Annotated in this window: 98 protein-coding genes (2 of these 98 cut by a window edge); 57 read left to right on the forward strand and 41 right to left on the reverse strand. The window is 72.4% G+C overall.

Annotated elements, in window-relative coordinates; all coding sequences use genetic code 11:
* From fxsT to B9S64_RS29490, 5 genes are all read left to right on the forward strand, one after another.
* Nucleotides 1-3,233, forward strand: partial view of an FxSxx-COOH system tetratricopeptide repeat protein gene (gene fxsT, locus B9S64_RS29470; protein ID WP_103489890.1) — the 3' portion only. 1,138 nt of this gene lie to the left of the window's left edge; 3,233 of the gene's 4,371 nt are visible here — the last part of the coding sequence; its start codon lies beyond the left edge, outside the window; it ends in the stop codon at nucleotides 3,231-3,233.
* 83 nt (nucleotides 3,234-3,316) lie between these two features.
* Entirely contained in the window at nucleotides 3,317-4,498 is a 1,182-nt protein-coding gene (locus B9S64_RS29475; protein WP_109492170.1) for a hypothetical protein, read from the forward strand.
* Nucleotides 4,495-5,601 (forward strand): caspase family protein, encoded by a 1,107-nt coding sequence (locus B9S64_RS29480; protein ID WP_103489781.1) that lies wholly within the window; start codon nucleotides 4,495-4,497, stop codon nucleotides 5,599-5,601. Before B9S64_RS29475 ends, B9S64_RS29480 begins: the two co-directional genes overlap by 4 nt.
* A 101-nt stretch (nucleotides 5,602-5,702) precedes the next feature.
* The gene (locus B9S64_RS29485; protein WP_258037738.1) at nucleotides 5,703-5,906 is read left to right on the forward strand and encodes an aldo/keto reductase; all 204 of its coding nucleotides are present in this window, start codon (nucleotides 5,703-5,705) and stop codon (nucleotides 5,904-5,906) included.
* A 41-nt stretch (nucleotides 5,907-5,947) separates the two neighbouring features.
* Nucleotides 5,948-7,741 (forward strand): HEXXH motif domain-containing protein, encoded by a 1,794-nt coding sequence (locus tag B9S64_RS29490; protein WP_109492171.1) that lies wholly within the window; start codon nucleotides 5,948-5,950, stop codon nucleotides 7,739-7,741.
* A gap of 22 nt (nucleotides 7,742-7,763) precedes the next feature.
* On the opposite strand, the gene B9S64_RS29495 is transcribed toward B9S64_RS29490, so the two are convergent.
* The 5 genes from B9S64_RS29495 to B9S64_RS29515 form a co-directional block, all read right to left on the reverse strand.
* Nucleotides 7,764-9,998 carry a glycoside hydrolase N-terminal domain-containing protein gene (locus B9S64_RS29495; RefSeq protein WP_103493325.1) on the reverse strand — a complete coding sequence of 745 codons (2,235 nt, stop codon included), beginning with the start codon at nucleotides 9,996-9,998 and terminating at the stop codon, nucleotides 7,764-7,766.
* The gene (locus B9S64_RS29500) at nucleotides 9,995-11,971 is read right to left on the reverse strand and encodes a beta-galactosidase (RefSeq protein WP_103493324.1); all 1,977 of its coding nucleotides are present in this window, start codon (nucleotides 11,969-11,971) and stop codon (nucleotides 9,995-9,997) included. The genes B9S64_RS29495 and B9S64_RS29500 overlap by 4 nt, the downstream gene beginning before the upstream one ends.
* A gap of 77 nt (nucleotides 11,972-12,048) precedes the next feature.
* Nucleotides 12,049-12,972 carry a carbohydrate ABC transporter permease gene (locus tag B9S64_RS29505; protein ID WP_164343800.1) on the reverse strand — a complete coding sequence of 308 codons (924 nt, stop codon included), beginning with the start codon at nucleotides 12,970-12,972 and terminating at the stop codon, nucleotides 12,049-12,051.
* 17 nt (nucleotides 12,973-12,989) lie between these two features.
* The gene (locus B9S64_RS29510; protein ID WP_103493322.1) at nucleotides 12,990-14,003 is read right to left on the reverse strand and encodes a sugar ABC transporter permease; all 1,014 of its coding nucleotides are present in this window, start codon (nucleotides 14,001-14,003) and stop codon (nucleotides 12,990-12,992) included.
* Between the two features lies 1 nt (nucleotide 14,004).
* On the reverse strand, nucleotides 14,005-15,678 hold the full coding sequence (locus B9S64_RS29515) for an extracellular solute-binding protein (protein WP_103493321.1): 1,674 nt from the start codon (nucleotides 15,676-15,678) through the stop codon (nucleotides 14,005-14,007).
* Nucleotides 15,679-16,055: 377 nt separating this feature from the next.
* On the opposite strand from B9S64_RS29515, the gene B9S64_RS29520 reads away from it, so the two are divergent.
* Both B9S64_RS29520 and yicI read left to right on the forward strand, forming a co-directional pair.
* Nucleotides 16,056-18,941: a glycoside hydrolase family 3 C-terminal domain-containing protein gene (locus B9S64_RS29520; RefSeq protein ID WP_103493320.1), complete on the forward strand. Its 2,886-nt coding sequence runs from the start codon at nucleotides 16,056-16,058 to the stop codon at nucleotides 18,939-18,941.
* A gap of 52 nt (nucleotides 18,942-18,993) precedes the next feature.
* Complete coding sequence (gene yicI / locus B9S64_RS29525) at nucleotides 18,994-21,267, forward strand: alpha-xylosidase (RefSeq protein ID WP_109492172.1); 2,274 nt, start codon at nucleotides 18,994-18,996, stop codon at nucleotides 21,265-21,267.
* A 112-nt stretch (nucleotides 21,268-21,379) separates the two neighbouring features.
* Here the strand turns inward: yicI and B9S64_RS29530 are convergent, their stop codons facing one another.
* The 5 genes from B9S64_RS29530 to xylB all read right to left on the reverse strand — a co-directional run bounded on the left by B9S64_RS29530 (nucleotide 21,380) and on the right by xylB (nucleotide 28,138).
* Nucleotides 21,380-23,311: an ABC transporter ATP-binding protein gene (locus tag B9S64_RS29530; RefSeq protein WP_103492283.1), complete on the reverse strand. Its 1,932-nt coding sequence runs from the start codon at nucleotides 23,309-23,311 to the stop codon at nucleotides 21,380-21,382.
* A 115-nt stretch (nucleotides 23,312-23,426) separates the two neighbouring features.
* Nucleotides 23,427-24,299, reverse strand: a complete 873-nt coding sequence (locus B9S64_RS29535; protein ID WP_103492282.1) for a universal stress protein — start codon at nucleotides 24,297-24,299, stop codon at nucleotides 23,427-23,429.
* 137 nt (nucleotides 24,300-24,436) lie between these two features.
* On the reverse strand, nucleotides 24,437-25,291 hold the full coding sequence (locus B9S64_RS29540; protein ID WP_103492281.1) for a hypothetical protein: 855 nt from the start codon (nucleotides 25,289-25,291) through the stop codon (nucleotides 24,437-24,439).
* Nucleotides 25,291-26,565, reverse strand: coding sequence for a VWA domain-containing protein (locus B9S64_RS29545; protein WP_103492280.1), 1,275 nt, complete (start codon nucleotides 26,563-26,565; stop codon nucleotides 25,291-25,293). Before B9S64_RS29545 ends, B9S64_RS29540 begins: the two co-directional genes overlap by 1 nt.
* A 91-nt stretch (nucleotides 26,566-26,656) precedes the next feature.
* On the reverse strand, nucleotides 26,657-28,138 hold the full coding sequence (xylB, locus tag B9S64_RS29550; protein ID WP_109492173.1) for a xylulokinase: 1,482 nt from the start codon (nucleotides 28,136-28,138) through the stop codon (nucleotides 26,657-26,659).
* Nucleotides 28,139-28,348: 210 nt separating this feature from the next.
* On the opposite strand from xylB, the gene xylA reads away from it, so the two are divergent.
* On the forward strand, nucleotides 28,349-29,518 hold the full coding sequence (xylA, locus tag B9S64_RS29555; protein WP_109492174.1) for a xylose isomerase: 1,170 nt from the start codon (nucleotides 28,349-28,351) through the stop codon (nucleotides 29,516-29,518).
* A gap of 167 nt (nucleotides 29,519-29,685) precedes the next feature.
* Here xylA and B9S64_RS29560 read toward each other — a convergent pair whose 3' ends face one another.
* From B9S64_RS29560 to B9S64_RS29575, 4 genes are all read right to left on the reverse strand, one after another.
* Nucleotides 29,686-30,942 carry an ROK family protein gene (locus B9S64_RS29560; RefSeq protein WP_103490481.1) on the reverse strand — a complete coding sequence of 419 codons (1,257 nt, stop codon included), beginning with the start codon at nucleotides 30,940-30,942 and terminating at the stop codon, nucleotides 29,686-29,688.
* A 117-nt stretch (nucleotides 30,943-31,059) separates the two neighbouring features.
* Nucleotides 31,060-31,716: a DUF305 domain-containing protein gene (locus B9S64_RS29565; RefSeq protein ID WP_103490480.1), complete on the reverse strand. Its 657-nt coding sequence runs from the start codon at nucleotides 31,714-31,716 to the stop codon at nucleotides 31,060-31,062.
* The gene (locus tag B9S64_RS29570; protein WP_103490479.1) at nucleotides 31,713-32,363 is read right to left on the reverse strand and encodes a DUF3105 domain-containing protein; all 651 of its coding nucleotides are present in this window, start codon (nucleotides 32,361-32,363) and stop codon (nucleotides 31,713-31,715) included. The genes B9S64_RS29565 and B9S64_RS29570 overlap by 4 nt, the downstream gene beginning before the upstream one ends.
* Nucleotides 32,364-32,505: 142 nt before the next feature.
* Nucleotides 32,506-32,919, reverse strand: coding sequence for a hypothetical protein (locus B9S64_RS29575; RefSeq protein ID WP_181012229.1), 414 nt, complete (start codon nucleotides 32,917-32,919; stop codon nucleotides 32,506-32,508).
* Nucleotides 32,920-32,984: 65 nt separating this feature from the next.
* Between B9S64_RS29575 and B9S64_RS29580 the strand changes: the two genes are divergently transcribed.
* Nucleotides 32,985-33,845, forward strand: coding sequence for a phospholipid scramblase-related protein (locus B9S64_RS29580; RefSeq protein ID WP_103490477.1), 861 nt, complete (start codon nucleotides 32,985-32,987; stop codon nucleotides 33,843-33,845).
* A 36-nt stretch (nucleotides 33,846-33,881) separates the two neighbouring features.
* Here B9S64_RS29580 and B9S64_RS29585 read toward each other — a convergent pair whose 3' ends face one another.
* Nucleotides 33,882-34,643 (reverse strand): VOC family protein, encoded by a 762-nt coding sequence (locus B9S64_RS29585; RefSeq protein ID WP_103490476.1) that lies wholly within the window; start codon nucleotides 34,641-34,643, stop codon nucleotides 33,882-33,884.
* Between the two features lie 166 nt (nucleotides 34,644-34,809).
* Here B9S64_RS29585 and B9S64_RS29590 point away from each other — a divergent pair, with 166 nt between their 5' ends.
* Entirely contained in the window at nucleotides 34,810-36,528 is a 1,719-nt protein-coding gene (locus B9S64_RS29590; RefSeq protein WP_181387639.1) for an FUSC family protein, read from the forward strand.
* The gene (locus tag B9S64_RS29595; protein ID WP_028440873.1) at nucleotides 36,525-37,031 is read left to right on the forward strand and encodes a MarR family winged helix-turn-helix transcriptional regulator; all 507 of its coding nucleotides are present in this window, start codon (nucleotides 36,525-36,527) and stop codon (nucleotides 37,029-37,031) included. Before B9S64_RS29590 ends, B9S64_RS29595 begins: the two co-directional genes overlap by 4 nt.
* Before the next feature lie 26 nt (nucleotides 37,032-37,057).
* On the opposite strand, the gene B9S64_RS29600 is transcribed toward B9S64_RS29595, so the two are convergent.
* Entirely contained in the window at nucleotides 37,058-37,948 is an 891-nt protein-coding gene (locus B9S64_RS29600) for an IclR family transcriptional regulator (protein WP_258317591.1), read from the reverse strand.
* 431 nt (nucleotides 37,949-38,379) lie between these two features.
* Between B9S64_RS29600 and B9S64_RS29605 the strand changes: the two genes are divergently transcribed.
* The 6 genes from B9S64_RS29605 (at nucleotide 38,380) to B9S64_RS29630 (ending at nucleotide 44,474) form a co-directional block, all read left to right on the forward strand.
* Entirely contained in the window at nucleotides 38,380-40,032 is a 1,653-nt protein-coding gene (locus B9S64_RS29605) for a sensor histidine kinase KdpD (protein WP_103493287.1), read from the forward strand.
* Nucleotides 40,029-40,436, forward strand: coding sequence for a roadblock/LC7 domain-containing protein (locus B9S64_RS29610; RefSeq protein WP_014049573.1), 408 nt, complete (start codon nucleotides 40,029-40,031; stop codon nucleotides 40,434-40,436). The genes B9S64_RS29605 and B9S64_RS29610 overlap by 4 nt, the downstream gene beginning before the upstream one ends.
* Nucleotides 40,433-40,801: a DUF742 domain-containing protein gene (locus B9S64_RS29615; RefSeq protein WP_028440870.1), complete on the forward strand. Its 369-nt coding sequence runs from the start codon at nucleotides 40,433-40,435 to the stop codon at nucleotides 40,799-40,801. The genes B9S64_RS29610 and B9S64_RS29615 overlap by 4 nt, the downstream gene beginning before the upstream one ends.
* Nucleotides 40,782-41,396 (forward strand): ATP/GTP-binding protein, encoded by a 615-nt coding sequence (locus B9S64_RS29620; protein WP_093532187.1) that lies wholly within the window; start codon nucleotides 40,782-40,784, stop codon nucleotides 41,394-41,396. The genes B9S64_RS29615 and B9S64_RS29620 overlap by 20 nt, the downstream gene beginning before the upstream one ends.
* A 93-nt stretch (nucleotides 41,397-41,489) precedes the next feature.
* Complete coding sequence (locus B9S64_RS29625; RefSeq protein ID WP_103493288.1) at nucleotides 41,490-43,034, forward strand: cytochrome P450; 1,545 nt, start codon at nucleotides 41,490-41,492, stop codon at nucleotides 43,032-43,034.
* Between the two features lie 93 nt (nucleotides 43,035-43,127).
* Complete coding sequence (locus B9S64_RS29630) at nucleotides 43,128-44,474, forward strand: 6-phospho-beta-glucosidase (protein WP_103493289.1); 1,347 nt, start codon at nucleotides 43,128-43,130, stop codon at nucleotides 44,472-44,474.
* A 21-nt stretch (nucleotides 44,475-44,495) separates the two neighbouring features.
* On the opposite strand, the gene B9S64_RS29635 is transcribed toward B9S64_RS29630, so the two are convergent.
* Complete coding sequence (locus B9S64_RS29635; RefSeq protein WP_103493318.1) at nucleotides 44,496-44,936, reverse strand: hypothetical protein; 441 nt, start codon at nucleotides 44,934-44,936, stop codon at nucleotides 44,496-44,498.
* Entirely contained in the window at nucleotides 44,930-45,388 is a 459-nt protein-coding gene (locus B9S64_RS29640; protein ID WP_103493290.1) for an ATP-binding protein, read from the reverse strand. Before B9S64_RS29640 ends, B9S64_RS29635 begins: the two co-directional genes overlap by 7 nt.
* 207 nt (nucleotides 45,389-45,595) lie before the next feature.
* On the opposite strand from B9S64_RS29640, the gene B9S64_RS29645 reads away from it, so the two are divergent.
* The 4 genes from B9S64_RS29645 (at nucleotide 45,596) to B9S64_RS29660 (ending at nucleotide 48,898) form a co-directional block, all read left to right on the forward strand.
* Nucleotides 45,596-46,456: a helix-turn-helix transcriptional regulator gene (locus B9S64_RS29645; RefSeq protein WP_028440864.1), complete on the forward strand. Its 861-nt coding sequence runs from the start codon at nucleotides 45,596-45,598 to the stop codon at nucleotides 46,454-46,456.
* Nucleotides 46,456-46,692, forward strand: coding sequence for a DUF397 domain-containing protein (locus B9S64_RS29650; protein WP_028440863.1), 237 nt, complete (start codon nucleotides 46,456-46,458; stop codon nucleotides 46,690-46,692). The genes B9S64_RS29645 and B9S64_RS29650 overlap by 1 nt, the downstream gene beginning before the upstream one ends.
* 209 nt (nucleotides 46,693-46,901) lie before the next feature.
* Nucleotides 46,902-47,645, forward strand: coding sequence for a trimeric intracellular cation channel family protein (locus tag B9S64_RS29655; RefSeq protein WP_103493291.1), 744 nt, complete (start codon nucleotides 46,902-46,904; stop codon nucleotides 47,643-47,645).
* Complete coding sequence (locus B9S64_RS29660) at nucleotides 47,642-48,898, forward strand: M20 family metallopeptidase (RefSeq protein WP_103493292.1); 1,257 nt, start codon at nucleotides 47,642-47,644, stop codon at nucleotides 48,896-48,898. The genes B9S64_RS29655 and B9S64_RS29660 overlap by 4 nt, the downstream gene beginning before the upstream one ends.
* A 185-nt stretch (nucleotides 48,899-49,083) precedes the next feature.
* On the opposite strand, the gene B9S64_RS29665 is transcribed toward B9S64_RS29660, so the two are convergent.
* Nucleotides 49,084-50,295 carry a S8 family peptidase gene (locus B9S64_RS29665; protein ID WP_103493293.1) on the reverse strand — a complete coding sequence of 404 codons (1,212 nt, stop codon included), beginning with the start codon at nucleotides 50,293-50,295 and terminating at the stop codon, nucleotides 49,084-49,086.
* A gap of 328 nt (nucleotides 50,296-50,623) precedes the next feature.
* Here B9S64_RS29665 and B9S64_RS29670 point away from each other — a divergent pair, with 328 nt between their 5' ends.
* Complete coding sequence (locus tag B9S64_RS29670; RefSeq protein WP_103493294.1) at nucleotides 50,624-51,073, forward strand: YchJ family protein; 450 nt, start codon at nucleotides 50,624-50,626, stop codon at nucleotides 51,071-51,073.
* 43 nt (nucleotides 51,074-51,116) lie between these two features.
* Nucleotides 51,117-51,701 (forward strand): GNAT family N-acetyltransferase, encoded by a 585-nt coding sequence (locus B9S64_RS29675; protein ID WP_103493295.1) that lies wholly within the window; start codon nucleotides 51,117-51,119, stop codon nucleotides 51,699-51,701.
* 52 nt (nucleotides 51,702-51,753) lie between these two features.
* On the opposite strand, the gene B9S64_RS29680 is transcribed toward B9S64_RS29675, so the two are convergent.
* The 8 genes from B9S64_RS29680 to B9S64_RS29720 all read right to left on the reverse strand — a co-directional run bounded on the left by B9S64_RS29680 (nucleotide 51,754) and on the right by B9S64_RS29720 (nucleotide 60,542).
* Nucleotides 51,754-53,829, reverse strand: a complete 2,076-nt coding sequence (locus tag B9S64_RS29680; RefSeq protein WP_103493296.1) for an MDR family MFS transporter — start codon at nucleotides 53,827-53,829, stop codon at nucleotides 51,754-51,756.
* Nucleotides 53,830-53,883: 54 nt separating this feature from the next.
* Nucleotides 53,884-54,720: a hypothetical protein gene (locus B9S64_RS29685; RefSeq protein ID WP_103493319.1), complete on the reverse strand. Its 837-nt coding sequence runs from the start codon at nucleotides 54,718-54,720 to the stop codon at nucleotides 53,884-53,886.
* Nucleotides 54,721-54,882: 162 nt separating this feature from the next.
* The gene (locus B9S64_RS29690; protein WP_103493297.1) at nucleotides 54,883-55,428 is read right to left on the reverse strand and encodes a flavoprotein; all 546 of its coding nucleotides are present in this window, start codon (nucleotides 55,426-55,428) and stop codon (nucleotides 54,883-54,885) included.
* Nucleotides 55,425-56,639, reverse strand: coding sequence for a helix-turn-helix domain-containing protein (locus tag B9S64_RS29695; protein ID WP_103493298.1), 1,215 nt, complete (start codon nucleotides 56,637-56,639; stop codon nucleotides 55,425-55,427). The genes B9S64_RS29690 and B9S64_RS29695 overlap by 4 nt, the downstream gene beginning before the upstream one ends.
* A 465-nt stretch (nucleotides 56,640-57,104) precedes the next feature.
* The gene (locus B9S64_RS29705) at nucleotides 57,105-58,319 is read right to left on the reverse strand and encodes an acyl-CoA dehydrogenase family protein (RefSeq protein ID WP_103493300.1); all 1,215 of its coding nucleotides are present in this window, start codon (nucleotides 58,317-58,319) and stop codon (nucleotides 57,105-57,107) included.
* A gap of 4 nt (nucleotides 58,320-58,323) precedes the next feature.
* Nucleotides 58,324-58,797 carry an SCP2 sterol-binding domain-containing protein gene (locus B9S64_RS29710; RefSeq protein ID WP_103493301.1) on the reverse strand — a complete coding sequence of 158 codons (474 nt, stop codon included), beginning with the start codon at nucleotides 58,795-58,797 and terminating at the stop codon, nucleotides 58,324-58,326.
* 69 nt (nucleotides 58,798-58,866) lie between these two features.
* A complete protein-coding gene (locus B9S64_RS29715) occupies nucleotides 58,867-59,130 on the reverse strand; it encodes a hypothetical protein (protein ID WP_093526668.1) in 264 nt (87 codons plus the stop codon).
* A 197-nt stretch (nucleotides 59,131-59,327) separates the two neighbouring features.
* Nucleotides 59,328-60,542 (reverse strand): CdaR family transcriptional regulator, encoded by a 1,215-nt coding sequence (locus B9S64_RS29720; protein WP_103493302.1) that lies wholly within the window; start codon nucleotides 60,540-60,542, stop codon nucleotides 59,328-59,330.
* A gap of 681 nt (nucleotides 60,543-61,223) precedes the next feature.
* On the opposite strand from B9S64_RS29720, the gene B9S64_RS29725 reads away from it, so the two are divergent.
* The 17 genes from B9S64_RS29725 to B9S64_RS29805 all read left to right on the forward strand — a co-directional run bounded on the left by B9S64_RS29725 (nucleotide 61,224) and on the right by B9S64_RS29805 (nucleotide 79,190).
* Nucleotides 61,224-62,156, forward strand: a complete 933-nt coding sequence (locus B9S64_RS29725) for a hypothetical protein (protein ID WP_103493303.1) — start codon at nucleotides 61,224-61,226, stop codon at nucleotides 62,154-62,156.
* Between the two features lie 389 nt (nucleotides 62,157-62,545).
* Nucleotides 62,546-63,205, forward strand: coding sequence for a hypothetical protein (locus B9S64_RS29730; protein ID WP_103493304.1), 660 nt, complete (start codon nucleotides 62,546-62,548; stop codon nucleotides 63,203-63,205).
* 286 nt (nucleotides 63,206-63,491) lie between these two features.
* Complete coding sequence (locus tag B9S64_RS29735) at nucleotides 63,492-64,967, forward strand: DUF6801 domain-containing protein (protein ID WP_103493305.1); 1,476 nt, start codon at nucleotides 63,492-63,494, stop codon at nucleotides 64,965-64,967.
* A gap of 766 nt (nucleotides 64,968-65,733) precedes the next feature.
* Entirely contained in the window at nucleotides 65,734-66,720 is a 987-nt protein-coding gene (locus B9S64_RS29740) for an ABC transporter ATP-binding protein (protein ID WP_103493306.1), read from the forward strand.
* Nucleotides 66,717-67,580: an ABC transporter permease gene (locus tag B9S64_RS29745; RefSeq protein ID WP_103493307.1), complete on the forward strand. Its 864-nt coding sequence runs from the start codon at nucleotides 66,717-66,719 to the stop codon at nucleotides 67,578-67,580. The genes B9S64_RS29740 and B9S64_RS29745 overlap by 4 nt, the downstream gene beginning before the upstream one ends.
* A gap of 3 nt (nucleotides 67,581-67,583) precedes the next feature.
* Nucleotides 67,584-68,387 (forward strand): ABC transporter permease, encoded by an 804-nt coding sequence (locus B9S64_RS29750; protein ID WP_103493308.1) that lies wholly within the window; start codon nucleotides 67,584-67,586, stop codon nucleotides 68,385-68,387.
* Nucleotides 68,387-69,691: an MCE family protein gene (locus tag B9S64_RS29755; RefSeq protein ID WP_103493309.1), complete on the forward strand. Its 1,305-nt coding sequence runs from the start codon at nucleotides 68,387-68,389 to the stop codon at nucleotides 69,689-69,691. The genes B9S64_RS29750 and B9S64_RS29755 overlap by 1 nt, the downstream gene beginning before the upstream one ends.
* Nucleotides 69,688-70,719, forward strand: a complete 1,032-nt coding sequence (locus B9S64_RS29760; protein WP_103493310.1) for an MCE family protein — start codon at nucleotides 69,688-69,690, stop codon at nucleotides 70,717-70,719. The genes B9S64_RS29755 and B9S64_RS29760 overlap by 4 nt, the downstream gene beginning before the upstream one ends.
* A complete protein-coding gene (locus B9S64_RS29765; RefSeq protein WP_103493311.1) occupies nucleotides 70,716-71,732 on the forward strand; it encodes an MCE family protein in 1,017 nt (338 codons plus the stop codon). Before B9S64_RS29760 ends, B9S64_RS29765 begins: the two co-directional genes overlap by 4 nt.
* 1 nt (nucleotide 71,733) lies before the next feature.
* Entirely contained in the window at nucleotides 71,734-72,879 is a 1,146-nt protein-coding gene (locus tag B9S64_RS29770) for an MCE family protein (protein ID WP_103493312.1), read from the forward strand.
* Nucleotides 72,876-74,030 (forward strand): MCE family protein, encoded by a 1,155-nt coding sequence (locus tag B9S64_RS29775; protein WP_109492175.1) that lies wholly within the window; start codon nucleotides 72,876-72,878, stop codon nucleotides 74,028-74,030. The genes B9S64_RS29770 and B9S64_RS29775 overlap by 4 nt, the downstream gene beginning before the upstream one ends.
* Nucleotides 74,030-75,286, forward strand: coding sequence for an MCE family protein (locus B9S64_RS29780; protein ID WP_103493313.1), 1,257 nt, complete (start codon nucleotides 74,030-74,032; stop codon nucleotides 75,284-75,286). The genes B9S64_RS29775 and B9S64_RS29780 overlap by 1 nt, the downstream gene beginning before the upstream one ends.
* Nucleotides 75,283-75,804, forward strand: coding sequence for a hypothetical protein (locus B9S64_RS29785; protein WP_103493314.1), 522 nt, complete (start codon nucleotides 75,283-75,285; stop codon nucleotides 75,802-75,804). Before B9S64_RS29780 ends, B9S64_RS29785 begins: the two co-directional genes overlap by 4 nt.
* Nucleotides 75,801-76,499, forward strand: a complete 699-nt coding sequence (locus tag B9S64_RS29790; protein ID WP_103493315.1) for a hypothetical protein — start codon at nucleotides 75,801-75,803, stop codon at nucleotides 76,497-76,499. The genes B9S64_RS29785 and B9S64_RS29790 overlap by 4 nt, the downstream gene beginning before the upstream one ends.
* Nucleotides 76,500-76,512: 13 nt before the next feature.
* On the forward strand, nucleotides 76,513-77,043 hold the full coding sequence (locus B9S64_RS29795) for a nuclear transport factor 2 family protein (RefSeq protein ID WP_103493316.1): 531 nt from the start codon (nucleotides 76,513-76,515) through the stop codon (nucleotides 77,041-77,043).
* Between the two features lie 46 nt (nucleotides 77,044-77,089).
* Nucleotides 77,090-77,905, forward strand: coding sequence for a hypothetical protein (locus tag B9S64_RS29800; protein ID WP_109492176.1), 816 nt, complete (start codon nucleotides 77,090-77,092; stop codon nucleotides 77,903-77,905).
* 19 nt (nucleotides 77,906-77,924) lie between these two features.
* Nucleotides 77,925-79,190 carry a lytic transglycosylase domain-containing protein gene (locus tag B9S64_RS29805; RefSeq protein ID WP_109492177.1) on the forward strand — a complete coding sequence of 422 codons (1,266 nt, stop codon included), beginning with the start codon at nucleotides 77,925-77,927 and terminating at the stop codon, nucleotides 79,188-79,190.
* Between the two features lie 4 nt (nucleotides 79,191-79,194).
* Here B9S64_RS29805 and B9S64_RS29810 read toward each other — a convergent pair whose 3' ends face one another.
* A complete protein-coding gene (locus B9S64_RS29810; protein ID WP_103491819.1) occupies nucleotides 79,195-80,256 on the reverse strand; it encodes an ATP-dependent DNA ligase in 1,062 nt (353 codons plus the stop codon).
* Between the two features lie 94 nt (nucleotides 80,257-80,350).
* Between B9S64_RS29810 and ligD the strand changes: the two genes are divergently transcribed.
* Together ligD and B9S64_RS29820 are read left to right on the forward strand one after the other, a co-directional pair.
* Nucleotides 80,351-81,361: a non-homologous end-joining DNA ligase gene (ligD, locus tag B9S64_RS29815; protein WP_103491818.1), complete on the forward strand. Its 1,011-nt coding sequence runs from the start codon at nucleotides 80,351-80,353 to the stop codon at nucleotides 81,359-81,361.
* Nucleotides 81,358-82,509, forward strand: a complete 1,152-nt coding sequence (locus tag B9S64_RS29820) for an ABC transporter permease (RefSeq protein WP_258037903.1) — start codon at nucleotides 81,358-81,360, stop codon at nucleotides 82,507-82,509. Before ligD ends, B9S64_RS29820 begins: the two co-directional genes overlap by 4 nt.
* Nucleotides 82,510-82,519: 10 nt before the next feature.
* Here B9S64_RS29820 and B9S64_RS29825 read toward each other — a convergent pair whose 3' ends face one another.
* Together B9S64_RS29825 and B9S64_RS29830 are read right to left on the reverse strand one after the other, a co-directional pair.
* Nucleotides 82,520-84,754 carry an OmpL47-type beta-barrel domain-containing protein gene (locus B9S64_RS29825; RefSeq protein WP_103491817.1) on the reverse strand — a complete coding sequence of 745 codons (2,235 nt, stop codon included), beginning with the start codon at nucleotides 84,752-84,754 and terminating at the stop codon, nucleotides 82,520-82,522.
* Entirely contained in the window at nucleotides 84,751-87,249 is a 2,499-nt protein-coding gene (locus B9S64_RS29830; protein ID WP_374936078.1) for a ThuA domain-containing protein, read from the reverse strand. The genes B9S64_RS29825 and B9S64_RS29830 overlap by 4 nt, the downstream gene beginning before the upstream one ends.
* 222 nt (nucleotides 87,250-87,471) lie before the next feature.
* Here B9S64_RS29830 and B9S64_RS29835 point away from each other — a divergent pair, with 222 nt between their 5' ends.
* Nucleotides 87,472-88,473, forward strand: a complete 1,002-nt coding sequence (locus tag B9S64_RS29835) for a multicopper oxidase domain-containing protein (protein ID WP_103491815.1) — start codon at nucleotides 87,472-87,474, stop codon at nucleotides 88,471-88,473.
* A gap of 8 nt (nucleotides 88,474-88,481) precedes the next feature.
* Here B9S64_RS29835 and B9S64_RS29840 read toward each other — a convergent pair whose 3' ends face one another.
* Nucleotides 88,482-89,057, reverse strand: a complete 576-nt coding sequence (locus B9S64_RS29840; RefSeq protein WP_103491820.1) for a helix-turn-helix domain-containing protein — start codon at nucleotides 89,055-89,057, stop codon at nucleotides 88,482-88,484.
* A gap of 48 nt (nucleotides 89,058-89,105) precedes the next feature.
* Between B9S64_RS29840 and B9S64_RS29845 the strand changes: the two genes are divergently transcribed.
* The 3 genes from B9S64_RS29845 (at nucleotide 89,106) to B9S64_RS29855 (ending at nucleotide 91,334) form a co-directional block, all read left to right on the forward strand.
* Nucleotides 89,106-90,038, forward strand: a complete 933-nt coding sequence (locus B9S64_RS29845; protein WP_103491814.1) for a trans-aconitate 2-methyltransferase — start codon at nucleotides 89,106-89,108, stop codon at nucleotides 90,036-90,038.
* A 164-nt stretch (nucleotides 90,039-90,202) separates the two neighbouring features.
* Nucleotides 90,203-91,000, forward strand: a complete 798-nt coding sequence (locus B9S64_RS29850; protein WP_103491813.1) for a VOC family protein — start codon at nucleotides 90,203-90,205, stop codon at nucleotides 90,998-91,000.
* 82 nt (nucleotides 91,001-91,082) lie between these two features.
* Nucleotides 91,083-91,334: a WhiB family transcriptional regulator gene (locus B9S64_RS29855; RefSeq protein WP_028440824.1), complete on the forward strand. Its 252-nt coding sequence runs from the start codon at nucleotides 91,083-91,085 to the stop codon at nucleotides 91,332-91,334.
* A 154-nt stretch (nucleotides 91,335-91,488) separates the two neighbouring features.
* On the opposite strand, the gene B9S64_RS29860 is transcribed toward B9S64_RS29855, so the two are convergent.
* The 3 genes from B9S64_RS29860 to B9S64_RS29870 all read right to left on the reverse strand — a co-directional run bounded on the left by B9S64_RS29860 (nucleotide 91,489) and on the right by B9S64_RS29870 (nucleotide 94,276).
* Nucleotides 91,489-92,388 carry a chitosanase gene (locus B9S64_RS29860; RefSeq protein ID WP_103491812.1) on the reverse strand — a complete coding sequence of 300 codons (900 nt, stop codon included), beginning with the start codon at nucleotides 92,386-92,388 and terminating at the stop codon, nucleotides 91,489-91,491.
* Between the two features lie 121 nt (nucleotides 92,389-92,509).
* Nucleotides 92,510-93,484, reverse strand: coding sequence for an acyl-ACP desaturase (locus B9S64_RS29865; RefSeq protein WP_103491811.1), 975 nt, complete (start codon nucleotides 93,482-93,484; stop codon nucleotides 92,510-92,512).
* A 375-nt stretch (nucleotides 93,485-93,859) separates the two neighbouring features.
* On the reverse strand, nucleotides 93,860-94,276 hold the full coding sequence (locus B9S64_RS29870; RefSeq protein WP_103491810.1) for an SsgA family sporulation/cell division regulator: 417 nt from the start codon (nucleotides 94,274-94,276) through the stop codon (nucleotides 93,860-93,862).
* Nucleotides 94,277-94,500: 224 nt separating this feature from the next.
* On the opposite strand from B9S64_RS29870, the gene B9S64_RS29875 reads away from it, so the two are divergent.
* Complete coding sequence (locus tag B9S64_RS29875) at nucleotides 94,501-95,178, forward strand: endonuclease V (protein WP_103491809.1); 678 nt, start codon at nucleotides 94,501-94,503, stop codon at nucleotides 95,176-95,178.
* A gap of 83 nt (nucleotides 95,179-95,261) precedes the next feature.
* Nucleotides 95,262-95,408, forward strand: a complete 147-nt coding sequence (gene mmpA, locus B9S64_RS34650; protein ID WP_181012328.1) for a morphogenic membrane protein MmpA — start codon at nucleotides 95,262-95,264, stop codon at nucleotides 95,406-95,408.
* 57 nt (nucleotides 95,409-95,465) lie between these two features.
* Here mmpA and B9S64_RS29880 read toward each other — a convergent pair whose 3' ends face one another.
* Nucleotides 95,466-96,656, reverse strand: coding sequence for a trans-acting enoyl reductase family protein (locus B9S64_RS29880; RefSeq protein WP_103491808.1), 1,191 nt, complete (start codon nucleotides 96,654-96,656; stop codon nucleotides 95,466-95,468).
* Between the two features lie 382 nt (nucleotides 96,657-97,038).
* On the opposite strand from B9S64_RS29880, the gene B9S64_RS29885 reads away from it, so the two are divergent.
* From B9S64_RS29885 to B9S64_RS29900, 4 genes are all read left to right on the forward strand, one after another.
* Nucleotides 97,039-98,190 carry a CaiB/BaiF CoA-transferase family protein gene (locus B9S64_RS29885; protein ID WP_103491807.1) on the forward strand — a complete coding sequence of 384 codons (1,152 nt, stop codon included), beginning with the start codon at nucleotides 97,039-97,041 and terminating at the stop codon, nucleotides 98,188-98,190.
* Between the two features lie 66 nt (nucleotides 98,191-98,256).
* Complete coding sequence (locus tag B9S64_RS29890; protein ID WP_103491806.1) at nucleotides 98,257-99,399, forward strand: acyl-CoA dehydrogenase family protein; 1,143 nt, start codon at nucleotides 98,257-98,259, stop codon at nucleotides 99,397-99,399.
* A gap of 65 nt (nucleotides 99,400-99,464) precedes the next feature.
* The gene (locus tag B9S64_RS29895; protein WP_103491805.1) at nucleotides 99,465-100,679 is read left to right on the forward strand and encodes an acetyl-CoA C-acetyltransferase; all 1,215 of its coding nucleotides are present in this window, start codon (nucleotides 99,465-99,467) and stop codon (nucleotides 100,677-100,679) included.
* Between the two features lie 37 nt (nucleotides 100,680-100,716).
* Nucleotides 100,717-102,888 (forward strand): 3-hydroxyacyl-CoA dehydrogenase NAD-binding domain-containing protein, encoded by a 2,172-nt coding sequence (locus B9S64_RS29900; protein ID WP_103491804.1) that lies wholly within the window; start codon nucleotides 100,717-100,719, stop codon nucleotides 102,886-102,888.
* Nucleotides 102,889-102,975: 87 nt separating this feature from the next.
* Here the strand turns inward: B9S64_RS29900 and B9S64_RS29905 are convergent, their stop codons facing one another.
* Together B9S64_RS29905 and B9S64_RS29910 are read right to left on the reverse strand one after the other, a co-directional pair.
* The gene (locus B9S64_RS29905) at nucleotides 102,976-103,704 is read right to left on the reverse strand and encodes a MerR family transcriptional regulator (RefSeq protein WP_103491803.1); all 729 of its coding nucleotides are present in this window, start codon (nucleotides 103,702-103,704) and stop codon (nucleotides 102,976-102,978) included.
* A 98-nt stretch (nucleotides 103,705-103,802) separates the two neighbouring features.
* Nucleotides 103,803-104,315, reverse strand: coding sequence for a VOC family protein (locus B9S64_RS29910; RefSeq protein ID WP_037881095.1), 513 nt, complete (start codon nucleotides 104,313-104,315; stop codon nucleotides 103,803-103,805).
* A 118-nt stretch (nucleotides 104,316-104,433) separates the two neighbouring features.
* Here B9S64_RS29910 and B9S64_RS29915 point away from each other — a divergent pair, with 118 nt between their 5' ends.
* Entirely contained in the window at nucleotides 104,434-104,910 is a 477-nt protein-coding gene (locus tag B9S64_RS29915) for a macro domain-containing protein (protein WP_103491802.1), read from the forward strand.
* A gap of 128 nt (nucleotides 104,911-105,038) precedes the next feature.
* Nucleotides 105,039-105,671 carry a TetR/AcrR family transcriptional regulator gene (locus B9S64_RS29920; RefSeq protein WP_103491801.1) on the forward strand — a complete coding sequence of 211 codons (633 nt, stop codon included), beginning with the start codon at nucleotides 105,039-105,041 and terminating at the stop codon, nucleotides 105,669-105,671.
* A 25-nt stretch (nucleotides 105,672-105,696) separates the two neighbouring features.
* On the opposite strand, the gene B9S64_RS29925 is transcribed toward B9S64_RS29920, so the two are convergent.
* Nucleotides 105,697-106,575: an oxygenase MpaB family protein gene (locus B9S64_RS29925; RefSeq protein ID WP_103491800.1), complete on the reverse strand. Its 879-nt coding sequence runs from the start codon at nucleotides 106,573-106,575 to the stop codon at nucleotides 105,697-105,699.
* 252 nt (nucleotides 106,576-106,827) lie between these two features.
* Here B9S64_RS29925 and B9S64_RS29930 point away from each other — a divergent pair, with 252 nt between their 5' ends.
* On the forward strand, nucleotides 106,828-107,742 hold the full coding sequence (locus B9S64_RS29930; protein ID WP_103491799.1) for an oxygenase MpaB family protein: 915 nt from the start codon (nucleotides 106,828-106,830) through the stop codon (nucleotides 107,740-107,742).
* On the opposite strand, the gene B9S64_RS29935 is transcribed toward B9S64_RS29930, so the two are convergent.
* On the reverse strand, nucleotides 107,705-108,757 hold the full coding sequence (locus B9S64_RS29935) for a LacI family DNA-binding transcriptional regulator (protein WP_103491798.1): 1,053 nt from the start codon (nucleotides 108,755-108,757) through the stop codon (nucleotides 107,705-107,707). The two genes, B9S64_RS29930 and B9S64_RS29935, sit on opposite strands and share 38 nt — an antisense overlap.
* A 256-nt stretch (nucleotides 108,758-109,013) precedes the next feature.
* Here B9S64_RS29935 and B9S64_RS29940 point away from each other — a divergent pair, with 256 nt between their 5' ends.
* Nucleotides 109,014-110,747, forward strand: a complete 1,734-nt coding sequence (locus B9S64_RS29940; RefSeq protein ID WP_103491797.1) for a BCCT family transporter — start codon at nucleotides 109,014-109,016, stop codon at nucleotides 110,745-110,747.
* A 49-nt stretch (nucleotides 110,748-110,796) separates the two neighbouring features.
* Here the strand turns inward: B9S64_RS29940 and B9S64_RS29945 are convergent, their stop codons facing one another.
* Nucleotides 110,797-111,729 (reverse strand): FAD-dependent oxidoreductase, encoded by a 933-nt coding sequence (locus B9S64_RS29945; protein WP_103505128.1) that lies wholly within the window; start codon nucleotides 111,727-111,729, stop codon nucleotides 110,797-110,799.
* Between the two features lie 103 nt (nucleotides 111,730-111,832).
* Here B9S64_RS29945 and B9S64_RS29950 point away from each other — a divergent pair, with 103 nt between their 5' ends.
* Entirely contained in the window at nucleotides 111,833-113,473 is a 1,641-nt protein-coding gene (locus B9S64_RS29950; protein WP_103489242.1) for an ABC-F family ATP-binding cassette domain-containing protein, read from the forward strand.
* A gap of 54 nt (nucleotides 113,474-113,527) precedes the next feature.
* Here the strand turns inward: B9S64_RS29950 and B9S64_RS29955 are convergent, their stop codons facing one another.
* Nucleotides 113,528-114,345, reverse strand: partial view of a Tex family protein gene (locus B9S64_RS29955; RefSeq protein ID WP_109492178.1) — the end only. It continues 1,624 nt past the right edge of the window; the window shows 818 of its 2,442 coding nt (coding positions 1,625-2,442); the start codon falls outside the window, past its right edge; its stop codon occupies nucleotides 113,528-113,530.

Raw genomic sequence — 114,345 nt, forward strand, 5'->3', positions numbered from 1 at the left:
GGCTCAGGGCCCCCCGGACGGACGGGCCGCGCGCCGCCGCGGACGCCGTACGCCGGTTCGTCTCCCTCGCGAGCCCGCTCGCACGGCAGTTGGCGGTCCTGCTGGCGGTGGCGCCGATGCGCTTCGACATCATCGAGGAGCTCCGCGGCCAGGCCTTCCCCGAATCACGTCCCGACCACCTCGCCGAGATCATGATGGGCGGTCTCATCGACTGGGAGCGGGACGGAGAGGACGGGCCCGACTTCGCCGACGGCGTGCGCGAGGCACTGCTCGCCACCAGCAGCCGCACCCAACTCGCCCGTGCCGTAGGCATGCTGGCTGATTCGCGGGCGGGCCGGACCCAGGGCATCCGGCTTCGCGCGGCCCTGCGGGACCCCGTGCGCGCGGCGCTGCCGGACGGTGAGAGCGGCCCGGCCTGGCTCCGCATAGAACTCGCCGTCCTGCGCGCACTCGGTGGCCTGCCCTACCGGCGGAGGGCCGCTCGGCTGAGCGGGGCGGCACGGCACGGCGAGGGTGCGGCACCGGAGGAGCACAGAGAACCGGACGAGTACAGAGAGCCGGACGAGCGCGGAGAAGATGATAAAGAGGCATCTGATGTGAACGACCGTGCCCCAGCTCTCCGGTCGCGTCCGACCGTTCCACCAGGAGGATCCGTGTCGCCCACGACACCCGCAGATGTTGACCAGGATGCCCGGAGGGCCGACGAGCGCATGGAAGTCACAGCACCGGAGCTACGCTTCGTCCGCAGCGGCCAGCCGAAGATCATGGGCAACGTACCGCCCAAGAACCCCAACTTCACCGGGCGGGAGAGCCTGCTGGCCGCCGTCGAGCGGCAGTTGAGGGAGGACGAGACGACCGCTGTCCTGCCGCACGCGCTGCACGGCATGGGCGGGGTCGGCAAGTCGCAGATCGCTGTGGAGTACGTCTACCGGCACAGCGGCGAGTTCAACGTCATCTGGTGGATCCCCGCCGAGCAGGAGAACCTGATCCTCGGCGCGCTCGCCGACCTGGCCCGCAGCCTCGGCCTGGAGGTGGGCCCCCAGGCCAACGCCGCCGTGCCCGCCGTCCGTGAGGCCCTGCGCACGGGAAAGCCCTTCGACAACTGGCTCCTGGTCTTCGACAACGCCGAGAACATCGAGGCCGTACGGTCGTACTTCCCCAACGGGGGCCCCGGCAAGATCATCATCACCTCGCGCAACCGCGAGTGGGAGCGGGTCGCGACGCCTCTCAGCGTCGACGTCTTCGACCGCGAGGAGAGCGTCGCCCTGCTCCAGCGCCGCGCCCGTGGTCTCAGTACCCGGGACGCGGACCGGCTGGCCGCCGCGCTGGGCGACCTGCCGCTCGCCGTCGAGCAGGCCGGAGCCTGGCACGCCGCCACCGGTATGCCGGTGGACGAGTACCTCGGCCTGCTGGAGGAGCGCCGGCCGGAGATCCTGGAACTCGACCCGTCCCCCGACTACCCGCTGCCGGTCGCCGCGGTCTGGGACATCTCCCTGGGCCGCCTCTCCCAGGACAACCCGGCCGCACGCCAACTCCTGGAGATCTGCGCGTGCATGGCCCCGGAGCCCATCCCGCTCAACCTGTTCAGGGGCGGCCGCAACATCCAGATCACCCCCCAGCTCGACCCGGTCCTGCGTGACCCCCTGCTGCTCGCCCGCGCCACCCGGGACCTCAGCAAACTGTCCCTGGTCAGGCTGGACCACAAGACCGGCACCCTGCAGATGCACCGCCTGATGCAGAACGTCATCGTGGCCAGGATGGACCCCCAGGAGCGGGAGACCATGACCAGGGCGGCCCACCTGCTGCTCACCACGGCCAAGCCCGGCGCTCCCGCCTCCCCGGACCAGTGGCCCGCCTACCAGGCGATCCTGCCGCACGTGATCGCCTCCGGAGCGGTCGAGAGCTCCGACGCCTGGGTCCGCGACCTCGTCTACGACATGGTGTTCTTCCTCTACTACTGGGGGGCGCACGAGTCGGGCGCCGCCCAGGCCCGGCTGGCGTGGTCCGCCTGGCGGGCCCAGTCCGGCGACGAGGACCTGCACGTCATCCGGATCACCAAGCTGCTCGGCTTCTACCTGCGCCTCCTCGGCCGCTCCGACGAGGCCGTCGTCCATAACGAACGGGCGCTGGCGATCTCCCGGGGCGCCGACATCCCGGACGAGGAACTCATCGACTCCATGTGGCAGATGGCCGGGGCGCTGCGCCACCAGGGCGAGTTCCGCGAGGCGCGCGAACTGGCTAAGGAGGCGTTCAACCGGGCCAGCGACCTGTTCGGGCCCGAGGACCCCACCACCCTGAGCGCGGCACACGACTACTGCGTGTCCCTGCGGCTCAACGGCGACTTCGCCGGAGCGCGGGAGATCGACGAGGAGACGACCCGTCAGCGCGAACTGCTGTACGGACCGGTGAACGGGCTCACCCTCAACACGCTGAACGGGCTCGCGATCGACATGCGCGAGGCGGGCGACTACCTGGGGGCGCGCGCACTCCAGGAGTCCACCTACGAGCCGTACGCGACGCACTTCGGGGAGGCCAACGCCGCCACCATCCGCGCCGCGCTGAACCTCGCCGTGTGCCGCCGCAGGGCCGGTGTGTCCGAGGGGGGCGCCCCGCTCGCCGAGCAGACACTCGACCGGTTCACCACCCGCTACGGCCTGAACAACACCGACGCGCTCGGCGCGGCGGTCCACACCATGGTCGAGCGCCGGCTCAACGGCGACCTCGCCGGCTCGCGGGAGCTGGGCGAGCAGGCGCTGAACGCCTACCGCAAGGTGCTGCGCGACCACCACCCCTACACCCAGTTCGCCAAGGTGAACCTGGCGGCGACGCTCCGGGCGCTGGGCGACATGAGCCGGGCGCAGACGCTGGACTCGCAGGCGGTGGAGAGCCTGCGGAGCACTCTCGGGGACACGCACATCAGCACGCTCACCGCGATGATGTGCCAGGCCAACGACTCCTACGCGCGACTCGACTTCGCGGGCGCCGAGGCCGTCGACGCGGACGTCCTGCCCAAGCTCACCGAGTCCGCCGGGCCCGCCCACCCCGTCACACTGGCCTGCACGGCGAATCTCTCGCTCGACCGGCGCGGGCTGGGCGAGTCCGAGGAGGCCGACCGGCTCAACGCGGCCGCGGTGGCGGGCCTCGCCCGCCTCCTCGGGGAGAGCCACCCGTGGCACACCGCGGCCCGGCTGCACCAGCGCATCGAATGCGACATCACCCCCCTGCCGATGTGACACGGGGGGCGCGGCCGAGGAAGCAGCCGCCGGCCCGGGACGGACGGACCGGGCCGGCGCCCACGAGGGGATGGGGCGTACGCATGACCACCGTGGTCTTCACCCATGGCACCGGGGTGCGGGAACCCCATCTGGCCCCTCTGCTCGCCCGGGTGTCCGCCGGGCTCGCCGAGGTGGCCCCGGACGCACGGCTGGTGGCCTACCCCTGGGGCGGGACCCATGGGGCGGCCCTCGCCGCGGGAGGCGCCAGTCTCCCGGACGGGCCCGGCACCGGGACGAGCCGGGACGCCGGGCCCGCCGACGAGGCGGCCGACGACCCGGCCGACGAGGCGGAGCGGTGGGCCCGGCTCTACGCCGACCCCCTGACGGAGCTGGCCACCGCGGCCGCCGGGACGGCACCGGGCGCCACACCGCCCGGCGCCGCCTTCCCGGACGAACGCCCCGCGGCCCTCTTGCGGGACCTCGCCGCACACGGCGAACCGCTCGCCGGTCCGCTGGGTCCCGGACTCGCCGAGCAGGCCGCGCGGCTCGCCCGCGACCCGCTGCTCGCCCCCGCGGCCGGGGCACTGGACGCCGAGTCCCTGGCCTGGGTGCTGGCGAGGGCGCTGACGGCCGGGCTCGTCCGCGCGGGCCTGGAGGCCGACCGCGCCGTACAGCCCGACGGCGACACCCGGGACGCGGCCACCGCCGCGCTCGCCGTACGCCTGGGCGCCGCCCCCGCCGGCACGGGCCGCGGCCCCCTGCTCCGTGCGGCGTCCCGGCCGCTGGTGCGGCTCGGCTCCCGTTACGCGGTCCGCAGGCGCCGGGCGCTCACCGACGCCGCGCACCCGGCCGCCGGAGACATCCTCAAGTACCTCGCACGCGGCGACGCCGTACGCCGTGACCTGCGCGGCCTCGTGGCCACCCTGCGGCCGCCCGTGGTCCTGCTCGGGCACAGCCTCGGCGGCGTCATCTGCCTGGACACCCTGATATCCGGGCCGCTGCCCGGCGTCGAACTGCTCGTCACCGTCGGTTCGCAGGGCCCCTTCCTGTACGAGACGGGCGCGCTTCCGTCGCTCGCCCACCCCGGTCCGCTGCCCGGCCACGTACCTCCGTGGCTGAATCTCTACGACCGCCGCGACCTCCTCGGCTACGCGGCCGCGCCCCTCTTCCCCGGCCGCGCCCACGACGTCGCCACCGACAACCGGCAGCCCTTTCCCGTGGCGCACAGCGCCTACTGGAGCGACCCGGCCGTCTACCGCGCGATCGGGGAGCGACTGCCGTGACCCGCCAGGACGTACGGCCGGAGCGTGTCGTCGCCCTCGTCGTCGGCATCGAACGGTACGCGGCCGGGGCGGCCTGGGACCTGCCCGGACCGGTCCGGGACGCCCTGCGCTTCCGCGACTGGCTCCTGTCCCTTGGGGTGCCGGAGGGCGCCGTCCTGCTCCATCTCGCGCCCCTGCCCGGCTCCGGGCTCCGCGTCCCGTTCCGTCCGGCCGACCACGACAGCCTGCGCCGGGCTCTCGTCACCGACATCCCGGCCCGCGGCGGGGAGGCCCTGTGGGTGTGGTGGGGCGGCCACGGAGTCCTGGACGCCGAGGAGCATCTGCGGCTCTACACCGCCGACGCCGACGCGGCCGACCGGCGCAACATCGACCTCGACTCCGCCCGCGCCCTGTTCCGGACCGACGCGGTGACGGGACTGGCACGGCAGATGTGGATGGCCGACGCGTGCCGGACCTTCGACGAACGGCACCACTTCCCCCAGACGCTTCCCGGGGAGCGCCTGCCGATGGGACGGCGGGTCCAGGCGCACGAACAGACCGTGCTGCTCGCCGCCGGACGCGGGCAGCGCGCGGCCAACGACCCGGAGCGACGGCTCGGCGTGTTCTCGGACATCGTGCTGGACCTGCTCCCGGCCGACCCGCTGCCCGATCCGGTTCCGCTCCTCGAAGCGGTGGAGGCGAGGATGGGCGAGCTGCGGGCGGCGGGCCGCACCGACCAGCTCCCCGCCTACCTGCTGGAGAGGCCGGGGTGGACCATGAGCGGCCCACCCGCCCCACCCGCCGCGTCCGGCCCGGGGCCCGCTTCGCCGGGCCACCCGATGCTCCGGACCGTCGAGGCGCTGCTGGCGTATCCGCTGATGAGCGACCGCGACGAGCGGCAGGCGCTGGTGAACGAACTGCCCGTGTCCGTCGTCGCCCGGATGCCGAGGCACACCATGCCACGCACCGACGTGGTGGGGATCGTCCGTACGCTGCGGACCCGCCCGGAGCGGCTGTGGGAGCTGTACGCCGCGGTGACCCTGCTCGACGACGACCCCGACCGGGCGGCCGAACTCAAAGCGGCCGTAAAGGACTTGGTGGAAAATACCCGGCCCGGAATGTGATCGGCTGGCGTGATCACACGGGTTTCGGGAAGGGGTCTCAGTCGTCATGATGGAGTAAACGGTGGCATCCTGTGCCACCGCTCGCGAAGGGGGAGCGCGCCTTGCACCAGCCGGTACCCGCCGACGGCATACCCGACCACATCGGGTCCGACCACATCGAGTCCGACCTCATGGACCTGACCTCCGTGCGCGTCGCCGACCTGCGGCACCTCCAGACCTCCCCGGCCGGCCCACGGCTGCTGGCGGAGCTCCGGCGGGCGCGGCACAACGCGATGGGCGGCAGCGAACCCGGACGTGCCGAATAGCCCCTCCGGCCGAGCACGATCCGTCCACGACAGGGAGCGAGATGTACGCCCCGATCCGTATGCCCGGCCCGCTGTTCGACGAGATCGCCGCGGGGGGCGGCTCGCCCGAGGCCGTGGCGTTCCTGGTCCGCGGCGAACGGACCCGCCGCCTTCTGCTGCTGCGTGAGCTGCTGGACCGGCTCGACGCGGATCCCGGCATCCTCGGCCCCCTGGGCGCGCAACCGGTCTGGCCCGCGCTGGAGGCCGCCGCCGCTCGCGCCCCACGCCAGGTCGACGGCCTGCTGCTCAGCCCCCAGGTCGGCAGCTGGCTCGCCCACACCCTGCGCCGTCTGCACGGCACGGCCTCCGGGCCCCCGCTGTGGGCCGACGCCGGACAGCTCGCGGCCGTGGCCGCGGCGGCCGCCGTGCACGCGGGTACGGAGGCCCGACTGCTGCTGCCCGCCCGGGGCGGGGCCGTCAGCCTGCCCGCGCTCGGCATGGTCCGGCTGCCCGGCCCCGACGGCGACACCTTCCACACGGTGCGGGCCGGCGTCCGCGGCGGACGGCTCACCGTCGAGGGCCCGCACGGCCCGGCCGTCGCGGTCCGGCCGCTCGACGAGCCGGAGTCGGACCACTGGCTGCCGGTGCGCCGGCTGGAGACCGGACCCGGTCTGCGCACCGTCCAGCTGGACGACCTCGACCCCTACCGCGACCTGGACGAGCCCATCGCGCCCGGCCGCCTCGGACCGGACGAACTGCGGGCCTGGCAGCGGCTGTTCGGGGACGCGGTGGCGATCCTGGGGCGGAGCGGCGGCTCGGCCCCGGGCGGACTGCGGCCCGAGGACGTCAGCCGGATCGTCCCCTGGCAGGACAAGGACGGCCCCGCCGGCCTGCCCGTGCCCTCCTCCGGGCTCAGCGCCTCCACCGGTGACGCCTTCGCCTCCATGGTGATCGCCCGCCCCCATGACCCGCTCTCCCTCGCCGAGACCCTCGTCCACGAGTTCCAGCACAGCAAACTCGGCGCCCTGCTCCACCTCTTCGTGCTGATCGAGGGGGAGGACCGGGCGGAACTCCACTACGCTCCCTGGCGCGCCGATCCCCGCCATCTGCCCGGCCTCCTGCACGGCGCGTACGCCTTCGTCGGAGTGACGGGGTTCTGGCGGGCCCGCGCCCGGGAGGCGGACGCCGAGACCCGGGAGAGGGCGGAGTTCCTCTTCGCGCTGCGCCGGGCGCAGACCCGCATGGTGCTGCGCACCCTGGCCACCCGGGCCCGGCTCACCGTCGCCGGGCGGCGGCTCGTCACCCGGCTGTCCGGGACCGTGGACGGCTGGTTGCGGGACCCGGTGGACCCGGCCACCCGGGCCAGGGCCGGTGCGGCGGCCGTCAGCCACCGGGTGGAGTGGCGCCTGCGCAACCTGAGGTGCGGGGACGGGGAGCGGGACCGCCTGGCCGAGGCCTGGCGTTCGGGGACCGCTCCGCCCCGGGGCGGAGCGCCGCTGGTCGTGCCGGGGCCGTCGGGGTACTGGCACGACGACCGGGGCGCGTTGTACATGGCGCGGACACCGGGCGCCGGCACCGGGCCGTCGGCCGACGCGTCGCTGGTCGCGGGGGACTTGGCGGCGGCGCGCACCGCGTACACCGCCCTCCTGCGGGTTCCGGGGCCGCCCGACCGGCACGCGCTGGCCGGCTGGATGCTCACCCACGCGGCGCTGTGTCCGCCGGACCGGCGCCTCCTCGCCCGCCCCGAGCGGCTGGCCGCGCTCCTGGAGACGGTGCCCCCGGCCCGCTGGACGGAGGCCGCCCGCTGGCTGGCCGGTGCGGACGCCGGTCCCGCCTCCGCTCCCGAGAGCGGGTGAGGGCCGGGCCCCGGACGGCCGGTCAGGGCCCGGTGTGCCGCCGCGGCCCCAGGGTGAGGACGCGGTCCACCCCGGCGGTCAGCTTCAGCGGCGCGGGAGGGCGGCCGGGGCGGGCCTCGGTGAGGGCGAAGGCGTCGCCCGTACGCAGATCGACGAGGGCGTCACGGGTGGGGCGCAGCACGGCGGTGGCCTCCGTACCGGACCAGCTCAGGTCCAGTGCGGCGCCGAACCGGGTGCGTACGCCCCGCAGTTCGCCGGACGGGTAGCGGGCGGGCAGCGCCGGGAGCAGGACCAGCCGGCCGGGCGTGGACTGGACGAGCGACTCCACGACGGCGGACGGCAGGGTGTGGGCCGCGTCCGCGTTGTAGACGTCGCGGGACGGATAGTGCGCGCTCATCAGCGAGTCGTGGAAGAAGTCCCCACCCAGCACCGCCTCCAGCGCCCGCGCCACCCGCGCCGGGTCCCGCAGCCGAGCCGCGATCAGCGCGTGGTGCAGATGCCCGTGCGCGGAGTCGTTCTCCGCCCCGCGCAGTTCCAGCGCCCGGTGCGCGGCGGCCGCTTCCCCGGGGGTGTCGTACGGATTGATCTCGTCCAGCGGCCACACCGGGTAGAGATGGCTGAGGTGGCGGTGGTCGTACGTCTCCTCCAGTCCCGGCCACGCCCATTCGGCGAGCGCGCCGTCCTCGTTGACCAGATAGCCGGGCAGCCGTGCGGCGAGCGCGCGCCAGTGCGCGGCGGACGGATGGTCCGGGGCGTGGACGGCGGCCGTGGTCAGGGCGTGGCGGGCCGCCGCGATGTCCATGGTGGCGTTGACCGTGCCCCAGCTCGCGTTGGCCGGCCGGTTCTCCGGGGAGTACGACGGGACGACGGCCACCCGCCCCTCGGGGTCCTCGCGCGTGAGGAAGTCCTCGTAGAACAGCGCGACGTCGACCAGGGCTCCGGTCAGCCGCCGGTCCGGCGTGCCGGACGTCACCTCGGCGTGTTCGAGGAGCGGCTGGAGCAGCCAGTCCGCGCCCGCCGTCCACAGGTGCAGCGGATAGGCGCGCTGGAAGTGCCGGGTGTGCCCCGACTCGCCGTCCGTGTGGGAGGGCGCGACGATGCCGCGCGCCCCGAAGATCGCCCGCGCGTTGTCCCGCCAGTGGTCCAACTGCCCGTGGACCAGGGCGGCGTGGGCCTCGGTGACCTCGGGCAGGGCGGTGGCCGCCGCCGAGGAGATCTGGAGGTTGAAGTTGGCGTTCGTGGTGAACGCCCCGGACCAGGCGGTGTCCCAGTCACCGGTCCACAGCCCTGTCAGCCGGGGCGGCAGTGACCCGGAGGCGGAGAGCAGGTGGTAGCGGCCCGCCGCGAAGAGGCGTTCCAGCAGTGCCGGGCTCTCCGGGCGGCGCAGCAGTTCGCTGCCGGGCAGCTCGCGTTCGCCCGCCGCGTCCCGCAGGGTCAGGGACGCCCTGCCGTAGGCCGCCCAGTGCGGTGGCCGGTGCCGGGCGAGCAGCGTGGCGTACTCCTCGTCGGGCAGCCCCGACCACAGGGTGCCGAAGCCGGAGCCCCCGGCGCCCCGGTGCACCCGGGTGGTCAGCGTCAGCGCGCGGGCTCCCACGACCCGGACACCGTCGCCCGCCACGGACACGGTGCCGCCGTCCACCCGGACCACCGTGACGCCCGTGTAGGCCTGTGCACTGTCCGGATAGCCCACCCGCAGCGCGAGGCGCGCCCCGTCCGCTGCCAGCACCGTCGAACGGCCCACCGCCAGCCGCGCGGGCGCCCCGGGCAGCAGGTGGTCGAGCCAGACGTCCGCTTCCGGCCCGAGGCCGGTGACGTGCTGCACGACCACGTCGTCGGCCCGTGACACGAACACCCGGCTGCGCCAGGCCCCGTGCGACGCGCTGACCTCGCCCGTGCCGAAGTCCACCTCGCGCCGGTATCCGGCGCCCTCCTCGTGCGGCGCCCGGTCGCGGCGGATCCGGGTCTGGAACGCGGGGTGGAAGGGCTGCACCCACACCAGCGGGCGCCCGGCGCCGAACTCCTCGGCCGCCGTCACCTCACCGGCCAGCAGCGCGTCCTGGAGGCGGCCGAGCCGGTCGGCGAGCTCCGGCGGACGCACCCCCTCGCTGCCGTTCGGCCGCACCAGGGCGTGGTGGTTGACGATCACCCGGTCGTCCGCCGGATCCCCGTACACCATCGCCCCGTGGCGGCCGTTGCCGCTGAGGAACGCGTCCTCCCAGCGGACGGCGGGTCCGGGCTCCCAGGTACCGTCGATCATGCCGGGAGGTCCCTCAGCACCGCGGCACCGTACCGGCCCAGCCGTACGCGGCCGTCGGCCTCGGCGCCCGTGAGCAGGTCGGTGTACCGCCCCGGCAGGTCCACCTCCACCGTGGTGCGCCCGTGGTGCAGCAGGAACAGCAGTCCGCCCCGGCGTACGGCCTCGACCCCGGCGGGCAGCCCCTCCAGGACCGGGCCCACACCCGCCTCCCGTGTCACCCGGCCGAGCAGCTCGCGCAGCGCCGGTGGCTCGGGCAGGGTCGAGACGTACCAGGCGGAGCCCTTGCGGAGCACCGCGGGCAGCCCGTCCAGCTCGCCGCCCCGGTAGGCGGACACGGTCTCGGCGCTGCCGTCCGGCTCCAGTTCCTCCGACCACAGGGTGCCGCGGAGGCCCTCGCACTCCACCGTCCGGTCCGCTTCCAGCGGCCACCACTCGTGCACGGTGCGGATGCCGAACAGCTCGCGCAGCCGGTGGTCCATGCCGCCGGGCCTGACCCGGTCGTCCTCGTCCGCGACCCCGGTGAAGAACCCGCAGACCAGCGTGCCCCCGCCGCGCACATAGGCGACCAGGCCGTCGATCGCGGCGTCGCGCAGCAGGTAGAGCTGCGGGACGACGACCACCCGGTACCGGCCGAGGGCGGCGTCCGGACGGGCGAAGTCCACGGCCGTCCCGTTCTCCCAGAGCCCCCGGTGCCAGGCCCGTACGAGGTCGGGGTAGTCGACTAGCGTGGACAGGCGGCCCTCCTGGGCACTCGCCCACCAGGCGTCCCAGTCGTGCAGCACGGCGACCTCGGCGGTCAGCGGCGTCCCCGCGGTCTCGGCCCCGATCCGGGCCAGGTCCGCTCCGAGCCGCTTGACCTCCTGGAAGGCGCGCCCGTGCTCACCCGCGTGCGACAGCATCCCCGAGTGGAACTTCTCCGAGCCCTGCCGGGACTGCCGCCACTGGAAGTAGCAGATCGCGTCGGCGCCCCGGGCCACCGACTGGAGCGACCAGAGCCGGTTCAGGCCGGCCGGCTTCGGGCGGTTCACCGGACGCCAGTTGACTCCGCCGGCCGCCTGTTCCATCAGCATCCACGGCCCGCCGGCCTGCGAGCGGGTCATGTCGCCGAGCATCGCGTTGTACTGCCCGCCCAGCGGGTCGTCGGCGTCGGGGTAGACGTCGACGGAGACCACGTCCTCCCGCTCCGACCACGCCCAGGCGTCCTGACCGGCCCACAGCGGCATGAAGTTGGTGGTCACCGGGATGTGCGGGGTGTGCCGGGCGACGATGTCGCGCTCGGCGGTGAAGCACTCCAGCAGGGCGTCGGAGGTGAACCGCTTGAAGTCGAGCACCTGCGCCGGATTGCGGGTGTACTGCGCCGTGCGGGGCGGCAGGATCTCGGACCAGGCGTCGTAGCGCTGGCTCCAGAAGGCGGTGCCCCAGGTCTCGTTGAGCGCGTCCAGGGTGGTGTACCGGGCGGTCAGCCAGCTCCGGAAGTGGGCGGCCGTCGTGTCGCACCAGCAGTGCGTGCAGTACTCGTTGTTGATGTGCCACACGGTGAGCGCCGGGTGGTCCGCGTAGCGCGCCGCGAGGTCCTCGGTGAGCGCGGTGGCGTACCGGCGGTAGACGGGCGAGCTCGGGCAGAAGTGCTGCCGCGAGCCGTAGGAGACCACCGTGCCGTCCTCGGTCCGTGGCAGGGTCTCCGGGTGCAGGGCGCCCATCCACGGCGGCGGGGACGAGGTCGGGGTGGCGAGGACCACCCCGATCCCGTGCGCGTGGAGCAGGTCCATCAGCCGGTCAAGCCAGCCGAACTCCCGTGCGCCCGGACGGGGTTCGATCCGTGCCCAGGAGAAGACCCCGACGGTGACGGAGTTGACCCGGGCCTCCTTCATCAGCCGGACGTCGTCGGCCCACACCTCCTCGGGCCATTGCTCGGGGTTGTAGTCGCCTCCGAAGAGGAGGCGGCCACGGGTGGCGTCGCGCAGGGAGGGCATGGACGTCTCGTTCCTCGTTCGGGGTCTGTGTACGGATGGCCGGCCGTGCCCGGGGAGGGCACGGCCGGCGGCGGGAGTCAGCCCTTGACGGCGCCGGTGAGCATGCCCTGCTTGAAGTGCTTCTGCACGAACGGGGACAGGACCGCCACCGGGATCAGCGCCAGCACCATGACCGCCATCTGGATGGCGAGCGGCGAGAGGTGGCCGGTGTTGATGACCTGGGCCAGGCCGGTGGGCCGCTCCTGCTTGAGGACCAGCTGGTTCATCACGTTCTGCAACGGCAGCATCTCCGGGTCGCTGATGTAGATGGAGGCGTTGAACCACGCGCTCCAGTAGCCGACCGCGTAGAACAGCGTGATCACGGCGATGACCGCGCGGGAGAGCGGCATGACGATCTGCCACAGGATGCGGAAGTCGCCGGCCCCGTCGATGCGGGCGCTCTCGATGAGCTCCTGCGCGGTGCTCATGAAGAAGGCGCGCAACACCAGGATGTTGAAGACGTTCAGCGCGCTCGGCAGGATCAGGGCCAGATAGGAGTCGGTCAGACCGAGCCCCTGGACCACCAGGTAGGTAGGGATGAGACCGGCGCCGAAGAACATCGTGGCGAGCAGGAACATCAGCAGCGGCCGGTGCAGCAGCGACCCGGTGCGTGAGAGACCGTAGGCGCACATGACCGACACGGCCATGCTGAAGAGCGTCCCGGCCACGGTCACACAGACGCTGACCAGGGTGGCCCTGGTGACCTGGCCGCCGCTCAGGAGTTCCTGGTAGGCGACGAACGTGATCCCGCGCGGGATCACCACGAGCCCGCCCGCCTCGGTGATGGTCTTCACCGAGGAGAGACTGGTGACGATCACGACCCAGAGCGGGAAGAGGACGCCGAGGCAGACCAGGACCAGGACCACGCCCTTGGAGGCGAGCCCCGCCCTGGACGGTTCCTCCTCCCACACGGGACGCAGACGGCCGCGGGTTCCCGGCCTCGGCCCGGCCGGGCCGGTCATGCCGGAGAGCAGGCTGCTCACTTCTTGTACACCCCCTGCTCACCCATGAGATGAGCGATCTTGTTGGCCCCGAGGACCAGCAGCAGACCGAAGACTCCCTTGACGATGCCGACGGCCGCCGCGTAGCTGAACCCGCCGTTGGTGATGCCGACGTTCCAGACGTAGGTGTCGAGCACCTCGGAGGCGCCGGGGCCGACGGCCGTGCGCTGGAGCAGGATCTGCTCGAAGCCGACGGTCAGCGCGTTGCCCACCTGGAGCACCAGCAGCAGGGCCACCACGGGGCGCAGGGCGGGCAGCGTGATGTGCCACATCCGGCGCCAGCGGTTCGCGCCGTCCATGGCGCTCGCCTCGTAGAGGTCCGGGCTGACCGACGCCAGCGCGGCGAGGAAGACGATGACGCCCCAGCCGGCGTCCTTCCAGATCATCTCGAAGGTGATCAGAAACTTGAACAGACCGGGGTCGGTCATCAGGTCGAAGCCCTCGTGACCGTGCTCCCGCAGCGTCTGCGCGATGAGTCCGGCCCCGCCGAACATCTGCTGGAACACGGTGACCACGAGCACCCACGAGAAGAAGTGGGGCAGGTACAGGATGGCCTGCGCCACCGCCCGCACCCGGGGCCGCACGAAGCTGTTGACGAACAGCGCGAGCAGGACCGGTACGGGGAAGAACAGCGTCAGCTGGAGAAGGAAGATCACCAGCGTGTTCTTGAGCGCCGACCAGAACAGCCGGTCGTTCACCATCTGCTGGAACCACTCGAAGCCGACCCAGGGGCTCTGCGAGATCGCCTCGAAGGCGTTGTCCGCGATGTACGGGTCGTAGTCCTGGAAGGCCACGACGTTGCCCGCCAGCGGGACGTACGCGAAGACCAGCAGCAGCGCGACGGCCGGCAGGGTCATCAGGATCAGCGTGCGGTCCCGGCGCAGCCGGTGGCGCAGCGGCAGCTTGGTGACCGGCCGGTCACCGGCCGCCCGCGTGGTGACCGGCGGCTTCGGGGTGTCCCGCGCGCGCCGGTCCTGTGTGCTCAGTGACATGTCAGGAGGCCGACTCGCCGGTCTCGTCGAGCAGCTTCTTGTACCAGTCGCGCAGCTTGTCGCCGCCCTTGGTCTTCCAGTCGGAGACCTGCTGCTGCATGTCGCCGACCTTCCTGCGGCCGCGCACGATGTCCTTCTCCAGGTCCTCGAACTGGGCGTTCAGCTCGGTGAAGCGGGTGGGCTCCTGGATCTGCATGCCGAAGAACAGCGGCTTCTTCAGGTGGGCGCCCTGGCGCTGCTGCCACTCGATGACACCCTTGGCGACGTCCGGGTGGTCGGGGTAGGCCCGGAAGGGCGCCGAGGTGGCGATGTACTCGTAGGTGGCGAAGACCTGGTTGTTGCCCTTCTCCGTCTTGGCGAGGACGCCGTCCTTCAGGGTGTGGTGGGTGCCCTCCAGGCCGTACGCCTTGAGACGCTGCTCCTTGGTCCCGTACGGGGCGGCGGTGTAGTTGGCGAGGGCGAGGACGTCCTCGACGGTCTTCTTGTCCGCCTTCTTGCTGACGAAGCACCAGATGTTGGAGGGCGAGGCCTCGTAGATGACCGGGGCGCCGCCGTCATGGGCGAAGAAGTCCATGGCGCCCATCCGGAAGTCCGGGTTGTCCAGCCGCTGGACCGCCGTCTTGCCGTACCAGTCGGAGATGTCCGCGTTGTACATGAGGACGTTGCCGGCGGCGAAGGTGGTGCCGATGTCGCCCTGCTCGGCCTTGGCGTCCGGGTGCACGAAGCCGGCCGAGTACAGCGAGCGCGACCACTCCAGCGCTTCGAGGTACTCCGGGGTCTCGTAGCGGTTGACCAGCTTGCCGTCGACGAGCTTCCAGTAGTAGGGCTTCTCCGGCAGCACCCCGAAGAAGACGTACGCCGACCACGTCATGTCGCCGCACGCCCACACCTTGCTCTTCGGGGCGTTGATCTCCTTGCAGAGGTCGTAGAACTCCCGCGTGGTGGTGGGGACCTCGTACCCCTTCTCCTCGAAGACGTCCGCGCGGTAGAAGGGGGTGATGTTCGGCGTCGACTCGGCGGGCATGGGCAGCCCGCGCAGCTTGCCCGCGAAGACCGCGCGCTGCCAGGCGCCGGTGGGGATTGCCGCGAGGTTCGGGTAGTCCTTGACCTTGTCGCCCGAGAGGTAGGGGCCGAGGTCGGCGAACTTGTTGGCGATCGCGCTCGGTATCTTCCCGCCCAGCTCCCAGCCGGGGACGACGACGGCGTCCGGGACGCTGCTGGAGGCGAGTACCGCGCCGAGCTTCTGGCCGTAGGTGTTGCCGTCCTGGTTCTGCCACTTGACCGAGACGCCGACCGCCTCGTCCATCGCGGTCCAGTAGGGGTTGCCCTGGCCCGGCGACGTGCCCCACAGCGGTGCCATGATGCTCAGCTCACTGCCCTTGCCCAGCTTCCGGGGCACCGACACCGCCAGCTGGTCGGCGGGAAGCGCGGTGGTGAATCCGACCGCCGAGCCGTTCTTGGCGGGGATGTCCGGGGTGACCGCCTCGGAGGGCACGAACGTCGGAAGGATGTCCTTCAGCTTCTTGCCCGTGGTCGTGCCCTCGTTCTTCGACCCGCCGGAACCACCGCCGCAGGCGGCGAGGAGCGGCATCCCGCCGCCCACGGCTGCCGCGACGACCACGGAGGAGCCGAGGAAACGTCTCCGGCTGGGAGTGGAGGGGGAGTTCGGCGTCATTGCGTCAACCCTTCGTGGTGCACCAGGGCGGTCCGGGGGCGTGTGCCGTCCGGCTCCTGTGTCTGAGATAGGGGGCGGTACCGACCGGGCCGGCGACGGTGCGCCGACCGGGACGAAGCGGGTCGACCCAAGGCGTCGAAGCGCTTCGATGTTGCAGTGAGGTTAAGGGAAGGGGTCGGGTGGCACAAGAGTCCGATTCCAGATTCCTCCGACCTGTGTCCCAACTGTTTCTTCGGGTGCGAGGGGGAGCGGTAACCGCAATGTCGGGGCACGCCCTTGACACCTGCGGATTGTGCACAGAGCATCGAAGCGCTTCGAAGATCCTTCGAAAAGCCTTGCTCCGGCCATACCTCCCACCTTTACAAGGGGTTTCGCACGTGACGGACCATCCGCTTCCCTTCCGCGACCCTCGGCTGTCCTTCGCCGCACGCGCCGACGACCTGCTCGGACGGCTCACGCTCGACGAGCGGATCGCGATGCTGCACCAGTTCGCGCCCGCGGTGGAGCGGCTGGGGATCGGCCCCTTCCGCACCGGCCAGGAGGCGCTGCACGGTGTCGCCTGGATGGGCGGGGCCACCGTCTTCCCGCAGGCCGTCGGTCTCGGCGCCACCTGGAACGAGGACCTGGTCCGCCGGGTCGGCGAGGCCGTCGGCGACGAGGTCCGCGCCAAGCGCGCCCAGGACGACCGGGTCGGGCTCAACGTCTGGGCCCCGACCGTGAACCTGCTGCGCCACCCGCTGTGGGGACGGGGCGAGGAGGGGTACTCCGAGGACCCGGCGCTCACCTCCGCGACCGCCGTGGCCTACACCCGCGGGCTGCGCGGCGACGACCCGCGCTACTGGCGCACCGCCCCCGTCCTCAAGCACTGGCTGGCCCACAACAACGAGACCGACCGCGACACCGCGTCCTCCTCGGTACGCCCCCGCGTCCTGCACGAGTACGACCTGCGGGCCTTCCGCGACGCGGTGCGGGCCGGCGCCGTCGCCGGGGTCATGCCCGCCTACAACCTGGTCAACGGCCGTCCCAACCACGTCTCCCCGCTCCTGGAACGGCACCTGCGCACCTGGACCTCCGGGCCGCTCGTCGTCTGCTCCGACGCCGGGGCGCCCTCCAACCTGGTCGACTCCGAGCACTACTTCGACACCCACGAGGAGGCCACCGCCGCCGCGCTCAAGGCGGGCGTGGACAGCTTCACCGACCACGGCCAGGACTCCTCGGTGATGACCGGCCGCGTCCGGGGCGCGCTGGAGCGGGGGCTCATCGACGAGAACGACATCGACACGGCCGTCCGCAGACTGCTCACGATGCGTCTCGCTCTCGGTGAGTTCGACCCGGGCCTCGACCCCTACGCCGCCACGTCCGCCTTCGACACCTCCGGCCACCGGGCGCTCGCCCAGGAGGCCGCCGAGCAGGCCGTGGTGCTCCTGAAGAACGACGGGCTGCTGCCCCTGGCGCCCGGGGACGGCCGGACCGTCGCCGTCGTCGGACTGCTCGCCGACGCCTGCAAGCTGGACTGGTACAGCGGCACGCTCCTGCACCGCTCGACCCCGCTGGACGGGCTCCGCGCACGCTACGGCGCCGAGAACGTCCTGTTCGCCGAGGGCGCCGACCGGGTCCGGCTCAAGTGCGCCGACGGCTGGCTGCGGGTGCCCGCGAACCCCTCGGCCGCCACCGGGGCACGCGGCGCCGAAGGCGCCCTGGACCCCGCCCTGCTCGCCGGGCGCACCGATCTGCCCCCGCTGGTGTGCGACCCGGTTGCCACCGAACTCGCCCTCGTCGACTGGGGGAACGGCGTCCTCACCTTCCGCACCGACGAGGGCCTGTACCTCTCGGTCGCCGACGACGGATACGTCAGGGCGTCCGCGGACGAGCCGGGCGGCTGGGTCGTCCAGGAGACCTTCCGCAGGGAGGAGATGGAGGGACACGCGGGCAGGCACCGCCTCGTGCACATCGGGACCGGTGGGTACGTGTCGGTCGCCGCCGACGGCGTGAAGGTTGCCGTCGACGGGGAGAGGATCTCGGCCGCCGGCGCCACGGTCTTCGAGACCGAGACGGTCGAACGCGGTGAGGACGCCGTGGCGCGCGTCGCCGCGGCCGCCGGCACCGTCGTCGTCGTGGCCGGCAACGACCCCCACATCAACGGCCGGGAGACCGAGGACCGCACGACCCTCGCCCTGCCCGCCCAGCAGGACCGGCTGTGGCGCGCCGCTCACGCCGCCAACCCCCGTACCGTCCTGGTCCTGACCTCCGCGTACCCGTACGCGGTCACCGACGCGGCGGCGGATCTGCCCGCGCTGGTGTGGACCGCGCACGGCGGCCAGGCGGCCGGTACCGCGCTGGCCCGGGTGCTCGCCGGTGACGTGTCCCCGGCGGGCCGGCTCCCGCAGACCTGGTACGCCTCCGACGCCGACCTGCCCGGCCTGTTCGACTACGACGTCATCGGCTCCCGGCAGACCTACCTGTACTTCGACGGCACCCCGCTCTTCCCGTTCGGCCACGGCCTCGGCTACAGCCGCTTCGGCTACTCGGACCTGGACGCGCGGCTGGACGGCGATCTGCTGCGGGTGGCGCTGACCGTCACCAACGAGGGGGCCGTCGCCGCCGACGAGGTCGCCCAGCTCTACGCGCGGGCCGTGCCCGGGTCGGAGGGCGGCGCCGACCTGCCGCACCGCGCGCTGGTCGGTCACCGCCGGGTGCACCTCGCCCCCGGCGCGGCCGAGCGCCTCGACTTCGCCGTACCCGTCGAGGAGTTGGGCCACTGGAGTGTGGCGCACGGCCGCTGGAGCGTCGAGCCGGGCACGTACGAGATCCTGGCCGGTGGGTCCAGCGCCGACATCCGCCTCACCGCGGCCGTCACCGTCGGCGGGGAGCCGTCCGGACCACGCCCCGTCCTGCGCCACGGCCTGGAGGCCGCCGACTACGACGAGCAGCGGGACACCGTGATCCTCGACCGGACGAAGCGGGACGGGGACGCCGTCGCCCCCTGCTCCGCCACCGATCCCGGTGAACTGCGCTTCCGGGACTGCGACTTCGGTGACGGAGCGGGCACGGTGACCGTGACCGTGTCGGGTGAGGGGTCCGTCGTCGTCGCGGCGGACGGCCAGGAGGCGGAGGTGCTCCTCACGTCCACCGGCGGCCCGTACGCGTTCCACGCGGTCCAGGGGGTGTTCGGCCCGCGCGGGGTGGGGGAGCTGCGGGTCACCCTGCGGGGTCCCGTGCGGCTGGCCCGCCTCGACTTCACCCCGGCCGGAGGCACCGCGTGACGCCCCCGCCCGGTCCCCGAACGTGTCCCCGTGCCCCTGGCGAGGAGTCCTCATGAAGTTCACCGACGGCTTCTGGCTCATGCGTGAGGGCGTCCGCGCCTCCTACGCGACCGAGATCCGCGATCTGCGGGTCGAGGAGAGCCGGTTCACCGCGTACGCCGCCGTCAAACGGGTGGCCGCCCGCGGCGACACCCTCAACACCCCGCTGATCACCGTCGAATGCTTCTCACCGGCCGAGGGTGTCATCGGCGTACGCGCCACGCATCACGCCGGAAAGGCCCGGCGCGGCCCCGACTTCACCCTCTTCCCGGACCCCCCGGACCAGGGCGCGGCGCCCGCGGCCACCCGCCGGGACGGGCCGGTCACCGAACTCACCAGCGGCCCCCTCACCGTGCGCGTGGACGGCGACGGGCCCTGGGGCCTCACCTTCCTCGACCAGGGCGGGCGGCGTCTGACCGGCGCCGGCCCCAAGGGCACGGCGTTCGCCACCACCCCCGACGGCGCGCACCACATGATCGCCCAACTCGCCCTGGACGTCGGGGAGAACATCTACGGCCTGGGCGAGCGCTTCACGCCGTACGTCAAGAACGGCCAGACCGTGGACATCTGGCAGGCGGACGGCGGCACCAGCAGTGAACAGGCGTACAAGAACATCCCGTTCTATCTGTCGTCCCGGGGGTACGGGGTCTTCGTCAACCATCCCGGCAAGGTCTCCTTCGAGGTCGGCTCCGAGGCGGTGGGCCAGGTCCAGTTCAGCGTCGAGGACCAGTCGTTGGAGTACTTCGTCGTCGCGGGGCCGACCCCCAAGGACGTCCTCGCCCGCTACACCGCCCTCACCGGCCGTCCCGCCCTGCCGCCCGCCTGGTCGTTCGGCCTCTGGCTCACCACCTCGTTCTGCACCTCCTACGACGAGGCCACCGTCACCTCGTTCGTCGACGGCATGGCCGAACGCGGCATCCCGCTCAGCGTGTTCCACTTCGACTGCTTCTGGATGCGCGAGTACCAGTGGTCCGACTTCCTCTGGGACCCCGAGGTCTTCCCCGACCCGGAGGGCATGCTGGCCCGCCTCAAGGAACGCGGACTGCGCGTCAGCATGTGGATCAACCCGTACATCGCCCAGAAGTCCGCCCTCTTCGCGGAGGGCGCCGCACGCGGCTACCTGGTGCGGCGCCCGAACGGCGACATCTGGCAGTGGGACCTGTGGCAGCCGGGTATGGCCCTGGTCGACTTCACGAACCCCGAGGCCACGGCCTGGTACGAGGACAAGCTGCGGCTGCTCCTCGACCAGGGTGTCGACTGCTTCAAGACCGACTTCGGCGAGCGCGTGCCGACGGACGTCGTCTGGCACGACGGCTCCGACCCCGAGCGGATGCACAACTACTACGCGCAGCTCTACAACAAGGCCGTCTTCGACCTGCTGGAGCGGGAACGGGGCGCCGGTGAGGCCGTCCTGTTCGCCCGTTCGGCGACCGCCGGCGGCCAGCAGTACCCGGTCCACTGGGGCGGCGACTGCTTCGCCTCCTTCACCGCCATGGCCGAGTCGCTGCGCGGCGGGCTCTCCCTGTCGCTGTCCGGCTTCGGGTTCTGGAGCCATGACATCGGCGGCTTCGAGGGCACCCCCGACCCGGCCGTCTTCAAGCGGTGGCTCGCCTTCGGCCTGCTCTCCTCGCACAGCCGGCTGCACGGCAACGTCTCCTACCGGGTGCCGTGGGAGTTCGGTGAGGAGGCGGTGGACGTGGCCCGGCGGTTCACCCTGCTCAAGCACCGGCTCATGCCCTACCTGTACGGGGCGGCCGCCGAGGCGCACCGCACGGGCGTCCCGATGATGCGCCCCATGCTGGTGGAGTTCCCCGCCGACCCGGCCACCCGCACCCTGGACCGGCAGTACATGCTCGGCCCCGATCTGCTGGTCGCCCCGGTCTTCACCGAGGACGGCGAGGTCGAGTACTACGTTCCCGAGGGCACCTGGACCTCGCTGCTCACCGGCGAGAGCGTCACCGGCCCCGCCTGGCGGCACGAGACCCACGGCTTCGACAGTCTGCCCGTGCTGGTGCGGGACGGTGCCGTGCTGCCCTGGGGTGCCGACGAGGGGCGCCCGGACGGCGACTGGCTGGACGGGCTCACCCTGCGGGTCTTCGGACCGTCCGCCGCCGGGCGCACCGTCACGGTGCCGGACCTCACCGGGGCCACGGCGGCGACGTTCCACGTCGTACGGGACGCGGCGGGAGCGCGCGTCACGGCGGAGGGCACCACGCGCCCGTACCGCGTGTGCGTGGAGGAGACCGGAGCGACGGGGGAGGGGGCAGGGCGGGTGACCGTGCCCTGAGCCGCGCCGGAGCCCGGACGGCCCGCAGCCGGACCCGGCGCGGCGGACCGGAGGTGACCGCACCCGCGGCCCGCCCCCGTTCCGCCGCCTCCCCGGGGACGGCGGGGCCTCCTCACGGCCCCTCGACGACCGGGACCACCACCCTGTCCGGTGCCCGCCCGCCGGGGTGCGCCTCCTGGCTCCCCGGCCGGGCGAACTGCGTGCGGTACAACTGCGCGTAGCGTCCCCCGGCGGCGAGCAGTTCTTCGTGGGTGCCCCGTTCGGCGATCCGTCCCGCCTCGACCACCAGGATCAGGTCGGCCGCCCGCACGGTGGACAGCCGGTGCGCGATCACCACGGCGGTGCGGCCCTCCAGCGCCTCCGCCAAGGCCTCTTGCACCGCCGCCTCCGAGGTGGAGTCCAGATGGGCGGTCGCCTCGTCCAGGATGACCACCCGCTGACGGGCCAGCAGCAGCCGGGCGATGGTGAGCCGTTGGCGCTCCCCGCCGGAGAGGCGGTAGCCCCGCTCGCCCACGACCGTGTCCAGACCGTCCGGCAGGGACGCCACCAGCCCGTCCAGCCGCGAGCGGCGCAGCGCGTCCCAGATGTCGTCCTCGGTGGCACCGGGCCGGGCGAGCAGGAGGTTGGCCCGCACCGACTCGTGGAACAGGTGCCCGTCCTGGGTGACCATGCCGAGGGTCTCGCGGACCGAGTCCGCGCTCAGGTCGCGTACGTCCACCCCGTTCAGCCGCACGGTGCCGCTGTCCGGGTCGTACAGCCGGGGGAGGAGCTGCGCGATGGTCGACTTGCCCGCGCCCGAGGAGCCGACGAGGGCGACCGTGCGGCCGGGCGCGGCGGTGAACGAGACGTCGTGGAGCACCCGTTCGCCGCCCCGCCGGTCGAGGACCGCGACCTCTTCCAGCGAGGCCAGGGAGACCTTGTCGGCGGACGGATAGCCGAAGGAGACCCCCTCGAACTCCACGGACACCGGTCCGTCCGGGATCCGCCGGGCGTCGGGCCTCTCCTCGATCAGCGGCTTCAGGTCGAGGATCTCGAAGACCCGCTCGAAGCTGACGAGCGCGCTCATCACCTCGACCCGCGCGCCCGCCAGGGCCGTCAGCGGCGCGTAGAGGCGGGTGAGGAGCAGGGCCAGGGCGACGACCGCCCCCGGCTCCAGGCCGCCGCGCAGCGCGTAGTGGCCGCCGAGCCCGTAGACCAGCGCGAGCGCCAGCGCGGAGACCAGGGTGAGCGCCGTGACGAACGTGGACTGGAGCATCGCCGTACGGACACCGATGTCGCGTACCCGGCCCGCGCGGGCGGCGAAGGCGGCGGACTCCTCGGCGGGACGCCCGAACAGCTTGACCAGGGTCGCGCCGGGCGCCGAGAAACGCTCCGTCATCCGCGTGCCCATGCTCGCGTTGTGCCCGGCGGCCTCCCGTTGCAGCGCCGCCATCCGGGAGCCCAGCCGCCGCGCGGGGAGCACGAACACCGGCAGCAGCACCAGGGCGAGCAGAGTGATCTGCCAGGAGAGGGTGAGCATCACGGCGAGGGTCAGCAGCAGGGTGACGAGATTCGACACGACCCCGGAGAGCGTGTTGCTGAACGCCCGCTGGGCGCCGATCACGTCGTTGTTGAGGCGGCTGACCAGCGCGCCCGTCCGGGTACGGGTGAAGAAGGCGACCGGCATCCGCTGGACGTGGTCGAACACCGCGGTCCGCAGGTCGAGGATCAGCCCCTCGCCCAGGGTGGCCGACAGCCACCGGGTGAGCAGGGCGAGGGCCGCCTCGGCGACGGCGATGAGGGCGATCAGCAGGGCGAGCCAGGTCACCGTGCCGGTGTCGTCGCCGTCCACGATCGCGTCCACGACCCGGCCCGCCAGGACCGGTGTGGCCACCGCGAGCAGGGCGGTGACCACGCTGAGCAGCAGGAACCGGAGGATCCGCCCCCGGTGCGGCCGGGCGAAGGACCCGATGCGGCGCAGGGTCGCCCGGGAGAACGGCCTGCGTTCCTCCCGGGCGTTCATCGCGCTGTGCAGCGACGTCCAGGCGGTGACTTCCATGTCCATGCGGGTGCCTCCGGTGTCGGTTCCGTACACCGGGAACGCTAGGACCTCGACCTTGCTTGAGGTCAACCCGCGCCGTGGGGCGGTCCCTTGTGCGGGGCCGCCCCACGGCGGTCGGTCAGGCGTGCGGGACCACGGCGACCGCGCACGGGGCGTGGTGGAGCGCCGCGTGCGTGACCGAACCCAGCCGGCGGACGCCCGGCTCATGGGTGCGGCGGCCGACGACCAGGAGCTGGGCACCCCCGGTGGCGGACAGCAGGACCTCCGACGCGGGACCCGACTCGACCTGTTCGACGACCTCGACCCGGGGGTACTTCTCGCGCCACGGGGCCAGGGCGTCCGCCAGGATCCGGCGGTGCAGGGGCTCCAGCCCGCCCTGCTGCTCCGCCATCCACAGCGACCCCGGGCTCCACATCAGGACCGGCGGCACCTCCCACGCGTACACGGCGCGCACCGGAACCCCGCGCTCCGCCGCCGAGGCGAAGGCGAAGTCCAGCACCGGACCGCCGGCCGCCTCCGCGTCCTGGACACCGACGACGATCTCCCCGGACGGCCGGGGCGCGGGGTTCTCCGGACGCGTCTCGCGCACCATGACGACCGGACGGGTCGTACGGCGCAGCACGTGCAGGGAGACCGAACCGATCAGGTATCCGGCGAGGGTCCCGTAGCCCCGGGAGCCGAGGACCAGCATCTCCGCCCGCGCCGCCTCGTCGACCAGTGTGGGCACCGGATCGCCGACGACCACCTCGGTGGTGACGTCCAGGGCCGGGTGCGCCCCGGACACCCGCGCAGCGGCGTCGCCCAGCACGGCGCGCACCGCGCGCTCCTCGGCGTCGCGGTCCCCGACGAAGCCCGTGTCGCCCGCACGCCATACCCAGGCGTACACGAGCCGCAGCGCCGCCCCGCGCCGGGCGGCCTCGTGCGCGGCCCAGTCGGCGGCGGCGAGGGAATGGCCCGTACCGTCCAGTCCTACGGTGATGGTGACCGACATGATCGCCTCCTGGTGGCAATGGATCTCGGGTCCATCCTCCCTGAGGGCTCCGGCGGGCTTCACCCCGGCACGCGCGAAGGCCGCCGCCCGGGTCGCGAACCCGGACGACGGCCCTCGGTACGACGGGCCCCGCGCGGTCAGTATCCCGGCGGGACGTGGGACGGACGGCCGCGGCCGCGCGTCAGGTTGTAGCCGAACACCGCGGCGAGCGAGGCGAGTACGCCACCGCCGACCGTCCACAGCCAGCGGTCGGTCCACCAGCCGGACGCCCAGCCGTCCTCGGGCTCGCTGCCCAGGGAGACCTTCGCCGAGCCGTCCTCGCCGCCGTCCCCGGAGGACACCCGCGCGACCGAGGACGCGCCCGGTACGAGCGGCTCGGAGAGCGTGCCGTCCACGTCGTGGGCGCCGCCCTTGTCCACCGAGGTGACGCGCGTCTCGGCGCGCACCGGCAGACCGAGGTCCTCCTCGGCCAGGTCCACGACCGTCAGCCGTACGTAGTAGCTGCCCGGCAGCGGGTCGTTCGCCCACGGCTCGGACCAGGCGCGCACGGTCCGCAGCACACAGGACAGCTCGACGGTGTTCGCGTCCGGCGCCGCCTTCCGCGTCTGGTGGCCGTACATGCACGCCTGGCGGCGGCGCAGACCGTCGTACACGTCCACCTGCCAGGTGGAGGCGCCGTGCCGGGTGGCGTTCTCGGGCAGGGTCACCTTCGCGTGGACGGTGGGCCGTTGGCCGGCGTCGGCGGGGAAGACCCAGTACAGGTAGTCACCGGTGGAGGCCCCGGCCGTCGCGGTCTGCTCCTGCTGGACGGGCGTGGCGGTGCGGAAGGTGGTGCCGGCCTCGGTGGGCCCGGCGTCACCGCCGTCGGCGGGGCTCGCGCTCGCCGACGGGTCGTCGGCGACCGCCGCTCCCGCCGAGGCGAACAGGGTGGCCCCGGCGATCAGGATCCCGGCGCACACGCGTCCGAGACGGTTCCTGCGGACGGTACGCATCAGTTGGTCCTCCAGACGGCGACGCGCCAGCGTGAGATCCAGCCGGTCAGCAGGCCGGCGATCAGCCCGGTCAGCACCATGGCACCCAGCAGCCACCAGCCGCGGCCCAGGCCGAACGCGGCCACGTCGGAGGCGTTGTCGGGGCCGTCCACCAGGTCGATGGTCAGCTCGACCGGCATGCCCGGGGTGGTCTTCACCGAGGCGGGCGCCGAGAAGGAGTTGCCGAGCTGGAGGCAGACGGTCTCGGCCGGGGGCTCCGCGCCGTCCTCGCTGTCCAGTTCGGGCTTCGGGTAGCGCAGCCCGGCGGAGATCGCGTCCGTGCGGCCGGTGCCGGACTCGGCGCCCCGGACGATCTCACGGCCGTGTGTGGTCACCGCGCGCAGCAGCACGCCGTAGTCGTTGTCCACGGCGCGGTCCGCCGAGACGCTCACCGAGGCGCGCAGCTCCTGGCCGGGCCGGACGTCCACCCGGTACCAGCGGTGCTTGCCGATCACCTGGCGGTCGGTGTAGAGACCCGCCTTCAGCTCCGGGGCCGCCGAGCAGCTGCCCGCGCCCTCGGTCGCCACCGGGGTGACGGTGGGCTCGGCCGCCCGGTCCACCAACTGCTTGACGCGGCCGGAGAGTTCGTCGGTGTGCTGGACGGCGGTGTAGGTGCCGCCGGTGGCCTCGGCGATGCAGGTCAGCTGGTCCCGGATCTTGGCGTTCGGTACCAGGCCGAGGGTGTCGATCACCAGGTGGATGCCCCGGGCGGCGATGTCGCGCGCCACCTCGCACGGGTCGAGCGGACCGCAGGTGTCCTCCCCGTCGGTGATCAGGACGATGCGCCGGGTGGCCTCGCCGCCTTCGAGGTCGTCGGCCGCGCCGAGCAGGGCCGGGCCGATCGGGGTCCAGCCGGTCGGCGCGAGCGTGGCGACGGCGGTCTTGGCCTCGGTGCGGTCGAGCGGGCCGACCGGGTAGAGCTGCCTGGTGTCCTTGCAGCCGACCTTGCGGTCGTCGCCCGGGTAGTCGGCGCCGAGCGTCCGTATACCGAGCTGCACCTCGTCGGGCACCGCGTCCAGGACGTCGTTGAACGCCTGCTTGGCGGCGCTCATCCGGGACTGGCCGTCGATGTCACGGGTCCGCATGGAACCGCTGACGTCCAGGACGAGTTCGACCTTGGGGACCAGGGCGGAGGGGGGTTCGTCGGCGGCGGCCGGCAGCGCGGTGCCGAGTCCGGCGGTCAGGGTGGCGAGCAGGACGCACACCCCGGCCGTCAGCCGTTTTCTTGTGATCATCGACGGATCCTATTGAAGATCCGCGGACATCCCCAAAACCGGTCCGGTCCCCGCCACTTCGAGGCCCCCGGACCCCGCCCGTCCGCGCCGCTCAGCCGCCGAGCAGCGGCTCCGCCGTCCGGTCCAGCACCGACCCGATCCGCTCCCAGGACTCCGTGTCCCGCTCCACCGGCGGCAGTTCGGCGTCCTCGGCGCCCGCGCTCCACCGGGCGGCCACCGCGACCGGGTCGCCGCCGCCGGCCGCCGACGCGGCGAGAGCGGCCGCGCCCCGCGCGACCAGTTCTCCGCTGCCGGGCACGATCAGGGGACGCCCGGAGAGGCGCCGCACCGTCTCCACCCAGGTGCGCCCCTGTGCCCCGCCGCCGATCAGCCGCAGCGGACGGGCGGCGACCACCGGGTCGGCCGGGTCGAGGCCGCAGGCGCGCGAGAGCTCGTCGAGCGCGCGCAGTACGGTGAACGCCGCGCCCTCGTAGGCGGCGCCGAGGAGTTGCTGCGGTGTGGTGTCGTGCCGGAGCCCGGTCAGCAGACCGGAGGAGGTCGGCAGGTCCGGGGTGCGCTCCCCGTCGAGGAAGGGCAGGAGCACGGCCTCGCCGCCGGGCACCGCGTCGTCGCGGTGCAGGCCGAGCAGGGTGGCGACCTTGTCGACGGCCAGGGTGCAGTTGAGCGTGCAGGCCAGCGGGAGGTACGTCCCGTCCGCCGCCGCGAACCCGGAGAGGGCCGTGGAGGCCGGCCGGGCGCGGGAGGCGGCGAAGACCGTACCGGAGGTGCCGAGGCTGAGGACGGGGTGGTCCAGCAGTCCGGCCCCGCCCAGCCCCAGGCCGACGGCGGCGCTCATGTTGTCCCCCGTGCCGGCCGCGACGGCGATCCCCGCGGGCAGCCCGAGCGCCTCGGCCGCCGTGGCGGTCAGCGAGCCGATCCGTGTCGCCCCGGTGTCGGCGACCGGCGGCAGCAGTGACTCGTCCAGCTCCAGCAGGCCGAGCAGCTCGGGGTCGTAGGCACGGGTCCCGGTCGCGTACCAGCAGGTGCCCGAGGCGTCGCCCGGGTCGGTGGCCGCGGTGCCCGCGAGCCGCTCGGTCAGGAAGTCGTGCGGGAGCCGCACCGCCGCGGCGGCCTCCGCGTTCGCCGGGTCGTTCTCCCTCAGCCACTGCCACTTCGACGCGGTCATGGAGGCGACCGGCACCGTGCCGGTGCGCGCGACCCACGCCTCCGGCCCGCCCAGCGCGCCGGTGAGCGCCGCGGCCTGCGGCGCGGACCGGGTGTCGTTCCACAGCAGGGCCGGACGCAGCGGACGGCCGGACCGGTCGAGCACCACGAGACCGTGCTGCTGCCCGGCCACGGCGACACCGGTGACCGAGGACGCGGAGAGACCGGACTCCTTGAGTCCCGAGGCCACCGCGTCGCACAGCGCCCGCCACCAGACCTCGGGGTCGCTCTCCCGGGCACCGCCCTCGCCGGTGACCACGTGCGGTGCCCGGCCGACCGCGAGCAGCTCGCCGGTCACGGCGTCGATGACGGCCGCCTTGGTGGACTGGGTGGAGCTGTCCACGCCGATGACGACGGTACGCGGCGGCATGGGCTACCTCTTCCTCGCATGCGGATTTTGATCGTGAGACGAACAAATTACGTGATCGTCGGCCTCCCGAACAGAGGCGGCCGGTGATGCGTGTACGGGGGCTTCCCTCGGCGGGGTGGGTCGTGGCACATTAATAATGTTACTGAACAAATCTGCCGGCCCTTCCCTGCGGCCGGCGTCTCACCCGACGTACACGAAGGCGGACAGACGATGCCGGAGCGCTTCACTCCCACTCCTGAGGACGGGTTCACGTTCGGTCTGTGGACGGTGGGCTGGCGGGGGAACGATCCGTTCGGTGAGCCGACGCGGCCGGTGCTGGATCCGGTGGAGTCGGTGGAGCGGCTGGCGGAGCTGGGTGCGCACGGGGTGACGTTCCATGACGACGACCTGATTCCGTTCGGTGCGGACGAGGCGGAGCGGGCCCGGTTGGTGGGGCGGTTCAGGGCGGCGTTGGAGCGCACCGGGATGAAGGTGCCGATGGCGACGACGAATCTGTTCACGCATCCGGTGTTCAAGGACGGGGGGTTCACGTCGAACGACCGTGACGTGCGCCGGTTCGCGTTGCGGAAGGTGATCCGGAACATCGATCTCGCGGTCGAGCTGGGTGCGGGGACGTATGTGGCGTGGGGCGGGCGTGAGGGTGCGGAGTCGGGGGCGGCGAAGGACGTGCGGCTGGCGCTGGACCGGATGAAGGAGGCCTTCGACCTGCTGGGCGAGTACGTCACCGGGCAGGGCTACGACCTGCGGTTCGCGATCGAGCCGAAGCCGAACGAGCCCCGTGGGGACATCCTCCTGCCCACGATCGGGCACGCTCTGGCGTTCATCGAGCGGCTGGAGCGGCCGGAGCTGGTGGGGGTGAACCCGGAGACGGGGCACGAGCAGATGGCCGGGCTGAACTTCCCGCACGGCATCGCGCAGGCCCTGTGGGCGGGCAAGCTCTTCCACATCGACCTCAACGGCCAGTCCGGGATCAAGTACGACCAGGACTTCCGTTTCGGCGCGGGCGACCTGCGCCAGGCGTTCTGGCTGGTCGATCTCCTGGAGAGCGCCGGGTGGGACGGGCCGCGCCACTTCGACTTCAAGCCGGTACGCACCGACGGTATCGACGGGGTGTGGGAGTCCGCGAAGAACTGCATGCGCAACTACCTCATCCTCAAGGAACGCGCCGCCGCCTTCCGCGCCGACCCCGCCGTCCAGGACGCCCTGACCGCCTCCCGCCTGGACGAACTCGCCCGCCCCACCGCCGACGACGGCCTGAAAGCCCTCCTCGCCGACCGCACCGCCTACGAGGACTTCGACGCCGACACCGCCGCCCAGCGCTCCATGGCCTTCGAAACCCTCGACCAACTCGCCATGGACCACCTCCTCAACGTCCGCTGACCCGGCCGCCGTAATCCGACGGCGGCACGGATCCCCGCCCTCCCGGACCGCGGACGACGGCCCGGGAGGGCGGCCGTCCCGTTCCGTGAGGGGCCGGCCGTCCCGGGCCCCGGCACCCGGATCCCCGGCACGGCGGATCTCCGGAACGGCCCCCGCCGGGCGAGGGCTCAGGCGTCCGTCGGCTCCGGGCGGGCGTACGCCACCGGGTCCGCCAGCACGTCCTGCACCACCAGGGCCGCCGCGCCCCGCGCCGCGTCACCCGCCACGGAGGAGGCGCGCAGCCTGCCACCGTCCGGGGACCAGAGGCCGGAGACCACGCGGCCCGTCAGCTCCGCGTCGACGGGCGGGGACAGCCACGGCATCAGGCAGCGGTATATCCCGCCCAGCACCACCGCGTCCGGGTCGAAGAGGTTGACCGCACCGGACAGCACCCGTCCCAGCATCCGGCCCGCCTCGGCCACGGCCGCGACGGACCGGGCGTCCCCGGCCCGGGCCCGCCGTTCCAGCTCCATCACCCCGGCCGCACCGCCGCCGGACTCCTCGACACCGGCCGCCCGCAGCAACGCGGTCTGGCCGGCGTACTGCTCCAGGCAGCCGCGTGAACCGCAGCGGCACTCCGGTCCGTCCGGGTCCACCATCACGTGCCCGATCTCCCCGGCGAACCCGTGGGCCCCGCGCAGCAGTTCGCCGTCGAGCACCAGCGCGCCGCCGACGCCGATCTCACCGGTCAGATAGAGGAAGCTGCGGACCGCGTCGAGCCCGCCGAACCACAGCTCGGCCAGCGCCGCGAGGTTCGCCTCGTTCTCCGAGCGCACCGGCAGGGGGGACGCGCCGGGCCACAGTCCGGTGAGCGCCCGCGCGAACAGCTCTTCCGCGGGCACCTGGTTCCAGCCCAGGTTCGGTGCCTGGCGCACCGCGCCCCCCGAGACGAGTCCGGGCAGCGCGAGCGCGGCCCCGACCGGATGAAGGCCCTGCTCCCGTGCCGAGTCCAGGGCGCGGGCGGCGATTCCGGCGGCCCGGCTCAGCACCTCCCCGGGCGGGGCGCCCCGGTTGTCCAGGTGCTCGGTCTGCCGGACCCGTCCGGTGCCGGCCAGATCCACCACGCACACCGACACGTAGTCGATGTTGATCTCCACGCCGAGCCCCGCCGGGCCGGTCCGGGCCACCTTCAGGGCGGTGCCGGGCCGCCCTGCCTGACCGCTGAACGTCTTGCCGGACTCGGTGAGGAAGCCGCTGTCGAGCAACTGCTCGACGAGCGAGGACACGGCGGCCCGGGTGAGGCCGACCCGCGCCGAGACCCCGGCCCGGGTGGCCTCGGCGCTCTCGCCCTCGTCGCGTACCGCCCGCAGCACGAGGCTGAGGTTGTGACGCCGCACGGTGTCCTTGTCCGCCTTGGGCCCCAGCGGCGGGAGGTAGCTCTTCATGTCGCCGCCGAGCCTATGGGATGCCGGGCCCGCCCGGACCACGCGGTCCACACGCCCCACAGACCACGCGGGTCGGTCCGGGGCGGGACGGTACGCGCCCCGCCCCGGACCGCCGTGCTACGGCCGTGCGCCCCGGGCCTCCAGCATGTCGGCCATCAGCGAGATCTCCGAGTCCTGGGCACGGGCCATGCCCGCCGCCAGGTTCCTGATCTCGTCCGTCCCGGCCGACGCGGCCGCCGCCCGCGCCATGTCCGCGCCCGCTCGGTGATGGACCGTCATCAGCCGCAGGAAGCGCACCTCGGCGTCCCGGCCCCCGGCCGCGCGCAACGCGTCCAGTTCGGTGTCGGTCGCCATCCCGGGCATCAGCGAGCCGTCGTCCGCGGTGACGGGATGGCCCATCCACTCCATCGGCGCCCGCTCCGAACTCTTCGGCCGGCCCCACGACTCCAGCCAGCCCAGCATCATGCCCCGCTGGTTGGCCTGCGTGTTGATGATGTCGTACGCGAGCCGTCGTACGCCCTCGTCCGTCGTGCGGTCCCGTACGACGAACGCCATCTCCACCGCCTGCTGGTGGTGGACCGACATGTCCCGGGCGAAGCCCACGTCCGCCGAGTCCTCCGCGGGAGCGGCGGCCGACGTCCCGGAGCCCGCGGACGGGGACGGGGACGCCGACGAGGGCCGTACGACGGTCAGCAGCACCAGACCCAGGGCCACCAGGAACACCAGGGCCCCCGCCGTCACCAGCGGGCGGGGGAGACGTACGGCCGGGCTCATCCCGCGACCCCGCCGCCGCACGCGGCACCGGGCTCGGGGGTCTGGGGGCCCTGGACGTACTTGGTGAAGAACTGCGCGACACGGGCGTCCGAGGCGCTCTTCACCGTGACCTGCTTGCCCCAGGCGCTCAGCACCAGCGGGTCCTTCTGGTCGGCCACCGGACTCATCAGGGAGTAGGGCGTCTTCCCGACGCGCTCGGCCAGCGCCTTGACGTCGGCGTCGTCCGCCTTGTCGTTGTACGTGACCCAGACGGCGCCGTGTTCGAGGGAGTGGACGGCGTTCTCGTTCGGTATCGCCTTGGTATAGACGTCGGCGTCGCAGTTCATCCAGACCGGGTTGTGGTCACCGCCGACGGGAGGGTTCATCGGATAGTCGACGGCCGTCTCCACATGGTCCTGGCCGAGTCCGTCCCAGGTCCGCTCCCCGGTGACGGGGGACGTCCTGGCCTGCTCCTCGGCCCGGTCCTGCTCGTCGGCGGCCGACATCAGATAGCCGCCTCCGGCGACGAGACCGGCGAGCACGACGACGGCGGCGGTGATGGTGACGACACGGCCGCGCCGCTCACGGGCCCGCTCCTTGCGGCGGGCCTCCTCGAGCTTGGCGCGGCGCGCGGCGGCATTGCTGTTCTGGTTCTTGGCGGAAGCCATGGGTGTCCTCGGGTTCGGCGCGACGCGCCCGTGCCGCGTCGCGCCGTCCACGGCGCGGGGCACACGGTGCGTCGGCGGGGAAAGGGGGCCGTACGGAAGGCCGCCCCGGCGCGCACGCGCGGACGGGGGCGGCCCGGCCTCTCTAAACCCGCTGGACCTGTAGCCGGAGACGGTCGACGGCGCCCGCGCCGTCGTGGGAGGGACCGCGGATGCCCGTCGCGCCCGACAGCGGGGCCTCCGGGGCGGCGCTCGTCGTCGTACACGTGAGCGGGGCCGGAGCGGTGGGCCCCGGCAGCACGGCCGACGTGGAACGGTCCGTCGTGCCGTGGCAGGAGCTTCCCGCCCCGCGCTCACCTGGGGCGTCGGCCGTGACGGCGGCGGCCGGGGACGGGGTGTGCACACGGACGGCCGCGGCCTCGTGGTGCGCCGCCGGCACACCGGTCGGGGAGCAGCAGAAGAGCATGGCGACCAGCGCCAGCAGCCACCCCAGCACGGCGGTTCGCGGGACGGCCGTGCCGCCCCGCCTCCGGTCCCCGCGCTCACCCGGTCTGTTCATCGGCACCATCGTACGATGCGTGAAACTTCAAGAGTGCCAACGGGTGGGCAGGATAGTGTGCCCCGGTGACGACGCGATCGAACATACCTGCGGGATGGCATCCGGACCCCCACGGCGCACCCCAGCTGCTGCGCTACTGGGACGGCTCGCGGTGGACCGAGCACACGCACCCGGCCCAGGGCCAGGCCGCTCCCGCCCAGGGCACGGCTCCCGCCCAGGCCCCCGTGCCACCGCAGGCCGCGGCGCCCTTCCCGCAGCCGGCCCCGCACCAGGCGCCCCCTCAGCAGGCCCCGCAGGCCCAGCGGCAGGGCGGTCCCGTCAGCTCCGGCTCACTGCTCGACCAGCCGGTCCTGATCGTGAACCAGAAGGCCAAGCTGATCGAGGTCACGAACGAGTACCGCGTCTTCGACCAGCACGGTGCCACGGTCGGCTCGGTCGTCCAGGTCGGCCAGAGCGCCCTGCGCAAGGTGCTGCGGTTCGTCTCCAGCATCGACCAGTACCTGACGCACCGGCTGGAGATCCGCGACGCCCACGGCCGGCCGCAGCTGGTCCTGACCCGGCCCGCGAAGTTCATCAAGTCCCGGGTCGTCGTGGAGCGCCCTGACGGGACGCCCGTGGGTGAGATCGTCCAGCAGAACGCCATCGGCAAGATCAACTTCGCCATGACGGCCGAGGGTCGGCAGATCGGCGCGATCAAGGCGGAGAACTGGCGCGCCTGGAACTTCGCCGTCGTCGACCACAACGACGCGGAGGTCGCCCGGATCACCAAGACCTGGGAAGGCCTGGCGAAGACGATGTTCACCACGGCCGACAACTACGTACTCCAGATCCACTACCAGCTGCCCGAACCGCTGCTCAGCCTCGTCGTGGCGACGGCCCTCACGGTGGACACCGCCCTCAAGCAGGACGCCCGCGGCCTCGGCTGACCCCGCCGCCGCTCGTCCGGCCCCCGGACCGGGCGGCTACGGCGTGTGGATGCCGAAGGGCGCCCCCTGCGGATCGCGGAGTACGGCGACCCAGGGCCCGCCCGGTACCGGTGTCGGCGGGACGATCTGCTCCCCGCCCGCACCCAGCGCCGTGGCGGCGGCCGCCTCGACGTCGGTGACCGAGAAGTAGGGCAGCCACCCCGGAGGGGTCGTCGGCCCCTCGGACAGCTCGTCGTCGTGGATCTCCTTCAGGCCGCCGAACTCGGCGCCGTCCACGCCCCAGTGGGTGTACCGATCCGTGGCGTCCACCGTCCAGCCGAACACCTCCGGATAGAAGGCCAGCGCGCTCCCGGTCCTGTCGGTGCGCAGCTCGGCCCAGCTCAGCGCCCCGGGAACGTTGAAACGCCGCGCCCCCGCGAAGTCCCGGGCCTGCCAGAGCGAGAAGACCGCCCCGGAAGGGTCGGCGGCCACCGCGAACCTGCCCTGGTCGAACACGTCGACCGGCTCGGTCACGAGCGTGCCGCCCGCCGCCCGCACCGCCCCGACCGCGCGGTCCGTGTCCGGCACCGCGAAGGAGACCGTCCAGCCCGGCCGTCCGCCGGGCTGGTACACGGGGCTGAGCGCGGCCACGGGGTCCTCTCCCAGCCGCGCCACCGTGTAGCCGCCCGCCTCGGGGCGCGGGTCGGTCAGGGACCGCCAGCCGAACAGCGCGGCGTAGAAGGTCTTGGAGGCGGTCACGTCCGAGGTGCTCAGCTCGACCCAGCAGGGGCCGCCGGGCACCGGTTCCGTGAGCTTCATGCCGTTTCCTCCCAAGGCGGGTGACAAGGTGCGTTCCTGGGCTGTTGTGCAGCACGCTATGACCGGCCGGGGGCGGCGGCGACCCGAGGGGGCGGGCGACGGTCCGGGGAGAGGCCGAGATGCTTCGCCGGTGTTTTATAGGTGTAATACCTGTTAACGTGTATGGGTGAGTGATACAGCCGTGCGATCCCGGAAGACGTCCGCCCCCAGACTGCCGCTGACCGGCACCCTCCGCCTGAAGAGCCCGGCGGAGACCTGGTACAAGCCGGCGCTGAGCGTGGTCGTCGCCTCCGCGGTGCCGAATCTGCTGCTGTACTCCCTCGACCGGCTCGACCTCGTGATGTACACGATGGCCGGCTCGCTCTGCGCGCTGTACGGGCACAACCTGCCGTACGCCCGCCGGGCCCACACCGTGGTCCGCGTCGTCCTCGGCATGGTCGCGGGCCTCGCCGTCTCCCTGGTGACCGCCTCCCTCACCGACTCCGTCGCCGTGCTGATCGCCGTCGGCGCGGTCCTGGCGGCCGTGCAGAAGACCTTCTGCGACGCCACCCGCATCGGGCCGCCCGGCCATGTGATCTTCACCTTCGTGAGCTCGGCGGCCCTCTTCACCCCGCAGGAACCCGGGCGGATACCCGGGCACCTCGGCCTCGCCCTCGCCGCGGGCGCCTTCGCCTGGCTGATCACCGTAGGGCCCGCGCTACGGCGCAGGGAGGGACCCGAGCGCCGCGCCACCGCCCGCGCCCTCGACGCCGCCGCGGCCTACGCGGCCGACCCCGGGAACCGCACCCGCCACGCGGCGGCGGCCGCCGTGCAGGCCGCCTGGCAGTCGCTGCTCGCCGCGGGACGGCCGACCCCCGTACGCCAGGCACTCGAACGCCTCGTCGTCCACGCCGAGCGGGCCCTCGCCACCACCTCCGCCGGACCGTCCCGTGGAGCCGGACCGTCCGGCGGGGCCGACCCCGCGGAGCTGGCCCGGTGGGCCGCGCGGACCCGGGGCAGGGGCCCCGTCCCCGCACCCCCGCCGGCTCCCGGCACGGTGGAACAGCTCTTCGGTATCGACGCGGAACGCTCCGGGCGGCGCAACCGGCGCGGACGGCGGGAGGCGAGGGCGAGGTTCCTGCGCGCCCTGGCCCCCGGCTCCCCGGTCCTGCCGGTCGCCTACCGCACCCTGACCGGCTGCGCGCTGGCCGGATACGTCTCGTACGCCCTGGGGGTCGGCCGCCCCTACTGGGCGATCGTCACCGCCGCCGCCGTGTACCAGCCCAACGCCACCCAGTCCTGGAGCCGGGCCCTCCAGCGCGTCTTCGGCAACCTCGTCGGCGTGCTCGTCTTCGCCGCCGTCATCCCGGTCGCCCGGCTGAGCCCGCTCGCCCTCGTGCTGTGCGTGCTCTGCTTCAACTTCGCCGCCGAGGCCCTGATCACCCGCAACTACTGGCTCGGTTCCGTCGCCGTCACCCCGATGGCCCTGCTCGTCGTGGAATTCGCGGGCGCCCACCCCGCCTGGGAACTCATCAGCGACCGCGCCCTGGACACCCTCGTCGGCGCCGCGGCCGGGCTGCTCGCGGTGTTCGCCGTACCCAACCGGCGGGCCGGCGGGCGCGTCGAGAAGGCCCTCACCGCGACGGCGGAGGCCCGCGCCGGTGCCGAACGGGTCCTGGCCGCCCCGGCCGCCGACGCCCTGGCGCTCGAAGCGGCCCGCAGGCGGCTGACCTCGTCCCTCGTCGAACTGCGCGACGCGAGCGACATCGCGGCGGGGGAGTGGTGGCAGCGCGCCCTGCCCGAGGAGGACATGCTCGCCGCCGAGCAGGCGGGACACCGTACGCTCGCGGCTACAGCACAGCGGCAGGGGCTGATCACCCTGCCCCCGGCGAACGGAGCGGTGTGACCGACGACATCGTGGCAGCGGTGGTACGGCAGTGGCATGCCGTCAATCCGGAATTGGACACCGGACCGATGGAGCTCATCGGCCGTATCAACCGCTGCGCGGCCCTCCTCCAGCAGGCGGAGGACGCGCCCCTGCGCGCGGCCGGGCTGACCCGGGGGGAGTTCGACCTGCTCGGCGCGATGCGGCGCAACGACCGCGAGCTGACCCCCGGCGAGCTGGCCCGGGAGACCTTCTCGTCCGGTGCCGCCGTCACCAAGCGGCTCCGCTCCCTCCAGGACGGCGGACTGATCGCCCGTCGCAGCGACGCCCGGGACCGCAGGGTCGCCCATGTGGGCCTCACCGAGGAGGGCCGCGCCCTGGTGGACCGGCTGCTCCCCGAGCAACTGGCGTACGAGCGCTCCGTGCTCTCCGGTCTCGACGAACGGAGCCGCGAAGGCCTCAGCGACCAGCTCAGCGAACTCCTGGTGCAACTGGAGGGCCGCCTCGGCGGAGCCCGCCGCTGAACCCCGGCGCCGGGCCCGGCCCCCGCTCAGCCGCTCCGCTCCGCGCGCGTGTCCGTGCCCGGTCCCGTGGCCGGTCCCGGTCCCGGCAGGGACGCCGACCGCCGTAGCTGCCCGGCGCGTTCGGCCAGGGCCGCGTCGCCGCCACGGTCGGCCGGTGCCGAGGCGCTCAGGGCCAGCCGGTCCCGGCGGCCCGGTCCCGCCAGCGGCACCGCGACCGCGTACAGACCCGGCACCGACTCGCCCCGGTCGAAGGCCCGGCCCAGCTCGCGGACCTCCGCCAGCTCGGCCAGCAGGGCGGCCCGGGACCTCAGGGTGCGGGAGGTCGCCGCGGGCAGTTCCTCCCGCGGATACAGCGCGTGGACCTGCTCGGCGGTCAGCCGGGAGAGCAGCACCTTGCCCGCGGCGGTCGCGTGCGCGGGGCGCACCCGGTCCGTCTCCAGGCTCACCCGCACCGGCTGCCCGGACTCGCGGCCGTCGGTGACGAGGACACGGTCCTCCACCAGCGCCGCGCTCTCCACGGTCTCCCCGGTCCGCCGTACCGCGTCGTCCAGGACCGCGCCCCACCGCGCCCGGAGCGCCGCGCCGAGACCCGCCGGGCGGCCCAGGCGCAGCAGCTCGGGTCCCGTCTCGTATCCCCGCCCCGAGGGGTCGCGCACGGCGAACCCCCGCCCCTCCAGCGTGCTGAGGACCCGGTGCGCCGTGGACCGGCCGACGCCCAGCAGGGCGGCGGCCCCGCTGACCGTGACGGTGTCGTGGACGAGGAAGAGCCGCATCAGCCGCAGACCGGTGTCCAGGGACTCGATCGTGTAGCTCCGCGCCCCCGCCGTCGCGCCCCCCGCCGCCTCCGCCGTCACCCCCGCCGTCGGCTCTCCCCTCGCTCCCGCCGTCGACGACTCGTACGCCTGTCCGTCGCTCACGATTCCGCTCCTTTCGATCCCATTCGATCGCATGTGCGTTTGTCCTGCTCTCCGGTGCACACGAATTCGCACCTCTCTGCGGGATTCGGTCAGGTGAGCGGCTCACTTCCGCTCCGACCTGGAAACCTGCCCGTCGAGGCACGGGCGGCGCATCGGCGCATTGTCCCGCAGAGAGGGACGACGGGGTCTGCTTTCTGCCGATTCCGGAATCCCTCACTCCTCGCACACGCGTCACGACGGTGGGTACGAAAACTGGCGAGCGTACTACCGCGAAGGTGCTCGCGCAGGGGGTTGGGTGAATGTGCCGAGGTGCTGTTCTCATCTGGTTAGGCTCACGCGCAGTGAAGTCGAGTTGAGATGAATTCGCGCGCTTGTTCATGACTGTCAGCACAAGTGCGTATACCTCCCGAATCAACCGCCAGAGGGTTTAGATGGTTCGTGCTGAATCACCGCCGACAAAAAGAGACATCCCCGTCGTCCGTGCCGCCCTGCTGCCCGTCCTCCTGATGGGCGGTGCCACCGCGGCCGGCGCGGTGCCGGTCACCGGGGCCACCCGGGCGGCGGTCGTCTGGTGCGGTGCGGTCGCCACCGTCGTGGTCGCCACGCTCGCCGTCGCACTCCACCGCCGACGCCGCGCGATGCGCCTCCAGCGCGCCGAGTACGAACAGCGCATCGCCTTCCTGGAACACCGCATCGCCGCGTACGACCAGGAGACCGTACGGCTCACCAAGGAACTCCTGCCCAACGCCATCCGGAGGCTGCGCGCGAGCAACTCCCCCCAGGAGGTGATGCGCGACGTCGTCGACGCGGACGAGACCTACCGCAACCTGCCCAAGGCCCAACGCGCCCTGGTGCTCCAGGTCCTCGACATCGTCGACAACGAGGAGGCCATGCGTGACTCCGCGCAGCGCGCCTTCGTCAGCGTCGCCCGCCGCGTCCAGGCCATCGTCAGCCGGCAGGCCAGTGAACTGCGGGAGATGGAGGACCACCACGGGCGCAACCCCGAGGTCTTCGACGACCTGCTCCGCATCGACCACGGCACCGCCCTCATCGGCCGGCTCGCCGACTCCATCGCCGTCCTCGGCGGCGCCCGGCCCAGCCGCCAATGGCCCAAGCCCGTACCGCTGTTCAGCGTGCTGCGCGGCGCGATGTCCCGGATCCTCGAATACCAGCGCGTCGACCTGCACTCGATCGCCAAGGTCGCCATCGTCGGCACCGCGGTCGAGCCGCTCATCCACGCCTGCGCCGAACTCCTCGACAACGCGACCCGCTACTCGCCCCCCCAGACCCGGGTGCACGTCACCGCGGTCGAGGTGCAGACCGGCATCGCCATCGAGATCGAGGACGGCGGCGTCAGCCTCAGCGAGGAGGCCCGCGCCCGAGCCGAGAACATGCTCGCCCAGGCCCGGGCCGGCATCAACATGAACGACCTCGGGGAGTCGCCGCGCCTCGGCATGGCCGTCGTCGGCCGGCTCTCCCGCATGTACCAACTCCAGGTGTCCCTGCGGCAGTCCGCGTACGGCGGGGTCCGCGCCGTACTTATCGTGCCGCGCGACATGATCACCACCGGCCCCGCCCCGGGCATCGCCCACGGCATCGGCGCCACCTCGCGTCCGCAGAGCTCGCTCGACATGTCGCAGATGCAGCACGTCGTCCCGCCGCGCGGCAAGCGCAAGCCCCGCCCCGTCGCGACCGGCCCCGTGCCCCCGGTCACCGCCCCCGTGCCCTCGCCCGCGCCGGCCGCCTCCGCCGCGTCCGGCACACGGCCCGCCGCCTCGTCCTCCCCCCTGGACGACGACGAGGTCGTGGTGACCGAGTGGACCGAGGGAGGGCTCCCGCAGCGCCGTAGCCGCGGCCGCGCCCCCCTCGGCTCGCACAACCTCCCGCACCAGGCCGCCCCGGTCACCGAAACCCCCGGCACCTGGGGCGGGAACCACGGACACGGCACCGGACGCCCCGGCGGCGGGGACACCCCGCCCGGCCTCTGGTTGGAGGCGTTCACGCAGGCGGTCAACGGTGTGCCCAAGGAGCCGCGCAGCGGCGAAGACTCTGACGACGCGTGGGACAAGGGAGACCAGAAGTGATCCAGCAGCGGGGAAACATGGACTGGATGCTGAAGGAACTGGCCGACGACGTACCGAGCATCCACCAGATCGTGGTGCTCTCCGCCGACGGTCTGCGCATCGCCCGGCACGGCGGCGACCCCGACGTCGCCGACCGTCTCGCCGCCGCCTGCGCCGGGCTGCAGAGCCTGGCCGCGGCCGTCGCCACCGAGATCCCCTACAGCGACGGCCTGATGAAGCTCGTCGTCATCGAGGTCACCGGCGGATTCTTCTACCTGATGGCCGCCGGCACCGGCGCCTACCTCGCGGTCCTGGCCGGCGAGACGGTGGACGCCGGACTGGTCGGTGCCCGGATGCGCGACATGGTCGTCCGCATCGGCGCGCACCTGACGAGCCCTCCCCGGCACGACGGGCAGGCCGGATGAGTGCGCCCCGACGAGAACGCCGCAAGGCCGACCCGGCGCTGAGCGACCCGGAACGGCTCTACGTGATCACCGGGGACACGGACGGCGAGAGGGCGGCGCTCGACCTCGTCACCATGGTCGTGTCGCAGGCGGAACCCTCGCCCACCGTCCAGCCCGAACAGGCCGCGATCCTGCGGCTCTGCAGGGCACCGCTGTCGGTGGCCGAGATCTCGGCCTACCTCAGTCTCCCCTTCAGCGTGGTCACCTCACTCCTGACAGAACTCCTGGCGACCGAACTCATCGAGTCGCGCGCGCCGATCGTCCGCGCCGCGCTGCCCGACCGGTCCCTCCTCGAAGCGGTGATGCATGGACTTCAGAAGCTCTGACACGATCACGGGCCCCCGCAGCGAGGACGTCCTCCCCACCACGGCCACCGCCGCGGTGAAGGTCGTCATCGTCGGGGGGTTCGGGGTCGGCAAGACCACCATGGTCGGCTCGGTGAGCGAGATCCGGCCCCTGACGACCGAAGAGACCATGACGCAGGCCGGGGTCGGCGTCGACGACAACGTAGGGGTGGAGAGCAAGACCGCCACCACCGTCGCCATGGACTTCGGCCGGATCAGCCTCAGCGAGGAACTGATCCTCTACCTGTTCGGCACCCCCGGCCAGGAACGCTTCTGGTTCCTGTGGAACGGCCTGTTCGAAGGCGCGCTCGGAGCCGTCGTCCTCATCGACACCCGGCGGCTCCAGGTCAGTTTCGACGTCATCGGACGGCTGGAGGAACGCGGAGTCCCCTTCGTCGTCGCCGTCAACACCTTCCCCGACGCCCCCCACCACCCGGTCGAGGCCCTCCGTAACGCCCTCGACCTGCCCGACGAGGTGCCCATCATCGACTGCGACGCGCGGCTGCGAGCCTCCAGCCGCGACGTGCTGCTGACCCTGATGCGCTACCTGCACAGCCTCGCCGTGCCGCTCGCCTGACGAGGTGCGCGTACGCCCGCGATCCCGCCGCGACCGGCCACGCGCACCCGTCCGATCCCCTGTTCCCCGGAAAGCCCGATCCCAGGAGCCCCTGTGACAACCCCCTTCCACCACGAACCTGGGTCCCTCCCGGGCCCCGTGCCGCCCCCCGGGTGCCCGGCCCACTCCATGGGCGCCGGGCCGGGAGGACTGCGCCGGTACTACGGGCCCGAGGCCGAGAACGACCCGGCCGGCCTGTACGCGAAGCTGCGCGCCGAGCACGGGTCCGTGGCCCCGGTACTGCTGCACGGCGACGTCCCCGCCTGGCTCGTCCTCGGCCACAGCGAGAACCTCCACCTGACCCGTACGCCCTCGCAGTTCTCCCGCGACTCCCGGCGCTGGCGCGCCCTCCAGGACGGCAGCGTCGCCCCGGACCACCCGCTCGCGCCGATCTTCACCTGGCAGCCGGTCTGCGCCTTCGCCGACGGCGACGCCCACGAGCGGCTCCGGGGCGCCGTCACGGACAGCATGGAGCGGATCGACACCCGCGGCGTACGCCGGCACGTCAACCGCTTCAGCAACCGGCTCGTCAACGACTTCTGCGAGAAGGGCGACGCCGAACTGGTCTCCCAGTTCGCGGAGCACCTGCCCATGATGGTGGTGTGCGCGGTCTTCGGGATGCCCGAGGAGTACAACGACCGTATGGTCCAGGCCGCCCGCGACATGATCCGGGGCACCCAGACCGCCGTGGAGAGCAACGCCTACGTCGTCGCCGCCCTGACCCGGCTGGTCGAACGGCGGCGCGCCGCCCCCGAGGAGGACCTCGCCGGGTGGCTCGTCTCCCACCCCGCCGGGCTGACCGACGTGGAGGTCGCGGAACACCTGCGGCTCATCCTCGTCGCCGCGTACGAGTCGACCGCCAACCTGATCGCCAACGTCCTGCGGATGGTGCTGACCGACCCCCGCTTCCGTGCCCGGCTCAGCGGCGGTCACATGACGGTCCCGGAGGCGGTGGAACAGACCCTCTGGGACGAACCGCCGTTCACCGCCGTGTTCGGGCGCTGGGCGGTGGGTGACACCGAGCTGGGCGGCCAGCAGATCAAGGCGGGGGACGCGCTCCTCGTCGGGATCGCGGCGGCCAACACCGACCCGGCCGTACGCCCGGACCTCGCCGCCAACATGGAGGGCAACCGCGCCCATCTGGCCTTCAGCGGCGGCCCGCACGAATGCCCCGGCCAGGACATCGGCCGGGCCATCGCGGACGTGGGCGTCGACGCCCTGCTGATGCGCCTGCCCGACCTGGAACTCGCCGTGGACGAGAGCGAACTGAGCTGGGTCGGCAACATCATGTCCCGCCATCTCGTGGACCTGCCGGTGACGTTCGCCCCCAGCCCGCAGCAGGAGATCGACGCCGACCCGCTGACCTCCATCGCGGCCCGGCAGCGCGCCCGGACCGACTGGGAGGTCTCCTCCCCGGCCGTCCCCCGCGGCACCGGCGCCACCCCGGCCGGTCCGCAGCCCGCCCATGCCCCGGCCGGGGTGCGGATCGCCTCCCCGTCGCCCCCCGAGGCCCCGGAGGAGTCCCCCGGACTCCCCGCCCAGCGCGGCGGCCCCACCACGATCTGGCAGTCCGTCGCGCGCTGGTGGAGCGGCCGCTGACACACGCGTGGTGTCCCGGACCGTCCCGGGACACCACGCCACGGGCCCCGGCGCGCCCCGGCGCACGGCACGCGGCCCGTACCATCGAGCAGCGTGAAGCTGACAATTCTTGGCGGTGGCGGATTCCGGGTGCCTCTCGTGTACGGGGCACTGCTCGGTGATCACGCCGAGGGCCGCGTCTCGCGGGTCACCCTGTACGACACGGACGCGGAGCGGCTCACCGCCGTCGCCCGGGTCCTCGGCGAACAGGCGCGGGGGGTGGCCGACGCGCCCGCGGTCGTGGCCACCGGCGACCTCGACGAGGCCCTGCGCGGCGCCGACTTCGTCTTCTCCGCGATCCGGGTCGGCGGCCTCGAAGGCCGGGCGGCGGACGAGCGCGTCGCTCTCGGCCTGGGCGTCCTCGGCCAGGAGACGGTCGGTGCCGGAGGCATCGCGTACGGGCTGCGCACCGTGCCCGTCGCCGTCGCCCTGGCCCGGCGGATCGCCCGGCTCGCCCCGGACGCCTGGGTCATCAACTTCACCAACCCGGCCGGGCTGGTCACCGAGGCCATGTCCCGCCACCTCGGTGACCGCGTCATCGGCATCTGCGATTCCCCCGTCGGCCTCGGCCGGCGGATCGCCCGGGTCCTGGGGGCCGACCCCGCCCGCGCCCGGATCGACTACGCCGGTCTCAACCACCTCGGCTGGGTCCGCGCCCTGCGTGTCGACGGACGCGACGAACTCCCGCGGCTGCTGGCCGACCCCGCGCTCCTCGGCTCCTTCGAGGAAGGCCGGCTCTTCGGCGCCGACTGGCTGCGCTCCCTCGGCGCGATCCCCAACGAGTACCTGCACTACTACTACTTCAACCGGGAGGCGGTCCGGGCCTACCAGGAGGCCGAGCGGACCCGGGGCGCGTTCCTGCGCGACCAGCAGGAGGGGTTCTACGCCCGGATGAGGGACCCGGCGGCCCCCGCGCTCGCCACCTGGGACCGCACCCGCGCCGAACGCGAGGCCACCTACATGGCGGAGAGCCGGGACGCGGCCGGCGCGGGGGAGCGCGAGGAGAGCGATCTGGAGTCCGGCGGCTACGAACAGGTCGCCCTCGCCCTGATGCGGGCCGTCGCCCGCGACGAGCGCGCCTCGCTGATCCTGAACGTCCGCAACCGGGGCACCCTCTCCGTGCTCGACGCGGAGGCGGTCGTCGAGGTGCCCTGCCTGGTGGACGCCGACGGCGCCCGCCCCGTGGCGGTGGACCCGCTGCCCTACCACGCGGTCGGGCTGGTCACCGCGGTGAAGGCGGTGGAGCGCGCCGTGCTGGAGGCGGCGGAGAGCGGTTCGAGGTCGGCGGCCGTGCGGGCCTTCGCGCTGCACCCGCTGGTCGACTCGGTCACGGTGGCCCGAAGACTGGTCGAGGGCTACCTGGACGTCCATCCGGGGCTCGCCTACCTCGACCGGCCCTGAACCCCGGGGCGGCGCCGGACGTCAGGGGGCGGGCACGGCCTTCGGCCGCCCCGGCGCCGCCCAGGACGGCGCCACCCCGGTGACCTGGCACACCATCAGGTAGAGCGGGATCGGCGGGGTGTACGGCGTACGGCTGTCCGGCACGTGGATCAGCCGGGGCCGCCCGCCCGGCACACAGGCCCCGGTGACGTACGAGACCTGCTCGGGCCAGTCCAGATCCAGGTCCGAGCCCGACGGGACGATCCACCACCACTGGTCCGCGTCGGCGAACACGCATCCGGCGCGCGGCAGATGGGACATCAGCCGGAATCCGTACCGCGCGGGAACTCCCACCGCGTCACAGCCCAGGCTCGCCGACAGCGCGGGCGGCAGGGGCAGCCTGACCCGCCCCGGGACGCCCGGCTCCGCCACGGAGCGCGAGCGGCGCGCCCCCAGCAGATGAGCCAGCGTGTGCCTCAGCATGCCGCCTCCGAGCCGGCCGGCAGCCGCGCCCACACCACGCGCCCGCAGCCGTCCGCCGCCTCGTGCGCGCCCCAGGCCGTGCTCAGCGAGTCGACCAGCAGCAGACCGCGGCCGTGCTCGTCCTCGGAGGCGGGCGACAACCGGGGCCCTTCGGGCTGGTGGCCCTGGTCGGTGACGGACACGCGCACACCGGCTCCGGAGTATTCGAGTTCGCAGACGACACGCGCGCTGGCCGTGTGCACCACCGCGTTGGTGACCAGTTCGGAGACGATCAGGACCGCCGCGTCCATGGTGTCCTGGCCGACCCGCCACGCCGTCAGCCGGGCCCGCGTCAGCCGCCGCGCGCCCGCCACGGACTCAGGGCGCGCCGACAGCGCGAAGCGGTCACGGAGCGCTTCCCTCCGGGGGCCGAGATCCACGAGCCGGGGGATGAGCGCACTGCCAGGTGCCACGACCGATTCCTCACAGTGGGGGCTGAGCCACGCTTCGGACCGTCGTGGAACACGAGCGGTCGCGACTACGTGAACTGGTTCACTCGCCAACTCTCCCCCTGACGAGAACACTTGGCAAGAGGCACTCTGAAAAATTCAGAGTGGCAGTGTCCTTGTGGTGGTCGCGCATGGCACACTGCTGGCACACAGCGCATCGGGAGGTCTGAAGTGAGCGAACCGCGGTCCGCCCCGACCGTGGGCCAGGTCGTTCTCGGCAAGCGCCTGCAGGACCTGCGGGAACGCGTCGGCCTGAGCCGCGACCAGGCCGCCAAGGTGCTCCGTGTCGCTTCCGGGACGATACGCAGGATGGAGACCGCCGAGGTCGGGCTCAAGATCCCCTACGTGCAGCTCCTGCTGAAGGCCTACGGAATCGCCGACGACGAGGTGGACGCCTTCGTCGACCTCGCCGAGGAGGCCAACAAGCCCGGCTGGTGGCAGCGCTTCCACGACGTCCTGCCCGACTGGTTCAGCATGTACGTCAGCCTGGAGGGCGCGGCCGCGCTCCTGCGCACGTACGAACCGCACTTCGTGCCGGGGCTCCTGCAGACCGAGGAGTACGCGCGCTGCGTCCTGCGCACCGGAGCGGTCGGCCAGACCCGTCCCGAGGACATCGAGCGCCATGTGGCGCTGCGGATGGAGCGGCAGTCGCTGCTGACCAAGGACGAGGCGCCCAAGCTGTGGGTGGTCATGGACGAGACGGTCCTGCGCCGTCCCGTGGGCGGCCCGAGCGTCATGCGGGCCCAGATCGACCGGCTCCTCGAAGCGACGGACCTGCCGCACGTGACGCTCCAGATAGCGGAGTTCGCCACCGGCCACCACCCCGGTACGTACGGCCCGTTCGTCCTCTTCCGGTTCGCCGTCCCCGAACTGCCGGACATGGTCTACAGCGAGTACCTGACCGGTGCCGTCTACTTCGACGCGCGCTCCGAGGTGGCTTCCTACCTCGAGGTCATGGACCGCATGGCGGCTCAGGCCGCAACTGCACAACGCACGAAGGAGATCCTGAGGGATTTCCGCAAGGAGCTGTGATGAACCACATATACAACGGCATGCCGGCCGGCGACCTGGGCACCGAGGGCTGGTACAAGCCGTGGAGCGGTGGTAACGGGGGCAACTGCATCGAAGCCATGAAACTGGCGGACGGCAGGGTGGCGGTGCGTCAGTCCGCCGATCCCGACGGCCCAGCCCTCATCTACTCCAACGGAGAGATCGCTGCCTTCATCCAAGGCGCCAAGGCAGGGCAGGCAGACTTCCTGCTCACCTGACATGCGCGACCGGTTTCCCGGCGGCCACGCCCTTGGTACATAGAGTACCCCAACGACTACCCAGAGACCCCGCCCCGGAGAAAATTCCGTGGCGGGGTTCGTCGTGTGTGCCCAGCGGCCGGCTCCGGGGCCAGAGGTGCCAGCTGGGCCGGTGGGCCGGAAGCCTGTTCGGGAACCCGTGTGGACCGGGCATGGAATATGCTCGCCCCATGCCTACGGTGTCCGATTTGTCGGCCTCTCTGATCCCCGCCGGGGTCGAGGAGGTGACGCGGTACCTCGACCTGGCCGGTGTCTGCTCGTGCGCGCTGCTCGGTGGTGCCGTGGCCCGCGCGGCCGGCCTGGACCTCTTCGGGTTCCTGGTGGTCGGCGTCATCTCCGGCCTGGGCGGCGGCATGATCCGGGACGTGCTGCTCCAGCACGGCACTCCGGTGGCGCTGACCGACTACACCTATCTGACCGTCGCCTTCGCCGGGGCCGCGGTCGCCTTCTTCATCCGGTTCGGGGAACAGTCCTGGAACCGGCTGTTCGTCGCTCTCGACGCCGCCGTGATCGGGTTCTGGGCGGTGGCGGGCGCCAACAAGACCCTCTCGGTCGGACTGGGCTGGCTCCCGGCCGTCCTGCTCGGCACCGTGACCGCCGTCGGCGGCGGCGCCCTGCGGGACGTCGTCCTCGGCCGCGTGCCCGCCGTGTTCGGCGGCAACGGCCTGTACGCCACGGTCGCCCTCGCCGTCGCCGCGGTCACGGTGCTCTGCGCCTACCTCGGCGTCCCCCTGGTCGGGGTCTGCCTCGGCGTCGGCCTGGCCCTGGTCTTCCGGCTCAGCGCCGTGCGCCACGGCTGGAACCTGCCCACCGGCCTGGACTGGCGGCCCCACTCCGCACTGGCCTCGGTGACACGGCGCCGCCTCGGTGCCCGCCGCGAGGGCCGTCGCCGCTCGCGCAAGGAGGAACGATGAGTGATCGCGCCCGCACCGTGCTGGCCGGGCTGGACGGCATCCGTACCGAGCTGGAGGACCTCTACAAGGATCTGCACCGCCACCCCGAACTCGGTCTCCGGGAGCACCGCACCGCCGGGAAGGCGGCCGACGCCCTGCGGGGCTTCGGCTACGAGGTCACCGACGGCATCGGAGGGACCGGGGTGGTCGCCGTCCTGGCCAACGGCGAGGGCCCGGTCGTCATGGCCCGCGCCGACATGGACGCCCTTCCGGTACGCGAACGGACCGGTCTGCCGTACGCCTCCACCGTCACTTACACCGACGAGGACGGCACCGAGCAGCCGGTGACGCACGCGTGCGGCCACGATGTGCACGTGACCTCTCTGATCGGCTGCGCCCAGCTGATGTCCCGGGCCAGGGACGCCTGGAAGGGGACCTTCGTGGCGCTCTTCCAGCCCTCGGAGGAGAACGGCGACGGCGCCGAGGCCATGATCGACGACGGTCTGACGTCCAAGGCCCCCCGGCCCGACGTGGTGCTCGCCCAGCACGTCCTGCCCTATCCGGCCGGATACGTCGGCACCCGGACCGGATCGTTCCTGGCGGCCGCGGACAGTCTGCGCGTCACCGTCCACGGCCGGGGGGCGCACGGCTCCATGCCCCAGTCCGCCGTGGACCCCGTGGTCATGGCCGCGATGATCGTCGTACGCCTCCAGACCATCGTCTCCCGGGAGCTGGCGGCCACCACCCCCGCCGTCGTCACGGTCGGCAGCGTCCACGCGGGCACCGGCCCCAACGTCATCCCCGACAGCGCCGTCATCCAGCTCAACGTCCGCACCTACGACGACGCCTCACGCACCCAGGTCCTCGACGCCGTCGAGCGGATCGTCAAGGCCGAGTGCCAGGCGTCCCGCTCGCCGCGGGAGCCCCTGATCGAGAGGATCAGCTCCTTCCCGCCCACGGTCAACGACGAGGCCCCGACCCGGCGGGTCGCCGAGGCGTTCGCCGCGTACTTCGGCGATGCCGCCCACACCATCGACCCGCAGACCGCCAGCGAGGACATGAGCGAGATCCCCAGGGCGTTCGGCGCGCCGTTCACGTACTGGGGCATCGGCGGCACCGACCCCGGCCTGTACGCCGCGGCCGAGAAGAAGGGCACCCTCGCCCAGGACGTCCCGGTCAACCACAGCTCCGCCTTCGCCCCCGTCGTCCAGCCGACCCTGGACACCGGTGTCAGCGCCCTGACCGTCGCGGCGCTCGCCTGGCTCCGCGCGTGACGGCGGGGCCGCCACCCTCGCCCGAAAAAACGGCGCCCGGCACCGGCCACGGAACGGGGGCCCGTGGGAGAGGCGGTCCGTCCCGCCCCTCCACACGGGCCCCCGGCCCTCACGCGCGCCCCGCGCCCCGCGGTCCGGTCACCCGGTCCGTGTGCCCGCGTCGGCGCGTCCCGTCCGTGTCCGCGTCACGGGACGAGCTTCAGCAGCTTGTTCGGTGACCCGGTGCCGACGCCCGTCAGGACGCCGGAGGTCGCGCCGTTCACGAGGGCGGTGGCCACCGCGGCGGGCGAGGCGCCCGGGTGGTTGGTCAGGTAGACCGCGGCGGCTCCGGAGACGTGCGGGGCGGCGAAGGACGTGCCGCTGCCGGTGTAGGTCGCGGTGTCCGAGGTGTTCCAGCCGGCCGTGATGTCGGAGCCCGGGGCGAAGATGTCCACGACCGGGCCGTAGTTGGAGTAGGTGGCCCTCGCGTCGGTCCGCGTCGTCGCGCCGACCGTGATCGCGGTGTCCACCCGGGCGGGCGAGTAACCGGACGCGGGCGCACCCGAGTTGCCGGCCGCGATGGAGTAGGTCACCCCCGAGGCGATCGACCGGCGCACGGCGTCGTCCAGCGCGGTGCTGGGGCCGCCGCCCAGGGACACGTTCGCGACGGAGGACGCCACGTGGTTGGCCGTGATCCAGTCCACGCCCGCGATGACACCGGCGGTGGTGCCGGAGCCGTTGTTGTCGAGGACGCGCACCGCGACGATCTTCGCCTTCTTCGCCACCCCGTAGGTGGACCCGGCGACGGTGGTGGCCACATGGGTCCCGTGGCCGGCACCGTCCTGGGCGACGGCGTCGTCGTCCACGAAGTCGTAGCCGTAGGAGGCGCGGCCGCCGAACTGCTGGTGGCTGATGCGCACCCCGGTGTCGAGGACGTAGACGGTCGTGCCGCCGCCCGCGGTGTCCGGGTAGGTGTACGTGCCGTTCAGCGGAAGGTTCGCCTGGTCGATCCGGTCCAGGCCCCAGGGCGCGCCGGTCTGGGTGGCCGTCGCGTGGACCTTCTGGTCCTGCTCGACGGAGGCGACGGCGGGGTCGGCGGCGAGACGCCTGGCCTCGGTGCCGCTGAGCGTCGCGGCGTAGCCGTTCAGCGCCGAGGTGTAGGTGCGGGTGATCCGCCCCCCGTGGTCGGCTATGAGCCGCTTGCCCTCGGCCGTGGAGGCCTTGAACCCGGACGCCTGCTTCAGTGTGACGATGTAGCTACCGGGGACGGCCTCCGCCGCTCCGGCATGCAGGACCCTGCCCTCGGGCGAGGACGCCTGGGCGGGTAAGGCGGCGCCCGCCCCGATCGCCAGGGCCAGGATCGTGGCGGAGGCGATCGCCAGGGCGGTCTTCCGCTTGGTGGTGCGGGTCGCTGTCATCGGGGGTCCTCCTCGAACGGGGGCCCGCCGGGGGTTCCGGCGCGCCGTACGGGGTCCGGCGTACGGGGTTCGTCCGCCGCTGACGACGATGGAGCCGCGCGTCCGGGCGGAGCAAGCGGATACGGTGGACTGTCATGCGCGCGCCATAGTGCTGACGGGAAGCCACCTCGCCGTCACACGGGGCAACACGGCCTTCGCGTGGGCCACATGCCCCGCCCACACGGCCGGCCGGTCCCACGGCGCCCCACGGGCAACCCTGGTGCCGACGCCCCGCGCCGCCCCACGGACACCGGCCGGGCCCGCCCCGCCCCCGGGTGACAATGGGCGTATGTCACGACGCAGCTCCCGTCCGCGCGGACTGGCCCCCGCCCCCGCCGCGCCCCGCCGGATCACACCGGAATCCCCCTGCCCCTGCGGTCTGCCGGCCACCTGCGCCGCGTGCTGCGGCCGCCTCCTCACGGGCGCGGCGGCGGCGCCGACCTGCGAGGCGCTGATGCGCTCGCGCTACACGGCCTTCGTCCTCCGGGACGTCGGCCACCTGCTGCGCACCTGGCACCCGGACACCCGCCCGCCCTCGCTCGACCTGGACGCCGCCCAGCGCTGGACGGGCCTGGACATCCTGGAGACGACGGACGGCAGCGCCTTCCACACCACCGGCACGGTCACCTTCCGCGCCCACTTCACCGCCGGAGGCCGCGCCGGCTCGCTCCACGAGAGGAGCCGGTTCGTCCGCCACGAGGGGGCGTGGGTGTACGCGACCGCGGACTTCGCCGACTGAAATCCGGTGTACGCACCTGCCGCCAGGCCCGTAGGCTCCGCGCATGAGCGAGGACACGGCCGAGCCGGACACCGAACGCGTCCCCTGCCTGCGTGGCCGCGGTATCGCCCTCGCCCCCCTGGAGATCGGGGACGCCGAGCTGATCCAGCGCTGGCGCTCCGACCCGGTGGCCGCCCACGAGACGGGTGCCTGGCCCGGTTCGCTGTACGAGCTGCGCGAGCGCGTGGAGCGCCACCTGGACGACAACGGACGCGACGACTTCCTGGTCCTCCTCCCGGACGGCACACCGATCGGCCTCATCGCCCTGCACGACCAGCAGTTGGCGGAGGGCACCGCCGAGGCCTACCTGATGCTCGCGCCCGGACACCGCGGCCGGGGCCACGGGGTGGCCGCCCTCGACGCGCTCACCGACCTGGCCTTCGGCGAGCTGCCGCTGGAGCGGGTCGAGGCGTTCACCCACACCGACAACGCGGCGGCGCACTCCGTGCTCGCCAGGGCCGGTTTCGTACCGGAGGGCGTACGCCGCTCGTCCTGCATGCACCGGGGACGCCGCTACGACAACGCGGTCTTCGCCCTTCTGCGCCCGGAGTGGGAGAACCTGGACCGCGCGCGTTCCTGGGAGCTGTGAGCGGGGGCGCGCCGGACCGCCGCGCCGGACCGGGTGATGCGGGGCGGAGGCCTCAGACCGGGGCGGTCGCCCGCGCGGTCGCGGGGGACAACTCCTGCGCCAGGTCCTCCGCGAGCAGCCGTTTCGCGATCACGTCGACGGCCGCCCGCAGCTGCCGGTCGTCGGGCCGCGCCCCGTCCTCGGCCAGCCGCTCGTTGAGCCAGTGCGCCCAGGCGGCGGAGATGGTCGCCGCCTCGCGCCGGCCCGCCGCCGTATGGGTGAACAGACGGCCGTCCCCGGTCAGATAACCCTCCTCGATCATCCGGTCGAAGACGGGCACCAGCACCTCGGGCGGGAGCCGGTGCCGGGTGGCGATCAGACGGAGCCCCGCGTGGCCCACCATCCTGGTGAAGAGGTCCACCTGCATCACGGCCCACGCGCCCGCCATGTCGAGACGGGTGTCGGAGTCCGCGACGATCCGCCGGGCCGTACCGGGGTCGGCGTCGCGCAGGATCCTGGCCACCGAGAACTCCAGGACCCGCGCGGGGTCCCCGGCGGTCGGCTGGGCGAAGCCCTCGCCCATGTCCGTCGAGCCCGCCCGCGCGGAGTCGCGGAGTTTGACCTGCTTCAGGAAGAGCGAGACGACGAATCCGAGCAGCGCCACCGGCACCGTCCACAGGAAGACCGTGTGGAGGGTGTCCGCGTACGCCTGGGCCAGCGGCGCGGTCTGCGCGGCGGGCAGCGCGTGCACCGCCTGGGGGCTCTCCGAGGCCCCCGCGAGCGTGGCGGGGTCGCCGCCCGCCCGGACGGCCCGCTCGATGCCCTGGGTGAGGTTCGGCCGCAGCGCGTTGGCGTAGATCGTCCCGAACACCGCCGTCCCGAACGAGCTGCCCAGGGTACGGAAGAACGTGACGCCCGACGTCGCCGTCCCCAGGTCCGAGTAGTCCACGGTGTTCTGTACGGCGATCGTCAGCACCTGCATCGACAGGCCGATGCCGATGCCCAGCACCAGCATGAACAGCGACTCCCGCCAGACCCCGCTGTCGGGGCCCATCCGCGACAGCAGGAAGAGGCCGGCCGCCATCACCAGCGAGCCGGCGACCGGGAAGAGGCGGTAGTGCCCGGTCTTGCTCACCACGTTGCCGCTGAAGACCGACGCGGCCAGCAGCCCGACGACCAGGGGCAGGGTCCGCACCCCCGACAGGGTCGCCGAGTCCCCGTCCACGTACTGGAGATACGTCGGCAGATAGATCATCGCGCCGAGCATCGCGAAGCCCACGATGAAGCTCAGGACGGAGCAGACCGCGAACACCGGGTTTCCGAACAGCCGCATCGGCAGCATCGGTTCCCTCGCCCGCAGCTCCACCGCGCAGAACAGCGCCAGCGCCACGAGACCGCCGGCGAACAGGCCGATGATGACCGGCGAGCCCCAGGCGTACTCGTTGCCGCCCCAGCTCGTCCCCAGGATCAGCGCGCTGGCGCCCACCGCGACCAGCGCGATGCCGAGGTAGTCGATGACCGGCCGTCCGGCGGCCCGGACGGAGGGGATGGTGCGGGCCGCCGCGACGACCACCACGATCGCGATCGGCACGTTGACGTAGAACGCCCAGCGCCAGGTCAGATGGTCCGTGAACAGCCCGCCCAGCAGCGGGCCGACCACGGTGGCCACGCCGAAGACCGCTCCGATCGCCCCCTGGTACTTGCCCCGGTCGCGCAGGGGGATCACATCGGCGATCAGCGCCATCGAGGTCACCATGAGCCCGCCCGCGCCGATGCCCTGCACACCCCGCCAGATGATCAGCAGCAGCATGTTCGACGCGAGACCGCACAGGAACGAACCGGTGATGAAGATGACCGCCGAGATCTGGAAGATCAACTTCCGCCCGAACAGGTCGCCGAACTTGCCGACCAGGACCGTGGAGACGGTCTCCGCCAGCAGATACGCGGTGACCACCCAGGACATGTGCTCCGCGCCGCCGAGGTCCGACACGATCGTGGGCAGGGCCGTCCCGACGATCGTCTGGTCCAGGGCGGCGAGCAGGATCCCCAGCACGATGGTCGCGAAGACGATGTTGCGGCGGCGGGGGTCGAGCACGGGTGGCGCGGTGGCACTCTGCGGGGCGGGAGTGGTCTCGCTGGCAGTGGTCACCCTCGCACCCTCACACCGGGCCCGGCCCCACGCATGCGGTGAGGTCCGGACGTGTCAGTCCAACAGCTCCCGCACGGCGGCCCCCAGCCGGGTCACGAACGCGTCCCTGACCTCCGGGCCGACCCGGTCCAGCGAGAGGTACGGATTGAGGTCCTCCAGCTCGACGAGCAGCAGCGCGCCGTCGGCCGTCCGGCAGGCGTCCACCCGCTGGATGCCGTGCCGGAGCGGGTTCCACTCCACGAAGCTCCGGGCGAACTCCAGGTCGGCCGCGCTCGCGGTGTACGGCTCCAGCACCCAGCGCCGGTCCGGGTCCGGGGCGTACAGGGCGTACTGGAAGTCCCGGTCCACGTAGTAGAAGGAGAGCTCGTGGCGGAAGTCGATCCGCGGCTGGACCAGCAGCGTGCCCTCCTCCTCGGCGGACAGGGCCGGCGTACGGACGAAGCGCAGCCCCACGGAGTCCGCGCCGAGCTTCGGCTTGACGACGTAGGCGGAGGCCGGCGGGAGCAGGGGCAGGTCGGCCGCCCGGTCCACGGTCGGGATCACGGGGAAGCCGGCCCGGCTCAGATCGACGAGGTACTGCTTCCCGGCCATGTCCCCGCCGCCGTCCAGGCTGTTGTAGACCCGGGTGCCCCGCTGTCGCGCCCGGGTACGGAACGCGTCGTAGGCCTCCTGGTGGTGGAGCACCGGTCCGCTGTTGCGGACGACCACGGCGTCGAACCGGTCCGAGAGCGCCGCCGCGTCCTTCGGGTGGCAGAGGGCCACGTCGAACTCCTCGCGGAGCCGGGACGTCAGGAAGACGTCCTCGTCGCCGTACCGGCGGCCCCGCGCCTCGTAGGCGAGGTCGGTGACGAACAGGACGGACGGGCGCGAGGCGCCGGACGTGTTGTCCATGAAGTACCCCCACGGGTGATGCGGGACCGGCATGCCGGTCAACGGCCCAAGTGGCGCCGCCCGTTGCCATGACACGGGAGTCCCCGTGCTGCCCGGCACCGCCACCGCACGGCATTCTCCCGCCCGCCCTCGCGGTCCACACCCGCGGGGTGCGCGTACCCGCTACGGGCGCGGGCAGGCGATCGCCTCGACCGCGTCCAGGGCCAGGTGCCAGGGGAAGGCCCGGGGGTCGCCCTGTCTCGGCGGGTGCGCGTCGTACCCGTCCGGGCCGTCGAGGAACGCCACGTTCTGTGCCCGCAGGTCGGCGATGCTGCGGGCCACGGCCGGCTGGGCTCCCTGGGCGCGGTTGAAGTACGGCATGGCGGCCACCGGCACTCCCAGGTGGACCCCTTCGGACACCAGCCCCAGCGCGAGGGTGTCCGCGATCCCGGCCCCCCACTTGTTGAGACTCGTGCAGCTGAGCGGAGCGACGAGCATGGCGTCGGCCTTCGGTAACGCGTCCTTCTGGCCGGGGAGTTTGTACCGCGAGCGCACCGGATGCCCGGTGAGCGCCTCCAGTTCGGCCAGGCGGGGCTGCCACCAGCGGGCCGCCGACGGGGTGAGGACGAGGCAGGTGTCCCATTCCCGTGAACGGGCCTGCCGCACCCCCTCGTCGAGGTACTCGGCGGGTCCCGCGGCGCAGGCTATGAGATACAGAACGCGTGTCATGCCTGGAGTCCACATCGTACGGCCAGCGTACGCAACTCCCCACCGGGCAACGGCAACGAGCCGAGCACGTCCTTCACCAGGTTCACGGTGCCCGGCCTGCCCCGGAACTCCTCCGGGGCCAGCCGGGCCGCCTCGACCAGGGAGGCCGCGGCGGCGTCCTTGCGGCGGGTCAGGAGCTGCGCGCGGGCCGTCGTGACGAGGTGGCCCGCCCGCCGTTCGTTCGTCAGGCCGCGTACGTCCGCCTCGTCCATCGCCTCCGCCGCCGCGAGCGCCGACCAGCCGTCCTCGAAGCGGGTCAGCACGTCCACGCGGTGCAGAGTCACGTTCGTGGGACCGAAGTTGGTCCAGTCCGCGTTGAGGTCACCGCCCTGCCGGTCGGCGACCTCGGCGGCCCGGTCGACGTGCTCGACGGCATCCCGGACCCTGGCGGTGGTGCGCTCCGCCGAGGACGCCGAGACCGCCGCACTGAGGTGGAGTATGCCGAGGGTGGCCAGACCGGAGGGTCCGGCGGACAACAGCGCGGCGTGCAGGCGCAGGGCGGCCTCCGTGGCCACGTCCACCGCCGCGGCCGCCTGGTCCTGGTTGGCCAGGGACCTCGCGACACGGCGGGACGCGGCGCCGATGGCGACCGGGTCGCCCGAGAGCTCCGCCGCCGCCAGCGCCCGGTCCGCGACGACGGCGGCCTGGGGCGCGGTTGCCTGCCCGTACTTGTGGAGGAACGAGGTGGCCAGCTGGAGCACCCGGGAGTGCACCACATGCGCTTCCCGGGCCTCCGCACCGGCCCGCGCCGCCACCTGCCCGGCGCCGATGACCAACGCGGGCAGGTCCCGCCCGAGCGCCCCGTAATGGCAGGCCTGGAACGCCTCGCAGCAGTAGACGAGGCGCCTCCTGAGGACGTCGAGGGGCGGTGGCTCGCCGTCCTCGCGGCGACCGGGGTAGAGGACGGCGACGACGCCGGCGGCCTCCGGGGGCGGGCCGTTCGGCGCCGGTGCGGCGGGTGGGGTGTCGGTCAAGAGCTGCTCCAGGGGGATACGCAGGACCTCGGCCGCCCGCGTCAGCACCGACAGGCGCGGGTCCTGCTGGCGTTGACCGCCTTCCAGGTCCTGCACCCACCTGCGGGTCTGCCCCACCAGCCGGCCGAAGTCGGCCTGGGTGAAGCCGCGGCGCTCGCGCCAGTACGCGATGCGGCGGCCGATGCGCCCAGTCTCCATGCGGAACTCCCGAACAGGGCACGCACTCTGCGTGCCTGTGCTCGTTGTACCGCGCTTTACGGTGCCGTCACAGGAGATCACCGGAGAGCGGGGGCCGTTATGACCGTGAGGGGTTTACCGCCGGTCAGCGCGTTGACGGAGGAGCAGCAGCGGGGCTGGGTCTGCGTCTGGTGCGGCGCCCCGCTTCGCACGGGCACCGCGCGCGATCTCGGCGAGCAGCGGCACGTCCCGAGGGAGGGCGTGGCGTACTCGTGGTTCCCCCGGGCCTGCCCGGACAGGACCGCCTGCGCCGCGCGGGAGGCCGCCCGGTGACGCGCTGTGCGGGCGACGGGTACGGCCGTGTCCTCCCCGCCGGGGCCCGCCGGGGATTCCCGCCGGGGGAGTCCCCGGCGGGGAGGACACGGCGCGCGGGCCCGCGGAGGGGCCCGTGGTACGGGCCGCTGCCGCCCGGTGCCGTGTCCGGCGTCAGCGGATGTGGCGGCCCGAGATCGCGCGGGCGATGACCAGGCGCTGGATCTCGCTGGTGCCCTCGAAGATGGTGTAGATCTTGGCGTCCCGGTACATCCGTTCCACCGGGTGCTCCCTGCTGTACCCGGCGCCGCCGAGGATCTGGACGGCCTTCTCCGTCGCCGCCACGGCGAGTTCGCCCGCGCGGAGTTTGGACATGGAGCCCTGTCCGGCGTCGAAGGTCCGGTCGTTGCGGGCCATCCAGGCGGCCTGCCAGATGAGCAGGCGTACGGCCTCGATCTCGGTACGGAGGTCGGCCAGGGCGAAGGCGATCGACTGGTTCTCGATGACCGGGCGGCCGAACGCCTCGCGCTCACCGGCGTACTCCAGGGCGTACTCGTACGCGGCGCGCGCGATGCCGAGGGCCTGGGCGCCGACGGTGGGCCGGCTGACCTCGAAGGTCGCCATCGCGGCCTGGCCCTGGGCATTGGTGCCCTCGCGGGCGCGGGCGAGCCGGGCGTCCAGCTTCTCCTTGCCGCCGAGCAGGCAGTGGCCGGGCACGCGTACGCCGTCCAGGAAGACGTCGGCCGTGTGCGAGGCGCGCAGGCCGAGCTTCTTGACGGTGCGGCCCGCGGTCAGACCCTCGCTGCCGGGCGGCACGACGAACGCGGCCTGCCCGCGCGCCCCGAGCGCGGGATCGACGGACGCGACGACCACATGGACCTCGGCGATCCCGCCGTTGGTGATCCATGCCTTCTGGCCGGAGAGCACCCATTCGTCCTTGGCCTCGTCGTAACGGGCCCTGGTGGTCATCGCGGACACGTCGGATCCGGCCTGCGGTTCGGAGACGCAGAACGCGGCGACCTTCGGGTCGTCCTCGTCGCCGAAGCACTGCGGAACCCACTCGGCGAGCTGGTCGGGGGTGCCGGAGGCGAAGATCCCGGCGACGGCGAGCGAGGTGCCGAAGAGGGCCATGCCGATCCCGGCGTCCCCCCAGAACAGCTCCTCGTTGGCGATCTGGAGCGAGAGGCCGCTGGGGTCCCCGTACATGTCGGCCAGTGATTCGAAGCCGTAGAGGCCGATCCGGGCGGCTTCCTGGATGACGGGCCAGGGGGTCTCCTCGCGGGCGTCCCACTCGGCCGCCGCCGGGCGCACCACCTGGGCGGCGAAGCCGTGCACCCAATTGCGCAGGTCCTGCTGTTCCTCGGTCAGGGCGAGGGAGAAGTAGCTCATGGGCTCAGGCCTTCGGGATGTCGAAGTAGCGGGTGAGCCCGGACGCCAGGCCGACGTCGCCGGCCACCTTCAGCTTGCGCATCATGAACATCGTCACCGGATTGCCGTTGCCGGACACCAGCTTGAGGAAGTCCGCGTCGCCCATCACCAGCGTCGTGCGGGGCTCGGCCTCGGAGCGGCCCTCGGTCACCGCGCAGGTGCCGTCCGCGACGAGGGTCTCGTACACCAGCTCCTCGGAACCGGTGATCTTCCAGCGGATCAGGGCGTTCAGCCGCCCCGCCGCCTCGGGCCGGAACTGCTGCCGCATCCGGCCGAACACCTCGCCGATCACCCGGGCGCGCAGCTCGCCCCGCATGACCTCGGCGAGCTCCCGGCCCGACAGGCCCTTGACGATCCTGGCGAACTCCTCGGGGGAGACCGCGGCGAAGTCGAGCCCGGCCAGTTCGTCGGTGAGGCTGCCGTTGCTGTCGTCGGGCACGCCAACTCCTTACTCCTAAGTAAACTTACTTTTGAGTAAGGTAAGCGGGGCGCCCCTCCGGCGCAAGCGTCACCGCACGCCTCCCGGACGCACCGGAAGGGCGGGGTGGTGGGCGGCCAGCACCTTGTTCGCCCGCGCCAGCTCGGACAGTGCCTGCTCGCGGTCGGCCTGGTCCTCCGCGCAGAGCCGGGGGCCCCGGAACCGCAGGACCTCCCGCGCGGCGCAGTCGGCCTCGAACTCCGCCTGGAGGACGCGCGGCGGGATGCAGGCGCCGATCAGGGCGGCGACCCGGTCCGGGATCGGCACGGGGACGAGGAGGTGGGCGGTGGTCATGGGTGGTTCCCTCTCGGATGGCCGGCCAGGAGGCGGTGTTCCGGACGGCCGGTCGGCCGCCCGCTCCTCCTTGTGTACGGGACGCAGTTCCGGGTTTCTCCTCGGATACGTCTCCGTGTCGCAACCGTTTGGGACTGACCGTCTATTTCGCTTTACCAGGGGGTAAGTTGACGCTTCACGCCATCTGTGATGACCCGTCAGGGGAGCGGCTGGGTGGTCCGGGCGCGAAGCCGCTGGGCGCGCAGCACCGCCTCGGTGGAGAACCGTGCCTCCGGGTCGGTCAGCTGGGTGCCGAAGATGGCCTCCAGGCCGCGCATCCGGTAACGGACCGTCTGGGGGTGGACGTCCAGCTGTTCGCCCATCTGCGCGGCGGTGCCCCGGGTCTCCAGCCACACGCGCAGGGTCTCCAGCAGCCGCTCGCGCCGGGTGGCGCTGACGGCGGCCACCGGCGCGAGCTCGCGCTCGGCGAGCCGGTCGAGGAGAGCCGGATCGCTGAGCAGCCACAACGTGGTGAGGTGGTCCTCGCAGCTGACGACGGGCAGATCCTCCACGATCCCCGCGTCGATGAGCTCCACCACCCGCCGCGCCCAGCGGATCGAGTCCGCGGCGTCCGCGGTCGGCACGGTCAGGCCGATCACCGCGCGGGTGGCGGTCAGCGCGCGGTCCAGTGCCTCGCGGCGCGCCCCGTCCAGCGGTCCGGGGATGAGCAGGTGCGGCTGCGGATCGCCGAGGTCCACCAGCGCGTCGCGGGGCAGGTCGGCCGGGTCCACTCCCACCGGGGCCCGCACCGCGACCAGGGTGACCCGCTCGGGCAGCGCCCAGCCGGTCTGCTCGCACAGCTCGGCTATCGCGGTACGGGGCACGGGCCGGCCGGCCAGGACGAGGTGCAGCAGCCGCCGGCGCATGGCCTCGCTCTGCTGGTCGGACTGGGCCTGCACCTCCAGATATCCCTCGCGGGAGAGCGATTCCAGCTCGTCGACGTAGGCGAACAGAGCGTCCGCGAAGCTGAGCATCAGGGCGGGCGAGAAGTGGTAGCTCCGGCCCACCTTCTTCGCCCGTCGCAGCGCGATCCGCGCGCCCAGCCGGTAGGCACCCTGAAGGGCGTCCATGGAGCGGCCCTCGTAGGCCTCGAAGCGGCCGAATCTTCGGCACATGTCGTCGCGTAAGACCGTGGGGGACGAGGGTTCGGCGACCAGGTCGACGAACGACGAGAGGCTCTGCTCCACCCCCATCCGGATGGACTTGCCGTTGGGGCCGTTCAGCAGGCGCGCGTACTCGGGGTAGGCGCGCGTCACTTCCATGCCTATCTCTTTGATCAGGCTCGGCAGTTCCGGCCGCATGATCGCGGCGAATTCCTGGGGGAGTGGCCCCAGCGGATCTCCGACGTCCAGCGGCTGAACGACTCTCGGCATGACCGTCCCCTCGCTCTCCGGTGCCCGGCGTGGGTGAGGCAGTCGGGGGAAAGCGCTCCCACGGGCCGACAGGTGTATACCAACAACGGCGCCGAAGATAGACCAAGTCGGGCGGCATGCCCACCACTTGGACAAGATCGAAATGCAGGGGGCACACAGGTCGGTCTCGTTGTGGCGCTTCGGTGCAGGTCGGGCGCGACTGCTCACTTCCGGACAATGTTTTCGGCCGTCCGCTCACCCGCCGACCCGTGGTGACCCTGGGGGGCGGTGGACGCCGGGGTGTTCCGGTCGGTGGTGGTCCGGCCGGTGCGGCCGGTGTTTTCGGCCGCGGTGAACGCCGGACGGGTTCTCCCCGGACTCCGCGTCCCACCGGTGTACGCACCTCTTGACAAAGAATCCGGGGCCGCTGCTCACCCGCGTATCAAATCGAGCGGGCCGAAAAGATCTTCGGGCGGCGGGATTGTGCCGCTGTGTTTCCCGCGAGTAACATCACGGCTCATCCAATTCGGACAGGAAATTCCCCCGAATTACTCGCCCGGAGATTTCGCGTTCGGCACCAACCACGCACCGCACACATCGGACCGCCGGCGCCCGCAGATCCTCGCGCACAGGCGTCCCGATGAAAATCCACCACATTCACGCAGGGGGCCGCCTTTTCCGCGGCAGCCAAGAGGGGACGACATGAGATCCGTTTCGACCAGGACGCGAGTGGCGACGCTGGCCGCCGTCACCGCGTTCGGCGCGCTCTTCTCCACCGGCACGGCGGCCGCGGCCACCCAGCTGAACGGCCACTGGGCGCCGTTCGACCGCTGTCCGGTGGACGCCCCGGCCATGCTGGCGGCGGACGGCGTCGGCACCACCGCCACGTGCATCTCCTCGGGTTCGGCCGGCGGCTCCATCAAGCTGGGCAACACGGTGGTGACGACGGGGAAGACCGACCTCCAGCTCGGGGTGCTCCAGCGCGCCGACGGCACGACGAGCCTGGTCGCCCCCGCCGGGGGCGCGCTGGTCGCCGACTCCGCGACCGTGCCCGGCGGCCTGCTCGGTCTGATGTGCCCGAGCAGCGTCCCGGTCGTCTCCGCCGTCTGCCGGCAGATCACCGACGCCGACCTCAACAAGATCACCGCCACCATCGAACCGGCCGGGGCGCCCCGCGACTTCAACATGGGGGCGGCCTTCGCGACCGACGTACCGATCCTCACCCTGCCGGTCCGCATCCATCTCAAGAACCCGCTCCTCGGCGACTCGTGCTACATCGGCACCACCGCCAAGCCCGTCCTGCTCCAGCCGAAGAACGTCACGGCACCCTCGCTCTCCCTCCAGCAGTTCGAGGCCGACGGGACGCCCGGTGACACCGGTGAGATGGGGCGCTACACCTTCTCGGGCGCCGACCAGGCCGACACCGCGTTCGCCGTTCCCGGGGCCAGCGGTTGCGGTCTCGGCCTGCTGGACTGGGCGGTGAACCTCAAGACCGGCCTGCCGTCCGCCGCCGGCGCCAACGCCGTCACGCTGGACGACACCTCGACGTACTTCGCCAGCCCGTACGACCCGGCCTCCCTCGCCCCGAACGAGGGCAGGGAACTGGCGCGGTTCTGGCACTCCGCGGTGAAGTGAACCGGTGGCACGCCAGGGCCGCCCCCGGTGTGAGGAACGCCCCCGGGGCGTACTCCTTTCTCCACCGCACCACCGTCCGCAATCCGGAACGGACCGAGAAAAACTCTGTTCCACCCCTTCTCGACTCGAATACGGCCCAGTAAGGTACTGAGCGGTAGCCGTCGAGTCGTACGCGGATCGGCGCCGGACGGAATGTGAATTCGAATTCTCGGCCACTGTGCTGCGGAGAGCCGCACCTGTGGGTCATCGAATTCCTCCGTGTTCAGTTCTGGAAGCCCTCGGACGCCGAGGGTGCACTTCCCTCACAAGAACCCGTGCCGGACACCTGTGCGCTCTTCCCGGGCGTATACGGACCGGCCTGTTTCCCCCTACGGGACAGGAGAAGTTCCATGCTCAAGAAGACGAGTGTTCTGACCGCTGTCGGCGCTGCCGCCGCCGCCGTCGCCCTGGCCGCGCCCTCCGCGATGGCCGGACCCACCGCGGCCTGGACCGTCACGCCGACCGGCGCGTTCACCGGGACCGCCGGCGAGACGGCCCTCACCGACAACATCGGCAACCAGATCAAGTGCGCGACCGCCTCGGCCAGTGGCAACGCGCCCACCTCGCCCACCGCCGGCCCGCAGCTCGCCTCCATCACCGCGGCGGCGTTCAACGCGCCGTGCGTCGGCCCGTTCAGCAGCACCTGGACGATCAGCACCACCACGCCGTGGACGCTCAACGGCACCTCGTACGCGGCGGGCGGCACCAACGGGACCGGCGTGACCACCGGGAACATCGGGAGCATCTCCGCCACCGTCTCGGGCACCAGCGTGCTGGGGGCCTGCACCTTCAAGGTGACCGGGTCGGTGAACGCCAAGTACAACAACCCGTCGTCCGGGGGCTCCAACGGCACGCTGGACGTCGCGCCCGCCGCGACGAGCCCGCTGCTGCTGACCATCGGCAGCAAGACGGGACCGGGCTGCGGCATCGTCGGCGCGACGGCGACCTTCAAGGGCACCTACAGCATCAAGCACAGCTCCGGGGTGTCGCCCGTCATCAGCTACAGCTGACGACACGGTCGGGCCACGCGCCCGCCCCCTCGTACGGACGGCGCGGTCACTCCCGGGTGACCGCGCCGTCCCCGATACCCACTCGTCCGCTGACAAGCGCGGGCGCGCCGTTTGTCACCCCGTGCCAAGAATCCGGCGTACCGCGTGAAGACGGCGGTTCCCGCACGTCGTCCGCTTCCCAAGGGATGGGGCCGCGCGTACCGTACCGCCGAGTAGGCCGGACGGGGCGCTGGATCCGGCGGCCGTGCGGCCGACCCCACGCCACATTCCCGAAGGGTATGGAGACATGGCAGCCCATGTGCGCCGGACGGCCCGCCGTTCGTCGAGATTCGCCGCAGGCGGCCTGCTGATCGCGGCGGCGACGTTCCTTCCTGGCGCCGCGTCGGCCGCCGACGCCCAGGAGGTGGAGGTCCCCCTCGACTACACCTGCCAGTTCCCCTCCGGCGGCTACGCGCTGACGGCCGTGCTTTCGGGGCGGGTGCCGGCCGACGCCACCGCCGGTGTGCCGTTCGCGCCGGGGGAGATCGCACTCGGCCTCGACGTGCCCCGTCCCGTCCTGGACGAGCTGGCCGGGCTCGGCGCGGCCTCCGTGTCGGCGCGGGCGGACCTCTCGGTGCTGCACCGCTCCGGCGGGGACTCCGCCACGGCCGCCTGGAACGGCCTTGAGGCTCCGGCCCAGGAGATCACCGGCCAGGACGAGGTGACGCTGCGCGCGTCGGGTGACGTACCCACGGCCACGTTCGGGGCACCGGGCACGGCCACGCTGACGGCCTCGGACCTGAAGCTCACGCTGAGCCCGCTCCAGGCGGACGGCTCGCCCGCCGCGTCCGGCGCGACCGAGGCGGAGTGCCGGCTGGACGAGGGCGCCGACGGCACATTCGCCACCGTCGCCGTCGACGGCGGGAAGACGGACCGGCCGTCCGAACCCTCCGAGCCGTCCGGGCCCGCGGAGCCGGCCCCCTCCGGGACCCCGGACGCCGAGCGGGAGCTCCCTCCCGACCTGCGGAGGCAACTGGACGCGGCACGCCAGGAGGCGGCCGCCGACGCCGACCCGGACAGCCCCGAGCCGTGCCCGTACCCGCCCTTCGAACTCCCCACGCCGGCCGACACCTTTGTGGCCGGGTACTCCAACGTCGCGAAGATGGACGGCGCGGCGCTGCTGGGCCCCGCGCGCCTCGACGTCACGCTGATGAAGAAGTACATCGCGGACCCCTGCTCCAACACCTTCACGTCGCTGAGCGAGGCCGACTTCGAGTACGAGGGGCGACGCCAGATGCCCCCCGCGCAGGCCACCTTCCTCACCTACGGCTTCATGCCGACCACGGCGACCATGGAGCTCGTCCAGGTCGGGCCGCCGGCGGACATCGTGTCGGTCAGCGTCAACAGCGACCCGGCCATACCGGAGTACACGACGGTCACGGCCTACCTGGACATCAGGATCAAGGACGTCCGGGTGAACGGGGTGCCCCTCGACGTCGGCACCGGCTGCCATACCGTCAAGCCGGTCAAACAGGTCCTCCACGCCTTCGGTACGAGCAACCCGCCCTCGGGTTACACGGTCAACCGCGGCGGGACCATGGACGGCGAGACCTACGTCCCGGCGTTCACCGGCTGCGGTGTGGACGAGGACCTGTCGCCCATGCTGACGGCGGCCATCTCCGGCGGCGGGAACTACATCAAGATCACTCAGGCACCGCTCTGCGTCTTCAACGACACGGAGAGCCCGGACTGCCCGGCGAAGAAGCCCGTCCCGGAACGCTGACGCGGTCCCGGAACGCCGACGCCGGGCCGGCACCGTCCCGGCCGTCGCGCCCGTACACGGGTGTCCCGCGTCCCGCCCGGTACACGGCTGTCCGGAATCCGGCGGGCGCGCCCCGTACACCGCTGTCCGGAATTCGAGGGTGCGGCGCGCGAAGGATTCACGCCACTCGCACGCGGTGACAACTCCCGTGCCGTGGTCCTTCGCGTTCGGGAGCGCCGTTCCTCACTTCCGGACAGTGTTCTCGGTCCGTGTACTCATCCGGCCACAAAAAACGGCCCTGTGTCATCCGGTGCGCAGAATTTTGTGTGAGCGGTATTGCGCAGTCAGGTTACTCGACCGTAGCGTCCCGGTTGAGCAGATCGGAAACGCGTCCGAGCCTGCTCCGCAGACGTACGGGAGATTCCGGTCGCGCCCCCCTGAGCCGGTATTTCTCCGGGAGTTCCCGCCGTCCCGGCCCCCTTCGTCGGGACGGCGCCCGCACGGCCGGGGGACCGCGGAACGGTTCTCCGGTCCGTGGTCCGCCGACCCGCACCAGGATCACTTGCGCAGTCTGCGACAAACCCGCCCGCCGGGTTTGTCATTCGGTGACAAGTGGTCCACCCAAAGATCGAAGTCCGACGATTTTCGCTGTTCAACGGCTTGTCCTGGCGGATTCGGCGGACATACCGTGCGCCTCCCGGTGCATGAGTGACGAGCCGCCGTTGGATTCACCGGAGCCGGAGCGCTGACAGATGACGCCGTTCACCACCCTTTCGAAGGAGGGCCGATGGGAATCGAAGTAGTCGTCGAAGGCCTGACGAAATCCTTCGGTCAGCAGAACATCTGGCAGGATGTCAGCCTCACGCTGCCGGCCGGTGAGGTCAGTGTCATGCTCGGCCCTTCCGGTACCGGTAAGACCGTGTTCCTGAAATCGGTCATCGGACTGCTGAAGCCGGAAAAGGGACGCGTCCTCGTCAACGGCGTCGACATGGTCAACAGTCCCGAGAAGGACATCATGGAGGCCCGGAAGCTCTTCGGGCTCATGTTCCAGGACGGCGCGCTCTTCGGTTCGATGTCGCTCTTCGACAACATCGCCTTCCCCTTGCGTGAACACACCCGCAAGAAGGAATCCGAGATCCGCCGCATCGTCATGGAACGGATCGACATCGTCGGCCTGCTCGGAGCCGAGGAGAAACTGCCCGGCGAGATATCCGGCGGTATGCGCAAGCGGGCCGGTCTGGCCCGCGCCCTGGTCCTGGACCCGCAGATCATCCTCTGCGACGAGCCGGACTCCGGCCTCGACCCGGTCCGCACCGCCTATCTCTCGCAACTCCTCATCGACCTGAACGCGCAGATCGACGCGACGATGCTTATCGTCACCCACAACCTCGACATCGCGGCCACCGTCCCCGACAACATGGGCATGCTGTTCTGCCGCAACCTGGTCACCTTCGGCCCGCGCGAGGTCCTGCTCACCAGCGACACCCCGGTGGTCTCCCAGTTCCTCTCCGGGCGCCGACAGGGCCCGATCGGGATGTCCGAGGAGAAGGACGCCGCCACCCTCGCCGCGGAGCGGACCGTCGCCCGGGAACACGTGCCCGCCGGGCCCCGCACCGTCGTACCGCAGTTGGAGCCCTCGCCCGGAATGCCCGTGCGCCAGGGCGCGCTGCGCCGCAGGGAGCGGGTCCACGCCATGATGGGCCAACTGCCGGAAGCCGCCCGTGCGGCCATCAGGAACAGCTACGCGCCCACCCCGGGCGGTGGTCGTCCGTGACCGCGCCCCTCCCGGTGCGGCCGCCGGAGCCGCCCGCCACCGGTACGCCGGCCTCCGGCACACCGGCCCCGAAGGAGGGGCACCGGCGCCCGTCCCGGCTGCTGGCGCCGCTGCGCCAGACCGGCCAGCTCTTCGCGCTGGCGCTGGCCGTGGCCCGAGCCATCTTCCGACGGCCTTTCCAGGTACGGGAGTTCATCGAGCAGTTCTGGTTCGTCGCCAGCGTCACCATCCTGCCGGCCGCCCTGGTCTCCATCCCGTTCGGCGCGGTCATCGCCCTCCAGGTCGGTTCGCTCACCGAACAGCTCGGCGCCCAGTCCTTCACCGGCGGCGCCAGCGTCCTGGCCGTCATCCAGCAGGCCAGCCCGCTCATCGTGGCGCTGCTGATCGCCGGTGCGGCCGGCTCCGCGATCTGCGCCGACCTCGGCTCCCGCAAGATCCGCGAGGAGCTGGACGCCATGGAGGTCATGGGCGTCTCACCCGTCCAGCGGCTCGTCGTCCCGCGCGTGCTGGCCACCATGTTCGTCGCCGTCCTGCTCAACGGACTGGTCTCCGTCGTCGGCACCCTCGGCGGCTACTTCTTCAACGTGATCATGCAGGGCGGCACCCCCGGCGCCTACCTCGCCAGCTTCTCCGCGCTCGCCCAGCTGCCCGACCTGTACATCGGCGAACTCAAGGCGCTGATCTTCGGGTTCATCGCGGGCATCGTCGCCGCCTACCGGGGCCTGCACCCGCGTGGCGGCCCGAAGGGCGTCGGCGACGCGGTCAACCAGTCCGTCGTCATCACCTTCATGCTGCTGTTCGCGGTCAACATGGTCCTGACGGCGATCTACCTCCAGATCGTCCCCCCGAAGGGGGGCTGAGCGATGTCGATGCTCGGCTGGCTGGACCGCTCCGGCGAACAGCTCACCTTCTACGTACGCGCCCTCGTCTGGATCCCGAGGACCCTGCACCGCTACCTCAGGGAGGTCCAACGCCTCCTGGCCGAGGTCGCGTTCGGCAGCGGCGGACTCGGCGTCATCGGCGGGACCATCGGCGTGATGATCGCCATGACCCTGGCCACCGGCTCGGTCGTCGGCCTCCAGGGGTACGCCGCCCTCGACCAGATCGGCACCTCCGCCTTCACCGGCTTCATCTCCGCCTACTTCAACACCCGGGAGATCGCTCCCCTCGTCGCCGGCCTCGCCCTCTCCGCCACCGTCGGCGCGGGCTTCACCGCCCAGCTCGGCGCGATGCGGATCAACGAGGAGGTCGACGCGCTCGAAGCGATGGGCGTCCGGTCGATGCCCTACCTCGTCACCACCCGGATCATCGCCGGTGTCGTCGCGATCATCCCGCTGTACGCCATCGGGCTGCTCTCCTCCTACCTCGCCTCCCGGTACACCACGGTCCTGTTCAACGGCCAGTCCGCGGGCACCTACGACCACTACTTCAATCTCTTCCTCTCCCCACAGGACGTGCTGCTGTCGGTGCTCAAGGTGCTGATCTTCAGCGTGCTGGTGATCCTCGCCCACTGCTACTACGGCTTCCACGCCACCGGCGGCCCCGCCGGGGTGGGCGTGGCCGTGGGCCGGTCGGTGCGCAACGCCATCGTGCTCATCAGCGTCACCGACTTCTTCCTCTCGCTCGCCATCTGGGGCGCGACGACAACGGTGAAGGTGGCCGGCTGATGCTCTCCCCCCAGGCGCGGACGGTGCGCCGCAGACTCGCGGGCGTGTCCTTCGTGCTCGTGCCCGCCCTGCTCATCTGGCTCTCGGTCTCCGTCTACCAGAAGAAGTTCACCGACGACGCCACCGTGACCGTACGCACCGGAAGCGTCGGCAACGAGATGCACGACAACGCCGACGTGAAGCTGCGCGGCGTCGTCGTGGGACAGGTGCGCCGGATCCAGTCCGACGGGGACGGGGCACGTCTCACCCTCGCCATCCGGCCGGACCGGCTCGGGCGGATCCCCGAGGACGTCACCGCGCAGATGCTGCCGACCACCCTCTTCGGGGAACGGTTCGTCGCCCTCGTACCGCCCACCGTGCCCTCCGCGCGGACCCTGAAGGCGGGCGCGGAGATCCCTCAGGACCGTTCCAGCAACGCCATCGAGCTGGAAGAGGTCCTCGACAACGTCCTGCCGATGCTCACCGCCGTCAAACCGGACAAGCTCGCCGCCACCCTGGGCGCCGTCTCCCAGGCGCTCGAAGGACGCGGTGACAAGCTCGGCGACACCCTGCTCACCCTCGACGCGCACCTGAAGGAGTTCAACCCCCAGCTCCCCACGCTCAACGAGGACATCAAGGAACTCGTCAAGGTGAGCCACCTCTACGCCGACGCCGCCCCCGACGTGCTGGACGCGCTCACCGACTTCACCACGACCAGCGGCACGATCGCCGAACAGCAGGCCGAACTCGCGGACCTCTACGGCTCCACCACCGCCTCGGCGAGGGACGTCACGGCCTTCCTGCGGAAGAACAAGGACAACCTCATCCACCTCTCCGCCGCCGGCCGGCCGACCCTGGAACTCCTCGCCGAGTACTCCGACGCCTTCCCCTGCACCCTGCGCACCATGGCCGGATTCGTCCCCGCCATGGACAAGGCGCTCGGCAAGGGCACCGACCGGCCCGGACTCCACGTCAACGTCAAGGCCGTGGAGTCGAAGGGCAGGTACGTGGCCGGCAAGGACACCCCGGTCTACGGCGCGACCGGCGGCCCGCACTGCTACGCGGTGCCCTACACCGGCGCCACCGTCCCGACCGCGGACGCCCGCACCGCCGCCGCCCCCGCCCAGGGGGACGCCACCGGCCCGGAGACACCGGGACCGACGGCCACCGACACCTCCCTCGGCATGCCCAACTCCCCCCAGGAGAGCGTCCTGGTCAACGAACTCGTCGCACCCTCACTGAAAGTCCAGCCGCGGTCCCTGCCCGACTGGAGCAGCGTGCTCATCGGTCCGGCCTTCCGCGGTGCGGAGGTGAAGCTCAAGTGAAGCGCCGCTCCCTCACGGGACCCGTCGTGAAGTCCCTCGTCTTCGTCGTGGTCACCGCCCTCGCCACCACCGTCCTGGCCCTGTCCATCGCGGACACGGGAGTCGGTGACACCACCTCGTACAAGGCGAGGTTCACCGACGCCACCGGACTCGTGGTCGGTGACAGCGTCCGGATCGCGGGCGTCAAGGTCGGCCAGGTGGAGTCCATCGAGGTCGCGGACAAGCGGCTGGCCGAGGTCGGTTTCGCCGTACGCAGGGGCCGTGAGCTGCCCGCCTCGGTGACCGCGTCGATCAAGTACCTCAACATGGTCGGCCAGCGCTACATCGACCTCGGCCAGGGCGCCGGGCCGGTCGGTGAGCGCTTCGGCCCGGGGGCGACGATCCCGCTCGACCGCACCACGCCCGCGCTCGACCTCACCCAGCTCTTCAACGGCTTCCAGCCGCTCTTCGAAGGGCTCTCCCCGCCGGACGTCAACCAGCTCGCCGGCTCCATCGTGCAGGTCCTCCAGGGCGAGGGCGGCACCGTCGACAGCATCCTCTCCCACGTCGGATCGCTGACCGGCACCGTCGCCGCGAAGGACAAGGTGATCGGCGAGGTGATCAAGAACCTCAACACGGTCCTCAAGACCGTCAACGACCGCGAGAAGGGCTTCGACGACCTGGTCGTCACCCTCCAGGAACTCGTCACCGGGTTCGCCGGGGACCGTGAACCGCTCGGTGACGCGGTCACCGCCATGGGCGCGCTCACCACCGTCACGGCCGGCCTCCTGGAAGACGGCCGCGAGCCCCTCAAGAAGGACATCGCCCAGCTCGGCCGCCTGACCGGGCAACTGGACGAGAACGCGCCGACCATCGAGAGCTTCCTGCGGACGACACCCGCCAAGATGGAGGCCATCACCCGCCTCACCTCCTACGGGTCGTGGCTCAACCTCTACCTCTGCGAGGCCAAGGTCGGCGGCGTGAGCACCGACGACGGCAGCGCCCCGCCCACGGGCATCACCATCAGCCGGCCGAGGTGCCAGGCATGAACATCAAGCCCGTACGGGAACGCAACCCGGTCGCCGTCGGTGTCGTGGGACTCCTCGTCCTCGCCCTCGTCGGCCTCGCCGCCTACCGCGCCGACACCCTGCCCTTCATCGGCCGCGGCACCACCTACAGCGCCGACTTCACCGAGTCCGCCGGCCTCGGCACCGGCGACGAGGTGCGGATCGCCGGAGTGAAGGTCGGGGAGGTCACCGGCGTCTCGCTGGACGGCGCCAAGGTGAAGGTCGACTTCAAGGTGAAGGACGCCTGGATCGGCAACTCCTCCACGGTCGGCATCGCCATCAAGACGCTCCTGGGCGACAAGTACCTGGCCGTCGACCCGCTCGGCAACGCCCCGCAGGACCCCGGCAGCCGCATCACGGCGAGCCGCACCACCTCCCCGTACGACGTCACCCAGGCGTTCAACGGGCTCGGCGAGACCATCGAGGAGATCGACACCGCCCAGCTCGCCCAGAGTTTCGAGACGATCTCCGAGACGTTCAAGGACTCACCGCCCGATGTGCGCAGCGCCGCCGAAGGACTCTCCGCGCTGTCGAAGACCGTCTCCGAGCGCGACGCCCAGCTCGCCACCCTGCTGTCGGGCAGCAAACAGCTCAGCAGGACGCTCGCCACCAAGAAGAGCAGTTTCGAGACCCTGCTGGAGGACGGCAACCTGCTCCTCGGCGAGATCCAGGCCCGCCGTGACTCCATCCACCTGCTGCTGACCGGCACCCGCGACCTCGGCACCCAGCTCACCGGCCTGGTCGCGGAGAACGACAAGCAGCTGAAGCCCACCCTCGACTCGCTCGGCCGGGTCACCACCGTCCTGGTGAAGAACCGCAAGAGCCTCGACAAGGTGCTCTCCCTGGCCGGCTCCTACAACCGGCTCGTCGGCAACACCCTCGGCAACGGCCGCTGGTTCGACAACTACGTCTGCGGCGTCGTCCCGAAGAACTACCTGCCCGCCGGCACGCCCCCGGCGAACGACTGCATGCCGCCGAAGCAAGGGGGCCGCTGACATGAGACGCACCCGCGTCATCGGAATCGGAGCCGGACTGGCCGTGGTGGCCGTCGCCGTCGCCTCGGGCGTGGCGGCCCTGGACCAGGAGGGCACGACCACCGTCACCGCCTACTTCGACCAGGCCACCGGGGTGTACGCCGGATCGGACCTGCGGATCCTCGGGGTGAAGGTCGGCACCGTCGCGTCGGTGGAACCGCACGGCAAGGAGGTCCGGATCACGCTGCGGCTCGACAAGGGCGTCAACGTCCCCAAGGACGCGCACGCCGTCGTCGTCGCCCCCAGCCTCGTCGCCGACCGGTACGTCCAGCTCGCCCCCGCCTACACCGGAGGGGCCCGGCTGGAGGCCGGCGCCGTACTCCCCGCCGCGAAGAACGCCACCCCCGTCGAGGTCGACCAGCTGTACGAGTCCATCACCGAACTCTCCACCGCGCTGGGCCCCGACGGCGCCAACGCCGACGGGGCGCTCTCCAGGCTCCTGGAGACCGGATCCGAGAACCTCAAGGGCAACGGAGAGGCCATCGGAGACTCCATCGAGCAGTTCGGCAAGGCCACGAAGACCCTCGACAAGAGCAGCGGCAACCTCTTCGACACGCTGTCCTACCTCCAGACCTTCACCACCATGCTGAAGGAGAACGACGGCGACGTACGGGCCGCCGAACAGCAGCTCAACTCCGTCACCGGCTTCCTCGCCGACGACAAGGAGAACCTCAGCGCGGCCCTGAAGGAACTGGGCACGGCACTCGGCCAGGTCAAGGACTTCGTCGAGAAGAACCGGGGCGCCCTCAAGAAGAACGTGGACCTCCTGGTGCCGCTCACCCAGACCCTGGTCGACCAGCGCGCCTCGCTGGCCGAGTCCCTCGACACGCTGCCGCTCACGGCGGGCAACGTACTCAACGCCTACGACCCCGCGAACCGCACCCTCAACGGACGCACCAACCTCAACGAACTGTCCATGGGCGGCCCGCTCCTCGACCCCGAGCCGAACGCCACCGGGCTGGACGGCCTGGCCCCCGTGGACGCCGCCCGGCAGAAGGCGCTGCCCGCGCTGCCGCTGCCGGCCGTCGGAACCGTCTACGGCACCCCGGAGAAAGCCGGGAGCACCAGGAGCGGTACGGCCGAGAAGAAGAAGGAGGCGGACCGATGAGCCGCGCCCCGCGCAGACCTGGAGCCCGCGCCACCGCGGGCATCGCCGCACTGGTCGCCGCCGGCGCCGCCCTCGCGCTCGTCGCCACCACCGTCGACCTGCCCTCCTTCACCGGCATCGACCAACTGCCGCTGCCCGGCGGCGCCGACCTCGGTGACCACCCGTACGAGATCACCGCCGAGTTCGCCGACGTCCTCAGCCTGGCCCCGCAGTCCTCCGTCAAGGTCAACGACGTCGCCGTCGGACGGGTCACCAAGATCTCCCTCACTCCCGGCAGCTGGACCGCCCAGGTCACCATGCGCGTCAACGGGAAGATCCGGATGCCCGCCAACGCCTACGCCCACCTCGAACAGTCCAGCCTCCTCGGCGAGAAGTACGTCCAGCTCTCGCCGCCCGCCGACGGCACCGCCCAGGGCTCCCTCACCGACGGCGACCGCATCCCGCTGGTCCGCACCAACCGCAACCCGGAGGTCGAAGAGGTCTTCGGCGCCCTGTCGATGCTCCTCAACGGAGGCGGTGTCAACCAGTTGAAGACCATCACCACGGAGCTCAACAAGGCACTCGCCGGACAGGAACCCGAGATCCGCTCGATGCTGAACCGGGTGGACACCCTGGTCACCGACCTGGACGACCACAAGGAGGACATCACCGACGCGCTCGACGGGGTCAACCGGCTCGCCGCGACCCTCGCCACCCGCAAACAGGAGGTCGGCACCGTGCTCACCGGCCTCAGCCCCGGACTGAAGGTCCTGGAGAAGCAGCGCGGCCAGCTCCTGACCATGCTGCGCTCGCTCGACACGCTCTCCACCGTCGCCGTCGACACGGTCAACCGCAGCAAGGCGGACATGATCGCGGACCTGAAGGCACTCGCCCCCACCCTCACCGCGCTCGCCGACTCCGGCGACGACCTCCCCGACTCCCTCCAGGTGCTGCTCACCTACCCCTTCACGGACGAGGTGCTGCGCGGGGTGAAGGGCGACTACCTCAACGTCTACCTGGACGTCACGGCCATGCCCGGGACCCAGATCATCCCCGCGCTCACCCCCGGCCCTCCCACCCCCACCTTCCCCAATAGCCGGCAGAACTCCACGACGGCACTGCCCCTGCCGCTCCCCTCGGTCGCCTCGTCCGGCACGGAGGGCACCCGCTGATGATCACCCTCGCCACCCGGCTCAAGAACCTCGCCTTCCTCGTCGTCGCGGTGCTCGCCCTCGGCTACCTCGGCGCCCGCTACGCCGACCTCGGGCACTACGTCGGCCTGCGCGACTACTACACCGTCACGGTGCGACTCCCGCAGACCGGCGGCCTGTTCACCCACTCCGACGTCACCTACCGGGGCGTCTCCGTCGGCCGGGTCGGCCCCATCGAACTGACCGACGACGGCGTCGAGGCCGAACTGCGCATCCAGAACGACGCGCCGCGCATCCCGGACAGCCTGCACGCCGTCGTCGCCAGCCTCTCCGCCGTCGGCGAGCAGTACATCGATCTGCGCCCCACCCGCGCGGACGGCCCGTTCCTGGGGAACGGCTCGGTCGTCGACCAGGCCGACACCACCATCCCGGCACCCGTCACCGACGTCCTCACCAGCGTCAACGACCTCACCGCCTCCGTCGACGCCGAAGCCCTGCGCACCGTCGTGGACGAGTTCGGCGCCGCGTTCGAAGGGCGTGGCGACGACCTCCAGGTGCTGCTCGACACCAGCAGCAGATTCGTGGAAGCCGCCGACGAGGCACTGCCGACGACGACCAAGCTCATGGCGGACGGGGAACGCGTCCTGCGCACCCAGGCCGAACAGGGCGAGGCCCTGAAGGGGTTCGCCACCGGAGCCGAGCAACTCGCCGCCGCACTCAAGGGATCCGACACCGACCTGCGCCGGCTGATCGCCGCCGCGCCCGGCGCCACCGCCCAGATCAGCGGACTGCTGCGCGACGTGGAACCGGGCTTCGGGGTCGTCGTCGCCAACCTCCTCACCACCTCGGAGGTGGCCGTCACCCGGCAACGCGGCCTGGAGGAACTCCTCGTCAAGGTACCCGCCGTCGCGGCGGCGGGCGCGAGCGTCATCGACGAGGACGGGGCCGCGCGGTTCGGGATGTCCGTCACCTTCTTCGAACCACTGCCCTGCACCTCGGGCTACGGCGGCACCACCTACCGCACCGGCACCGACCTCTCCGCCGCCCCCGCCGTCAACACCGCGGCCCGCTGCGCCTCCGGCCCCGGTACCGGGATCAACGTCCGCGGCAGCGCCAACGCCCCCAAGGGCGGGCCGGTGCCCCAACCGGCCGAACCCGGCTCGCTCTTCGCCGGAACCGGCGGAACCGGGCTGCCGGGAGCCCTCGGCACCACCGGGGAGACCGGACGGACGGCGGACGGCATGGCCGGGCTGCTGGGCCTGGGAGGCGGCGAGTGAACCCCCGCACGAAGGACCTCGGCGGATGGGCCGTGCTGCTCGCGGCCGTGCTGGTCTGCGCCCTCGGCGGCTGGTCCTACGCCCAGGCGCGTGGTGACGACACCCTGGCGTACGCCAAGAGCCGGGACGCCGCGCTCGCCGACGGCACCCGGCACCTCGCCCGGCTGAACACCTTGGACGGCACGAGCGCCCGGAGCGTGGAGTCCGGGCTCACCGCCTGGCTCGACGCCTCCACCGGGCCGTTGCGCGACCGGCTGGAGGGCACCCGGGAGAAGGACACGGCCGCGCTCACCGAGTCCGGCGCGACGGCCCGCGGCAAGGTCACCGATGCCGCGCTCACCGCCCTCGACGACCGGGCGGGGACGGCGGCGCTGATCGCCACCGTGGACGTCGAGGTCACCCCGCGTACCGGCCAGGCCGGTACCGAACGCAAACGCTTCGAGGCGTCCCTGGCCCGTACCGGGGGCGGCTGGAAGATCACGGCACTGGACGCGCTACCGGTCGGGAGCGGCGCATGAGACGGACTGCGGGAACGACGGTCGCGGACACCTCGCCGGACCTGGAGGCCGAAGAGGCCCGGAAGACGGAGGGCCCCGGGGAACCCGACGGGCATGAGGAACCCGATGGGCAAGGGGAACCCGACGGGCAAGGGGAGAACGCCGGGAACGGGCAGCCGGAGGAGGCCACCGGGACAACGGGAGCGTCCCCCCGGCGCACCCCCTGGCTCCGCGTCCTCGCCGGGGTCCTGACCGTCGCCCTGCTGGCCACCGGCGCCACGCTCTTCGTCATGGGCCAGCGGCTCCGCGACACCCCGGCCACCTCGAACCACGCGCTGACCGACACCGAGGCCACCGACCGGGTCACCGGCGAGGTCGGCAGCGCGCTGAGCAAGGTCTTCTCGTACGGTCCGCGGTCCACCGCCGCCACCAAGGCGACGGCGAAGCGGGTACTGGCCGGCAAGGCGCTCCAGCAGTACGCGGCGCTGTACGGCCAGGTCGAGAAGCAGGCGGCCGACCAGAAGCTCACGCTCACCACACAGGTGGTGCACGCCGGGGTCACCCGGCTCGGTACCGGCAGCGCCCATCTCCTCGTCTTCCTCGACCAGGTGTACGAGCGCGAGGGAAAGGCCGCCACCACGGCGGCGGCCCAGCTCTCCGTGACCGCGGAACTGCGCGGCGGACGCTGGGTCGTCGTCGAGATCACGTCCAGGTAGGGGAGAGGCACCGATGGCACGGGTACGGACGACGGGGAATCCACTGCTGGTGGCCGCGGTGGTGCTGGCGGTCGCGGCGGCCGGCGCGGCCGGCTGGGGCGGCTGGTCGCGGTACGACGCGGCGCACGACGACGCGGCGGCCTACGCACGGGCCCGCGACGACGCCCTGGCCGCAGGGGAGCAGGCGGTGCAGAACATGAACACGCTCGACCACGCGCGGCTGGAGCAGGGCCTCGACACCTGGGAGGACTCCACCACCGGCGATCTGCACCAGCAACTCGTCGACGGGCGGGCGGCGTTCGTCAAGCAGATCGAGGCGGCGAAGACCGTCAGCACCGCCAAGATCCTGTCGGGCGCGGTGACCGAGCTGGACGACCGGGCCGGCAGGGCGGGGGTGATGGTGGCGCTGCGGGTCACCGTGACCGCCCCGGAGGGCGAACCCGCGGTGAAGGAGAGCCGGATGCTCGGCCGGCTCACCCGCACCTCCGAGGGGTGGAAGCTCAGCGCCCTGGGCCAGGCGCCCGTCGGCAACACCGACGGCTGAGACCCGCCCGTGCCCCGCCCCCGCAGACCCCGAGAGGACCACTGACATGTCGACGACCCGACACCTCGTGAACCGCCGCCGCCGGCTGGCGGTCGCGGCGGCGACGGCCGCACCGCCGCGCGGATCCGCCGTACCCGGTCCCGCGACCGCCCCGGACACCGAAGCGGCCGGACCGCGCACGCCGTCCGACGCGGAGACGGCGGCGGAGACCGGGACCGAGGCGAAGACCGGGACCGGGACGGAGACGGATACCGAGGCAGGGGCAGGGGCAGGGGCAGAGGCCCCGGAGGACGCGGGCGACGCGGGCGACGACGCGCCGTCCGCCGCGCCCCGCTCCGGGCCGTCCCGCCCGCGCGTCCGCCTCCCCGCCGTCCTCTGCGCGGCCACGGTCCTCCTCGGTGCCTTCGCCGCCTGGGCGTTCACCTCGGCCGCGACCCTGCGCGACGACCCGACCCGGCAGAACACGGCCCTCACCGACATCAGCCGGACCAGCGAGGTCAAGGGGCAGATCACCGAGGCCGTCGGCGCGGTGTTCTCCTACACCTACGCCTCGCCCGAGAAGTCGGAGAAGGCGGCGCGGACGTATCTGACGGGCAAGGCGGTCCAGCAGCACCAGGACATGCTCGCCGAGGTACGCGCCCAGGCGCCGAAACAGAAGCTCGTGCTCACCACGACCGTCACCGAGAGCGGCGTCGAACTGCTCGACGGCGACCGGGCCCGGCTGCTGGTCTTCGCCGACCAGAGCAACACCCGCACCGGCAAGGACGAGGAGACGACGTACGCGGCGGCCATGTTCGCCGTGGACGCGGTCCGCCGGGGGGACACCTGGCGGATCGCGGCCATCGACACGTTCACCCGATGACCCGGGAGAGGGAGGACCTATGAGGTTCAACGGAACCGTCCGCCGCGGCCTGTGCGGTACGGCCACCGCGGTCGCGGCCATGGCCGCGCTCACCGCGTCCCAGGCCCCCGGGCTCACCGGCGGCCTCGGGGCGGACATGAAGAACGTGGCGGCGGACGACGTGGTGTGGACCGAGGTGCCCAACGACGACAGCTACCACACCGAGCTGCCGCCCCTCACCACGCCCGCACCGCCCAAGGCCGCCACCGGCGTGGCCGGTACCGCCCAGGGCGGCGCCACCTACCCGGCCGCCTCGCGGAGCTGGGCGGAGGCGGGCATCCCGAGCACGGTCCTGGCGGCCTACCGCTCGGCGCGGACCTCCGTCGGCCGTACCGACCCCGGCTGCCGCCTGCCCTGGCAACTGCTCGCGGCGATCGGCAAGGTGGAGTCCGGCCACGCCGCGGGCGGCCGGGTCGACACCCGGGGCACCACGCTCACCCCGATCCTCGGCCCGGTGCTCGACGGCGTGGGCTTCGCCCACATCCCCGACACCGACGGCGGCCGGTACGACGGCGACCCCGTGTACGACCGGGCCGTCGGCCCCATGCAGTTCATCCCCTCCACCTGGGCGCACTGGGGCGCCGACGGCAACGGCGACGGGCGCGCCGACCCGGACAACGTCTACGACGCGGCCCTCGCCGCCGGCCACTACCTCTGCGCCGGACCCCGCGACCTGTCGGTGCGCGCCGACCTCGACCGGGCGATCCTCAGCTACAACCACTCGGACACGTATCTGCGTACGGTCCTGTCGTGGCTGGAGTTCTACCGCGGGGGCACCCACCCGGTCGCGGACGGCAGCGGTGTGATCCCCAGCAGCCCCGGTGCCGGCGGCCCGAACGCCCCCAAGGCGCCGGTCGGCGGCCCCGGCAGCCCGAGCGCCCCCGGCAAGGGCGGCGGCGGCATCGTGATCGGTCCCCCGCCCAGCGGCACCCCGCGCCCCTCCACCTCGCCCACCCCCGGCCCGTCCGGCTCCCCGGACCCGAGCGGCTCGCCCACCCCCACCGACCCCGGTCCGAGCCCCACTCCCACCGACAGCGGCACCCCGGACCCGACGACCACCCCCGACCCCACCACCACGCCGGACCCCACCACCACGCCCGACCCGGAGCCCGGCACCACGGACCCCACCACCACACCCGATCCCGAGCCCGGTACCACGGACCCCGGCTGCCCGGAGCCCACCACCGCGGCCGACCCGGCCACCCCCTCCGACGAGCCCTGCGCCGCCCCCACGCCCTCCGTCTGACGGCTCACCCGGAGCCCAGCACCTCGGACAGGTCGTACCGCACCACCTCCTCCAGTTGCGCGTAGGTGCAACCGGAGGGGGTGCGGTCCGGGCGCCACCGCCTGAACCGGGCGGTGTGGCGGAAGCGGCCGCCTTCCATGTGGTCGTACGCCACCTCGCAGACCCGCTCCGGGGCGATCGCCACCCAGGACATGTCCTTCTTCCCGGACCAGCGGCTCGGCGCGCCCGGCAGCCGCGCGCCCTCGTGCGCCGTCGCGTCCGCCCAGGCCGCCCACGGGTGCTCGGCGGGGTCGATCCGCAGCGGTTCCAGCTCCTCCACGAGTTCGGCGCGCCGCTTCATCGGGAACGCCGCGCTCACCCCGACGTGCTGGAGCGCGCCCCGCGCGTCGTACAGGCCGAGCAGCAGCGAGCCGACCACCGGGCCGCTCTTGTGGAGGCGGTAGCCCGCCACCACGCAGTCCGCCGTCCGCTCGTGCTTGATCTTGTACATCGCCCGGACGTCGGGGCGGTAGAGGAGGTCCAGCGGCTTGGCCACCACCCCGTCGAGCCCCGCGCCCTCGTACTGCTCGAACCACCGGCGGGCCAGTGTCTCGTCCGTGGTGGCGGGCGCCAGATGCACCGGGGCCGAGGCCTCGGCCATGACCCGCTCCAGCACTGCCCGCCGCTTCGTCAGCGGCCGTCCGGTCAGCACGTCGTCGCCGAGCGCCAGGACGTCGAAGACGACCAGGGACGCCGGGGTCCGCCCGGCCAGGGTCCGCACCCGGGAGTCGGCCGGGTGGATGCGCTCGCTCAGCCGGTCGAAGTCCAGCCGCCCGTCGTACGCCACCACGATCTCGCCGTCCACGACGCAGCGCGGCGGCAGGTTCTCCCGCACCGCCTCGACCACCTCGGGGAAGTAGCGGGTGAGGGGCTTCCCGGTCCGGCTGCCGAGCACCACCTCCTCGCCGTCCCGGTGCACGACCGCCCTGAACCCGTCCCACTTCGCCTCGTACTGCATACCGGGCGGGATCGTGGATACGGGCCTGGCGAGCATCGGTTTCACGGGAGGCATCACCGGCAGATCCATGGCCCGATTCTGGACCGCCGTGCCGGGCCTGTCTCCCGATATGCGGCATATGTGGGCCCCGCCTACGGTGTCCGACATGGGAGCAGGAGCAGCGATGGAACTGGACGTGGACGGACGAGCCGTACGGCTGTCCAACCCGGACAAGGTGTACTTCCCGGACAAGGGCTACACCAAGAAGGACGTGGCCGACTACTTCCTGGCCGTCGGGCCCGGCATCCTCCGCGCCCTGCGGGAGCGCCCGACCACCCTCCAGCGGTTCGTGGACGGCCTCGGGGGTGAGTTCTTCTACCAGAAGCGCGCGCCGAAGAACCTCCCCGACTGGACGCCCACCGCCCGCATCGAGTTCCCCAGCGGCCGGCACGCCGACGAGATGTGCCCCACCGAGCTGGGCGCCGTCCTGTGGGCGGCCAACCTCGGCACCCTGACCTTCCATCCCTGGCCGGTCCGCAGGGCCGACACCGACCACCCCGACGAACTGCGTCTCGACCTCGACCCGCAGCCCGGCACGGACTACGCCGACGCGGTGCGCGCCGCCCGTGAACTGCGCTCCGTCCTGGACGACCACGGGCTGCGCGGCTGGCCCAAGACGTCCGGCGGACGCGGCATCCATGTCTTCGTCCCCCTCGTGCCCGAGTGGACCTTCACCCAGGTGCGGCGGGCCGCCATCGCCGCGGGGCGCGAGCTGGAGCGACGGATGCCGGACCGGGTGACCACCGCCTGGTGGAAGGAGGAGCGCGGCGAACGGATCTTCGTGGACTACAACCAGACGGCCCGCGACCGCACCATCGCCTCCGCCTACTCCGTACGCCCGTTCCCGCACGCCCCCGTCTCCGCGCCGCTGCGCTGGGACGAGCTCGACGACGCCGAGCCCCGCGACTTCGACATCCGGACCATGCCGGGGCGGTTCGCGGAGGTGGGCGACCTGCACGCCGACATGGACGAGCACGCCTTCCGGCTCGACGCCCTGCTGGAGCTCGCCCGGCGCGACGAGCGTGAGCACGAACTCGGCGACCTGCCCTATCCCCCGGACCACCCCAAGATGCCGGGCGAGCCCAAGCGCGTCCAGCCCAGCCGCGCCAGGAACGACGACAGCGGGGCGGCATGACCCAGGACCCCGCCGAGGGCCCCACCGAGGATCAGCGCCAGGACCCCGCCGAGGACCCGGCCCGGGAGCCCGCCGACGGCCCCGCCGACGGGCAGCGGGCCCACGGGGCGCACGGCAGGCCGCCGACCCGGCGCGAGAAGTGGGAGACGTACAAGAAGTCCCCCTACGTCCCGGCCGTCGTCCTCCTGTTCATCCTGGCCGCCGCGGCCGGGCTCTTCGCGGGCTCGTACACCTACGCCATGGCCAACCCCACCCCGCACCGGATCCCGGCCGCCGTCGTCGAAGGTCCCAGGACGCCCTACGCCGAGCCGTTCCTCGCGGGGATGGAGAAGGCGCTCGACGCCTCCCTCGAACTCCACCGCTACCCGGACCGCGCACGGGCACGGGCGGCGCTGGAGGAGCAGAAGGTCTTCGTCATCCTGCGCAGCGACGGCGACACCGTGGTGATGGAACTGGCCGCGGCCTCCGGGGCCACCGTCGCCCAACTCCTCGACGAGACCGGGGTGAAGGTCGCCCACCAGATCGGCGCCCCCCTCACCGTCACGGACGTCAAACCGCTCCAGAAGGGCGACCCGCGCGGCCTCGCCCTGTTCTACATCTCGCTCGCCGCCGTCATCATCGGCTTCGTCGGGGCCATCCAGCTCAGCGTGCACGCCCGCGCGCTGCTCCCGCTGGAGCGGATCCTGTTCACCCTGGCCTACGCCCTGCTCGGCGGGTTCGCCATCGCGGCCGTCGTGGACTGGGGGCTCGGCGCGCTCCATCTGCCGTTCGTCCAGTCCTGGCTGATCCTGGCGTTCACGATGTTCACCTCCGGCATGGTCTTCACCATGTTCAACACCCTCATCGGCCGCTGGGCGATGATCCCGACCTGGGGCGTCATGGTGCTGCTCGGCAACCCCTCCTCCGGCGGCGCGGTGTCCTGGCCGCTGCTGCCCTCGCTGCTCGGGCACATCGGCCGCTGGCTGCCGCCGGGTGCCTCGGTCAACGCCCAGCACACGGCGGTCTACTACCAGGGGCACCAGTACGTCTTCCCCTATCTGGTGCTGGGGGTCTGGTCGCTGGTCTCCTGCACGGTCTTCTGGGTGTGGCGCCACCGGCACCCCGGAGGCCGTGACCACATGCCGGAGCACGCGGCCACGGCCTCCTGACGGCCTGGGGTCACAGTTCCCTGACGCGGATGTCCCGGTAGGAGATCACGTCCGAGGTGCTGTGGACCTGGAGCCCGATGTAACCGGAGGCGTAGCGCCTGCCGTCGGTGCCCGGGTCGTCGCCGCGCGGCGGCTCGAAGGCCTGACCTCCCTTGTTGTCGAACTCGTTGATCAGGACACCGTTGCGGTAGATCTCGTAGTGCTGGTCCACGACCCGGACCTCGTAGTCGTTCCAGGTGCCCTTGGGGGTGACCCCGGCGCCGCCGAGGCCCACCCGGTCGAAGCCGTAGACCGACCCTGTCTTGTACATGTCGCCGTCCGGCCGGTCGTTGACCTGGATCTCATGGCCGTACTTGATGGCGACCCACTCCGGGCTCGGCTCCTCCGGGTGGTCGTGGACGTACGGGAAGCGGACGAAGACCCCGCCGTTGGCGTTGCCCGTGCCGGGGGCGTCGTCCCGCCACTGGAGCTTCAGCGAGAAGTCCCCGTACTGGCGGGCCGGGAACCACAGCATGCCCATGCCGTCCACGGTGGTCGAGCTGGTGATCGAGCCCTCCTCCTCGTTCAGTGAGAACTGTCCGCCGCCGACCTGCTCCCACTTCGCGAGGGAGCCGGCCGTACCGTCGAAGAGCTTGCGGTAGCCCTCGTCCTGGCCCGGCTTGCCGATGCCGGACTGCTTGGCCGCCTGGTAGATCTTCTTGTGCTCGCGCTTGTCGATGACCCCGTCGGCGAGCAGCTTGTCCAGGACGGTGTCGACGTGCTTGAGGAACAGGGCGTGCGAGGACCAGTCCTTCTCGTCCTCGATCAGCTCGTTGACCGTGCAGCGGTTGCCGGTGAGCCGGTTGGGCACCCCGGTGTCGACCGTGCCGACGATCACCGTGTGGCGCTCGTCGAACTCCGGGCAGTTCGGCGCCGGGACGCCGCCGCCGACGGCGACGGTGAAGGACGCGCGCCCGGCCTCGGAGGTGTTGCCCGCCTTGTCCGTCGCCCGGTGGGCCACGGTGTGGCGGCCGACCCGGTCGACGATCACCGGCGTGGTGTACGCCAGGTACGGGCCGCCGTCCAGGGAGTACTCGATCCTGTCCACCCCGGAGTCGTCGTCGGTCGCGGTGACGGTGGCCTTGGCGCTGGTGATGTAGGCGCCGTCCGAGTTCTTGTCACCGGTCACCTTCAGCGAGGTCTCCGGCGGCGTCTTGTCCCGCGACGGGGGTTCGACGACGGTGAACTCCACCGTCTTCTCGGCCGCCGCGTTGCCGGCCCGGTCGGTGGCCCGGTAGCGGACGGTGTGGACGCCCACCTCGTGCACCATCACCGGGGCGGTGTACGGCTGCCAGACGCCGTCCTCCCCGAGCGCGTACTCGATGGAGTTGACCCCCGAGCCGGTGTCGGACGCGGTCACGGTGACCGTCGCCATACCGAGGTAGGCGCCCGCGTCGTCCTGCTCGCCCGAGACGGTCGCCGAGGTCTCCGGCGGGGTCTCGTCGTCGGTGGGCGGCGCGGCGACCGCGAAGGCCACGGACTTCTCCTCCGCCGCGTTGCCCGCCTTGTCGGTGGCCCGGTAGCGGAGCGTGTGCGTGCCGACCTCGTCCACCACGACGGGCGCGGTGTACGGCTGCCACTCGCCGTCCTCCCCGAGGGCGTACTCGACGGTGTCCACGCCCGAACCGGCGTCGGACGCCGCCACGGTGACGGTCGCCTGGCCGATGTACGCGCCGTCGGCGTCCTGGTCGCCGTCCACCGTCGCCGAGGTCTCCGGGGCGGTGGTGTCCTCACCGCCGCCGCCGTCCTCGGTGACGGTCAGGACGCCCTGCATGGCCAGGTGGCCGGGGATCGTGCAGTGGTAGAAGTACTTGCCCGGCGTCAGGGTGACCTCGACGCTGTGCCTGCCGCCCTCGCTGTCACCGGGGTTGGCCAGGATGTTGACCTGGACGTCGCTGTTGTACTCCGGGTCCGAGACGCTGAAGGTCAGCGTGTGCGGCATGCTCGTCGTGTTGCCGGTGGCCTCGCTGTTCTCGAAGACGAGGGTCGCGGCACCGGCCACCGCCGTGGTGGGAGCCGTCAGATAGCGGTCGATGGCATCGCCCGCCGTCCATGTGAGGACCTGGTCGGCCGCCTTCGCGGAGCCGCCCTGTCCGTACGCGGCCGTCGAGGTGAGACCGAGGACCATCAGGAACGAGCCGAGCAGGGCGAGCCACCACCGGGCGGGCCCGTACCGCCGACGCGCGAGGAGTGAAGGGTGTCTCACTGCGCTTCCGCCTTCCTGGCCAGGTCGGCGACGGCCGGGGTCGGGCCGCCGCCCGTGTAGGTCACGCGCCACAGCGCGGACTTGGAGTCGGAGGTGAAGAAGCCGCGCCCGTAGTCCTGGACGTAGAGCGAACCGTCCGGGGCGAACTTCCAGTCCATCAGGTTGCGGATGCCGTCCGCGCCCACCGGGATGATCTTCCGCAGCGACTCGGCGTGCACGGGCAGACCGCCCTTGCCGGCCGTCTTCGGGTCGGTGATCACCGCGTGGCGCGGCTGGGTGTCGTCGTAGAAGTCGCCGACGAACCACTTGCCGTCCCAGTACTCGGGCCACTTGGCGGTGCTGTCGCTGTCCGCGTCGTAGCGGTAGACCGGGCCGTTCATGGTGGCCTGGCCGCCGCCCTTGAGCCAGGGCAGCAGCTCCTTCTGCTCGTCCGTCTTGTAGCTCGGGACGCCGTTCTCGTCCCGCGGGTAGTCCACGCCGCCGCCCTGGGGCGAGTACCAGATGGTGTTGCCGGTCACCGGCGGCAGCTTGACCAGGCCGTCGTTGTTCGGCGACTCGTTCCTGGGCGCGTCGCAGTCGTACCAGCCCAGCGGCTTCTTCGGGTCGGGCAGATTGCGGTCGCGGTAGGGCTGCTTGTTGCCCATGCAGTACGGCCAGCCCTGGTTGCCGGCCTGGGTGATCGCGGCGAACGTGTCGTACTTGGCGGGCCCCCAGGTGGTGCTGGGCTCGCCGGCGTCCGGGCCGACCCAGCCCGCGTACAGGGTGTCCGTCGCCGGGTCCACGGAGATCCGGGCCGGGTTGCGCACGCCCATCACGTAGATCTCGCCCCGGGTCTTGCCGCCGCCCTCGTCCGGCTCCTCGCCGGTGAAGAGGTTGCCCTTCGGGAGGGTGTAGGTGCCGTCGTCCTCGGGGTGGATCCGCAGGATCTTGCCGTTGAGGTTGTTGGTGTTGCCCGCGGTGCGACGGGCGTCCGAGAAGGACACGCCCTTGAAGTTGGGCTCCGGGTTGTTCCCGGAGTAACCGTCGCTGAACTGGGAGGAGTTGTTGTCACCCGTGGCGATGTAGAGGTTGCCCTTGGAGTCCCAGGCCATGCCGCCGCCCGCGTGGCAGCAGCTGTGGATCTGGACCGGCCAGTCCAGCAGCACCTTCTCGGAGGCCAGGTCCAGCTTGTCCGTGGCGCGGTCGAGGGTGAAGCGGGAGACCTGACGCACCGCCATGTGCGTGTCGCGGTTGATCCTGGAGTGCGGTGTGTAGTGCAGATACACCCATCCGTTGGTGGCGAAGTCCGGGTCCAGCTCGATGCCGAGCAGGCCCTCCTCCACCTTGACCAGCTCGTCGCCGCCGCCCTTGTTGCCGAAGACGTCCAGCGTGCCGACGAGGGTCGACTTCTTCGTCGCGGGGTCGTAGACGTGGATCTCGCCCTTGCCCCGGCCGATGTCCGGGTCGTTCCAGTCGGTGACCACGGGGACACTGCTGTCCGTGCCGCCGCGTCCGATGGAGAACACCCGCCCGTCGGCCGCGGTCACCAGGCCGTGCGGCTCCCCGATCTGGTCGTTCTGCCCCGGCTGGTTGGGCTGGGTGAGGCGTTCGGCCGTGTAGTTGGAGTCGATGGTGGCCTTGCAGTCGGCCTGTGAGGTACGGCTCGTCCAGGCCAGGGCGCCGCGCAGGTGGTCGCGGAAGTCGGTCTCGGCGAAGCTCGCCGCCGTACCGCCCATGGCCGTGTAGAAGGACCGGCCGCCGTCGTAGTCACGGCACCAGGAGACCGGGTGGTCCCAGCCGTTGGCGCTCTTGCCCGGACTGTAGGTGAGTTCGCGGACCCGGGCCACGGTGTGCACGTCCCCGGACGGGTTCTCCTTCCAGTTCAGCCAGGTGTCGGGGCGCTTCCACTCCAGCGGCAGGTCCTTCGTCGCCGGGTGGACCCGGTCACCGACCTCCACCGTGGCCCGCTGGACGGCCGTCGGGCTGTCCGCAGCCGGACGCGCCCCCACCAGACCGGTGAACCAGTCGGAGTACGGCTCGGTGCGCGCCGCGTCGTGGATCCCGAGGAAGCCGCCACCGGCCTCCATGTACGCCTCCAGGCCCGCCTCCTGCTCCGGGTCCAGGACGTCACCGCCGCCGGTGAGGAAGACGACCGCGTTGAACGTGCCGAGCCTCTTGCCGTTGGTGAAGACCGCCGGGTCGTCCGTGGCGACGGTCTTGAAACGGCCCTCGGCCGGGCCGCTGAGCCCGATCTTCTCGATGGCGGCGATGCCCGCGTCCACCGTGGGCGGTTCCTCGCCCGCCGAGGCGTGGAAGACGAGCACCTTGACGTTCTTCCCGCCCGGCGGCGTGGGCAGGGACAACGTTGTCGCCACCCGTTCCTTCAGCCCGGGGTCCGGATACGGCCTCGCGCTGGCGGCGTTGCCGCCCAGCAGGGACGCGGTCAGTGCTGCTACGGCCACGGCCGATGCGAGGCCGCGTCGTGATCTGGACCTGTGATGCGGTGTGCGCTGCATGTGGTCACCCACCCCTCCTTGGTCGCTTCCTTGCGTCACGGCGCCTTCGTACTCACTGCGACAGCGCTCGAAGCTAGACCTCTTTTCGTGGCGCGCCAATAGGTACGGCAGCAATCCGACGAACTTTGTCCTGAGTGTGGATAAACGAAGATCACCCGGTTACGGTGTGGGCCGTCTGGAGGAAGGCCCGTCAGTTTCCTTAGCGCAGTGGGGAGTTCGACCATGGACCGAAGGACCTTCAACCGGCGGATGCTGGTGGGCGGCGGTGTGGCGGCGGCGACCGGGGTGACATCGATGTCGCTCGGCGCGGTCCAGGCCACCGACGCCCAGGCCGCCGTGATCGACCCGCCGAAGACCGCGCCCGCGGGCGGTGCGGTACGCCATCTCAAGCTGTACGCCGAGAAACTGGCGGGAGGTCAGATCGGCTACGGCCTGGAGAAGGGCAAGGCGTCGGTCCCCGGCCCCCTCATCGAGATGAACGAGGGCGACACGCTCCACATCGAGTTCGAGAACCTCACGGACGGCGACGTGAGCCTCCATGTCCACGGGGTGGACTTCGACATCGCCAGCGACGGCACCCGGATGAACCGGAGCCACGTCGAGCCGGGCGGCACCCGCACCTACACCTGGCGCACCCACGTTCCCGGCCGCCGGAAGGACGGCACCTGGCAGGCGGGCAGCGCCGGCTACTGGCACTACCACGACCACGTCGTCGGCACCGACCACGGCACCGGCGGCATCCGTAAGGGGCTCTACGGCCCCCTCGTCGTCCGGCGCAAGGGGGACGTCCTGCCGGACCGGACGATCACCATCGTGTTCAACGACATGACCATCAACAACAAGCCCGCCGACGCGAGTCCGGACTTCGAGGCGACGGTCGGCGACCGGGTCGAGGTGGTGATGATCACGCACGGCGAGTACTACCACACCTTCCACATCCACGGGCATCGCTGGGCGGACAACCGCACCGGGCTGCTCACCGGCCCCGACGACCCCAGCCGGGTGATCGACACCAAGATCTGCGGACCGGCCGACTCCTTCGGCTTCCAGATCATCGCGGGTGAGCACGTGGGGGCCGGCGCGTGGATGTACCACTGCCATGTGCAGAGCCATTCGGACATGGGCATGGCCGGGCTGCTGCTGGTCGCCAAGCCGGACGGCACGGTCCCCGGCTACGACCCGTCGCACCACGCCGCCGGCGCCACGGGCTCGCACGCCCACTGAAGCGGGACTCAGCGCTCCCGGGCGCCCGTGGCCAGGTGGGAGCGCTGGGCCTCCCGGTCGAAGATGCCCAGCATGTCGGCCGGGCCGCCGAAGGCGCCCACCGCGTGCGGCAGCATCGTCGGGAACTCCGCCGCCTGCCCGGCCTCCACCCGCAGCCGGCGGTCCCCCAGCAGCAGCACGACCGTGCCGGAGAGCACGGTGAACCACTCCCGTCCCGGATGGGCCTTGAGGGCCGAGGGGCCCTCCGGGGGCGGGCCGGTCAGCCGCATCCGGGCCACCGTGACGCCCGGCTCGTGGCGCAGGGTCCACAGGGTCAGTCCACGCGCCTGGTCGTAGACGGGCTGGGAGACGACGTCGTCCGAGGCGGTCTCGACCAGCTGGTCCAGCGAGGTGCCCAGGGCGCGGGCGATGGCCGTGAGCTGGTCGAGCGCGATCCGCCGGTGCCCGGTCTCGATCCGGCTGAGCGTGGAGGTGCTGAGGTGGCACCGGGCGGCCAGATCGTCGAGCGACCAGCCGTGGGCGGCGCGCAGGGCCCGGACCCGCTTGCGCACGAGGCTGTCGAGACCGTCCGCTTCTTGCGTCATGAGCAAGAGCATATGCGTTCTCCGCAAAGTCCTCGTACGGTCGGTCGCATGGCACCTTCCCCCTCGCACCCGCACCCGCACACGCCCGGCCCGCACACGCCCGCTCCGCACGGCGCCGGCCACCACCGTCATGGTCATACCGCCCCGGACGGGGCCGGTCCGCAGGACGGCCTCGCCCGGCTCCTCGACCTCGACGCGGAGCTGTTCGCCCCGTACCGGGCCGGAGTGCTGGACCGGCTCGCGCACCTGGCGGGCGACGGCGTCTCCCGGATCACCGACCTGGGCGCGGGCACCGGCACCGGCACGTTCGCCCTGCTGGAGAGGTTCCCCGCCGCGCGGGTGACCGCGGTGGACACCTCCCCGGACATGCTGGCCCTGCTGACCGCCGCCGCCCGCGAACGGGGCCTCGACGGCCGGCTGACCACCCTGGAGGCGGACGTCACCGAGGGCCTCCCCGGTGCCGCCGGAGCCGACCTCGTCTGGGCGTCGGCCGCCCTGCACCACTTCGGGGACCCCGCCGCCTCCCTCGCCGGTATCCGCGCGGCCCTGCGCCCCGGTGGGCTGCTGGCCGTCGCCGAGATGGACGGGATGCCGCGCTTCCTGCCCGAGGACGTCGTACCGGACCGGCCGGGGCTGGAGGGCCGCCTCCGCGCGGCGCTGGACGCGCTGCACGCCGAGCAGGTCCCGCACCTCGGTGACGACTGGGGCGCCCATCTGACCGCGGCCGGCTTCACCGTCGAGCTGGAGCACGCCGAGGACCTGGAGCTGCGCGCCCCGCTGCCCGCGGGCGCCGGCCTGTACGCCTACCTCGTACTGGCCCGCGTCCGGGAGACCCTCGACGGGCGCGTCGCCGGTGAGGACCTGGCGGCGCTCGACGCCCTCGTCGGGGGAGGGCCGGACGACGTGCGCCACCGCGACGACCTCGTCGTACGGTCCCGGCGCGAACTGTGGGTGGCCCGCTGCCCCGGGGACGCGGTCTGACGGCACGCGGGGGCGGCGGCCGCTTCGAGCGGAAGCCGCCCCCGCGCGAACTGCGGTGGCCGGTGGCCGGTGCGAGACTCGGAGCAAGGGACAGACACGCCTATGAACAGCGCGCGCGGCGCGGGTGAACGCGGCTCGCGGACCGCTCGCCGAAGGAGCACATCATGCGCGACCCATCCTTCGTGACCGGCGCTCCCAACTGGACCGACCTGGGTACCCCCGACATCGAGGCGGCCACGGACTTCTACCACGGCCTCCTCGGCTGGGAACTGGTACGCGGCGGCCCCGAGACCGGTGGCTACGGCATGTACCAGCTGGGGGGCAAGACGGTCGCCGGTGTCATGACGGTGACCGAGGAGCAGGGGAAGCCCGCCTGGTCGGTCTACTTCCAGACCCCGGACGCGGACGCCACGGCCAGGACAGTCGAGCAGGCCGGCGGCACCGCGGCCTTCCCGCCGATGGACGTCATGGACTACGGGCGGATGGGCGGCTTCACGGACAACGCGGGGGCGTACTTCGGGGTGTGGCAGCCGGGGACGAACACCGGACTCGGCGTGATCATGGAGCCGGGTTCGCTGATCTGGTCCGAGCTGTACACCCCGGACGTGCCCGCGGCCGCCGCGTTCTTCCAGACGGTCTTCGGCTGGCAGACCGAGTCGATGGAGTTCTCCGACGGCTCCTACACCATGGTCCGCCCCGCGGGCAGCGAGGGAGCCGAGTCCACCTTCGGCGGGCTCGTGGCCCTCGACTCCGTACCGGAACGGGCGGCGGTCGGTCCGCACTGGCTGCCGTACTTCCACGTGGAGGACTGCGACAAGGCGGCGGCCGACGTCGAACGGCTCGGTGGCACGGTCACGATCCCCGCCACGGACATCCCGGACGTCGGCCGGGTCGCCACCTTCGCCGACCCGGCGGGAGCGGCGTTCGCGGTGATCAAGCCCGCGCCGATGGAGCGGAGCTGAGACAGTGCGGAGCTGACGGCGCGGGCCGGTCGTTGACGGACCGTTGATCGCCTGTTTATCGGCAAGGGGCACCGTGAGCCCCATGCCGATCAACACCGTGACCGAAGACCCGCTCGCCTGGCAGGAGTCCGCGCTCTGCGCGCAGGCCGGGCCCGAGTTCTTCTTCCCGGCGCCGGGCAGCTCGACCCGTGAGGCCAAGCAGCTGTGCGGCGCCTGCGAGGGCAGGATGGCCTGCCTGGAGTACGCGCTCACCCACGACGAGCGGTTCGGTGTCTGGGGAGGGCTCTCCGAGAAGGAGCGGGAGCGGCTGCGCAGAAGCGGATCCCGGGGCTGACCGGGCGGCCCCGTCAGGGCCCGACGGCGCGCGGAGGGCGGGGCGCTCACGGGGCGAGTCGCCCCGCGGGGCGGGGGTCCGTGCCGGACAGGGGCTTCGCGGGACCGAGGGCTTCGCGGGTCGAGGGGCCGCGCGGGGCCCCGCCGGGCCGCCGTCACGGGATGCGGAAGCTCTCCCCGTACATCTTCCACACCAGCGGGGTGCGCAGCTCCAGGTTGCCCTCGCGGAGGAACACCCGCTGGGCGGTGTCGATGCGGGTGGTGTCGCGCTGGACGGTGCGGGCCTTGATCGCCGCACGGCCGGCGTCGAGGAACGCGTCGAGGTACGCGCTCTCGTCGCCGCCCTCCGCGGCGGTGTCCGCCTGCCGCATCGCCGTGTCGCGGATGCCGTAGAAGCCGTCGGGCTCCAGGCCGGGCCCGTGCAGCACCATGGCGTCGTAGTAGACGAACTGCCCGAGCGTGCCCAGCCCGTCCATCTTCGCCAGGCGGACGGCCGGTTCGAAGTACAGCCGGTCCCGCGTCGCGTCCTGCGCCTCGCGGAAGGCGTCGTCCTCGGCGGCCTCACGCCAGGCGGCCGTGAAGCCGGGGTCCAGCCCCTTGTGGGAGTCGCTGCCGTCCACCTTCCGCAGTGCCGGGAGGAACGCGGCGAGCGGATTGTCCGGATGCTCCGCGGTGTACGCCTCGACCAGTTGCAGCATGTCGTTCGTGCCGGAGCAGAAGCCGACGATCCCGGCCGTGTAGCCGTTGCCGTCGCCCAGGTCCTCTATCGCGCCGTACCGGCTTTGCCAGTCCAGGGTGGAGGCGTCCGCGCTGGACACGAGACGGGAGGCGATCTCCTTCGTTTCGGGTGCGGCGAGGCCCGGCGGAAGCGCGTCGATCTCCTCGGCGTGCTCCTCCGCCTGCTCCACCGCCTCCGGCGTCGGCTCCGGGTCCGAACCGGTCTTCGCCGGGCGGGCGGACTGCGGGACGAGCTCGGGCGGCTCGGAACCACCGCTGCTGAAGATGATCGAAACGGCGATGACTATCGGCGCACCGAAGAGAGCAAGACGCGTCACTGGCTTCACCGGCACAGGGTACGTTCCGCACACCTGTCGGGTCAGTCCGCCGGTCCGCCGGGCCCCTCGGCGCGAAGGCGGCGGCGCACGCGCGCCGCCGCCTCACCGCGCGGGGGAGTGGTCAGGCCTGGGCGCGGGCCGCCATGCGGGCCTTGCGGGCGGCCAGCTTCTCGTCGAACTTCGACGCCTCGGTGTCGAGCCCGCCCATGTACAGGCCGAGTTCGTCCTGCGCCTTGAGTCCCTCCGGGCCGAGGCCGTCGATGTGGAGGACCTTGAGGAAGCGCAGCACGGGCTGGATCACGTCGTCGTGGTGGATCCGCATGTTGTAGATCTCGCCGATCGCCATCTGCGCGGCGGCCCGCTCGAAGCCGGGCATCCCGTGGCCGGGCATCCGGAAGTTGACGACGACGTCGCGTACGGCCTGCATGGTGAGGTCCGGGGCGAGCTCGAAGGCCGCGCCGAGCAGGTTGCGGTAGAAGACCATGTGCAGGTTCTCGTCGGTCGCGATGCGGGCCAGCATCCGGTCGCACACCGGGTCTCCGGACTGGTGGCCGGTGTTGCGGTGCGAGACGCGGGTGGCGAGCTCCTGGAAGGCGACGTACGCCACGGAGTGCAGCATGGAGTGGCGGTTGTCGGACTCGAAGCCCTCCGCCATGTGCGCCATGCGGAACTGTTCGAGCTTGTCCGGGTCCACGGCGCGCGAGGTGAGCAGGTAGTCGCGCATCACGATGCCGTGGCGGCCCTCCTCGGCCGTCCAGCGGTGCACCCAGGTGCCCCAGGCGCCGTCGCGGCCGAAGAGCGAGGCGATCTCGTGGTGGTAGCTGGGGAGGTTGTCCTCGGTCAGGAGGTTCACCACGAGGGCGATCTTGCCGATGTCGGTCACCTTGGACTGGTCGGCGGCCCATGCCTCGCCGTCCTCGAACTGGCCGGGGAAGTTGCGGCCGTCGGAGAACGGAACGTACTCGTGGGGCATCCAGTCCTTGGCGACCTTGAGGTGCCGGTTGAGCTCCTTCTCGACCACCTCTTCCAGCGCGTAGAGCAGTTGGGCGTCGGTCCACGCCTTCGGACTGCCGAGGTGGGGAGAGGTGATCGTCACGGGGTACTCCTGGGGACGGGAGAATTTACCTACGGCTACGTAGGTTACGTGACCGTAGGTTAAGGCGGCGGTAAGCTCATAGCCAAGCCGGGACCTCGATGTGCCCGGTTGCGTACCGTTATCCATGCAGGTGGGACGTGCCGTCAGCGGTTCTGTTCCGGTCCGGCGGAGAACGGTGCGACCGGGCCGTGCGGCCCCCGTCCGGCGCTCCCGGCGCCTCTTCCGAGGCGTGCGGGGACGCGTCGGAACGGGCCCGGACGCGTGCGCGCGGGAGGCGGGAGGGGGTCGCCGGGCGGCGCGGAAGGACACCCGCGGCCGGGTGTGCCGGGGTGGAGGAGCGGCGCGCGGGACGGCCGGGAACAGGGCGTGCGGCGCTCAGCCGGCCCCGCCCAGCAGGTCCGTCAGATCGCGGTCCAGATCCAGGAAGCGGAATTCGTGGCCCACCGGCACCAGCGCGTGGGCGCGCTCCAGGAAGCGGCGCAGTTCGGCGGTGCGCACGTGCACCATGGCGATGCCCTCGGCGGCGTGGAACTCCAGCACGGTGCGGTCGTAGCCGAAGGGCCGCACCCGTACGTCACCCGCCCCGGCCGGGTGGTCCATGCCGGTGGCCAGCAGTTCGCGGGAGAACTCCCAGGAGACCTCGGTGCCCTCGAGGGTCGCCGGGCCGGGGAACGCCATGCGGACGGCGAAGGGGTCCTGGCGGTCGTAGTGCAAGGTGGCGGGCAGGGTCTCCATCCGTGGAGCGGACGCCACCATGCGGGCCTGCACGGACTGCTCGATAACGCTGGACAAGGCCTGCTCCCTCTCTCGTCGGACGAACGGATCCCGGCATGGGAGTAGACGACGGAACGCCCCCATCCGTGCACCGCTGCGGGGCGTGAGCTGTGTCACCGCCCGGCTTCCCCCAGAGCCCCTGCCCCGTTTCGGCCGCCGCACCCTGGGCGGTCCGGGTGCGCCGCCCAACTCCCGCGGGGGCGCGGGGAGCGGCGTGCGCGGGCCCTTACACTGACCGCATCATGACGACCTTCCCGATGCCCGCGGACGAGGCCGAAGCCCGTGCCGTCCAGGACGCGTTGCGCGCGGAGGTGGTGCTCGACGAGACCGGCCCGCCGCCCGGCACCGGACGGGTCACGGGTGTGGACGTCGCCTACGACGAGGAGCGGGACGTCGTCGTCGCGGCGGCCGTGGTGCTGGACGCGGCCACGCTCGACGTGGTCGCCGAGGCCACCGCGCGCGGCCGGGTGAGCTTCCCGTACGTCCCCGGGCTGCTGGCCTTCCGTGAGATACCCACCGTGCTCGCCGCGCTGGAGAGGCTTCCCGTCGGGCCGGGGCTCGTCGTCTGCGACGGCTACGGGCTGGCCCACCCGCGCCGGTTCGGCCTCGCCAGCCACCTCGGGGTGCTCACCGGGCTGCCCGTCATCGGCGTCGCGAAGAACCCCTTCACCTTCCGCCACGAGCGACCGGGCCCCCGCCGGGGCGACTTCAGCCCGCTCCTGGACGGGGAGGAGGAGGTGGGACGGGCGTTGCGCACCCAGGACGGCACCAAGCCCGTCTTCGTCTCCGTGGGGCACCGCACGAGTCTGGACAACGCCTGCGCCCACACCCTCGCGCTGGCCCGGGACTTCCGTCAGCCGGAGACCACCCGCAGGGCCGACGCCCTGTGCCGGTCCGCGTTGCGGGAGGCCCTCGCCTGAGTGCGCGGGCCCGGCCGCGATTGTTGCCGACTGGGGACAGGACCGGATGTTGTTCGTCGAACATCGGGGGCAGGCTGGTACACATGATCGACCAGAACACGCCTCGCATGAGCGCCGGAACCGTACGCCTCTCCCAGCGCGGTGTCGCCGTGGGCATGACCCTCGGCGTCGTCGCGGGAGCCGCCTGGACCGTCTCGATGGTCTGCACCCTCGCCTCCTGGATGCTCTGACCCCGTCTCCGCGGACGCGGCCCCGCCCGGACCGCGCCCCCTCGGACCGCGCCCCGGTCAGTGCGCCGCCGCGACCCGGAAGCCGATGCCCGCCGACCGCAGCCGGTCCAGCAGCGCGTCGCCCATGGCCGCGGCCGTGGTGACCTGCCCCGAGGTCGCGGGCAGCTCGTCCAGGGCCAGGCACAGCGCGGACTGCGCCAGCATCTTCGCCGTCTCGTCGTAGCCCGGGTCGCCGCCCGAGACCTCCGTGAGGACCCGCCGGCCGCCGCCCTCCCCGATGAAGCGGACCGTGAACCAGCTGCGGCGCCTGCGCTCCTCGTCGGGGCCGGACCCCGGTGCGTAACGGCCCGTCAGCCAGTCGCGTACCGCCGGTACTTGGGCGGCCCCGGCCAGTACGCCGAGCGCCGCGGTGCCGCCGAGCGCCACCGGCAGATGCTTCACCGAGGCGAAGTGGCGGTAGCGGAAGTCGGGGCCGTAACGTTCCAGCGCACGCGCGGAGCGCTCCACCACCCGGGGGTCCAGGGTCGGCAGCGGCAGCGCCCAGGTGCCGGTCGGGGCGCTGAAGTGCGGGGAGCCCTGCGGAGCGCGGGCCCGGCGGCCGACCAGGCGGGGCTCGTGCAGCCGGCGTTCCCGCGCGGCCCGCGCCGTCTGCCGGCCGCGCCCCAGTGCCGAGAGCGCCGAGGCGAACGTGCCGCCGGAGAAGACCGCGCCGGCGCGGACGAAGCCGTCCACGGTCAGCGGCACCCCCTCGGGCAGCCGCTGGACGGTGAAGTAGACGCCGAGGTCGTGCGGCACGGAGTCGAAGCCGCAGGCGTGCACGAGCCGGGCGCCCGTCTCCCGGGCCCGGGTGTCGTGGCGCAGGTACATCCGGTCGACGAACTCCGGCTCACCGGTCAGGTCGGCGTAGTCCGTCCCCGCGTCCGCGCAGGCGGCGACCAGCTTCTCGCCGTAGCGGATGTACGGTCCCACCGTCGAGGCCACCACGTGCGTGGACGCCGCGAGTTCGCCCAGCGCCTCCGCGTCGTCCGCGTCCGCCGTGAGCAGCGGCAGGTCCGCGCACCGGGGATCGGTCAGGGCCAGCCGGTCCCGCAGCCGCTCCAGCCGGGGCAGGCTGCGGCCGGCCAGGGCCCAGCGGCAGCCGTCCGGCGCGTGCGCCGCCAGATACGCGGCGGTGAGCGACCCCACGAACCCCGTCGCTCCGAAGAGAACGATGTCCCAAGGGCGTTCTGTCCCGTGCTGCCTGTTCATGGAATGCCTCCGCTGGGGCGCCGGCGCCGATGTGAGCAGCCAGAGGCTAGCGGAGCCGTCCGTGGCGTCGCGGGGCCGGGCGGTGTCCGGTGCGAGAGGATCCCAGGGAACCAGGGCGTGTTTCGAAAGTCCCGCCTGGCCCGCGACGCCCGGCACGCACGCTCGCCGCGTTGTCGGAGTCGCCCCAGTACGTCCAGTACGAGGGCGATCCTCCGCCTTGCGATCGCACGCACCGGACGCCGCGGGCCCCGCCCTCCGGGCGGACGGCGCTACGTTCGAAACACGCCCTAAGCGCTTGCTCGCCCGAAAGGGTTGTGCGGAACGGACTCCGTTCTTAGCATCATCGATGTTACATCAGTTGTGTCACACCGCTGGGGGCTTGATGACAACGACAGGGCGCGGTCCGGACGGCCCGCTGGCCGGGGTGCGTGTCGTCGAACTGGCGGGCATCGGGCCCGGACCGTTCGCCGCGATGCTGCTGGCCGACCTCGGCGCCGACGTGGTGCGCGTGGACCGCCCGGACGCCTCGGCGCTCGTCCTCGACCCGGCGTACGACCTCACCAACCGCAACAAGCGCTCCGTCCGCGTCGACCTCAAGAGCCGGGACGGCGCCGGACACGTCCTCGACCTGGCCGAACGCGCCGACATCCTCATCGAGGGCTACCGGCCGGGCGTCGCCGAGCGGCTGGGCGTGGGCCCGGACGCCTGCCTGGAGCGCAATCCCCGGCTGGTGTACGGGAGGATGACCGGCTGGGGCCAGGACGGGCCGCTCGCCGACCGGGCGGGCCACGACGTCGGGTACATCGCCCTCAGCGGCACCCTCTCCATGATCGGCGACCCCGACGGACCGCCCGCGCTCCCCGCCAACCTGGTCGGCGACTACGCGGGCGGCTCGCTCTACCTGGTCGTCGGCGTGCTCGCCGCGCTGCGCCACGCCCGTACGCCCGACGGCACCGGACAGGTCGTGGACGCGGCCGTGGTGGACGGCTCCGCCCACCTCGCCACGATGATCCACGGCATGCTGGCGGCCGGCGCCTGGCAGGACCGGCGCGGCTCCAACCTCCTGGACGGCGGCTGCCCGTTCTACGGCTGCTACGAGACGTCCGACGGCCGGTACATGGCGGTCGGGCCGCTCGAACAGCGCTTCTACGAGCAGTTCACCACCCTGCTGGGCATCGAGGAGGAGACCGCCTCCGCCCGCGACGACCCCGGCCGCTGGCCCGGACTGCGCGCCGCGGTCGCCGCACGGTTCCGCACCCGCAGCCGGGCCGAGTGGACCGAGGTCTTCGAGGGGACGGACGCCTGCGTGGCCCCCGTCCTCTCGCTCCGCGAGGCGCCCGGCCACCCGCACCTCGCCGCCCGCGCCACCTATGTGGAGCACGGCGGTCTCACCCAGCCTGCGCCCGCGCCGCGGTTCTCCGCGACACCCACCGCCGTGCGCCGCCCGCCCGCCCGGCCCGGAGCGGACACCGAGGAGGTCGCGGCGGACTGGGACGTACCCGGCCTGCGGACCGCCGAGGGGCCCGTGGGCTGATGTCCCCCTCCGCACCGGGGCCCGGCCCCGGCCCCGCCCCCACCGACCGTCCCCAGGGAGTCCGAAGTGCAGCGGCAGATCTTCACCGAAGAGCACGACGCGTTCCGCGCGACCGTCCGCACCTTCCTGGACAAGGAGGTCCTCCCGTACTACGAACAGTGGGAGAAGGACGGCATCGTCTCCCGTGACGCCTGGCTGGCGGCGGGGAGGCAGGGGCTGCTCGGCCTCGCCGTGCCCGAGGAGTACGGGGGCGGCGGCACCACCGACTTCCGCTACAGCGCGGTGCTGGCCGAGGAGTTCACCCGGGCCGGTGCCCCCGGCTTCGCCGTCGGCCTGCACAACGACATCATCGGCCCCTATCTGACCTCGCTCGCCACCGAGGAGCAGAAGCGCCGCTGGCTGCCCGGATTCTGCTCCGGCGAGACCGTCACCGCCATCGCCATGACGGAACCCGGCGCCGGCTCCGACCTCCAGGCCGTGCGCACCACCGCCGAGGACAAGGGCGACCACTGGCTGCTCAACGGGTCCAAGACCTTCATCTCCAACGGCATCCTCGCCGACCTGGTGATCGTCGTCGCCAGGACCACCCCCGAGGGCGGGGCCAAGGGCCTCTCGCTGATCGTCGTCGAGCGCGGCGCCGAGGGCTTCGAGCGCGGCCGCAACCTCGACAAGATCGGCCAGAGGTCCCAGGACACCGCCGAACTCTTCTTCCACGACGTCCGTGTCCCCAAGGAGAACCTCCTCGGCGAGCGCGACGGCGCCTTCCTCCACCTGATGACCAACCTGGCCCAGGAACGCGTCGCCATAGCGGTCGCCGGGATCGCCGCCGCCGAACACCTCCTGGAGATCACCACCCGGTACGTCAAGGAGCGCGAGGCCTTCGGACGGCCGCTCGCCAAGCTCCAGCACATCCGGTTCGAGATCGCGGAGATGGCCACCGAGTGCGCCGTCACCCGTACCTTCCTGGACCGCTGCGTCGTCGACCACGCGGAGGGGACCCTCGACGCCGTACACGCCTCGATGGCCAAGTGGTGGGCCACCGAACTCCAGAAGCGTGTCGCCGACCGCTGCCTCCAACTGCACGGCGGATACGGCTACATGGCCGAGTACCCGGTGGCCAGGGCCTTCACGGACGGCCGCGTCCAGACCATCTACGGCGGAACGACCGAGATCATGAAGGAGATCATCGGCCGTTCACTGCTCGCCTGACCCCCTCCGGCCGTCGCCCGGACCGCCGACAACTCCCCGCGCACCCCTCCCGAAAGGCTGCTGACTTGAGCACCGAAGCGTACGTGTACGACGCGATCCGCACCCCGCGCGGCCGCGGCAAGGCCGACGGGGCCCTGCACGGCACCAAGCCGATCGACCTCGTCGTCGGCCTCATCCACGAGATCCGCCGCCGCTTCCCGGACCTGGACCCCGCCGCGATCGACGACATCGTCCTCGGTGTCGTCAGCCCGCTCGGCGACCAGGGTTCCGACATCGCCCGGATCGCCGCGATCGCCGCGGGACTCCCGGACTCCGTCGCCGGCGTCCAGGAGAACCGCTTCTGTGCCTCCGGCCTGGAGGCGGTCAACCTGGCGGCGGCCAAGGTCCGTTCCGGCTGGGAGGACCTGGTCCTGGCCGGGGGCGTCGAGTCGATGTCCCGGGTGCCGATGGGCTCCGACGGCGGCGCCTGGGCCATGGACCCGATGACCAGCTTCCAGACCGGCTTCGCCCCCCAGGGCATCGGCGCCGACCTCATCGCCACCATCGAGGGCTTCAGCCGCCGCGACGTCGACGAGTACGCCGCGCTCTCCCAGGAGCGCGCCGCCGTGGCCTGGAAGGAAGGGCGCTTCGCCCGCTCCGTCGTCCCCGTCGAGGACCGCAACGGGCTGCTCGTCCTCGACCGCGACGAGCACATGCGCCCCGGCACCACCGCCGACTCGCTCGCCGCGCTGAAACCCTCGTTCGCCACCATCGGCGAGATGGGCGGCTTCGACGCCGTCGCCCTCCAGAAGTACCACTGGGTCGAGAAGATCGACCACGTCCACCACGCGGGCAACTCCTCCGGCATCGTGGACGGCGCGGCCCTCGTCGCGATCGGCTCGAAGGACGCCGGCGAACGGTACGGCCTCACCCCGCGCGCCCGGATCGTCTCCGCAGCCGTCTCCGGCTCCGAGCCCACCATCATGCTGACCGGCCCCGCGCCCGCCACCCGCAAGGCGCTCGCCAAGGCCGGGCTCACCATCGACGACATCGACCTCGTCGAGATCAACGAGGCCTTCGCCGGCGTCGTCCTGCGCTTCGTCCGGGACATGGGACTCTCCCTCGACAAGGTCAACGTCAACGGCGGCGCCATCGCGCTCGGCCACCCCCTCGGCGCGACCGGCGCGATGATCCTCGGCACGCTCGTCGACGAACTGGAGCGGCGGGACCGGCGCTACGGCCTCGCCACCCTCTGCGTCGGCGGCGGCATGGGCGTCGCCACCGTCGTCGAGCGTCTCTGACCGTCCCCGGCCCCCTCTCTTACGGAGTAGAACACCCATGACCGAGAGCACGACCATCCGCTGGGAACAGGACGAGACCGGCATCGTCACCCTCGTCCTGGACGACCCCGGCCAGTCCGCCAACACGATGAACCAGGCGTTCAAGGACTCCCTCGCCGCCGTCGCCGACCGCGCCGAGGCCGAGAAGGACTCCATCCGGGGCATCGTCTACACCTCAGCCAAGAAGACCTTCTTCGCGGGCGGCGACCTCAAGGAAATGATCAAGGCCGGCCCCGGGGACGCCCAGGCCGCCTTCGACACCGGTACGGCCATCAAGCGCTCGCTGCGTCGCATCGAGACCCTCGGCAAGCCGGTCGTCGCGGCGATCAACGGTGCCGCGCTCGGCGGTGGTTACGAGATCGCCCTCGCCGCCCACCACCGCGTCGCCCTGGACGCCCCCGGCTCCCGCATCGGCCTGCCCGAGGTCACCCTCGGCCTGCTGCCCGCGGGCGGCGGCGTCACCCGCACCGTACGCCTCATGGGCATCACCGACGCCCTGCTCAAGGTCCTGCTCCAGGGCACCCAGTACACCCCCGCGCGGGCCCTGGAGCACGGCCTGGTCCACGAGACCGCCGCCACCCACGAGGAGATGCTCGCCAAGGCGCGCGCCTTCATCGACGCCCACCCCGAGTCGCACCAGCCCTGGGACGTCAAGGGCTACCGCATCCCCGGCGGTACCCCCTCCCACCCGAAGTTCGCGGCGAACCTGCCCGCCTTCCCCGCCAACCTGAAGAAGCAGCTGGCCGGCGCGCCCATGCCCGCGCCCCGCAACATCATGGCCGCGGCGGTCGAGGGCTCCCAGGTGGACTTCGAGACCGCGCAGACCATTGAGGCCCGCTACTTCACCGAGCTGGTCACCGGCCAGGTTGCGAAGAACATGATCCAGGCCTTCTTCTTCGACCTCCAGGCCGTCAACTCCGGTGCCAGCCGCCCCCAGGGCGTCGAGGAACGCCAGGTCCGCAAGGTCGCCGTCCTCGGCGCCGGGATGATGGGCGCGGGCATCGCCTACTCCTGCGCCCGCGCCGGACTCGACGTCGTCCTCAAGGACGTCTCCGCCGAGGCCGCCGCCAAGGGCAAGGCCTACAGCGAGAAGCTGCTGGCCAAGGCGCTCTCCCGGGGTCGTACGACCGAGGCGAAGCGCGACGCGCTGCTCGCCCGCATCACCCCGACCGGCGACGCGGCCGACCTCGCGGGATGCGACGCGGTCATCGAGGCGGTCTTCGAGGACACCACGCTCAAGCACAAGGTGTTCCAGGAGATCCAGGACGTCGTCGAGCCCGACGCGCTGCTCTGCTCCAACACCTCCACGCTGCCCATCACCGTGCTCGCCGAGGGCGTGGAGCGGCCCGCCGACTTCATCGGGCTGCACTTCTTCTCCCCGGTCGACAAGATGCCCCTGGTGGAGATCATCAAGGGCGAGCGGACCGGCGACGAGGCGCTGGCCCGCGCCTTCGACCTGGTGCGGCGGATCAGGAAGACCCCGATCGTCGTCAACGACTCCCGGGGCTTCTTCACCTCCCGCGTCATCGGCCACTTCATCAACGAGGGCGTCGCCATGGTCGGCGAGGGCATCGAGCCCGCCTCCGTCGAGCAGGCGGCGGCCCAGGCCGGCTACCCGGCCAAGGTCCTCTCCCTGATGGACGAGCTGACGCTCACCCTCCCGCGCAGGATCCGCGACGAGACCCGGCGGGCGGTCGAGGAGGCGGGCGGCACCTGGCCCGAGCACCCCGCCGACGCGGTGATCGACCGGATGGTCGACGAGTTCGGGCGGCCCGGCCGCAGCGGGGGAGCGGGCTTCTACGACTACGGCGAGGACGGCGGGCGTGGCCTCCTGTGGCCGGGGCTGCGCGAGCACTTCACAAAGCCCGGAGCCGAGATCCCGTTCGAGGACATGCGGGAACGGATGCTCTTCTCCGAGGCGCTGGACAGCGTCCGCTGCCTGGAGGAGAACGTCCTGACGACGGTCGCCGACGCCAACATCGGCTCCGTGATGGGCATCGGCTTCCCGCCGTGGACCGGCGGAGTGCTCCAGTACATCAACGGCTACGAGGGCGGTCTGCCCGGCTTCGTGGCCCGCGCCCGGCAGCTCGCGGAGCGCTACGGGGACCGCTTCCTGCCGTCGCCGCTGCTGCTGGAGAAGGCGGAGAAGGGCGAGACCTTCCACGACTGACGCGCGACGGGCGTCCGTCGCAGGCGCGTTCGACGCTCGTCCGCGCACGACAGACGCGCACCGGACGCGCCGGTCCGCGGGCCGTGTTCACTCCGTGGTGAACGCGGCCCGCAACTCCTCCTTGAGCGACCGCTGGAAGGCGGTCAGCAGGGCCTGGAGCACCATCGGCTGCATATGCGCCGACAGCGACTTCATCGCCTTCACGTGCTCGGGGTCCGACTCCCGCTCCCGGTACGGACCCCACACCTCGTCCCGGAACAGCCGGGTCAGCTCCTGCGCGGCCGAGCGGGTGTGCTCCAGCAGCACCGTGCGCGCGGCCAGGATCGTCTCGTGCGCGATCGGTACGTCCAACAGCTCCGCCCCGAGCCGCAGCAGCCCCACGTCCACCCGGTACGCACCGGCGTCGGCCGGGCGCTCCAGGACGCCCATGGCCGCCAGCCGGTCCAGGTCCGCCTCCGTGAGCGCCCGTCCCGCGCGCCGCTCCAGCTCGGCCCGGTCCATGTCCTCCGCCGCGTCCGGCGCCCAGGACGCCACCAGCGCCCGGTGGATGGCCAGATCGTGGGCGCTCAGATCGGGCGGCAACTGCTCCAGGTACCGTTCGATGGCGGAGAGCGTCATGCCCTGGCGCTGGAGCTCCTCGATCAGCGCGAGGCGCGAGAGGTGCGCCGGGCCGTAGTGCCCGACCCTGCGCGGACCGATGACCGGGGGCGGCAGCAGGCCCCGGGTGCCGTAGAAGCGGACGGTGCGGACGGTGACACCCGCGCGGGCCGCGAGTTCGTCCACGGTGAGCGTCGGCTCCTCGGTCCCGGTGGCCATGACTGCTCCTTGTCGCGGACGGCCCGTCCGTCCGGGCCTTGCGTCGATCAGGTGCAACAGTATTGCTGTCTCACCACCGTTGTGAAAGTGGCCGGCCGTCACGGACGCCAACGACGGCGCGGGGTGGTCCGCTCGTAGGGCTGCGGGTCGGGGTAGGTCAGGAGTTCCAGTGTGCTTCCCCAGGGCGTCCGCAGATAGGCGAAGCGGTTCCGCTCGCCCTCTTCCGGGCCCGGCAGCGGGTGGGGCCGGCCGAGCAGGACCGCGCCCGCCCGTACGCAGTCCTCGACGGCCGCGTCGAGGTCCTCGACGTACAGGGCGATGTGCTGCCATCCGAAGTCGCACGGCAGCGCCGGCGGCTCCTGACGCGGCCCGTCGAACTCGAACAGTTCGATACCGGGCCCCCGGGGGAGCGCCAGCATGCGGACCGCCCGCTGCTCCGTCCCCTTCGGCACCCCGAGCCGCTCCTCGGTCTCCAGGCCGCCCCGGGGCCCGTCCGCGCGCCTCAGGGTGTCGTACAGCACCTCGGCCCCGAGCGCCCGGACCAGGAAGAGCGTCGCGCTCTCCAGGTCGGGGACGGTGACACCCACATGATCGATCCCTCGTACGCTCATACCCTCACCTTGCCCGGGAGCCCCGGCCGCTGCCCGACGACGCGCCCTCCCCGCGCCCCGCGGGCCCGTGAACCCGGGGAACGGGCCGGTTGTCGGTGGCGGCCCGTACGGTGAGGGCATGACGGGGATCAGGTACGTACGGGGGGACGCCACCGCGCCGCGCGGCGAGGGCGTCAAGCTGATCGTCCACTGCTGCAACGACGTGGGCGGCTGGGGCAGAGGGTTCGTCCTCGCCCTCTCCCGCCGCTGGCCGGAGCCGGAGGCCGCCTACCGCCGCTGGTACCGCGAGCGCGCGGACAACGACTTCGGCCTCGGGGCCGTGCGGTTCGTCCAGGTGGAGCCGTACGTCTGGGTGGCGAACCTGGTGGGCCAGCGGGGCATACGCACCGGCGCCACGGGGGTCCCGGTGCGCTACGAGGCACTGGAGGCGGGCCTGCGCCAGGTGGCCGTGCGGGCGGCGGAGCTGGACGCCTCCGTCCACATGCCGCGCATCGGCTGCGGGCTGGCCGGCGGCTCCTGGGACCGCGTCGAGCCCCTGCTGACCGGCGAACTGGTGAGCCGGGGCCTGGCGGTGACGGTGTACGACCACGGGTAGGGCCCCGGGCCGGGGAGGCAAGGGGCCCGGGTGTCCGGACGTGCGATACAGAGTGACGCTTCAAGTGTCTGTGTTCCGGCGGGCCTGTGGTTGAGTGGAGCGCGTCACGGCGTACGGGGAGGGCTCACATGGAGGCGCGGGACACCGGGGAAGCCCTGCTGGCCGGCGCGCTCGGGCAGTCGCCGCCCTCCGACGCGCTGAGCGAACAGATCCTCGACGCGGCGCGCGAGCAGTTCATGACCTTCGGGCTGCGCCGCTCGACCGTGGACGACGTGGCCAAACGCGCCAAGGTCTCCCGGGTCACGGTGTACCGCCGGATCGGCAACAAGGACAGCCTGGTGTCGGCCTGCCTGCTGCGCGAGTACCGCCGCTTCGTGGGGGACGTGGACGAGGCGGTCGCCGCCCTGCCCACCACCCAGGACCGCCTGGTCGAGGGCTTCGTGGCCGTGCTCAGACACATCCGCGAACACCCCCTGGTGGGCGGGCTGCTGAGGCTGGAGCCGGAGATCATGCTGCCCTTCCTCACCCTGGAGAGCGGGCCCGCCTTCCTCGCCATGCGCGGGTATCTGGCCGACCGGCTGCGCGAGGCCCAGCGCGCCGACGGACGGCCGGAGACGGACCCGACACCGGTGGCCGAGCTCATGGTGCGGATCACCGTCTCCTTCCTCCTCAACCCGGTGAGCTGCTTCGCGCTCGACGACGACGAACAGGTGCGCGCCTTCGCCCGCGGCTATCTGCTGCCGCTGCTCGGCCCCCGCTGACCGGGGCCCGCGCCGCCGTCCCCGCTCAGGGCCGTTCCACGGGCAGGGGCTCCAGCGGGCGGCTCCTGGCCCAGTGCGGCCCCAGGTCGTCGAGGTGGTAGCCGAAGGGGTAGCTGCGCGGCCGGGGCCTGGACGGCAGCCACCGGGGCCGGGCCGGCAACAGGCCGACGCCGTGCGACCGGGCGCGCACCAGCCGTTCCGCGGTGGCCCGTGCCCAGCGCGGCCGCGGCGGGAACCCCAGCGCCCGCAGCAGCGGTTCGTCCAGCAGGGCCAGCGAGACCCAGGCCACCACGGGGCGCAGCGGCGCCGGGTACCAGCGGGCCATGACCCGGAAGGTGGCGGTGGCCACCCGCCGGTTCGCCGGGTCGTAGGCGAACATCGCGCGCTCGTAGGAGTCCAGCAGCTCCTCGAACCCCTCGTACGTCTCCGGGGCGTCCGCTATCCCCATCAGGGCCGCCGTCCTGCGTGCCGCCTCCGCCAGGGCCCGTACCTCCTGCGAGCACAGGGGGCGCCAGCCGAACCGGTCGATCCACCGCTTGGGCCCGACGACGGTGGTGGCCAGGACGTAGAGGTAGTCCTCGTTGGGGATGCGGTACCTGGCGTGGATCCGGTTGACGCGGCGGGCCGCCTCGCGGGCCCGCTCCGACTCGAAGCCCTCCGCCGTCATCTCGTACCCGAACAGGACGGTGTCGTCGTAGCGCTTCTGCCCGTTGCGCTCGAACTCCTGGGTGCGGTCCAGGAGTACGGAGATCCGGGGCACCCCGTAGTCGCGCAGGAAGGCGACGCCGAGGCCCTGCCGGAAGTCCCAGGGGAACTCGTACCGCGACATCAGCCGGAGGATCTCGGCGCAGTCCCGCGCGGGATCCATCCGCCGGATCTCGCGTAAGCGGCTGTAACGGCCCATCTCTGCGACCTCCTGAAGCTCGGGTGCTGTGGGGTCCTCCCGGGCGCGGCTCCCGTCCTTCGCACGGCGTGTGACGGCCCACTCCCGCCCCGGAGAGTCAAAGTTACAAATACTATTGACTTGTTTCACCGAGGCGTCAACACCCCTGCTCCGGGACACCGGCCCGCCGCACATGGAGCCGGCGCCGCATACTGGGAGGTGCCCGGCCCGGGACCCGACCCGGGCAGCCGCCGACCCCCGGGGAGCACCTGGATGACCAGCGCGGACACCGGAGCGGCCGAGCCCGTGCCGCCCCCGCCCGGCGGTGTGCTGTGGAGCCTGGCCGGAGACGTCAGGGCACTGCTCATGCTGCCCGCCGCGCTCACCCTCCAGGTGGCCCACCCGGCCGTCGGCGCGGGCGTGGACGAGCACTCGGTCTTCCGCACCGACCCCTGGGGGCGCGGCGAACGCTCCCTGCACTCCCTCCAGCTGTGGGTGTACGGGGGAGAGGCGGGCGTCGCGGAGGGCCGCCGGCTGCGCGCCCTGCACCGCACCATCCAGGGCACCGACACCCGGGGCCGCCCGTATCACGCCCTCACACCCGCCAACTACGCCTGGGTGCACGCCACCGGCTTCCCCGTCTACCGGCACGCCACGCGCTACCTGGTCCGGCCGCTCACCGAGGCGCAGGAGCGGGCGCTGTACCGGGAGTGGCTCCAGGTCGGCCGGGTGCTCGGCATCCACGACCGGGACATGCCGCAGACCATCGAGGAGTTCTGGCCGTACTACCGCGCCGTGCTCGCCGAGGAGATCGAGCGGACCGTCGTCGTGGACGAGCTGGTCGCCACCGACCGTCCCGTACCGCCGCCGGACCGGGGGCCGCTGGTCGCGCGCCTCCTGCTCCGGGCGCTGTGGCCGGTGCTGTTCCCGCCGCTCGCGCGGTTCCGCCGGTTCATCACGATCGGGCTGATGCCGCCGGACGCCCGCGAGGCGATCGGTCTCGCATGGAGCGCTGCCCAGGAACGGCGGCTACGGAGGTTCTGCGGGGTGGTGCGCCGCGTCGTGCCCGTCCTGCCCGAACGGCTGCGCTATCTGCCGCTCGCCCGGGAGGCACGGGCGGCCTGGCACGCGGAGCGCGGGGCCCGGGGCGTCAGGCCGACGCGCGCCGGATCAGCTCGGTCGGGGTGACCACCGAGGCGGGCCACTCCCCGGCGCCATGGTCCAGCCGCTCCATCAGCAGCCGCACCATGAGCCGCCCCATGCCCTCCACGTCCTGACGGACCGTCGTCAGCGGCGGGTCGGTGGCCTCGGCGACCGAGGCCATGTCGTCGAAGCCGACCAGCGCCACCTCCTCGGGCACCCGCACCCCCCGCGCGCGCAGCACCCGCAGGGCACCCGAGGCCATCAGGTCGTTCGCCACGAAGACCGCGTCCAGGTCCGGGCGGACCTCCAGCAGCCGTTCCATCGCCCGCGCGCCACCGTCCGCCGTGAAGTCGCCGTCCACGGTCAGCGCCGGATCGGCGTCCGGCAGCACGTCGCGGTAGCCGTCGATCCGGTCGAGTGCCGAGGTCTGGTCGCGCGGCCCCGCGATGTGCGCGACGCGCCGTCGGCCCAGCGAGACCAGATGACGTACGGCCTCCCGGGCGCCGCCCCGGTTGTCGCAGTCGACGTAGGGCACCGGCGTCCCGGCGCCGTCCCCCTCCGGAGGCCGCTCAGGCCGTCCGCCGTAGACCGCCGGCACCCGGAACCGGCGGATGATCGCGGGCAGTTCGTCGTCCGTGTGCAGCGAGAAGGCCAGGACCCCGTCCACATGCCCGCCGGCCAGATAGCGGGTGACCCGGTCGAAGTCCCCCCTGCCCTCCACCAGCAGCAGGACCAGTTGAGCGTCGTGCGCGTTCAACTCGCGGCTGATTCCGCGGATCTGACGGGAGAAGAAGGGGTCGGAGAAGATCCGGAACTCGGGTTCGTCGATGATCACGGCCACCGCGCCGTTGCGCCGGGTGACCAGGGTCCGGGCCGCGTGGTTCGGGATGTACCCCAGCTCGTCGACCGCCTTGCGCACCTGGTCCACCAGCGGCTGGCGCACCCCGGCACCGCCGTTGACGACCCGGGACACCGTCGCCCGGGACACACCGGCGTGGGCGGCGACCGCCTCCAGGGTGGGCCGGACGTCACGCTGCGGATGGGGGGTCGGGTCGGGCAAGGGACGCTCCTCGGACGCGCGTGCCCGATCGGGCACGGCCGAACCGGCGGGTTCAGCACAACGGGCGGGTTCAGCACGAACGCCCGCCAGCCTAACCGCCCGACCGGCCGCGCCGGGCGGACGTACGGCGCGGTGGACGCCTCTCCGCCGTCGGGCGATCGTGCCGTCGCGGTCCGCAGATGCCGGGAGATGTACGCCATGTGTGGTACTGCCTACAGGAGGCGATATCTGCGGGATTGCGTGAAAGGTGCCATTTGTGTCACATGATGAGCAGGGAACCGGCGGCCGGGAGTACCTCCCGGTCACGGCCGACCTACCCGCCGAGCCGGTTCAGGGCCGTCCCACGACCGACCGGGTGGTCTTCGGCGTCGCGGCGGGCCTCACCCTCGCCTTCGTGATCTGGGGCTCCACGGCCACCGACTCGCTGGAGAACGCCTCCCACACCCTGCTCGACGGCCTCATCCACAACGGCGGCTGGGGCTTCATGCTGGCCGCCTCCGGCTTCGTGCTCTTCGCCCTCTGGCTCGCGGTCAGCCGCTACGGGAAGATCTCGCTCGGCCAGGAGGGCGAGGAGCCCGAATTCCGCACGGTCTCCTGGGTCGCGATGATGTTCAGCGCCGGCATGGGCATCGGCCTGATGTTCTACGGGGTGAGCGAGCCGCTGTCCCACTTCCGCACGCCGCCCCCCGGCACCCGTCCCGCCGACGACGCCGAGGCGATGCAGACGGCGATGGCGACCACCCTCTTCCACTGGACGCTCCATCCGTGGGCGATCTACGCGGTCGTCGGACTCGCCATCGCCTACAGCACCTACCGGAGGCGCCGGAGGCAGACCACCAGCGCGGTCTTCGAACCGCTCATCGGATCCCGGCACGCCCACGGGGGCGTCGGCCGGGTCATCGACATCCTGGCCATCTTCGCGACCCTCTTCGGCTCCGCGGCCTCGCTGGGGCTCGGCGCGCTCCAGATCGGCAGCGGTTTCCACGAACTCAACTGGATGGAGAAGACCGGCACGGGCCTGCTGGTCGCGATCATCGCCGTCCTCACCGCCGCCTTCGTCGCCTCCGCCGTGTCCGGGGTCGAGCGGGGCATCCAGTGGCTGTCCAACATCAACATGGTGCTCGCCCTGATCCTGGCGGCCTTCGTCTTCGTCGTCGGCCCCACCATCATCGTGCTCGACCTCATCCCCACCTCGATCGCCGCGTACTTCGGCGACCTGCCGCAGCTCGCCGGGCGTACCGAGGCGACCGGACAGGGCGAGGTGGCCGAATGGCTCGCCGGCTGGACGGTCTTCTACTGGGCCTGGTGGATCTCCTGGACCCCCTTCGTCGGCATGTTCATCGCCAGGATCAGCCGTGGCCGGACGATCCGTCAGTTCGTCGGCGGTGTGATCCTGGTGCCCAGCACGGTGAGCCTGATCTGGTTCGCCGTGTTCGGCGGCACCGCGATCAGACTGGACGAGGCGGGCCGGCTCAAGGGGGTCGGCGCCACCCAGGAGGCACAGCTCTTCGGGGTCCTCCAGCAGTTCCCCGCCGCGACGCTGATGAGCATCCTCGTCATGGTCCTGGTCGGCATCTTCTTCGTCTCCGGCGCCGACGCGGCCTCGGTCGTGATGGGCACGCTCTCCCAGAAGGGCGTGCTCGAACCCGCCCGCTGGGTCGTGATCTTCTGGGGCGTGGTCACCGGCGCGGTGGCGGCGGTCATGCTGCTCATCGGCAACGGGGAGGGGGACGCGCTGGCAGGCCTCCAGAACCTGACGATCCTGGTGGCCGCGCCGTTCACCGTCGTGATGGTCGGCATGTGCGTCTCCCTGATGCGGGACCTGCGGCACGACCCCCTGATCGTCCGCAGGGAGTTCGGCGTGGAGGCCGTGGAGTCGGCGGTCATCCAGGGGCACGCCAAGTACGACGGTGACTTCGAGATCCGGATCGGCCCCGGCGCCGAGGAGGTCACCTACGACGAACGGCACCGGCCCCGCCCGCCCACCTGAGGAAGGGCGCCGGGCCGGGCCCCGGCCCGGCGCCTCCGCCGGGCGCCGCTCAGCGCAACAGGCCGGCCGCGGCCCGCGCACAGCCCCACGCCACCGTGACCCCGGCCCCGCCGTGCCCGTAGTTGTGCACCAGCAGGCCGCCGCCCGGCAGTTCCTCGGCCTCGATCCGCACACCGCCGTCCCGGGACGGCCGCAGCCCCACCCGGTGGGCGGTCACCCGGGCGTCCGCGATCTCCGGCCGCACCCGCGCACACCGCGCCACGATCGCCTCGGCCGTCCCCGGATCGGGCTCCGTACGCCAGTCGTCCGCCTCCGCCGTGCCGCCCAGCACCAGGCCGCCCGGCTGCGGGAAGAAGTACGTCGTCGCGCTCGACGCCGGATCCGCCTCGGCGAACCACTCCCGGACACCCGGGTTCTCCACCACGACCAACTGGCCCCGCACCGGCCGCACCCCCGGGTCCGGGACCAGCTCACGGGCGCCCAGGCCCGTGCAGTTGACCACCACCGGGGCCTCGGCGGCGGCCTCCCCGAAGCCGCGGACCGTACGCCGCTCCAGCACCCCGCCCGCCGCCGCCAGCCGCCGCTCCAGCCACGCCAGATGGACCGGCATGTCGATCAGGGGCAACGTCACCCGCAGCCCCCCTGCCCCCTCCGACGCCCCCGCCAGCCCGTCCGCCCAGGGCCCCAGCGACGCGAGGCGCACGCCCGCGTGCGTCCCGGCGACCATTCGCACGCCGGTCTCCGCCGGGGAGGCGGCCAGCTCCCCGTACACCCGCAGCGTCTCCAGCGACCAGTCGCCGGCGCGCGCCCCGGGCTCGATCCGGTACGGCCACCACAGTGCCCCGGCCACCGCCGAGGTGGTGTCCGGTGCCGGGTCCCGGGACCACATCCGCACCCGCCGTCCGCGCTCCGCCAGCACCAGCGCGGTGGTCAGCCCGCTGACCCCGCCACCCACCACGACCACGTCCGCCGTCCCGCCCATCGCGCCCACTCCCGTCGCCGTTCTCCGCCTCGTCCGCCGGGCCCCGCGGCCCGGCACGGGCCCGCTCAGGGCCGGCCCGCCGGTTCGCTAGGATCGCATCCTGATGACTGCCACCCTCGTCGCCAAGGACCTCGCCGCCGGGCACGGCGACCGCACCCTCTTCACGGGCCTCGATCTCGTCGTCGCCCCCGGCGACGTGATCGGGCTCGTCGGAGCCAACGGAGCCGGCAAGTCCTCCCTGCTCCGCCTCCTGGCCGGGCTCGACCGGCCCGAGGAGGGCGAACTGCGGCTCTCCCCGCCCGGCGCCACCGTCGGACACCTCCCGCAGGAGCCCGAGCGCCGCTCCGGCGAATCCGTACGGGAGTTCCTCGCCCGCCGTACCGGGGTCGCCGACGCCCAGCGGGCGATGGACGCCGCGACGCAGGCGTTGGTCGACCAGGCGCCCGGCGCCGACGACGCCTACGCCGAGAGCCTGGAGCGCTGGCTCGCCCTCGGCGGTGCCGACCTCGACGAGCGCGCCGAGGACGTCGCCGCCGAACTCGGTCTGACCGTCGGCCTCGACTCCCTGATGACCGCCCTCTCCGGCGGTCAGGCCGCCCGCGCCGGACTGGCCTCGCTGCTGCTGTCGCGCTACGACGTCTTCCTGCTCGACGAGCCCACCAACGACCTCGACCTGGACGGCCTGGAACGCCTCGAACGCTTCGTCTCCGGACTGCGGGCCGGCACCGTCGTCGTCAGCCACGACCGCGAGTTCCTCATGCGTACGGTCACCGAGGTGCTCGAACTCGACCTCGCGCAGCAGCAGGTCACCCTCTACGGCGGCGGATACGCCTCCTACCTGGAGGAACGCGAACGGGCCCGCGCCCACGCCCGCGAGGAGTTCGAGGAGTACGCCGACCGGCGCTCCGCCCTGGAAGGCCGCGCCCAGACACAGCGCGGCTGGATGGAGAAGGGCGTCAGGAACGCCCGCCGCAAGGCCACCGACAACGACAAGATGGGCCGCAAGTTCCGCAGCGAGACCAGCGAGAAGCAGGCCGCCAAGGCCAAGCAGACGCTGCGCATGATCGAGCGGCTCGACGTCGTCGAGGAACCCCGCAAGGAATGGGAGCTGCGGATGGAGATCGCCTCCGCACCGCGCTCCGGCTCCGTCGTCGCCACGCTCCGCGACGCGTCCGTCGTCCGCGGCGACTTCACCTTCGGCCCCGCCACCCTCCAGATCGACTGGGCGGACCGGGTCGCCGTCACCGGCGCCAACGGCTCGGGCAAGTCCACGCTGCTCGCCGCGCTGCTCGGCCGTCTGCCGCTGGACTCCGGCCACGCCTCGCTCGGCTCGGGCGTCGTGGTCGGGGAGGTCGACCAGGCGCGGAAGCTCTTCCACGGTACGGAGAGCCTCCTGGACGCCTTCTGCGCGGCGGTCCCGGACACCGAGCCCGCAGAGGTCCGCACCCTGCTCGCCAAGTTCGGGCTGCGCGCGGCCCATGTGCTGCGCCCCGCCACCACCCTCTCGCCGGGTGAGCGCACCCGCGCCGCCCTCGCGCTCCTCCAGGGCCGGGGCGTCAACCTGCTGGTGCTGGACGAACCGACCAACCACCTGGACCTGCCGGCGATCGAACAGCTGGAGTCGGCGCTCGACTCGTACACCGGCACGCTGCTGCTGGTGACGCACGACCGCCGGATGCTCGAAGCCGTCCGCACCACCCGCCGCCTGGAGGTCGCCGGCGGCAAGGTCGTCGAGGCCGGCTGACACGGCGGGCCCGCCCTGCCGGTACGGCGGAGGGCGGGCCCGGCACCGGTGTCCTCAGCGCTTGCGGCCGCCCTGGTCGGGGCCCGTCAGCCCCGCACGGCGGAGCGCGTCCGCCATCGCGCTGTTGGCCGGCGCGGCCGACGGACGCGAGGAGCCACCGCCCCGCCGGTCACGGCCCTGGCCGCCGCCCTGCCGCTGCCCGGACTGCCCCTGGCCCGACCGCGCCTGGTCCTGCCGGCCCTGGCCGCCCTGGCGCTGCCGCGGCGGACGCTCGCCGCCGCGCTCGCGCTTCGGGCCCTGGCCGCCGCCCGGCGCCGACGCCTCGTCGTCCAGCCGCAGCGTCAGCGAGATCCGCTTGCGCGGGATGTCCACCTCCATGACCTTCACCTTGACGACGTCGCCCGGCTTCACCACGTCGCGCGGATCCTTCACGAACGTCCGCGACATCGCCGACACATGCACCAGACCGTCCTGGTGGACACCGACGTCCACGAACGCGCCGAACGCCGCGACGTTCGTGACGACGCCCTCCAGCACCATGTCCGGAGCCAGGTCCCCGATCTTCTCGACACCCTCCCGGAAGGTGGCGGTCCGGAACGCCGGACGCGGGTCCCGCCCCGGCTTCTCCAGCTCCCTGAGGATGTCCGTGACCGTCGGCAGACCGAACTTCTCGTCCACGAAGTCGTCCGGACGCAGGGAGCGCAGGACGCCCGAGTTGCCGATCAGCGAGGCGACGTCGCCGCCCGTCCGCTTCACCATCGTCCGCACCACCGGATACGCCTCCGGGTGCACGCTGGAAGCGTCCAGCGGGTCACCGCCCCGGATCCGCAGGAACCCCGCGCACTGCTCGTACGCCTTCGGGCCGAGGCGCG

It is taken from the genome of Streptomyces sp. SM18 (assembly GCF_002910775.2).
In the GTDB taxonomy this organism is placed as follows: Bacteria; Actinomycetota; Actinomycetes; order Streptomycetales; family Streptomycetaceae; genus Streptomyces; species Streptomyces halstedii.

Excerpts from the sequence above, each read along its gene's own strand:
- B9S64_RS29585 (WP_103490476.1), bottom strand. The coding sequence starts at position 34,643 with ATGAAGCTCACGGAACCGGTGCCCGGCGGCCCCTGCTGGGTCGAGCTG.
- B9S64_RS29695 (WP_103493298.1), bottom strand. The coding sequence starts at position 56,639 with ATGGAGACTGGGCGCATCGGCCGCCGCATCGCGTACTGGCGCGAGCGC.
- B9S64_RS29655 (WP_103493291.1), top strand. The coding sequence starts at position 46,902 with ATGCCTACGGTGTCCGATTTGTCGGCCTCTCTGATCCCCGCCGGGGTC.
- B9S64_RS29845 (WP_103491814.1), top strand. The coding sequence starts at position 89,106 with ATGGCACCTTCCCCCTCGCACCCGCACCCGCACACGCCCGGCCCGCAC.
- B9S64_RS29740 (WP_103493306.1), top strand. The coding sequence starts at position 65,734 with ATGGGAATCGAAGTAGTCGTCGAAGGCCTGACGAAATCCTTCGGTCAG.
- B9S64_RS29635 (WP_103493318.1), bottom strand. The coding sequence starts at position 44,936 with ATGCTGAGGCACACGCTGGCTCATCTGCTGGGGGCGCGCCGCTCGCGC.
- B9S64_RS29765 (WP_103493311.1), top strand. The coding sequence starts at position 70,716 with ATGAACATCAAGCCCGTACGGGAACGCAACCCGGTCGCCGTCGGTGTC.
- B9S64_RS29930 (WP_103491799.1), top strand. The coding sequence starts at position 106,828 with ATGACCAGCGCGGACACCGGAGCGGCCGAGCCCGTGCCGCCCCCGCCC.
- B9S64_RS29835 (WP_103491815.1), top strand. The coding sequence starts at position 87,472 with ATGGACCGAAGGACCTTCAACCGGCGGATGCTGGTGGGCGGCGGTGTG.
- B9S64_RS29805 (WP_109492177.1), top strand. The coding sequence starts at position 77,925 with ATGAGGTTCAACGGAACCGTCCGCCGCGGCCTGTGCGGTACGGCCACC.
- B9S64_RS29565 (WP_103490480.1), bottom strand. The coding sequence starts at position 31,716 with ATGAGCCCGGCCGTACGTCTCCCCCGCCCGCTGGTGACGGCGGGGGCC.
- B9S64_RS29570 (WP_103490479.1), bottom strand. The coding sequence starts at position 32,363 with ATGGCTTCCGCCAAGAACCAGAACAGCAATGCCGCCGCGCGCCGCGCC.
- B9S64_RS29950 (WP_103489242.1), top strand. The coding sequence starts at position 111,833 with ATGACTGCCACCCTCGTCGCCAAGGACCTCGCCGCCGGGCACGGCGAC.
- B9S64_RS29925 (WP_103491800.1), bottom strand. The coding sequence starts at position 106,575 with ATGGGCCGTTACAGCCGCTTACGCGAGATCCGGCGGATGGATCCCGCG.
- B9S64_RS29795 (WP_103493316.1), top strand. The coding sequence starts at position 76,513 with ATGGCACGGGTACGGACGACGGGGAATCCACTGCTGGTGGCCGCGGTG.
- B9S64_RS29910 (WP_037881095.1), bottom strand. The coding sequence starts at position 104,315 with ATGAGCGTACGAGGGATCGATCATGTGGGTGTCACCGTCCCCGACCTG.
- B9S64_RS29830 (WP_374936078.1), bottom strand. The coding sequence starts at position 87,249 with ATGCAGCGCACACCGCATCACAGGTCCAGATCACGACGCGGCCTCGCA.
- ligD (WP_103491818.1), top strand. The coding sequence starts at position 80,351 with ATGGAACTGGACGTGGACGGACGAGCCGTACGGCTGTCCAACCCGGAC.
- B9S64_RS29905 (WP_103491803.1), bottom strand. The coding sequence starts at position 103,704 with ATGGCCACCGGGACCGAGGAGCCGACGCTCACCGTGGACGAACTCGCG.
- yicI (WP_109492172.1), top strand. The coding sequence starts at position 18,994 with ATGAAGTTCACCGACGGCTTCTGGCTCATGCGTGAGGGCGTCCGCGCC.
- xylA (WP_109492174.1), top strand. The coding sequence starts at position 28,349 with ATGCCGGAGCGCTTCACTCCCACTCCTGAGGACGGGTTCACGTTCGGT.
- B9S64_RS29515 (WP_103493321.1), bottom strand. The coding sequence starts at position 15,678 with ATGACGCCGAACTCCCCCTCCACTCCCAGCCGGAGACGTTTCCTCGGC.
- B9S64_RS29800 (WP_109492176.1), top strand. The coding sequence starts at position 77,090 with ATGTCGACGACCCGACACCTCGTGAACCGCCGCCGCCGGCTGGCGGTC.
- B9S64_RS29735 (WP_103493305.1), top strand. The coding sequence starts at position 63,492 with ATGGCAGCCCATGTGCGCCGGACGGCCCGCCGTTCGTCGAGATTCGCC.
- B9S64_RS29495 (WP_103493325.1), bottom strand. The coding sequence starts at position 9,998 with ATGATCGACGGTACCTGGGAGCCCGGACCCGCCGTCCGCTGGGAGGAC.
- B9S64_RS29605 (WP_103493287.1), top strand. The coding sequence starts at position 38,380 with ATGGTTCGTGCTGAATCACCGCCGACAAAAAGAGACATCCCCGTCGTC.
- B9S64_RS29840 (WP_103491820.1), bottom strand. The coding sequence starts at position 89,057 with ATGACGCAAGAAGCGGACGGTCTCGACAGCCTCGTGCGCAAGCGGGTC.
- B9S64_RS29545 (WP_103492280.1), bottom strand. The coding sequence starts at position 26,565 with ATGATCACAAGAAAACGGCTGACGGCCGGGGTGTGCGTCCTGCTCGCC.
- B9S64_RS29780 (WP_103493313.1), top strand. The coding sequence starts at position 74,030 with ATGATCACCCTCGCCACCCGGCTCAAGAACCTCGCCTTCCTCGTCGTC.
- B9S64_RS29690 (WP_103493297.1), bottom strand. The coding sequence starts at position 55,428 with ATGACACGCGTTCTGTATCTCATAGCCTGCGCCGCGGGACCCGCCGAG.
- B9S64_RS29650 (WP_028440863.1), top strand. The coding sequence starts at position 46,456 with ATGAACCACATATACAACGGCATGCCGGCCGGCGACCTGGGCACCGAG.
- B9S64_RS29775 (WP_109492175.1), top strand. The coding sequence starts at position 72,876 with ATGAGCCGCGCCCCGCGCAGACCTGGAGCCCGCGCCACCGCGGGCATC.
- B9S64_RS29540 (WP_103492281.1), bottom strand. The coding sequence starts at position 25,291 with ATGCGTACCGTCCGCAGGAACCGTCTCGGACGCGTGTGCGCCGGGATC.
- B9S64_RS29510 (WP_103493322.1), bottom strand. The coding sequence starts at position 14,003 with ATGTCACTGAGCACACAGGACCGGCGCGCGCGGGACACCCCGAAGCCG.
- B9S64_RS29850 (WP_103491813.1), top strand. The coding sequence starts at position 90,203 with ATGCGCGACCCATCCTTCGTGACCGGCGCTCCCAACTGGACCGACCTG.
- B9S64_RS29790 (WP_103493315.1), top strand. The coding sequence starts at position 75,801 with ATGAGACGGACTGCGGGAACGACGGTCGCGGACACCTCGCCGGACCTG.
- B9S64_RS29920 (WP_103491801.1), top strand. The coding sequence starts at position 105,039 with ATGGAGGCGCGGGACACCGGGGAAGCCCTGCTGGCCGGCGCGCTCGGG.
- B9S64_RS29880 (WP_103491808.1), bottom strand. The coding sequence starts at position 96,656 with ATGAACAGGCAGCACGGGACAGAACGCCCTTGGGACATCGTTCTCTTC.
- B9S64_RS29505 (WP_164343800.1), bottom strand. The coding sequence starts at position 12,972 with ATGACCGGCCCGGCCGGGCCGAGGCCGGGAACCCGCGGCCGTCTGCGT.
- mmpA (WP_181012328.1), top strand. The coding sequence starts at position 95,262 with ATGATCGACCAGAACACGCCTCGCATGAGCGCCGGAACCGTACGCCTC.
- B9S64_RS29705 (WP_103493300.1), bottom strand. The coding sequence starts at position 58,319 with ATGAGCTACTTCTCCCTCGCCCTGACCGAGGAACAGCAGGACCTGCGC.
- B9S64_RS29660 (WP_103493292.1), top strand. The coding sequence starts at position 47,642 with ATGAGTGATCGCGCCCGCACCGTGCTGGCCGGGCTGGACGGCATCCGT.
- B9S64_RS29725 (WP_103493303.1), top strand. The coding sequence starts at position 61,224 with ATGAGATCCGTTTCGACCAGGACGCGAGTGGCGACGCTGGCCGCCGTC.
- B9S64_RS29810 (WP_103491819.1), bottom strand. The coding sequence starts at position 80,256 with ATGGATCTGCCGGTGATGCCTCCCGTGAAACCGATGCTCGCCAGGCCC.
- B9S64_RS29770 (WP_103493312.1), top strand. The coding sequence starts at position 71,734 with ATGAGACGCACCCGCGTCATCGGAATCGGAGCCGGACTGGCCGTGGTG.
- B9S64_RS29900 (WP_103491804.1), top strand. The coding sequence starts at position 100,717 with ATGACCGAGAGCACGACCATCCGCTGGGAACAGGACGAGACCGGCATC.
- B9S64_RS29730 (WP_103493304.1), top strand. The coding sequence starts at position 62,546 with ATGCTCAAGAAGACGAGTGTTCTGACCGCTGTCGGCGCTGCCGCCGCC.
- B9S64_RS29675 (WP_103493295.1), top strand. The coding sequence starts at position 51,117 with ATGAGCGAGGACACGGCCGAGCCGGACACCGAACGCGTCCCCTGCCTG.
- B9S64_RS29535 (WP_103492282.1), bottom strand. The coding sequence starts at position 24,299 with ATGTCGGTCACCATCACCGTAGGACTGGACGGTACGGGCCATTCCCTC.
- xylB (WP_109492173.1), bottom strand. The coding sequence starts at position 28,138 with ATGCCGCCGCGTACCGTCGTCATCGGCGTGGACAGCTCCACCCAGTCC.
- B9S64_RS29885 (WP_103491807.1), top strand. The coding sequence starts at position 97,039 with ATGACAACGACAGGGCGCGGTCCGGACGGCCCGCTGGCCGGGGTGCGT.
- B9S64_RS29720 (WP_103493302.1), bottom strand. The coding sequence starts at position 60,542 with ATGCCGAGAGTCGTTCAGCCGCTGGACGTCGGAGATCCGCTGGGGCCA.
- B9S64_RS29530 (WP_103492283.1), bottom strand. The coding sequence starts at position 23,311 with ATGGACATGGAAGTCACCGCCTGGACGTCGCTGCACAGCGCGATGAAC.
- B9S64_RS29915 (WP_103491802.1), top strand. The coding sequence starts at position 104,434 with ATGACGGGGATCAGGTACGTACGGGGGGACGCCACCGCGCCGCGCGGC.
- B9S64_RS29875 (WP_103491809.1), top strand. The coding sequence starts at position 94,501 with ATGACGACCTTCCCGATGCCCGCGGACGAGGCCGAAGCCCGTGCCGTC.
- B9S64_RS29855 (WP_028440824.1), top strand. The coding sequence starts at position 91,083 with ATGCCGATCAACACCGTGACCGAAGACCCGCTCGCCTGGCAGGAGTCC.
- B9S64_RS29500 (WP_103493324.1), bottom strand. The coding sequence starts at position 11,971 with ATGCCCTCCCTGCGCGACGCCACCCGTGGCCGCCTCCTCTTCGGAGGC.
- B9S64_RS29750 (WP_103493308.1), top strand. The coding sequence starts at position 67,584 with ATGTCGATGCTCGGCTGGCTGGACCGCTCCGGCGAACAGCTCACCTTC.
- B9S64_RS29715 (WP_093526668.1), bottom strand. The coding sequence starts at position 59,130 with ATGACCACCGCCCACCTCCTCGTCCCCGTGCCGATCCCGGACCGGGTC.
- B9S64_RS29575 (WP_181012229.1), bottom strand. The coding sequence starts at position 32,919 with ATGAACAGACCGGGTGAGCGCGGGGACCGGAGGCGGGGCGGCACGGCC.
- B9S64_RS29820 (WP_258037903.1), top strand. The coding sequence starts at position 81,358 with ATGACCCAGGACCCCGCCGAGGGCCCCACCGAGGATCAGCGCCAGGAC.
- B9S64_RS29560 (WP_103490481.1), bottom strand. The coding sequence starts at position 30,942 with ATGAAGAGCTACCTCCCGCCGCTGGGGCCCAAGGCGGACAAGGACACC.
- B9S64_RS29615 (WP_028440870.1), top strand. The coding sequence starts at position 40,433 with ATGAGTGCGCCCCGACGAGAACGCCGCAAGGCCGACCCGGCGCTGAGC.
- B9S64_RS29665 (WP_103493293.1), bottom strand. The coding sequence starts at position 50,295 with ATGACAGCGACCCGCACCACCAAGCGGAAGACCGCCCTGGCGATCGCC.
- B9S64_RS29475 (WP_109492170.1), top strand. The coding sequence starts at position 3,317 with ATGACCACCGTGGTCTTCACCCATGGCACCGGGGTGCGGGAACCCCAT.
- B9S64_RS29755 (WP_103493309.1), top strand. The coding sequence starts at position 68,387 with ATGCTCTCCCCCCAGGCGCGGACGGTGCGCCGCAGACTCGCGGGCGTG.
- B9S64_RS29490 (WP_109492171.1), top strand. The coding sequence starts at position 5,948 with ATGTACGCCCCGATCCGTATGCCCGGCCCGCTGTTCGACGAGATCGCC.
- B9S64_RS29620 (WP_093532187.1), top strand. The coding sequence starts at position 40,782 with ATGGACTTCAGAAGCTCTGACACGATCACGGGCCCCCGCAGCGAGGAC.
- B9S64_RS29945 (WP_103505128.1), bottom strand. The coding sequence starts at position 111,729 with ATGGGCGGGACGGCGGACGTGGTCGTGGTGGGTGGCGGGGTCAGCGGG.
- B9S64_RS29685 (WP_103493319.1), bottom strand. The coding sequence starts at position 54,720 with ATGGACAACACGTCCGGCGCCTCGCGCCCGTCCGTCCTGTTCGTCACC.
- B9S64_RS29670 (WP_103493294.1), top strand. The coding sequence starts at position 50,624 with ATGTCACGACGCAGCTCCCGTCCGCGCGGACTGGCCCCCGCCCCCGCC.